The organism is Paenibacillus sp. OK076 (assembly GCF_900110055.1).
In the GTDB taxonomy this organism is placed as follows: domain Bacteria; phylum Bacillota; class Bacilli; order Paenibacillales; family Paenibacillaceae; genus Paenibacillus.
The window spans coordinates 1,268,771-1,384,113 of sequence record NZ_FOCH01000001.1 but is presented as its reverse complement, the minus strand read 5'-3'; the positions used below and the strand labels follow the sequence as shown (position 1 = coordinate 1,384,113).

Here is a 115,343-nt window from a genome sequence, read left to right as displayed (position 1 = left end):
CCGCTTCCCTCTTGTTGGATCAGCGTATGTATTTCAGGCTCAATCTTCTCCAGAGACTGTCCAAGACGGGATTTGTCCATGGAAGACAAAATCTCTCCAGTGGGACCAATCAGTTCCAGTCGACCTTCACCCATACCCATTCCCAGCGCCGCCCATCCTTTCGAGATTGCCTTCTCGTCTAGACTGATCGCCAGCCATCCGATAGGCCGATAATCATGAATGCTGCGAATGGGTCGAACCAATGTAATTACATTCTGGATACCCGCATAATTCTGAACCGGATATACGCCAGTCCATGCTTTAACCGCATCACCACGCGGAGCAGGAGGATAAGACACATTGGATGATTCATACCATGTAGCCGTGGACAGAGCCGCATCGAAACGTTCCGGATAGATGGCAATGTTGGCTATATATTTTTTGGAAGCGGCCAGATTGGTCATCCTGCCCAGAATATCCACACGCTCCTGCACATCGTCCTCATCGTTACTTAAATACTGCTGAATGTCCCTTTCTCCGATCAGAAAAATCGATAACGTCTCGACATCCTGAAGCATATAGCGCAAATTCGCTTCCACCTGCTTCAGTGTGTCCATGCCCGAAAGCTTTGTTTTTTGCTCTGTGATGCGGGAAGAGATCAGAAAGGCGAACAGCCCCAGTGCCAGCAACGGCACAATCATGGAAGCCGTAATCACGATGGACAACTTCCGTTGCAGTGAAGATGTTAGCCAGCGTCCCACACCTTTTCCTCCTCTGGATGCGCTCTCATTTAACCTTTGACTGCTCCGGCCGTCATGCCTTTCATGACTTGTTCCTGAAATATCAGGTATAGAATGATGGTCGGGATTACGGACAAGGTCATGGCAGCAAGAGTCAGGCCGTAATCGGTCTGATACCCGTCGGCAAAATTGGCAATCGCGAGCGGTAACGTTTTCAAACCTGTTTTATTAATAAACACGAGTGCGAACGAAAAGTCATTCCACGCGTGCAGAAAACTCAGAATAGTGACCGTTGACAAGGCAGGCACAGACATGGGAAGCATGATTCGGGTGAACAGCCCCCATAGACCTGTTCCATCAATAAAAGCGGCTTCTTCAATATCACGAGGAATGCTAGTCAAATAAGCTGTTAGCACAAATATCGCGGTCGGCAGCGCAAAGGCAGTATACGGCAATATCAGTGCCCAATACGTATTCAGCAGAGACATCTGTTTCATCAAAATAAATAACGGAACCAATGTGCTGTGAATGGGAATCAGCATGCCTACAACGAAGAAGGTCATGATCAGCCCTTTCCAGCGAAACTGGAAACGTGCGAGTATAAATGAGGCCAGCGCTGCAATAAACAGCGTTAGGATAAGCGAACCTACGGATACAATCAGGGAATTGCCAAAAGCAGTTCCCAGTTTGGAGCTTTCCCAAGCATTGCTGAAATTGTCCACGTTCCATTTCTCTGGAAGCCCGAAGGGCCTGCTATAGAAATCTTCATTCGTTTTGAATGCACTGATCACAAGCCAATAGAACGGATACAATGTTAAAATACCATAGACTGTCAACAGCGTCCAAACAATTCCACTACGGAATCGGCGAACCGGATGGCCTGAAGTATTCCCTGGTGTTGGCATCGATAACGGAGTAACACTCATTACATTCCCTCCTCTCTCCTAATTCTCTTTTCTCTTACGGCTTGTCGCCCACTGGCTTGTTCCGATCAGCAGCAGGGAGATTAATACGATGGTGGTCGAGATGGCACTCCCGAAGCCATAGCGATACGTTGTGAAGGTTGAATTATACATATACGTTGCCAGCAGCTCTGTCGCATGTGCCGGGCCGCCTTTGGTCATGATATACACCAGATCAAATGATTTTAGGCTGCCAGAGATACATAGAATGATCGCTACCTGAACCGTTCCCCAAATCATGGGCAAAGAAATGGAAACCAGCTTGCGGATTCCGGAAGCACCATCCATCTTGGCAGCATCATGGATTTCGCCCGGAATATTCTGCAGCGCCGAGATGAAGATAATCAGGTACAAACCGACAAAACTCCAGAGCAGCGGCGGTACCAGCGAGAAAATGGCGATTTTGTCATCCGATAGCCACTGCAGCTTCCAGCTCTCCAGCCCCAATGCATCCAGCAGGAAGTTCAGTATCCCGATCTGCGGGTGATAGATATATTGCCAGATCATACCGATAACTACTGTGGATAATACCATCGGCAAAAATACGGCTGAACGCAGAAAACGCTGTAACAGATTGCTTTTGTGCAAAATGACCGCCAGCATCAACGCTAACGGAATTTGCCCAAATACCGAGGCTAGAACAAAAATGACGTTGTTTTTCAGCGCCCTCCAAAATACGGAATCATGCCATATTTCCACATAGTTATCCAGTCCGATATATGTTGACTCTCCGATCCCCGACCAGTTGAAGAATCCATAGTACGCTGACCATACGACAGGGACAAATACAAATAACGCGTAAATCAGAACGGCCGGAGCGAGCCCCAGCATAATAAAACGTCGACTGCGCAATGCGTTCATTTTGCTCACTTCCTTTCATCAAACCTTTGGCAGTTACCAACTCTTGCTATCAATGCAAAACCCCTCCCCTGCCGGGAAGGGGTCTGAATCTTACAGAGCGTCTTACAGCTCATCCAGATCTGAATCGGAATGACCTATGACCTTATTTTCCGACTGCTTATTTTCCGACTGCACTGGCTTGCGATGCCTGAATTTTATTTGCAATATCTGCGGCTTTGCCACCCATCAATAGCTCCTGCAATCCATTATTGATAACCTCGACGGTTGCAGACCCAAGCTTGGAATCATACACCGGAGTAATCTTTACTTCCTGCATTAAGTCATAGAGCTCCACAAACAATGGATGGGCTTTTGATTTGTCCAGATCAATCTTGTAGCTGACCAGCGTGCTGCTATCCAGGGTTGCCTTCTGACCTTCAGGACCTGCCAAAGCGTAGAATAACTCCATGGCCGCATCCTTCTGGGCGCCGCTTAACTTTTTACTTACACCCAAACCTGTCCCTACAACTCCCGATGTCGTTCTGGCCTCACCCTGGCCTCCATCTACTGCTGGTAAAATCGTAATGTGTGTATTGTTCAAAATGTCTTCTGGTGCGTTGTTGACGAGGTTAGCTAATGCCCATCCGCCGTTTATCACCATTGCCGCTTTTCCTTGGAAGTACAGCTGCATCATCTGTGTTTCGTCAATACTGTTGAAACCATCCTGAAATGCTTTGCTGTTACTGAGTTCCTGCATTTTGTCCAGCGCCTGAATGAATTGTGGATCTGTAAAGCTGGCCCCGTCCTGTGCTGCTGCTTTTAAGAACCAGTCTGTGCCGGTTACCCGGTCAGCCAGTGTACTGAAGATCGTGGATTGAGCCACCCAATTGGCCTTGTTCCCCAGTGCGATCGGTATTATTTTGTTCTCATTGAATGCAGCAACGGCTTGCTCCAACTCATCCCATGTTTCAGGAATTTTCACGTTGTACTGCTTAAACAGTGCTTCATTGTAATAAATAAAAGAAGTAGGTGCGAGATTCATCGGTACCGAGTAGATATCTCCGTCCACCGTATATCCATCCAGGGCGTTCGGAATAAAGTTGTCTTTCCATTCCGGCTTCGCATCCAGCTCGGCATTGATCGGCTGCAACAGATCCCCTTTCACAAACTCTTTGGTCATCGCATCCGGCCACATGACGAACAGATCCGGCATTTCATTGGCCGCTGCCACCGTCCGGAGCCTTGTTTTGAGGCCATCTGTCGGCAGACCTTCATCCACTACTTCAATATCCGGGTGCGACCCACGGAAGTCCTCAATGATTTTGCGCATCGCCACCGCTTTGGCGTCCTGTCCAGTCCAGTTGTGCCAGATAGTGACGGTTACTTTATCCTTGCTGTCGCTGCCTTCTGAGCTGTCCCCGCCCCCGCAACCAGCCAGAACGATGGAAAACAACGTCATTGCGAGCATTCCCGAAAGCCATTTTTTCAACATCTCTATACTCCCCCTTGGCGATTTGATTACACTTATTGTAAATGGTAACGCTAACATTCTGTAAGGTGACGATGCACGGATGCAGGGGTGAAAAATATCGGATACCCCGTTGATCCTGAAATCTTTGCTTACATATAGAAAGAGCCCTCATCATGAGAGCTCTTTCTGTATTTGGATTCGTAAACATTCAAGTACTATAAATAAATGAATAGATAAGTTCTGATTTATTTTATACTGTCTTTCACAAGTGCTGCAAAAGCTTCCGAACCTTCCTTCGTCAGATGAACGCCATCTTTTTCGAAATATTCGTCATGACCCTCACTTGCAGTGTACCAATCAATAAGAGATACATTGCTATAATCCGAAGCCGCTTCGTTCAGTGCTTTATTCACCGTTCGTTCCCATGGGCGAGGAACTCGCACAGTAACCAGATAAACATGTTCTTCATCTTTCAGGTAATCCAGCACGGAATTCAGACTTTTGGAATTGAAGGAACCGTTTGTTCCAAGCTCCAGTACGACCTGACTGCCCATTTGGTTATTTCTCTTCAGGCCATCCAGTACATCGGCAGCCTCCCACATCTGACGACCGATATGACCGTCCACGTGCACGCCCGAAATGGTCTGTTCAAGATAAGGTTTCGCGTCCAGAATGACCGAATCTCCAATAACCGTATAATGAATCTTGCCGTCTTTGGATGGAGGGGCTGTTTCCCCCTGCTCTTTGGACGAATCTGACGTGTTGACAGGGCCCTCCTCCAGTTGGTCATTACCGTTGTCTTCTGGATTTCCTTGATTGTCGGTGCTGCCTTGGGGTTTACCAACAGCATGGTTCGAGTCGCCAGGAGTTGATCCTTTCTGCTCACCTGAAGTAGGTTCCTCCGATTTGGGAGTATTACCTGGCTTCGTCGTTTGCTGTTCTTCTTTAACTGGTGGATCTCCAGCGTTCGCCGCTGGCTTATCATTTTTCTGTGGCGCAGGTTGGTTTTGAGACCCGGAAGTGCTCACTGTGGCTGGAAGAACGTCCTGCCCCTTCTCCTCCGTTACGGAATGATCTCCATTCAGTGTAGCCGACATCGATACCGAATGGGAATCAGAATTCGCTGCAGACGTAATCATCATCTGTGACACCGTAAAACACATCAACAGAAGGCTCATCAGCAATCCAGCGCGCTTCCACCATACGTTGCGAATGGATGTATTGCGCCCTCTTCCCCATAGCCGGGACCAGGAATCACGAAATCCGTTATGACGAATTGGATTTTCAATATATTTAAGTGACAAGGAGGCCAGTGCAACCGTTGCTGCAACCTGTAAAAGCATCCGCACAGGATGTGCTCCACCCGTGTCTACAGTTGGACTCGTCAGAATAATGACAGGATAGTGCCACAGATATAATCCATAGGATCGTTCTCCGATCCAGCGCAATGGCTTAGCGCCTATGAGCCGTGCCAGGAAGGATGAAGGATGCGCCAATACAGCTACGAGCAATGTCGTCGCAATGGCCTGAAGCACCATTCCTCCTCGATACAATGAAGGGTCGTACTCACTGCTATTGAGCATCATGTAGATTAACCAAGCCAGCGCAGCTAAGCCTAGTACATCCAGGACAAGCCGATTGACGCGGGCAAGGGATGACGACAGCTTGCGACTCGGCCATACCACAGCCAGTGCAGCCCCAGCCAGTAATGCAAATGCTCTAGTGTCTGTTCCATAATAAACACGGCTCGGGTCCAAGTCCGGATTATACATGATGGCCATTGCACCAGCAGACAATTCAGCTGCCACGACAATAAAGACGACCAGCCATCCCTTTCTTTTGAACAAGACGATTGCTGCGACCAGTAGAAGGGGCCAAACAATGTAAAACTGTTCTTCCACAGCCAGCGACCAGAAATGTCCAAAGGGTGATGGAGGGCCGAAACTTTCGAAATAGGAAACGTTATGAAAGATATACCACCAATTGCTTATGTATAATACTCCCGAGACAATGTCACCACGCAACGAAGCGAGTCGAGCTGGATCTGTGCAAAGCAGCCAAATCATCACCGCTGCTGTCATCGTGATCATGCCAGGTAACAAGCGCCTTACTCTTCGCACCCAGAAATCACCGAGGGATATCCGGCCATGCTCCTGCCATTGTGTCAAAAGAATGTCTGTAATCAAATACCCTGAGAGTACAAAGAAAATGCCTACACCGAGCAAACCGCCCGGAATAAAATCTAAATTCAGATGATACCCTATGACTGCAAGCACAGCGATGGCTCTCAAACCATCCAGTCCGTTCATATGCCGCTTGCTTTTCAACGATTGTGACATGCGAGCCCCTCCTTGACCATGTGAGTCGAAATCATCCATGTCCGGGGCGTTCGAGAACTCCTTGTGGTTCTGGTTGTCATTAACATACGTATTGCACCTTCCATCATTCATTTACAACATAAAGAAGACGTATTACTTAACCATGATATTTTATGATTACGATTTCTTTATATCTTTGTCGTTATGTCCCGTTTAGCATTATACGCCGGAAAGATTATTCACAAATTACAGCAATAGTTACAATCCAGTGAAACGATGTAACCTTTCCTGCCAAGCATATATAGCTGTAAAATCATACTCTAATTTTATTGTTAAATACAGCATTTTTCATGGAATGGCTAATATTACCTTGCCTTTTATTTCATATATAAGCAGATCCCTCTGAGGGTCTGGAGTGTGCGCTTGCCAATAGAAAAAGGCTGCCGACTTGCTCAGCAGCCAATAACCATTATAAACCTATCTCTTGCCTGATTGAAAGTTTTGCTCATAATTGCATCTTGGTGCCTAGGACCCTAGAGGTAAAAGGGATGATTCTTCTCTTCCGCGCGCCCATCGAGAATCCGATAAGAGGATCGTCCTACGTACATTGGAATTTGCAATTTGTCCAGATTAACCATTCCATTGTCCAGAAAATATTCCGGGTCTTGATACCGCTGTAACACTTCACCTGCAATCCATTCATGATCCCCATACGTTGTCATATCGATCACCTTGCACTCGTAAGCAAAATAAGCTTCGGTTAGCATGGGTACGTTCACTTTGATTCCTTCTTCGTATGTAATCCCGAATTTCGAGAATTTGTCTGTGTCTCTTCCACTGAAGGTTCCCGCAGCCTGAATCCACTCCGAATGATGACCTGGAAGGAAGTGCACCCCGAATACTCCACTCTGCTCAATCAATTCATAAGAGTACGTTTCTTTTCGCAGCGATATCCCGTAAATTCCGGGAGACGATCCAATATAGGTATGCCAGCCTGAGGCCATCACATTCTGCGAGTCCTTATGACGAGACGTCACTACCGCCACCATGCCGGGATATGAATAAAACATAGGTTCATCTATCGGTTTCCGCATCTGATCACCTCTTTGTTTTTATTTGGCCCCAAAGCTGCACCAGGCCGTTTTCTTACCCATTATTATACAATATAAGTAAAGGATGAAAAAGAATTACTTCCTTATCACAATTCACTTATTGAAGAGAAGAGGCTGGATGAACGATCAAATGGATTGCGTTATGACTAACATTCATAGTAATCTTGATTAAACACAACTGAGAAATGGGGAATAGCAGTGATTGAAAAAGCAACGTTTGCCGGGGGATGTTTCTGGTGTATGGTCAGTCCTTTTGAAGAGCAGCCCGGCATTCACGGGATTATATCCGGATACATGGGTGGAACCGTAGAAAACCCTACATATGAGCAAGTATTGACCGGTGAAACAGGGCATTTGGAAGTTGTGCAAATCTCGTTTGATCCAGCCATTTTCCCATATGAGAAATTGCTTGAGCTGTACTGGCCGCAGATCGATCCAACCGATGCCACGGGTCAGGGTAATGATCGCAAGAGCCAATATCGGGCTGCCATTCTATATCACAATGAAGAGCAGCGCCAATTGGCCCTGAAATCACGAGAGGAACTGGGCAAAACAGGCCGATTCGATAAACCTGTCGTTACTGCCATTGAGGAAGCCTCCGTATTTTATCCGGCAGAAGAATATCATCAAAATTTTCATCGCAAAGATCCGAAATATTATAAAGAATCCAGAATTTATTCTGGACGCGATGAAATAATCAAGAAATATTGGAGTTAATCTCTTTAAATAAATAATAAAGCGGCCACATGGGCCGCTTTTTTGTTGCATCCTTTTTACAGTAAACCAATTAAGGTCTTCAACTCTCTGATACTATCAATAACCCGATCCGCCTGAGCTAATTCATCGGCTTGAGCAAAGTCAAAATTACATCCGATGGACATTAAATCATTATCTTTCGCAGCCTTAATGTCAGACAATCGATCCCCGATGACCATCCCATTCGTGATCTTATATTTCTCCACGATGGAGCGTACGAGATCAGACTTATTTTGTGATGAAATCTGCTGTATGCTGAATGTCTCCGTTACCCACTCATCCAGATGATAATAGGTTACGATGGCATTCAAGTATTCGATTTGTCCATTACTCGCTATGTATATCGGTATACTCTTCTCTTTGCAGTATAGAAAGAACTCTTCTACGTACGGATATAGTGCACCATGGCCTGCCTCGATATTCGCAATCAACTTCTCATGAAACCATTCATTTGCTTGCAGTCTGATCTGGTCCGAGTAGTCGGGCAACAAATTCTCCCAGACGACGGGCAGAGGAACTCCCATAATTTCACGGTACTTTTCTATTGGCGTATTCTGCTCCCACAATCCCTTTGTCTCAGATGATTAAACGTGTCATGCAGAGAAGTTTCCAATATTCGATCTGTTTGAAATAGCGTACCATCCATATCAAAAATCAATGAAAGCATAAACAGATTCTCCTTCTTCATATTCAGGATATATATTGAGATACAATGGGTCACTCTACTCAGGTAAAGTTACTATTCATCACCATACGTGAATACCTATCATTTGACAACCCTTCCAGATTACACGACTGAAATCACCCCTTATTCCAAGGTTGGTTATGAACTGCCTCTCATTCGTCCATACTATTACCTACGAAATAAACCGTCATCACGAATGGCAGGGGAGGAAGCACCATGAACCGGAAAAACCCGCATCAAATCAATCAACCTGCAGCAGAATTACCCGTTCCGCTTGAATTCGATCGCAGCTGGATCACGCAACTGGAGTCCAGACTCGATAAAGGCGGCCCATGGGGTGATTACAGACTCTTTCAACTTGGCATTCAAGCCGAAGAGACGAATCTGATTCCCAATTTTGATGAAATCCAGTGTCTCAAGCATTTACAGGGACTCACCCCTCTTCCACACCAGATGGATACTGCACGAAGAGTACTGTTTGAGATGTCAGGCCGTGCCATTCTTGCCGATGAGGTGGGACTTGGCAAAACGATTGAAGCTGGCCTGATTTTAAAAGAATATATGGTCCGTGGACTCGTATCCAAAGTGCTCATTCTCGTGCCTGCGTCCCTTGTATTGCAGTGGGTCCGGGAGCTGAATTCCAAATTTGGCATCCCTGCGGTGGCACAGAAAAAGGCGTATTCCTGGCAAAATGAAGTCGTGGTTGCCTCCATGGATACCGCTAAGCGTGATCCGCATAAAGATATGCTGCTGAATACGGATTACGACATGATTATTATTGATGAGGCTCATAAGCTTAAAAATAAAAAAACGACCAACTACCAATTCATGCTGAAGTTACGGAAAAAATATTGCCTGCTGCTTACGGCTACACCGGTGCAGAACGACATGAGCGAGCTGTTCAACCTCATTAACCTGCTCAAGCCGGGACAACTTGGCCGTCAGGGTGATTTTGCAGCCAATTTTGTCGTCGACAAACGTATTCCGAAAAATCAGGAGCAGCTCAAGGATGAATTATCCAAAGTCATGATCCGTAACCGCCGCGGTGAAGGCCCTGTTCAATTCACCAAACGGAACGTATCCAATGTAAATTTGCAGCTATCACCTGAAGAACAGGCCCTCTATGATGGCGTAACTTCCTTTGTGAAAGATCAGTACCAGGAAGCGGGCGGCAACCTGAGCAGCATGCTTTCACTGGTAACGTTGCAGCGGGAAGTATGCAGCAGCCGGGATGCCGTGTTTGTGACGTTGGTCAATCTGTCGAAGAAGCTTCCACTGGACTCCCCGCTGCGGGATAAGATTTGGGAGCTCGTTGCCCATATTAAAGCGATCAAGGAAAATACCAAAGCGGAAAAAACGATGGAACTCGTTCGTAACATGAATGAGAAGGTTATTATTTTCACCGAATACCGTGCCACGCAGGAGTACTTGCTCAATTATTTTCGCAACAACGGCCTGACCGCAGTTCCCTACCGGGGCGGCATGAACCGGGGTAAAAAGGACTGGATGATGGACCTCTTCCGCGGCCGAGTACAAGCAATGATTGCAACCGAAGCGGGCGGTGAGGGCATCAACCTGCAATTTTGCCATCACATGATCAACTTCGACCTGCCCTGGAATCCCATGCGTGTTGAGCAGCGGATCGGCCGTGTACACCGATTGGGACAGCAGAATGATGTGAACATCTACAACCTTTCAACGACAGGCACAATCGAAGAGCATATTCTGAATCTGCTTCATGAGAAGATCAATATGTTCGAGATGGTTATTGGTGGCTTGGATGTCATTCTCGAGCGGCTGGAGAAGAAAGAATCGATCGAAAAGAGTTTGTACAAAATCATGCTCGAATCACAAAACGAAGAGGATATCCGCCGTAAAATGGACTCGCTTGGACAATCGCTGAACTCCATTCAGCGCGAAGTCGCAGATGAAGCACCCGCCGTATCCGGGCTTGACCTTCGTAAAGGAGGTCTCTGATCATGACCATGTCACCCCATGAAGTGCAGGCGTATGTGCTCACTTACCTGGAAACACTCGATTGCCAGATTATGGAGCGTTCCCCTGCTCATGTTACGGTAAAACTTTCACCCGAAGCCGACAAGGCGTTAACCAATCGTCCGTATTATTGGGGATTTGTGGAGCGAACCGGCGCACCTGCGGAGACGATGTCTTTTACATTCGTCTTTGATCCGGAAGCCTATCAGCAAGCGTTGGAAGCTGAAGAAGCAAAAGCTGCACAGTTAGCTCCACCAGCCTCACCAGGTGTCGGTACCCCCGAGGCTCCCAAGGATACCATTCTAGGTCGGTACTTCGGTATTGTTCCCTCTCTGCCTCAGCTGGGACCCGGACGGATTTTGAAAGAAGATGTTGTATATGGCAGCCGCAGGTTGCAGCAGATCTTCAATGCAGCGCGCGAAGGGGGCGCATTCGTGAACCTGTTTGAACAGGCTGCAAAAAGGCAATTGCGTGCTACCGCACCCGCAGTATATGAGCCATGGCTTGGTGTGTGTTTTAAAGTGGAATTTGCCTGTGATCTGAAAAAAGAGGAACTTCATTTTATCGGCATCTCCCTCAGAACCGGGGAAATTGTCGAGAAGTTCGGCTCGAAGCTGAACAGGCGAGACCTTAGTCCAAGGCTCGCTGAGAATATGCACGTCCAGACCGCCAAAATATCGTTAGCTGATGCCGGGGCAGCTCTGGAATCGCATTTGACGAACCGCCTGCTGGAACTCGACTATAGCTGGGCAGAGAAAGCCAAAGAACGGCTTGATCTGGAGCTTGCTGTTGTGGATACGTACTATGAAGCAGTTCTTAGAGAGGAAACCCCTGAGGTCGACGTAAATACAGCCTCTGCCTCCAGCACAGACGGTAGTTCAAAGGATCAGGAACATGCAGGGACCGGGCCATCTGCCCAAATTCAGACTTCACGCTCCAGCCCCTCCCGTATCCAGAACGCACGTCTGCAGTCCGTCCAACCAACGGGTGTGACCATAGGATCAGATGTCGAACTTGCGGCTGAAGCGGCTGTTCAGGCAGAACCAGAAACGGACCCGGAACAGGATAAAGCCCGCCAAGCGGTTATGGACCGGGAAGCCATGAAGCTGCAATACGAAACACGCCGTACCGAGATGATCTGGCAATATGAGCCCAAAGTGAAGGTTACCGCGATAAGCAGCGGCATGTTTCATTTAAGATAGACGACGAAGACACTACTTTTCCCGCAAATGACGGCAAAAGTAGTGTTTATTCATGAGTGGCAGCCCGACAGGTTGCAGCAACCTTTGCACAAGCTGTCCTCTAAAATGGAAATAGAAACGATCATGCAGTGAAAATGAGTCCGTTTTGTCAGGATATGTACCCCAGAAAAGTAGGTGTTAGCATGAAACGACCCTTCCACAAGGGATGGAATGTGATTCGCCGAATAACCGGCATTGTAATGTGCTTTTTATGTGTCGTTGCCCTGCTCCCCTTACTGCAAGCTGAAGGTGCTGGAATTCAAAGTGCATCTAGGTCCATACTACCCTCTACATTGACCAAAATTACGGCGGAACTTCATTCCGACACTTTGGCTCCTGATGCAGTTCAACAATTTGCTCGCGAGCAAGCTATCATCCTAAGTACTGAACATGAAGGGAACCATTGGAATCAAGCTCAATTGGACTTTTATCCCCTCGGTCCAGGCACACGCAGCTGGCTGGTATACGCTAATATTGGAGAGTTACCTGTTGGTTATATGATCATTTCAGTGAACGATCAAGGACAATTGCAGCTTGGCGAATACGGTAAGGGAGAACAACGACCGTACAATATTTCCATGTTAAATCAAGCTCTGGAGCGACAGCAACTGGTCTTGAAGGAGCTAATCTCTGAAGGAGGAAGGCTTCAATTACGTTATGCGCCTCCCCTGCTCGCTTATTGGAAAGTGGAAAGACCTAAGGATGATGCAATCTATATTGACGCGACCAACGGCGATACCTTGCCAGCAGGTGTTCTGAAAGCACTCGATACGGACTCACAGCAGGCTACGAAACAAATGAAGCCCATAAGGTCCATATCTGTACAAGCTGTCGTGATGACGCCCGAAGATTCACCACAAGTCTCCTTGTTGTCCGTTGACTCTATGGATCTGCAGCCTCTGTTTGATCCCGCGGACAATCTGTTATGGATCACGTCCAGATCACTTTCGATCAGCGGCGTAAAAACATTGAATCAGCAATGGAAAGAGCATAAAAAGATCGTTTTCTCTGCGGATCAGCAAAATGTCTTGTATGGCGGGCCTCTGCCTGTCAGTGGTTATCAGATCTGGCGTGACAACCGTGGAACAGTTCAATATCAGTATGTAGCTGTTGGCGGCAATACGTCGGTAAGACGATTTGTACCTCTTCAGACCTTATTGCGGGACGGGAATTTTTATGCTGTGAAACCATGACCCATCCACACAACAAATAAGACGCCTTCCTCTGGTTCTTCATAGGAATGCGTCTTTTTCTTTGGAAGAAGCTATTACCTAGGTTGGTTCTTGGTTCTTGATTACCCTTTTCCTGAAGAGCTCCGTTTCTGCATTTTCCCCTGCGAATTCATCGCTTTTTCCTTTTTCCCAACCCATAGCGATACGGCAAAAGGAATCATTCCAAACCACTTCATGCTCCACGGCTCTTTGGTCTTGCTGCGTCCTTTACGTTCATCCTTCGGTGTGTCGATATAATGAACCACTCGCTCTGTAATGTACTTCACCAGTTCATCACTTTTGGCCATAACCTTCGCCTCCTTAGCTCCGGCAAAGCCGGGGCTTATGTTATCTCTATTGTGTGCAGAAGGGATCATCACTAAACATTTTTTTTGCTGCAAAGAGTATGAAAAACAGAAGAATGCACAGTCTAATGCCAAAGGTATCCATCCACTCACTTTATGGCATAAGATGCCTATTTTAAGAAGGAGCGTGTATTCTCATGTATAAGCTGCTGGCCGCATCGATGGCATTGCTAATCAGCATCAGTTGCATCCCCCTGACCTCCCATGCCAGCGCGGCAAAATTTGACTTAACCGATCTGCCTATATTGCATTCACAACAATCACCCATAAGCCCATCCATGCTGCCGGTAACCGATGGGGATGCCTATCACTCCACTCATCATGCGTTTGCAGCACCTGTGATCCTTCTAGACGTTGGTCACGGCGGCATTGACGGTGGAACAACAGACCATGGCGTACTGGAAAAAGACATCAACCTAGCCATTAGCCAAAAGGTGTATCTTCTGCTTCGCAGCAAGGGTTATGCAGTCATCATCAATCGACTTGGAGACTATGCGCTGAGTGACGAGAATCGCTGGTTAAACAGTCGCTCACGCCATCGCAAGGATTTGGCCCAACGCAAAAGCCTTAGCGAAGAGGTTAGCACCGACATCGTCGTCAGTATCCATGCCAACTGGAGTCCAAGATCATCTGCACGAGGCCCGGTTGTTTTACATCAGAACGAAGGACGAAGCTACATGCTTGCAAGTTCCATTCAGAATCAGCTTAATCAATTGTATGAGACGGAGCGGGATGTTGTATGGGGCAAGCCCTTTTACCTGTTAAATCATGTGAAGCAACCCGCTGTAATTGTTGAAACCGGATTTCTAAGCAATGCACGTGATCGCGCAATGATCAGCGACCCAGGCGAACAGAAACGGATTGCACAGTCCATTGCTAATGGTATTATTTATTATCTGTCGGCAGTTTAGGCTCAGCTTGCCAATGCCAGACATCTCGGACCAGATCACTAATACCGACGAACTCAATCTGGCCTTTGAGCCGGGATACGGATTCATGGACGACAGCAGAGGTATTTAATCCGGTATGGCCAACATGACCGATTACGACACACACATCATTATCGAGCGCACGTTTTGCCGCCAAATCCATTTGCTTGCGAATATGCTGTTTGGAATTATGGTCATCCAGAAAAATATCGTTGCCGACGGGTGGCATGTTTTTGGTGATGGCCAATTCCCCCACCACGGAGCGGAAATTGGTACGACTATCCACAAAAAACAGCCCGCGCTCTCGACATACGTCCAATACAATGGACATGATCCGTTTATTAGAGGTAATTTTGGAACCCATATGGTTATTCATGCCGACAGCATAAGGAACTTCATCAATGGCTTTCTCGACTCGTGCACGCACTTCCTCATCCGTCAGATTGGATGTAATCGCACCTGGGCCGAGCCATTCCGGTCTGCCCTTATTGGGCTCCATTGGCATGTGAACAATCACATCCATTCCTTTTTCATGAGCCGCAATCGCATCTTTCTTCGTCGTTTGTAGGAATGGCATCACGGCCAACGTAAGCTTCACCGGCGTCGCCAAAATTTCAGAAGTGCCTTTCATGTCATTCCCCGCATCATCGATGATAATCGCCATTCGTTTACGCTGCGATTTGTCTGCTGGAGTTTGTAATATCTGACCTGAAGTTGAACCAGGTGCTTGTATTAAGGTTTGCTCCGTTAAAATTTGCTCTGGCACCTGCCCTGAACGAACTTGTGATTCCGCACCGCTGGCAGAAAAGCCAAAACCACAAACCATAAATATCGTACCTGTGAGTACCACTGACATTTTAAATTTCCAGGTGCAGGACCACCCTTTTCGTCCGGCCTTATTCATCCATCGTTCCCTCCTTTGTTCTGTCCCATCATTATTTGAACATTGAAGGGGGAATATGTAGACAAAAAAAGCCTGTTCATTCCAATGGAGCGCTTAAAGCCGCTGCGTTGAACTGACGTAAGCGATATTGGCGAGGAGCCTGACCTGTCAGTTGATGAAAGAGGCGGGAGAAGTAATGAACCGAGCTAAAATGATATTTTTCTGCTATTTGAGTGATACTTAGTGTGGTGTGAAGCAAATCGTACTTCGCCCGTCCAATACGGAAGTGATTCATATACTGGTTGGGAGAGTATCCGGTAGATTTCCTGAACAGCTCGAAAAAATGTCCACGGCTTATATTGAGGTTTTTGTAGTAGATATCCAGCGGCTTGGGTGCTCCGTGAAGTAAGTCCTGATCCAACATTTTAAGCATATGGGCTATGCGGCGATCAGGGATTACATCGTCATTTCCCAGACAGCAGTTTAGAAAATAGTCCATAAACGTCTGAAAATGACGTTGAATCGTCAAACTGCGCATAAACGTTTGCCCATTGGTGTATGAGTCGCTTTTATAAAAATCCTGGAACAGATCCTGCCAGATTCGCAGCGACTCCACCTTTGAAATCTCCCTGAGTTCATACGGAAAGGCTGGGCCCACAAAGGCTTGCTGCAGCACCTGCGGCGGATAACAGATCGGACTGGCTGTCTCAAACACAGCTTTTCGCTCCACATAGTGCCAATCAAAATAACAACACAGATGGACCATGGGGTTCTCCGAATCAGCCACCCACTCATGCAGCTGCCCTGCTGGAATATAGATCAGCGAACCGGGACCAAGCCTGCTGCTCTTTCCATTTGTACTTAATACCCCATACCCTTCGCTGATCAAGTAAATAGAGCTGGTATAACAAATTCTCGGAGAGCTCGACTGTCCTCTTATAAAAGGGTATCGAGTTGCCAAGTAAACATAGGGATGCAAGCAAGCAAAATCCATTGGAAGTATCCTTTCCGACTCCGTTTTTCTCGATATTAACCTTTGATCTGCATGACCGAAAGGTACAATTCAGCATTAGAGGTACATATCATCAGTGCGCCAATTGATCTGACGATCGTGTAAATCATGGACGTCTTGCTAAATACAGCAAACTGCTGTTCCGTTACAGTAATAACTGTACATCGCATGACTTCATGAGGAGGACGACTTGTGCAGAAGAAGGTTAAGCAACCGAAGAGAAGATACGAGATAAACAAGAACAGAGGCTATGAACGTGCGAAGCAGCATCCCATTTCCTTCAATGGTCCTGCGCCGGATTTTTTTGAAGGCGCACTGCTGGGCAATGGAGGACTGGGTATTGTCGTAACAACCCGCCCTGACGCTGTGATGCTCCATTTTGGACACAACAATGTATGGGATATTCGTCTCGCCGAAGAACACCGAGATGAGCTCATGACTTTCCAAGAAGTGTATAACAGGTTTGCTGCTCTGCCAGCAAATTTGCCGCGATTGACAGATCATCCGTGGTACAAACAGTATTGTGAGATGGCCGGACAAAATTACAGTAAAGCTTATCCAAAGCCCATGCCGTGCGGCTCACTGCTGCTGCGGTATGATCGGCGAAAGGCCGAAGTCATCGGCCATACCATTGATATTGCTAGTGGCCTTTGCACGATTGATTTCCTGATCGATGGCAAACCTGCGGTATTCGAACTCTTTGTAGAAGGAGAGCACGACCGGGTCTGGATGAAGGTAAGTGATGCCGCTACGGGTGCTCCGATTCCCTTATTCGAGGAGATAAAGCTGATTCCTGATCCCGAAACACCGCCTGAATTTCCTCAAGCAGCAGTCGTAATTAGCGAAATGACGAGTATACAGTCTTTCACGCAAATTTTGCCGCATGTTGAGCATCCCGTTGTTCCCTATACCACACATGAAAAAGATCGAGCTTTCCGGCTCGCTGTTAGCTCGACTGGATTAACTGCAATGAAAGAACATCCTTTGCACAATCAGACACCCGTAGTCAACGGCACTCCTCTGGGAGAACCTGAACACGGCTTTCTGGCCTGCGCAGAGCTGTGGGAAGGCCTTTATAGCGAACTCATTGACGAGGCCCACCCGCCAGGACTATCCTCCTTTAGTCAGGCTAAGGAAGAATCGAATGTAATGTGGCGTGATTATTGGAGCCGCTCCTCCGTCGCACTCGAAGATGAATTTCTGGAGCGGATCTGGTACCACAATCTTTACTTTTTTAATTGTGCCGTGAGAGAAGGCGTTACCTGTCCAGGTCTGTTCGCCAACTGGAGCTACCGAACCATCGGCGCAGACTGGCATGGGGATTACCACATGAATTACAACACACAGCAGCCATTCTGGCTCGCATTCTCCAGCAATCATCTCGACAAACATCTTCCCTACGTGGATATGGTTGATCACGTTCTTCCCATCAGTCGTGCGTGGGCACAGGAGTATTACGGACTGAGCGGAGCTTATTTCCCCCATTCAGCCTATCCAGTTGAAATGTCCATGATGCCCTACCCGGTCCCGCACTGGGGATGGGAAATCTGTGAGACGCCTTGGACCGTGCAAAGTCTATGGTGGCACTATCTGTATTCCATGGACGAGACGTTCCTGCGTGATCGTGCATTTCAACCCATGAAGGAAGCGGTGCTGTTCATGGTCGATTACATGAATCGTCCAGAAGCACAGGGTGAACGATGGGGAGATGGTAATTATCACATTTTTCCCACGGTGGTGCCGGAGCTATATGAGATTACACCCGGCTTTGCCAAAAACAAAGACTGCCTGATTGACCTCACCCTGACGCGATTTCTGTTCAATGCGTTCACTCAGGCTTGCGTTGCCCTTGAAAGGGAGGAGTCCGAGCAGGAGCTGCTAGAGAAAGTAAAAGAGATTCTGAGCCATTTCCCTTCTTATCCCACAGCCGAATCCCGCAACGGTCCCGTCTTTGTGTCGGTGGAGGGGGAGAATCCCGATGTAGTCTATAACGTCCCGATTCCAATTACGACTGTATTTCCGGGTGAAGATCACGGGCTTCATTCGCCAGAAGAGGAATACCGGACCGCAGTAAACTCCTACCTTAATCACCGCAACGAAGGTGGGAATGAACTGGTATTCTACCATCTTGCCGGAGCCCGGCTTGGCGTGTTGGATCTGGAACGCTTCAAGCGCCAAATCCAGTATTGTCTCCTACCAAACGGTACTTGTACAGATCGGGTCTTGATGAGCGGTGGTCGCTATGCTGACACGGAGAACTTCGATTTCATGTCCCGCATGGGCATCTGGTTCGAAAATTTCTCCCTGCCTGCCGTGATCAATGAATGCCTTCTTCAAAGTTATAATGGTATCCTGCGTTTCTTCCCCAACTGGCCAAACGGTCAACAAGCAGAGTTCCACACCCTCCGTGCAGTGGGAGGCTTCCTTGTGAGTGCGGCTTTTGTGGATGGGGAGACGGACTGGATCGAGATTGAGAGCGAAGCGGGTACTGCACTTTCCTTCTATATTCCATGGGCAGAAGGGGCATTGTGCTCCCTCCCTTCCGGTGAGCAATATATACTGTCTGGTCAGGTTGGCAAGATTTCAACCGTAGCAGGAGATGTTATCTCCATTGTCAAAGCGGTTTAGCTCATCTTGTAAAATGTGTCCATAAATAAGAAGCGTCCCGGACTAACCCGGGACGCTTCTTATTACCAAATTACACTTCAATTACTTGGAAGACCACAGTTCCATACGCTGAGCATATTTCTCGTTTATGATATCTTCCACATTCTCATCGCCAGCCTTCTTCATATCCTCCAGCATCTTGTCAAATACGGAGTTGGCTTCAGCTTCACTTGGAGCAATAATGGCTCTCGTAATGCTCTGATCCATAATATCCTTCACCTTCTGGGCCGTCAGTGCTTGAGGTGTTCCCCCATCCGGATTCAGGTTATCGTACTGTGCTGTATCCCATACGGAATCACCAAGACTCTTGAGGGCCAGTTCATCCACTTCACTGCGTTGGAATTTGACTGCCATGTCATACGGCTGTCCATTTGGATCCAGACCATTTTTGACAAACCATAACCATTTACGAACGCCACTTTTCTTCACCGTATCATCCCAATTATCCTTGAAGCTTTGCAGGAATGCAGGGTCCGGTTGTCGCTTGCCATCCACCTTGGTGTATTGTTCGCCTTCCTTACCCCACAGCAGCAAATGCTGTCCTTCATCACTCGCCAGATAATTAAACAGCTTTATCGTTTCTTCCGGGTGTTTGTTGTTTTTGGTAATGGCGATTGCATCCCATCCAAGCGAGCTTCTTGGGCCAAATGTGGTTTGGGCCGGATCTACACCTGGAGCAACAACCTTGTAGGCGAACAACTGATTCTTTTCCCCGCCATCCTTCTTCAGTGCCGCATTGCCGTTACCTGGGTCCCAATATGCTCCTGGGGTAGCGAATACCGCGCCAGTCGTCAGCTTTTGAATCCATGTCTGCGTTTTGCTGATCGCAAATTCCTTTTCAATCAGACCTTCTCGATATAACCGATTCATATATAACAGCATTTCACGATATTTGGGGTCCTTGACATCATATTGCAGACGTCCGTTGTTGTCATAATACGTTTTCAAACCCCACATGCCTTTGAATGTTCCCAGATTCGCGCCCATGTTCTCCCCGTTCATCGTCATGGGAATGGACTCTTTGCCATCAATCGTATTGTATTTTTCTTTGAAATTTTTCAGGAGTGCTTCAAATTCGTCTGTGGTGAGGGGCTGTGAACCATCAGCTTTGTCTGGAAGAAACTCTTCCAGCAGATTTTGTCTCATGAGCATACCGAAGACAGGGTCACTGTCGAGTCCATACCAGTTTGCGAGATAGTAGTTCTTGCCGTCTGTATAACGTGTTTTGGTCAAGGTTTCGCCATACATTTCTTTCAGATCAGAACCATACTTTTCAATTAACTCATCTAGTGGAATGAATGCACCGCTTGAAATGTACTTATCAAGGGAAGCGTCTCCCCGACTCATGACCACCACATCCGGATAGTCACCACTGGCGAGCATCAAGCTCAGTTTTTCCGTTGGATTACCTGTTGGTTGTTGGATGGAGATCTCTATGCCCGTTTTTTTGGTGATTTCCTGGGCAATTGCATCGGTAAAAGGTTCTCCTTTGGTATTGCCATCAAACCAGGTCAGCGTAATTGGCCCTTGGTCCCCATCTTTACCCGATGTATTATTCTCCCCATCATTGGAGGAGCAGCCCGCCAGCAAACCAACGACTAATGCAGCCGCAATCCCCATGGTCATCCATTTTTTTGTCTTTGTCATTGACACCCTAATTCCTCCCAATGAATAAATTCCTTTCGTGCTAGATTGAGCATTTTCAAAACGATCTTTGCCCACCCCCTTTCAGGGAAAAGCCAGCGGACAAGCCTTCCCTGCAACCGGATTATGGAATAGATTAACTTTTCACCGCTCCCAAAGTCATGCCTTTGACAAAGTATTTTTGCAGGAACGGATACACCATAACGATCGGTAAGGTGGCTACCATGGTAGCAGCCATTCGAATGGTATCGCTAGAAACAGCATTCCGTTTAGCTGAGTTGGCCAGCATTTGCGATTGTGAAATCATGCCGCCTGTCTGAAATTGATTCAAGATTTTGACGAGCACGGCTTGTAGGGTCTTCAGGTCCGAGCTGTAGGTGAACGCATAGGAATCAAACCAGGCATTCCAATGCCCAATGGCTTGAAAAAGCCCCACTGTTGCAAGTACAGGTGTTGTCAACGGCATCACAATCCGGAAAAAAATCGTCAGATCGTTAGCCCCGTCAACCCTCGCCGATTCTTCAATCTCATGGGGCAGCTGCTCCATAAAGGTACGGACAATAATCATATAGAAGACATTCATCAAACTTGGCAAAATGAACACCGAAAATGTATCGATCATGTTCAGTGCCTTAAGCACCATGTAGAACGGAATGAGTCCACCACTGAAATACATGGTAAAGATAAAGTACAGGTTCCAACCTTTGCGACCAACCAGATTCCGCCGACTTAGCGGATACGCAAGCATCGTAATGACGAGAACCGATAGCGGTGCGCCAATCAGCGTTCGTTTGACGGTTACCCACAGCCCGTTTAAAATCTCGCTATCTTTCAAAATCTGCTGATAGCTGTCCAGGGTCAGGTCCCTGGGCCACAAGTAAACGCCGCCCCGTACCGTATCCTCCGCGCTGTTCAATGAAAGAACGAGTATATTCCAAAACGGAAGAAATGTAACGAGTAATACGAGAATAAGAATGAAATACACAATGATTTTGAAAATACGATCCCCGAATCTGTTCAGAATCATCACAAGCGCTCCCCTCTGTCTTTTGTAGTTAGAACAACGCCTGGTCGTTCACTTTTCTGGAAATCCGGTTCACAATGAGAACAAGAATAAAGGCAACAACGGATTTGAACATCCCCACAGCAGCCCCGTATGAGAACATGCTGTTCTGTAGTCCGTATTTGTAGGCATAAATATCAATAACTTCGGAGTATTCAAGTACGGTATTATTTTGCAGCAGGTATTGCTGTTCAAATCCTGCATTCAAAATGCCTCCGACCGCGAGAATAGCCAATATGACAATGGTAGGGCGCATGGATGGCAGCGTTATATGCCACATTTGCTTAAATCGGCTGGCTCCGTCCACCCTTGCCGCTTCGTATAGCTCCGGATTAATGGAAGCGATTGCGGCGAGATACATAATGGCGCTAAACCCCATCTCTTTCCACATGTTCGACAATGCGATAATCCACCAGAATAGAGGCCCGTTTTGCAAAAATGCGACGGGTTCTTTGACAATGCCCAGCAGAACCAGAATATTGTTAAGCATTCCATCCGAAGCCAGCAGCGTAATCACAATGTTGGCTGCGATAACCCATGAGATAAAATGCGGCAGATACGAAACCGTCTGTACAAAACGTTTGAAAAATCCCTGTCTTGCTTCATTCAGTACAAGCGCGAGAATGATTGGAGCAGGAAATCCGAAGAACAGCGTCAGCAAGCTTGTCGCAAGCGTATTACGCATAACCCGATAGAAATCCCCTGTAGTAAAGAAATACTCAAACCATTGGAAACCTACAAATTCGGCATGAAAGAACTGGTAAAAGAACGATCCCCCACCCGGCTGATAATTCGTAAACGCCATATACAGTCCAAACATCGGACCATAGGAAAATAACAATGTGGCAATGAAGGCAGGAAGCATAAGCACGAATAACCATTTTTGCTCTTTTAGTCTGCTTATCAGATTATTGCTCCTGACTGTTTTGATAGCGCTTACCTTATGCATTAAATACCCTCCCTTTTTCTATACAGCAGCATGGCCAGCCATATCTTGATCAACTTCTCTCCTATTTATCATAAATTTGACGCCAATCGCTTGCCATAGTCGAATTCTCCGAAAGATACCGCTTTTTAAAGATGTTTTTGTAAAAAGTGAGGATTGGATTTCCATATTCACTCTGCTATGATGAACTGTGCAACGAATAATCAGTCAAGAGAGGGCTCCCGAATGCGCCAATTCTATCGAAAATACATATACATGCCTTTTGTTAACCTGAGCTTTCGTTCCAAGCTATTTATGGTATTTGTACTCGTCACCATCATTCCGATGATGCTATTGGTTTATTTTTCCTATGAACTTACCAAAACGAAACTTACCGAGCAGATCTACATCAATATGACAAACTCAACAGCTCAGATCACCAAAAATCTGGAGAATAAACTGGACAGCTATGAACATATTTCCGCCTCCATTTATTTGGATAACCGCCTTGCCAATTACCTTACAAACGAGTATCAGGATGATCCATCTTATCTGGATGTCTATAATTATATTGGCAATCGAATTGATACGGTGATGGCTGCCTACCCTGATTTTGATAGCGCATTCATTTATTCGGACAATCCATCGCTGCCCAAAGACAATTATTATATCCGGCCAATTACACCCGAAGTTCAGAACACGGAACTGTTCCACAAATTGCAACAATCCTATGGGAACATTATTCATCTCTCATCGCCGCAGACCGAGAATGGTCCCGCCATGTTCACGCTTGCCCGGCTGCTGAACAACAATAGTAATCAGTATCCCTACGGCATGCTGGTCTTTCAAATTTCCGAGTCTGTCATCTATTCTCTTATGGAAAAAGAAGCAGGCGGTAAGGATATCTTTATTATCAATGACAAAGGTATTATTTTATCTTCAGCAGACAAGCAGTTAATCAACACAAGCTTGCCCAAATTGCTTCATCAGAATTTTGACGAAACACCTTCAGGCAGATTTGATACAACGTATCAAGGTGTGAAAGCTCTGGCCGTTTATAATACGCTCAAAAACGGCTGGAAAACGGTATCCATCTTCCCTTATGACAGTATTATCAAAGATGCCAAATCTCTCTCTCAGCTTATTATCAAAATTTCACTGGGCTTCATCGGTGTGGCGCTGTTGCTCATTTATATTACCGCATCGCTGTTCAGCAAACGCATCAGGACGTTAATACGGATGATTCGACGCATTGAACGGGGGGATTTCAATCCTACCCATGAGGAACAAATGGGCAGTGATGAGATAGGGCAGCTTCACTTTGCATTTGAGCAGATGACAACCCGGTTGAAAAGTCTGGTTACGGAGGTCTACCAGAAGGAGCTACAGAGCAAGGAAGCCGAGCTTGACCTGCTTCAAGCTCAGATCAATCCTCATTTTCTGTATAACACACTCGGCTCGATCTCCTCTCTGGCCGTAAAGCATCAGGATCCCCAGATTCAGGATATGGTCCTTCATCTGGCCAAGTTTTATCGGATATCCCTGAATAAAGGAAAGAGCATCCTGACGATCAATGAGGAATTGAAACTGACGCAGAGCTATAATGCCATACAGCTTATTCGATTTAAAGGCAAGCTGAACATCATTTACACGATAGATCAATCGATCCTGCCCTACTCGACCGTGAAGCTTGCGTTACAGCCTTTTGTGGAGAATGCAGTCATTCACGCTCTTTGGAATCAGGATCGGCCCCTAAATATTCATATCAAAGGCGTCATCGAGAACAACAGTATTATTTTATCTGTTATAGACGATGGAATGGGCATGCGGCGTGAGACGCTTCAGTCTTTGTTTGAAGAAAAAGAAGGACGAGGCTATGGCATTTCAAATGTGGATCGGAGAATTAAGCTGAAATTCGGTGAATATTACGGTGTTAAAGTGTATAGCAAACTAGGCATGGGAACCACGGTCCAAATTCGTCTGCCACAAAAAGAGATCCAATAAAAAAGGAGTGCAATGCAGCCACTATTGGCTTGCAAAGCACTCCTTTTAAACCATTCTACAGCATCCTTTATACCTGCTCACGGATACGATACACCAGGCTGTCGAAATCGCCGCGTAGAGGCAATTCCACCCCGATGTTCATCAGCGCACGGCCACTGACCGATAATCCCAGCTCTTCAACGAGATAGGTCTTGTCAGCCTGAAGACCTGCCAAACGCAGTCTAGGCAACGGTTCACCCAGCTTCTGCGAGTGAAGAAAAGCGAACAGCACATGATCACTTGCGGCAGTATTACTGTACTGGACAGCCGTAACCCCCTTATGACGAAGCGCAGTCAGGCGGAATTGTCTGCCGAATTGGACGAGGTGGCGAATAGCTTTGTACTGTCCGATGAATTCCCCGGACTGCTCGATCCATTCATCACTCCACTCGTTCAGATTGGAGCCAATACCAAGCGTACCCATCATTGCACTGTGGAAACGATACTTCAGGGAGACGTTTCGACCGTTCATTCCTGTAGGTGACTCGGTTACCCAACAGGTCATCATACGTGGTGCATACGTATAGGAGAAGCCTTCCTGAATGCTCAGACGGTCGAACGCATCCGTATTGTCACTCGGCCAGGATTGGTCCGCATAACGGAAGATGCCCAGATCAATCCGCGAGCCACCTCCTGCACAAGTCTCAAACTCCACATCCGGGAACTTGGCTCTCAGCTGTGCCCATATATCATAGAGACTCTGGACATGCCTTACCCATACTTCTTTCTGGCGGTTAATCGGATGACCCTTCATGCCAGGCTCCGTGATGGTCCGGTTCATGTCCCATTTAATGAACTTAATCTCATGGTTGCCAAGCAGTTCGGTCATAAAATGGATAATGTATTGCTTAACCTCCGGCTTGGAAATATTCAGCAGCAGCTGATTGCGAAGCTCCGTACGTCCCCGGGTCTCAAAATGATATACCCAGTCTGGATGTTCTCTATAGAGATCACTATCCGGGTTGACCGACTCCGGCTCTACCCATATGCCGAATTCCATCCCAAGACCGTGAACCCGATCAATCAGCTCAACCAGTCCGTTCGGAAACTTCTCCTTATTCACGTTCCAGTCGCCCAACCCCGCTCGGTCGGAATGCCGCTGCCCAAACCAGCCGTCATCCACGACGAATAGCTCCACACCCATTTTGGCTGCCCGCTCGGCAAGTGCCATTTGGTCCTGTGCGTTAACATCGAAGTAGGTCGCTTCCCAGGAGTTGTACAGCACTTTCCCGATTTCACTGCGAGGCAGTATGTAATTATATTGATATTGATGCAAGCGGTGGCTCATTCCGCCAAAGCCTTCTGGGCTGAATCCGCCGACAAAGACAGGCGTCTCAAACGTTTCGCCCGCACCCAGCAACCATTCATTGTCAAAATCATTGATGCCACCTGTCACCCGCACATGCGTGAATGGGGTCTTCTCAGCCACAATCTTCCAGTTTCCACTCCAGGCCAGAGCACCAAACCATACCCCGCCGCCGCTTTCTGTCGAAAGACCATCATCAATCGCAAACCATGGGTTAGCATGACCGTCCGTGAAACCTCTCCGCGATTCAAGTAGCTTTTTTCCCTCTGTCAAAATGGTATTGCGCAGTTGGAATTCACCCGACCATTTCCCCGTAACATGCGTCAGGCGGTAATCCTGGAGATATGGCAAAGTCCAGGCTGCGGATTGCATGCTTTCCAGCACGATATCCTCCTGTCCCGTATTTACGATTTTGGCATAACGCTCCACCAGATCAAATTCCGGGATGACCCGATATATTAACTGCGTTTCAAGTGCATACACCTGATCCTTCAATGTGATCATCAACGTCTGTCTGCCATCCTGTTCAATGATCTCGTGACGGTCATACTTTACCTGAAGATCACGGACACCATCAGACATACGCAGCTTCAAAGATGGCTCTGTATAAGATGCTCCTCCCCAGAAGCTGTACTCCTCCACCTCTCCTTCCACTTCCGCGTCAAAAGAGCTGTGGGATTGTAGATGGAGCAACGGAGCGCTGTCCTCGATGTCCACGGGGTTACCCCAATACAGATGCTGGAGGTGTTCCCTCTCATTAATTCCGAAAATGTAGGACGAATTTTGCGTCTGCATTGCAAATATACGTAGTTGTTCATTATATTGAATCGTCAAGTTTATCATCCTTTCGAGTTCCTGTTACCCTCGTGCTGTGTGTTGTGAACATACATATTATTGTAGGAAGCAGGTGTTAAATTAGCCATATCGCATTCTTACAATCCATAGGGGAAATCATCTGTCATCTCAAAGTTATGAAAATAAGGCTGCGATGCAATTCGCAGCCTTATAGCTTACTTCAAAATCAGGTTATAGATGACCTGAGCCGCCTCTGCACGGGAAGCTATCCCTTTAGGCAGGAACTGCCCTTGTTTTTGGCCTTGAACCAGTCCTAGTCGGGCTGCATCCTTCACCGAAACAGCTGCCCATGAAGAAACCTGAGCCATATCGGTAAACAAGATGTCTGTAGAACCAACAGGCACTTTCCCATCATTCAGTTCGTATGCTTTCATCAGCATCACCGTAATTTCTTCACGGGTAATCTGTGCGTCCGGCTGGAAACGGGCTGCGCTTCGGCCGTTGACAATACCGGCTTGGGTCGCAATCGAGATGGGTTCCGCGTACCAGGCATCTGTCGCTACATCTGTAAATTGTACTTTCCCCGCTGCGGTCAGTCCCAGAGAATGAACGAGCATGGCAGTGAATTCAGCGCGAGTGACTGCCCGTCCTGGCTCAAATTGATCCGCGTTTGTGCCTTCGACATACAGCTTAGCTGCCAACTCCTTGATTACAGAGCTGGCCCAATGATTGGCCGGAACATCGGCAAACGTCCGATTCAGTTCCAGAACGGCATACTTGCTGAAGTGGCTCACTTCAGTTGTTAATACGCCATTCACATAATCCGATTTGAGAAATTCCAATTTCCCATTTTCGTTAATATAATATATTCCTCCCTGTGAAGGATCGAAGCCTTCAGCCGCTGCCAGACTCAGCGTAACCGGATGATCAAACGCAGAGAGTGTTTCGGTTGCACCAGATTGGTTTGTTACCGAAAGGCTGAATTCATAGATTTCACCCTTAAGGGAAACCGTTGCCCGGGAAGATGATTCCGCTGCAGCAACGACCTCCTTGGCCTTGCTGCCAAGCGGAACCATTTTCAAGGAAATCGTACTATCTTCCTGCTGCCCCGCTGGTAGCTTGCTCAACAGCTGCTGGAACAAACTCGCAGGTATTTGCAGGCTTAGCTTCTCTGATTTCACTTCCAATGTATGGTTGCCGAGCTGGCGTAAAACAGCAGATGATAATTGTAGCTCCTGTGTACCCGCTTTGATATCCACTACGGCTTTCCCTGCCCCACTGTCCACTTTCAGCATATCGGCTGTGATGACCCGTTTTACTGTATCGTTCTCCGAAGTCGCCCTGCTGCCGGAGTTCCCGCTAGTATTATTGGTATTGCCATTGTTGCCAGAATTGCTTGGGTTACTTGGGTTACTTGGGTTACCTGGGTTTCCTGGATTTTCCGGATTGACTGGTTTTTCGGTCAATTTAACCAACTTCGATGCAGCCGGTCCAAGCGAGATGGACCATGAACCCGTGGCTGACGAAGATTCACCTGTCCACAAATCTTGTAACGTGTAGGATTTGGATTCATTCAATCCGGCACGACCCAAATGAATCGTTTTGTTCGCTGAACTATTGCCGCTGTAATTAAATACGGCAAGGTAATAATCATTGCCGTCTTTCAGAACAAACGTATCTGCAGCATTTGCATTCGTATTCCCTTCAAGCGGCTTGAATGCTTTTCCTTTCAGCGCCACCTGAAGAACATCCGTATTATTGTACAATGCTGTCATGTATTCCTGTGCCTTGGGATCGTTCACATCATCAGAATCCATCATCACCGTGCCGGCAATCACACCGGAATTCACCCGGCTGCGGGCTTCCTCTAGGCTTGAAGCACTGCTTAATGCCAAATGATCTGGGTCTGTATAAGAATAGATCGTTCCATTTTGCCAGAAACCATATGTCAATGAATTGAGCATGTACTCCGTCTCATTGATTTTGCCATAGGTGTCACAAGAGATCCGTCTGCTATGCGCATACTGACTTGGAAAGATCGGTGCAATGGACGCACTAATAAACATTTTTCCATCCAATCGCTCTTCAACATAACGCATCCCTTCATTGTAAGCCTGGATTCCTGTCGTCACCGTTGTATCATAATGCTGGCCTTCCAGTGAGCCATGGGTAAGGAAGTCGAGTTTGATGAATGTGAATCCAAGTGATTTAAACTTATCCAGAAAATAATTCATGCGCATTTGACTCCCCGGATGTGTCACATCCAGTGCATATGCTCCATCCAGTGTAGGCAGAGGTTTCCCCTCAGCATCCTTAAGCACAATATCACCATACGTATATTGCCCGTTGGTACCATCTACTTTTTGGCTCATATCGTTGCCCCAATACACAAATGGTCCCCAATAGATGCCTGCATGCTGACCATTGCCCTTAATTACAGATACAGCTTGGGCAAGCTCAGCATCACTTAGATTGTCCCAGTAGGAATCCATATTAATGAATACATTGCCGTTATTGTTGAACTTCTTAAGATTGTTCTTGAAATAATTGGACACATCCACTACGTTCTGATACGAAAGCCCGCTATCATAAGCTCCCCAGCTATTCCAACCTACTGGAACACCCTGTGGCAGCTCCGGATTCAACGCCAGCGGAGGAGTAATAATCGCATTGGCTTTTCCGTATTCCTCAAGTCCTGTACGGTAGTCACTGAAACCACCTACCATAATCAGCGGTGAGGACAGTTCAGTACCAGTCAGGCTGCCATGTGGCTGGGTATCGCGAGTAACGTCACTCGCTGCACCACCATACACAGCAAATTCATTCAGACGATTAGCTGAGCCTTTCCAGTCAATACCTGTCTTCCATGTGTCATGGGTTACTGAACCGATCACAAGACCGTTACGTGTTGAGTTATTGAATACCGTTGTCATTTCGTAACTGGTATCCGCCCGGTTCATCGTTTGAGATTTATAGCGAATCCATGCATCGTTATCAAAAGGCACCGTAAGCACGCGGTTATCCGAGCTGACGCCGATATCCACGCCACCCGCATTTTTCACGGTAATTGGGGACATGTAATTACTCTGGATCTCTGTATCACTGATGGCGTCCAAACGGTTGAGGAAATAAGACTTATCTTCATAAAACCGATAGACCTGCTTCAGGGTTGGTTTGCCAGTTGACGTATGAACAAAGTTCAACTCAATGCCTTTGCCGAATCCATCCTGAATCTCCAGCGGTGCTCCACCGCTCGCATGACTCTCATAACCTTTGGTTTCCAAAAGGCTCTCGCCAAGTTTAATGCTGCTGAAAATCCCCCGCATCTTCTGCCCTTCTGCCCAGCTATAGCCGACGAATCCAGTCTGGGTATTATAAGACACTTCGTATTGTCCATTCGATACCAGAAGACCATGAGTGTAATCAGTCACCGTGATATCCCCGTATTGTTGCGAGTCACCCGGTGTCCCCAGATCGTCATCTCCTTCACCTGGATTTTCGGGTTCTGTCTCTATCGCAGGCTCGACGATAATCCGGTCCAGATCGGGAGAATAGCCATTGTTGTCGGAAAAGGTAATCGTATTCTCGCCTTCAGTTAATGGGAGTGTAAGATCATACGTACCTACCGTATCCCAATCCGGGGTTTTGGGCAGGTCGTGGTACTGCTCTTCCCCACCATTTGCATGGACATAGAAACTCCGCGGATCACCGGAAAAATAATCTACCTTAACGCGGTAATCACCTGTCATGGGGGCTATAATTTTATTGAACGTCAAAGAGCTCCCGCCATTCAGATAGCCGACCTTTTTGCCACCGGAAGCATTCGGACTCTCTGTTACACGTGCTTCACCAGTCAGCGTATTGCCCGGATCTTCGGCTTCATAGCTAAGCGTATACGGGATGACTTCAATTCGGTCAAAATCGGGGGAGTACCAATCATGATCCGAGAACGTAATGGTATTAACTCCCTTATGGAGGGAAGCTTCCGCATCATATGTGCCTACTGTATTCCAGCTTGCCGTTTTGGGCAGATCAATCATCTCATCCGTGCCATTGTTCACCTGCATATAAACAGGACGCTGGTCACCGGAGATATAAGATATCCGGATCAAATATGTACCATCTGCCGGTACAGTAACATTCGTAAATTGCAGTGAACTGTTTTTGTTCAGATCCGTTACTTTTTTTCCGCCTGAACTGATACTGCTGTCCACCACCTTGGCATTGCCTTTCAGAATATTGTCGGCTGCTTCTGCCTCAATGATTGCACCATGCAAGTTTTTCTTCCAGTCGTCTCCGCCCCCTTCTCCCGGGTGGCCACTGTCCAAACCGCGGATCACAATCTTGTCTATGTCAGGAGAATACCAGTTGTTGTCATCAATCAGGATGGTGTTGGTACCCGCGTTCAACGGAAGAGTCACATCATACGTTCCCACCGTATCCCAATCGACTGTCTTGGGCGGTTCTTCAAATTGCTTCTCCCCGCCATTCGCACTAATATTAAACGGCCGCGAATCACCTGAAATGTAGTAAACGGAAATCTTATAATTTCCTGTCTCACTTACAGTAACATTGTTAAATTGCAATGAACTGCCTTGGTACATGCCACCAACCTTTTTGCCGCCTGAAGCCGTCGGGCTATCAGAGATTTTCGCGTTGCCAAGCAAAATATTTCCCTCGGCCTCGGCTTCATAGGTATTCATATCATCGGCGTGAGCTGTTCGGACGAACTGGCCCCCGCCAACTACCAAGCAAAAAATGATTAAGCACACCAATCCTTTTTTCATCATCCGTCCCAACATAACATGCCTCCATTTTCTTTTGATTGAGTCAGGTCTCCATATGCCTATCCTGCGGTGGTTCACAGCCATTATCTGTAATCGCTTTCATAAAGAGCTGCTAAATTCCCCTCTCTCCCCCTTCCTTTCCTATATGCCTAATTGTAAAAAGGAGGAGGGGGATGTTCCATACCACAATGTTACTATTCATACAGGAAAGCCTCTTTCATTTGCCATATCATGGGTTAGTCAGAGGGAGCCTATCCAAAATCATGTTCAAGGAAAACGGGAGGATCATGATCGTTACCAGACAGCCTGTATCGTCATATACTTTTCCTGTATTCGTTGGGTGTTACGCCCTGTGTCTTCAGGAAAAGAGATATAAAATAAGATGTACTTTCATAGCCCACGTTCTGCGCGATATCGTGAATCTTGAGCGAGCCATCTGCCAGCAGTTCCCTGGCTTTATCCAGTCTGATGCGTGTCAGATAATCGTGAATGGTCATCCCTGTTTTGTCCTTAAATATGGATCTCAAATAGTTCGGTGACAAATAGACCTGATCAGACAGGCTGTTAATGGTAATCGGCTGATTGTAATTCTGATCGATGAGGGTGCGGACCTTGTGAATCAATTTTGCATTTTTGTCCATAAACCGCTCACCCAGCATACTCACCGCATCTTCCGCAGTACCGAGAATCAGATCCTCGATCTCATGCAGAGTCAGTGCATTATAGATGGAATGATATAGCTCAGCCCGCTTCGGAACAGGTTTATGAAGCTGCTCCAGCAGCTCATTAACGAGATCTATCGACCAGTCGCAGATGATTTTCTTCTTGACTCGCAGTGTTGCCAATCCCTCAATATACCCGTGCAGCTTCTGTGCGGCCCATTCAAAATCCAGTCGATTAATAGCCTCAAACCATTCCTTTTGTTCAAAAGGGGGCATATGCTCCGTATAAAACTGGTTCGAAAGTGTCTCGGCATGAATAATCGTGCCTGTACCTTCATAGAAACGCTCGTTCAAGATGGTTCGCGTCTGTTCGTACAAACAGTGAATGTTGGATAACTCGGTCTCTTGTCCGCCTACAGCAGCCGTTACCGTAAAATCCAGGGCACTACGAATAGCCTCAGCCAAGTCTTCCCACGCATAATGTCCCGGCTGCTGGGCCGCTTCCATAAATACACCGGTCTCTCCTTCCTTGTAATCCACAAAGATCGCTTTCAGATTCTTCGCTTTGAAGAAATGATCGAGAAAAGACACCAGCCGAGCCGTACATTCCTCCAGACTTTGCTGTTCCTCTTCAGCCTCCTTGGGATCGATACTGAACAAGGCCATTGCATATCGTGTGGTCTCCGATTGTCGGCATAGACGGCTGAAACTACAAGCGAGATCAATAGCACGATCCTCATTTTTTTCGTAAGATAACTCCTTCAGGATATTGGCTTTGGCCGCCTCCATGGAACGGTTCTTCATTGCAACTTCGTCACAACGCTGTTTAACTTTACTGATAACGCTTTCAATTTCGTTTAAATCCAAAGGTTTTAGCATATATCCCACGGCCCCTACGTTGATAGCCGATTTTACATATTGAAATTCATCGTGCCCGGTCAGAAACATCACCTGGATCGAGTCGTAGCTCTCATGTATCTTTCTCGCCAGATCAATACCGTTCATTATCGGCATCTGAACATCGGTAAGAACGATATCAGGCTGGGTGGCCTCGATCTTCTCCAAGGCCTCCCTGCCGTTACTCGCCGTTCCCATGATATAGATGCCCATCTCTTCCCAACGGATATAATCCCTCATCATCTCAAGTCCCAGCTCTTCATCGTCTACCAAAAAAATACTATACATCAACGTCCCCTCCCTTTGTCTCTTTCTGTCTCTATTATATGTTTTTCCCCCCGTGGGACCATGGTCCATATAAATGAAAGTTATTTTCAAGTATAGATCGTTATTTTACCAACTCCAGCTCGCTATTGAAATAGTAACTTTCGCCTGCTTCGGCATGAAGGATCGTTCTATGGTTGCCCCAACAAATGGCGAATGTTCCCGGCGAGAACGTGTGAATGTTCGTAGAGGTCGGCCTTCCATTCTCCCAAACGATGTCAACCTCGGCATTCCCTTTTGCTCTCAACCCGGTTATCGAGCCGGTGCTCCATGCCTGTGGAAGCGCTGGCAGAAGGTGAATCTCGCCCGCATAACTTTGCAGCAGCATCTCTGCTAAGACCGCTGTACCGCCGAAATTCCCATCAATGACGAAAATATTACTCTCTGCTCCAGCAATTCCGGATTTGGAATAGGTGAACAGATTATCGAAGCACAGGCCGCCGATCAAATGTGAGAGGTGTTTATATGCCGTCTCTCCATCGTGCAATCTCGCAAAACCCAGTCCAAACAAAGCAGCTGTAAATTCAACATCCTCCAGCTCTTCCTGGACCATGCGGTTCTCCAGCGTTACTCGTGCTGCCGCACTGAGTTCCGGTGTATGGTCAGGTGTAATCTGATTGTCCGGATACAGCGCATACATATGAGACAAATGCCGATGCTCCGGCTGCACCTCCTCATAATCCTCCAGCCATTCCTGTAACTGGCCTTTCTTGCCGATCTGTAGAGGTGGAAGCTTGCTAATTGCTTCTTCCAGCTTGCGACCGAGTTCCTCGTCTTTATTCAAAAGTTCAACGGAATGAAGACAAAATTCGAAGAGCCTGCGCACCAGCATCTGGTCCATTGTTGTTCCCATAGACAGCTGCTGTGCCGCCTCTCTCGAATTATCGGGATAAAAATGATTCTCCGGCGAATTGGAAGGACCCGTCACCAGCCAACCGTTCCGAGGATGCTCACACATGTAGTCCAGATAGAAGGCCGCGGATTCCTTAAGTACAGGATAGGCCACATTCTCTAGGAAAACACGATCCTGACTATACTCATAATGCTCAATCAGGTGTGTAGCCAGCCATAATCCGCCTGTAACGTTCAGCCCCCATGAGGTCTCCCACCCAGGCAACGTAAAGCCCCATACATTGGAGAAGACATGAGCGACCCATCCTTCGCATCCATATACATTACGAGCCGTTTCCCTGCCCGCCTGTGCCAGATCCTCAACATACCTAAATAACGGAAGATGGCTCTCTCCAAGATTCGTAATCTCTGTGGGGTAATAATTCATCTGGGTATTCATATCAAGGTGATAATCACAGCTCCAGCCCATTCGGCACGCTTCACCATCATTCCAGATTCCCTGGAGATGGAGTGGCAGCGGTGAGTTCTCACGAGAGCCCGCAATGGTAAGATACCGTCCATATTGAAAAAATAATGCAAACAGCTGCGGATCTTCAATCCCCTCACCCTGCTCCAACAAACGAATGCGTTGGTCTGTAGCCAGACCGGATTTCCCCTTGTGCCCCAACTGTATATCTACCTTGTCATATTGCTCGCCGTAATCACGGATATGATCCTCCCTCAGCAAAGCATACCCCTTCTCCAAAGCCCTCATCAGCGTAGACTCGTTCTCTGTTGCCCACTCCTGATCTGTACGGCGATAATCTGTGCTCACACTAAAATAAATCCAGGCCTCATCCGCTCCGGTCACAGTCAATCGACCATCTCTGCTTGCGACCGTCCCCCCGGATATAACCAACTTGACCAAACCCTTGGACCATACGCCGCAAGTCCCATCACTATGTACATTTTCCGTTGCCTGTCCTTGGAATTCAAGCGTGTTGTCGTCTAAGGCTACAACCTTGAATGATTCCGTGCCCGCCTGCAAGCCAAGTGTAAAGGTTACGCTACCCGGAACTTCGCTCCAAACTCTGGAGGCGACGATATCATCGACATTGGAAGCGAAAACTTCACGTCTAATCATGATATTGTCATCCTTCCAGAACGCCCCGGCCAGCGCTTGAGTCAGATCCAGCTCACGTTGGAAAATTCCCTCTTCATCAGAATCCGAATTCTTCTTCTCAAAATCAATCACAACTTCACATAATCCAAGATGGGTACCGAAATTACGTTTCGTTGGCTGCAAATGTTGTTTGGCAAGACGATCTCCTTCATCATAATCGCCGGAGAAGAAATAGCTGCGCATCTCTTCCAGTGCAGCCTTGCCTCCTTCGGAAGGATGCTCCGGGTCAATCCGCCCCGACCAGAAGGTAACCTCGCTCATACTCCATACCTCACGATGCGATGACGCCATAACAACTGCCCCTATTCTTCCATTGCCCAGCGGCAGGCCTTGAGACCAATCCGCTGCAGGGGTTGAATACCACAAAGTAAAATCGTTCATATCATGTCCTCCAGTCCAATAATAAATTTCTTTAGAAATACACTCATTCCCAAAATAGACAAACGCGCGATCTGTGAGATACAAAAGCGCGCGTTTGACTTTGTTTTTTTATATCCTATAACCGTTCACAGCTCTGGGTTGTCATGTCGCCCAGTCAGTTTCCCTTCACGGTCAATCTGAAGATTTTGGATTCCGCCGGTTCCAGCGAGACCGTAAGCTCTCCAGACGTTTCCCCCTGTGAACCTTCCCACAGATCCTGTAAGCGGTATACGGCATAGGCGTTTAGCCCGGCCCGCTCCAGCGAGATGGATTTAACCACTGCTTGTTCAGCATCAAAGTTGAAGACAGCAAGATAGAAACTCTTCTCTTCCGGCGATTCAAGGACAAACACATCAGAAGACAGTTTCCCATAATCACCTTCAACTGGACGGAAGGTTTTCCCCATACGAGCAACGTTCAAAATATCCTTGTTGCCAAGCCATTCTTTTGCTCGTTCGGCAGCTTCCTCTTTACGGAAGTCATCCCCGAGCAGGAGCACCGTACCAGCAATAACTGAAGCGGTCAGACGACTGCGGCCTTCATGCCAGCCGGTAGCTTCCTGGTTGAAGCTCTTGTATAACACGGAATGATCCGGATCATTGTAGCGATAAAGTGTGTTGCTCATCCACCAGCCGTGTGTCAGCGAGTTCAGCATATATTCCGTATCTGCAAGTGTACCGAAGACATCACAGGAAATACGACGGCTGTGGGCAAATGCATATGGAAATAATGGAGCGATGGACAAGTTTATGAAAAATGGACGTCCGATTACTTCTGGTGAGATCTTATGCTGCAAATAAGACATGCCATAGTGATAAGCCGCGATCCCTGTAGTAATATCCGGATTGTGGTGCTGTCCTTCCAGCGAGCCATGTGCCAAGAAATCCAGTTTGATATATTCGAAACCTTCCGCGATGAATTTATCCGTGAACCAGTCAATTCTTTGCAGGTTGCCGGGATGTGTCGGGTCTATTGCCAGACCACCGTCTACATCTGGCAAAATTTCGCCCTCACTGTCACGCAGCAGAATATCTGCATAGGTGTATTTGCCGTTCGTTCCTTCGACCGCCTGACCGAACTGATCAGGCCCGCCCCAGAAGGCAAATGGGGTCCAGTACGTTCCCGCTCTATGTCCATTTTGCCGCACCCGGTCCAGCGCGCTCTTCATCTCTTCCGGCGTAAAATTGTCCCAGAAAGCATCAAAGTTGATGTATAACGTTTCCTCATTCTCGAATCCAAGCGGCTGTACTTCATTTTTCAGAAAATCGCTGGTCGCTGTATACAGATCATAGTCCAGATCACTCATGGCCGCAGACCAGCTGTTCCATCCGATCGGGACACCGCCCTCCCAAGGCAATTGAGCCTCAATCCAGGTATTCGCCTGACCGTAGGCTTCAAGACCTTCACGGTAGTCTTCATAGAACCCGACGAATACCAATGGGGATTCCACTCTTTTTCCCTTCACATAACCATGAGGCTGGGAATCGCGAGTCAGTTCACTCACGGCACCGCCGTACAGATCAAGTCCCTCGATATGTCCGCTTTTTTCGCTTTGGATGCGAATCCCTGTTTTCCATACCTTATGCGTAAGGGAACCCATCACAATTCCCCGGCGGCTGTCAGGCGCGAACAAGGCTGTCGCCTCGTAACTCTCCACATCAAGCGGCGGCTTAACGACCGTATATCTGACCCATTTATCGTTATCAAACGGAACACGCAGAATGCTTGGTTCATCCTGGCCGGATTCTCCGCCGAGCGATATGGTTTTGGATTGGATGACAGCCATGCGATTCGCCTTAAGTTCTTCATCACCGACTATAGCGGTCTGCACCAGTACATATGGTGAAGATTCATACATATAGAAATGCTGCTCCAGTTGCGGCAGCAGCGAAGCTTTATGCAGAACCACCAAGCGGATCCCTTTTCCAAAACCTTCTCGAACAATATCTTCCTGTGCCGTCAGCTCATGGTTCTGATAATGATCCGTGCTGTATTCCCGGCCCTGCCAGCGAAAAGCACTACGAATGCCCTTCACATAGGAAGAATGGTTGCCGATGCAGGACACTTCACCATTTTCCAGATTGATCTCCAGGCTCACGTGGCCATTTGTAACGCTTACAAGATTAACATTCTGTTGCTGCACTTGTACGGCTGTATCGCGAGTTAGCATCATATGCCTCCTTATTGTTGCATGCTGTGCCCTGAGTGGAGCTGGTTACGTCTCTCCTGCCCAAGTCTGCCCTCATTATAAAGACCGAATAGAGCACTTTCCATGCAACGATCTTCCGATCCATACCGCGATTTAACTCAACTTAACCCTGTAAGTGCGTCCTGCAGATGTAGGGAAACTAATGATATTTGAATCGGTGTCCTCCGTTTTAACCACGCTGCCGTCAAGCGTTACCACAATTGGGTCTTCACTTCTAAGCACACAGTCCCGGCCCAGGTGTGAAGTGATGTGCGCTTCTGCAAGTTGCCCGTTGTCCCATCGGATGCTGACCTCGAATCCGCCTCGGGCACGCAGGCCGGAAACATTGCCCTGCTGCCAAGCATCCGGCAGTGCAGGTAGTAGTTCCATATATGGACGGTGAGTTTGCAGCAGCATCTCGGCTATACCGGCAGAAGCCGCGAAGTTGCCGTCGATCTGAAACGGAGGATGTGCGCCCAGAAGATTCGGATATACACCGCCATGGTTATATTGCTCCGACGCTCCATCTCTGACCAGGCGCAGCATGTTGGAGAGCAGACGCAGGGAACGATTTCCTTCCCTGAAACGACTCCAAAGCGCAACACGCCATCCTAGGCTCCAACCCGTGCTTTCGTCTCCCCGCCGTTCAAGGGAGGTTCTGGCAGCGACAAACAACTCCGGTGTCTCCTCGTCCGAAAGCTGTCGACCCGGATACACGCCTACCAGATGCGAAGTATGCCGATGGTAAATGTCCTCATCCTCATAGTCCTTCGACCATTCCTGCAATTGACCATATTTCCCGACTTGCAGCGGCAGAAGACGTTCGCGGATGCTTACCAGTTCTTTTCTGAAATCCAGGTCCGTTCCAAGTATTTCAGAGGCTTCAATACAGTTGGTGAACAACTCCCAGATTAATGAGATATCCATGGTTGAACCCGGACTGACCGCTGCTACACCTTCCGCTGTCCGGAATTTATGCTCCGGCGAAGTCGAAGGTGAAGTCACAAGGTTACCGCTACCATCGTCAATGAGCCAGTCCAGTGCGAACAGCGCAGCTTCCTTCATCACTGGATAAGCAGAATTCCGCAAATACGTCTCGTCTCCGCTGAAGGCATAATGCTCCCATACATGCTGAGTCAGCCAAATACCGCCCATCGGCCAGAAGGCCCAGCTGGGATCACCGTCACCATAATTGCCTACCGGTGCCGTCTGTCCCCAGATATCCGTATTATGATGCGTGGTCCAGCCACGAGTGCCATAGTTGACCTGTGCAGTCTCAACACCCTTCTTCGCCAAATGGCTGATCAAGTCCAGCAAGGGCTCATGGCATTCAGCCAAATTGCATATTTCAGCCGGCCAATAGTTCATTTCAGTATTAATATTCAGCGTGTAATTGCTGCTCCAGGGAGGACGAGTTACTGCATTCCAGATGCCCTGAAGATTTGCAGCCTGCGTTCCCGGACGGGAGCTTGCGATCAGCAGGTAACGCCCATAATGAAAGAGAAGCTCCACAAGCCCCGGATCCTCCGCCCCATAGGTCGTAATCCGCTGTTCAGTGGACATCTGCTCCGGAGCAGGTGAGTTTCCAAGCTGAAGCTTCACCCGATCGAACAGCACACGGTAATCCGTAATATGTGAGTCAAGCAGGCTGTCATATGGCTTGGCTACCGCCTCATCCAGAAATGAACTTGCAATGAAGGAAGCATCTTTTCCCTCGACTCCCGGAATAGCATCCATACCATTAAAACTGGTAGCCGCACTGAAATAAAAGGTTGCTGTTGTCGCACCCAACACATGAATTCCTCTGCCATCCACCGTTACCTGTCCATCCTCTGTCTTTACCGCTAGCTGTCCTTCAAAGGTCATGCCCTTGTTATATTCGGGGTCACCGTATCGGATCGGGTCGTCGCTTGCAACGTAGCTGGGATCGACATGCTCCGGGGCTGTTCCTTCAAGGACAAAGCGATCTTCCCTAAACCCAGTCATATGTCGAAGTGGGCTATCCAACGACGCATGTACATTCAGCGCACCTTCCACACTTGCTGCCAGTCGCAGTACAAGAACCTGGTCAGGATGCGACGCAAACATTTCACGGGTATAGATAACATGGCCAATCTGATATTCAAGGCTGTGCACTGCATTTTCTATATCCAGCGTCCGCTTGTAGGAATGGCAGATGTTCCCGTGTTCAAAACGCAGAAACAAATCTCCGAAAGGCAGATACGATTGGGTGTAAGGGCCCATCATCTCTTTGGTCAGCGTGTCTGCTTCCGTATAACGTTCCTCCTGTAACAGCTTGCGAACCTTTGGCAGAGCGTCCTTTGCGCCAGGGTTGTTGCCGTTCTTAGGATAACCGGACCACAGCGTGTCCTCATTCAAGCTGATTTTCTCCTGCTCCACCCCACCAAAAATCATGCCCCCAAGACGGCCATTTCCTATGGGAAGCCCTTCCGTCCATACATGTGCAGGTTTGTCATATTGAAGTTTCATGTGCACTCTCCCTTAAGATTTTTCAATTACTGGTTAGATCCTTCTAACACATTAGTGAACGTATTATCCATAATGTCAAGCTCGCTGCAAGCGATTACATAGACAGCTTCTTCAACGCAGGATAACTTTCCTGTCTCGCTGGTAGAAATTATTTGATTTGACTTGAACACTAGCCCGTGAGTGGATTTGGCGCTTACAATTTGGACATCTCCACTGGTTTCGAAACGGTTATTCAGGATAACGACCTGTCGGTGAACGGGAGCGTTCTCATCCACCTCCACATTCTCCGGGGAAATAAAGATCACGGGATGTTCACTGCCGCCACATTCAATAAAATGGTTATCGGTGATCGTTACATCTTCCACCCTTCCGGACTCATACCAGGACTCGGCATCCACCGCAATCAAAATAGCATTCATAGACATCCGTTCAAATGTATTCCCGGTAATCAGCACTTTCCGACGAGTCGTTACGAGTATGCCTCGTGTGGGCACTCGGGCAAAATGATTATTTGTAATGTCCACCTCAGGTGTCCAGGTTACATTCTCAATGACATCATGGCTGCCAATACCGTCCGGTAGCGGATGAGCAAGAGTCAGTAAAAGCTCACGAGCACTTAAACGCTCAACCGCAACCACATTGTTGGAAGCGTAGGTCGTCAACGAACCGGAACGGACCAATTCGATCTCATCACCAGGATAAAACGCCGGAAGCCCATACGTCTGGGGATGCATGAATCGAACCTTCACACAATTCACTGCCGGCTGATCTACAATTCGTAAATAGGTACCGTGGACATTGACAGGATCATCATGCGAACCGGAAAAATTGCTGTCCCTTACGGTAACTTTACCTCTACAGCTGGAGATGTGCAGAAAATCCGCAAAGCCGGCAACCGTGCGATCCGTTTCGACCCGGGGAGCCAGGTTCAACCGTGAGAAGGTTAGATTTGTGCTGAATTGGCCAACGACACCGAGTCCATGCAGAAAATGCAGACTCACGTCCCTCCATGTTATATCCGAGCATTCGGTCATAAAAGCTCCAACTTGATCACGAATGCCATCGCGGTTTTGTAGTACATGACCAGGGACCACATCAGGTTGAAAATCAAAATGCAAACGGATGGTCATCGGCTCAAGCTCTTCCACAGATTGGGCCAATTCCAGCCAATTGTCGATTCGCCAGGTTGTATTCTGCAATGGATCATAGGTTTGCATGGGACCTTCGGCAAAACTCCAGCCTTCACCGAGCCAGGTTAGCTTGTTGTCCCGAATCTGATAACGGGATTCGGGGTGAATCCGGGCATCGAAATAATGCTTTCCGCTGGAAATAATCGTCATCTCGGTAACCGTCGGCTGGTGATAGTCTGTACGCAGGTTTCGAATCTCTACATTCATGCAATTGTCCAGCAAGAACAGGGTCTGTTTGCCGTGGAAAATAAACAGGGAACCGTTGCCCTCCAGTGTGACATCGTTCATCCCTTTCAGCAAAATGGCAATGGTCTTGGTTACGTCTGGGTTCTCTTCTTCACTCGTCGTGTTGGAGATATAATAAGGCGCCCGAATCGCCTCCTCCGGGTAGAAATGATACCTGCCTCTTGCACAGTCCAGCACCACCGGACCAGGGATTTCGGCCGCCGCCTGAATGGCACGAGCCATAGCTGGCTGGGTGTCCAGCACAGAGTCCGGCACAGCGCCATAATCCGTCAGTCTTATCGTCGAGGAATTCGTGATATGTTCTTGTTCAGTCACAGGAATGTTGATCCCACCCTTCTTGGTATGTAACACATTCATTGCTTATCTTCTATCATCACATATACTCCATCATCATACTTCTCTTCTGTCTAAATACAAGGAAAATCAGGTGCCGGTACATCATAGGCACCTGATTCCAATATCCCTGTTCATTACTTGCTTGTGTCATATGCGTTTTGCAAAATTTCCAGATAACGATCTAGCTTCAGGTTCTGTAAACCTTTCACATAAGCATCCCAGTCCTTATTCAAGTCCTTGTTGCCTGTGATGAATTGCAATTCATTTTGCTCAATGTAGTTTCTGATGTTGGTTTGCAGCAAGCTGGCTTCATCAATTTCGTTGGGATCAATCCAGACGGACCAGATCGGGAACAGCTCTTTAGGCTCATGCCCTTCGTACAACAGCGATGCATCATATAATCTGCGCTCATAACCATTGGATGCATAAATATCTGTGCCCTGTACGAAGGTATCACGATACTCTTTTGGCATATAGAAGTGAGCCATGCCGCTCCAGCCCGCATTACGTGGTGCCTCACCTTCAGCCATTGGGATTTGTTTCACTACAGGTTTAACGTCTTTACCCAGTGCCACATCACCTTCCACCGGGTCAGTCCAGTCAATCCCTTTCATACCGCTTGCACCGTTCGTTTGACCTTCTGGCGTGAACATGTAGTCAACCATTTTGATCAGGGCAATCTGCGCTTCTTCGCTTGCCTTGTTGGTGATGACAAATTTCGCTCCTGGAGATACACCGCCCGCATCATGCGTCGCATAGGACACACCCTGTGGTCCGGAAATCGGTGGCAGCGGGTTATAGTGCGCCGAACGTGTATTGCCTTCGTCAATGTTTACGAAAATTGCGGGATGCATGGCTGCACCTGCACCCAAAATTTCAGCATCCGCATTTTCACCGATTTTCTTGAACGCCTCTGCGTTTTGTGTGAATGCGCCAGGGTCAATCAGACCTGCATCAAAGAGGGACTTGATGTAAGTCAATCCTTCTTTCCATTCAGGTGTAATCGCCGCAGATTGAACTTTACCATTCTCCATTTGCAGATAGTTTCGATCATCATCATAGACAAATGCATTCATCAGGAACGGAATAATTCGTACGCCGAACTCCTCTATGGAACCACTCAGCGGTACCTCGTCTGCTTTGCCGTTTCCGTTCGGGTCCTGCGTTTTGAATGCTTGCAGCACGTTTTTGAATTCTTCGGTCGTCTTAGGCATTTCCAGATTCAGCTTTTTCAGCCACTCGGTATTAATCCACATCTTGCTCGGGTAGGAGCAGTGGAAACATTCCGTATAGGCAACAAGTCCATAGATATTGCCATCAGGCGCTGTATTAAGCGTTTTCAAATTAGGGTTCTTCTCCATGGCCGCTTTGATGTTCGGAGCGTATTGATCAATGAGATCGTTCAAAGGAACGAGCACCCCCTGCTTGCCATACTTCAGCAGATCTGCTTGAGAGAATTGGTCTATATAGTGGGTCAGCAGATAGGCATCGGGATAGTCGCCGCTTGCAAGTGAGATTTGGCGCTTTTCCTTGGCTCCATCCGATGGATTGATCTCCCAATTGAATTTGATATTGAATTTGTCTTCCACAAATGCAGTGAATTTATTGGTCGGAATATCAATGCTGGAGTCCTGAACCGCGAACACGCTGATATTCACCTTGCCGCCCTCTTCCGAGCTCCCCGGTTGTGCAGTTGAGCTGCCATTGGAACACCCGCTCATGACAACTGTAAATGCCACGACCAGCATCAATAACGTTACCATACTTTTCTTCAAATCTAATCACTCCCTTTTTGTAGTTTACCAGGTGAGACGATGGTACCTTGCGTATGAACGTCTATATCTTCTTTCTCCATACACCGAATCTAAGGATCAACCCTTAACGGAACCGACCAGCATCCCCTGTACAAAATGACGCTGTACAAATGGATAGATGACAAGTACAGGCAACGTGGCGACCACAATTAACGAATATTTTAACAGTTCGGTAAGCTGCTGTCTTTCCACCATTTTCGCCAAGTCCATGGCACCCGAACCGTTGTTTTGAATGATGATACTTCGCAAGATGAGTTGCAGCGGGAACAGGTCTGCCGATTTGAGATAGATCAGGGCGTCAAAGTACGCATTCCACTGCCCCACAGCATACATGAGAACCAGCACGGCGATAATCGGCTTCGATAATGGGAGTACAACACTCCAGATGAACCGCATATCACTACAGCCGTCAATTTCGCTGGCTTCCAGAAGCTCCCCGGGAATCGAAGATTGAAAGAACGAACGAGCAATAATAACCTGCCATACCCAGATTGCATTCGGGATCAGTAACGCCCAGCGCGTATCAATCAGATGAAGCTGCTTCACCACCATATAAGTCGGAATGAGCCCACCACTGAAGATCATGGTAAAGGTAATGATCATCATCAGAGTGTTCCTGCCGAAAAAGGTCTTGCGTGACAACGGATAGGCAATCATGATGGTCAACGCTACACTGATCAGCGTACCAGCGGCCGTATAGAAAATGGAGTTACCGTACCCGATGAGAATTTCAGGTGTATTAAATAATGCCTTGTAACCGTTGAAGGAAATATCTACGGGCCAAAGCCATACCCGTCCGGAAGTTACTGCTGCCGGGCTGCTGATTGAGCTGCTGACGATAAATATCAGGGGGTAAATGACCACCAGCGCCACGAGACTGAGCAAAATGTAGATTGTAATCAGAAACGTTTTGTCCACGGCGGATTCTTTAATCTTGGATTGAATGTTCGCAGCCATAGATGAACTCCTTTCCTACCAAATGCTATTCTTCGTAACTCTCTTCGCCAAACCATTCACCGTGACCAGTAAGACCAGATTAATCAGTGAGTTGAACAGCCCTACGGCAGTTGCAAAGCTATAGTTGGCATTCAACAGGCCGACTCGGTAGACGTAGGTTGCAATGATTTCAGAATTAGCCAGATTGAGCGGATTCTGTAGCAAGTAGACTTTCTCAAAGCCAATCGCCATGACATTGCCAACATTCAGAATCAAAATGATAACAATGGTTGGCACCAGCCCTGGCAGATCCACGTGACGGATTTTTTGAAAACGCGAGGCTCCATCGACCTTGGCTGCTTCGTACAATGTGGGGTCAATTCCGGCAAGAGCTGCCAAATAAATAACCGCACTGTAGCCCGCAGTCTGCCAAATATCCGACCAGACATAGATGGAGCGGAACATGCCCGGCTCACCCAGAAAATTCACGGAATCCAGCCCAAAGAAGTTCATGGCGATGTTCACAAATCCAAGCCGTGGTGCCAGGAACAGCATAATCATAGACACCATCACGACTGTTGAGATGAAATAGGGAGCAAAAGATACAAGCTGAACAAACTTCTTGAACTTGGCTCCGCGCACCTCGTTAATCATGAGTGCGAGCACAATCGGAATTGGAAATCCGGCCAACACTAAATAACCGCTAAGCAAAATGGTGTTCTTCACCAGGGTCCAGAATAATGGATTCTCAAAGAACAGACGAAAGTTTTGGAAACCAACCCAATCACTTCCCCATATTCCCTTGATGACGTTATAGTCCTTAAAGGCAAGAACCGCATTGATCATCGGATAATATTTGAAGATGAGAAAAAATAGCAAGGGCGGAATCACCAGTAGATGTAACTGCCAGTGCTTCATCATTCTTTTGCGGGCATTGGTCAGAAAACCAGGTGCCTTCGGCTGTGTTGATGTCTTGTGATTTAATACGATTTCCTTCTCCAGAACAATCCCCCCTTACCAGCTGTCTACTATGCGTAAATTTTGATAGCGCTTTCTTGTTTCTGATCATAGCCGATTTTAATGTCCCATAAACAGGTACACCTGCGCCATTAAACGTACAGTTATCCCGTTTTTGGGGGCACACATCCGCATCACAACAGCCATTTTCCCATTACGGAGGCCTATTCGCAAAAAAAAAGACTGCATTGTCCGGAACACGGACAACACAGCCAAAGGGTCTTCCATTCATTTAATCGTCAACCGATTGTCTATACGCACTGGGCGAAACGCCATTTAATCGTTTGAAGGCCCTCCTGAAGGAGTGAGAACTATTGTAACCTACCCGTGACGCAATTTCGTCCACCGTATAATTGCTCTCTTTTAACAAAATCACAGCCTGATCCATTCGGACTTTGATCAGGTGGTCGGAGAAATTAACACCCGTAATCTCTTTGAATAATTGAGAAATGTATTTCTCGGGCCGCTCCACATGCTCTGCCACTCGATACAGCGTCAGCTCTGTATCGGAATACATTTTCGCAGTATATTCCTTAATCTGTTTGATGATTTGAATATGGGCATCTTTCTTCTTTTTGGCAATAACGGAGCACAGCTCTTCCATAATTTCATAAAACTCGGCCTTTATCGTTTCGAGCGGCTCCGAGGAACCAATATCAATGACCCGCTGTTTCACATTCTCGATGGAGGCATATTCCGTAAACGCCTTTTGATCCAGCAACTTGAGAAAAGTCCCCTTCATTTCTCCGACAAGTTGATGCTTCATTTCCATGGACAACTCCCGCTGCTCCCTGTTCTGCACAACGATCGCATCGACAATCCGTTTGGCCTCTTCAAGTTCTCCTGCACGGATCGTGCCAATCAGCCGCTGCTCCGAATCCAGCGGGTAATAATACGTTGTATTTTCGGTTTGGGCTTCGTTGTTCCACATCATGCCTTTTTTGTTCATGTAGACTGCATATTCCAGCGCCTGATTGGCCTGATCAAAGGATAGGCTGACCTCTGTCAGCGATGTGAAGAGATTTCCGAATCCTGACTGGATGGTGATTCTGTATTCATTGAACACATACTGGGCCAGATTCTCCATGATATGCGTGATATCTTCCTTTTCACGATCCATTTCGGAGTTGGTTTCCTTCGAAAAGAACAGGACAACCACTTTGTCCGAGCCCATATCGGTCATCAGGACATCTACGCCCAGTTCAGTCAAAGCCTGCTTCAACAGTAGTCGGGAGGCATTCAGTTCATTCAGGATCTCAACGCTGTCCATACTGGCATAACCCTTAATCTGGACAATTCCTGCATATCCCGTGCCTTGATACAAATTAATATCTGCCTGTTCAGCGGCGGAAAGAATCTCATCCCGTGATTTGAATTCGCCGGAGATCAATCGCTTCAGGAAAGCATCCCTGACCAATGGAAGCTGGCGATTCAATTCGGATTCGAGCAGCTTGTTTTTGGTAAGCATATCAGCGATATTTCCACTCAAAAAGTCAAATTCATTTTTGGGAGCCGATTCATCCTTCCCAAACTGCTCTTTCATTACACTTAACAGTCGATTGATTGGAACGCTGTTGCGATAAGCCAGCACAAGTCCAACAATCAGTCCGATGAGCAGTGTGCCGCCAGTAATCAGCATCGTCATCCCCTTGATCCTGTTTGCATTCTCCATCAGGACATGACGGGGAATACCCGCTTGGTATACCCAGCCGTTCTTATCCGATCTTGTAGTGATTACGAGATCATCCCCATAGAACTGGCTGACTCTACTTGGGTCAAAATGAGCGTCCGAGGCCATTTTCACCATCTCGGGCTCGGAGCTCCCTTGCAGCGCAATGGTATTGCCCTCCGCATCGCTGATATGAACCCAGCCACCGTATCGGTCATTCAGGCTGGACAACAGACCGAGAATCATTTTCTCATCAATGATTACAACGGCGACAGCCGGTGAAGAATCATTGAAGCTGTCCAGAGGCAATGACTGCATATATGTGATTACCGAAGTTTGCTTCCCCCTGCTGACGTAGGAACTGAGCGGTTTAATCTCACTCCGGTGGGTCTTCTGCAACACGTCCTTCATCCATTCTTCCAACGAAAGATCGTTATAACGAAAATCAGTGTAATAGTGATTCGGTCGGTAAGAAGAGCCCGGGGTCAAAATTAGATTGTAATTCGCAAGATAAATATAATAATTTTGCAGAAAATCATTGGTCTGCCCAAAGGTCAACACATTCTCCATCGTTCTCCATATCCCATATACGTTGGTTTCGTTGTCCTTTTCATTCATCAGAACGTTCAATTCCTGATTGACCGCAAGCTGTCGGGTGAAGCCCTCCACTTCCGCCATGCGGCCCTCCAGTATTTCCTGGCTTTTCTGAAGTTGGGTCACACTATTCTCAATGGAAATGGACTGTGTTACGGAGATGGACGTCAGATAAGACATATAACCGCCAATGCTGGGTATCACCAAAATGATCACGTAGGAAATTAGAAATTTACGAAAAACACTGGAATATTTAATGGGTAACCCTCCTCCCCCTCTTTGAGGTATTGGTAGCGTTATCAAAGATAATAATATTTTTCGGCTTAGTCAATTGTTTTATCTTATTATTCAATCGTATTTCATTCGGGAATGAATAAAAGGCAACGATTAAAAGACGATGATCATTGCTTTTTTTACATTTCCGAAATTCTTTGATTTTGAAATAATCCACAACTCCAAAAACCTGTTTTCCTGCACAATAAGCCTCCCTCCTTTTTCATAAATCCTTAACATTCAGAAAAAAAGGGGCCAAGATGGCCCCCAATTCTAGTTTACATCATTTCTTCTTTGGTTCTTCCCCCTCTGATCGAGCTTTTACAACCTGATCAGTGGATGCTGCTTCAATATCGCCAAAGGCCCAGTGTGTGGAAGGAACATCCTTCCACTGCGGCTGCGAAACGTTCGTGAGCGGTGCTCTGCCCAAAGCTCTGTTGATTGCTACAACGGCTTCCGCTCTTGTCAGTAAGGCATTCGGTCTAAAGGTTCCATCATTATAGCCTTTCAAAATACCTGCACTTTTCGCTTTCAAAATGGCATCCTTGGCCCAATGGCTACCGATATCCGAGAAACCATCCCCTGAAATCTCGGAAGCCGGACCAAGAAGGGACACAAGAGTGGCCATCTCCGCACGAGTCAATGACTGATTTGGCTTAAACGTGCCATCCTTGTAGCCATTCATCAGCCCCATCTTGCTTACCTTAGCAATGGCGTCGGCTCCCCAATATTCAGATTTAACGTCACTGAATGCAACAGCTGCTCCCGTGGCTTCTTTCTCAGATACCAATGCGACTATGGTTGCCATCTCTGCACGGGTGAGCTTGTTATCTGGCTTGAACAAACCGCCCGGATATCCTTGAATATACGCCTTGTACGGAATATCCTGACCATCATCCGTTCCTGTTGTCCCGTCAGTAGTTCCGGATTCAGGAGTTGGCGCTGGCACAGACGTGTCTGAAGGCTGGACGACTGGAGTCGATGGCCCGCCTGGATTGGATGGACCACCTGGATTCGACGGATTCGACGGATTCGTTGGTTCACCGTTTCCGTTTCCAGTAGGGACATTAAATTTCAGTTGATCGGCCAGCATAAGCTCACCGGATTTCTTCACAACTTTGAGTGTATGCTGACCTTTTGCCAGTCCTGAGATGCTGTAAATCTCCTGCATCATTTGGCGACTCGGACTATAGGCGTTCACGGTTTGCTTCAGTTGTCCGTCGACATAAATATCTACTTCTCCCTGCTCCGGTCCAGTAGGTGTAATCAAGCTTATTCCAGTACCCTTGAAGGTGTACTCGAAGAAATCTCCATCCGCCGTCGTAGAATGTACGTCATTGAGATAATCACCGCCGAAGGAAAAACTGAGATTTAACGTTCCTACAGGCTGGGCAGCAAGATATGTTTTGCTCAGTGTAACGCGGTCGCCATTAACTGTATAATCAGTCCCTCGTGTCAGTTCATTGGAGCCGTTGGTAATGCCCTTGAAGCTTCCCGCCTGGATCAGAAGCGTGACATCAATGTCAGCCTGAGCAGAAGCTAATTTGTCAAAGCTCGCATTCACCGGATTAATCATATTCGGGAGCTCAACCTTGAGCATATCAAGCAGCATAAATCTACCCGATTTCTTGACGGCCTTCAGCGTGTGCTGCCCATCAGGCAAGCCCGATATGCTGTACAGATTCTGCTGTGCCAATCGTCCGTTGCGATACGCACTGACCGTCTCCTTGAATTGACCGTCCACGTAGATATCCATATCTCCCTGTGACTGGTCTACCTCTGTGAACAGCTGGATTCCTCTTCCTCTGAACGTATATTCAAAAGAATCACCATTCGTCTCGGTATACTGCACATCATCTTTATAGTCGCCCATACCTCGCCCCGTGCTGCGGGACCATGAGCCATTGTATTTTATGGCCGGATCGTCGTTATTGATCAGGACATAACGAAGGCCCGTTGTATCTCTGATTTGAACAGCAAGAGTTTGCGGATCACCAGCGCTGAAATTGACAACAAAGTCGGTTGTTCCTACAGGCAGTTGGGTGAGATATTCTTTCTTGATGTTCAGTTTGTCATCGACCACCGTGTAGTCGTCTTCACTGAGCATTACTCCGTCATTTTCAATGCCAGTTAGTGTATTTCCGTTCAATGTGAGCGTGACAGTAATGTCCTTCTGTTGTTCTGTTGCCTTGTCAAAGTCAGCAGAAGCCGGACTAATGGTGCTGTTATGATCTCCTGTAGGAATTTCCCTTGTTACTCTAAGCGCATCCAGCAGCATATACTGGCCCGATTGTTTGACGACTTTCAAGGTATGCGAACCGTTAGTCAAACCAGCAGCGCTATACAGTACCTGTTGCACTTCTCGTTCATCACTGGTATAAGCGCTAACCGTTTCAGGCGTTCCATCGTCGAGTGTGACTATCATGTCTCCCTGTTCTTGATCCTTCTCCGTAAGCAGGTCAATGCCTGTGCCCGTGAAGGTATATTCAAAATAATCGCCGTCATTCTCAGTAAAATGTACATCTTCCTTGTAATCCCCGAAATTTCTCCCGGAACTTGAACTCCATGAACCCGTGTATTGAATATTGCTGTCATCATCATTAATGTACACCACATCGGTAACAGCAGCCGCATCAACGGAAGCAGGATTTGCTACATTTTCTGCGTTCGCGATTAGGTCATCACCGGCTTCCAAGTCAGCTCCTTGCTGCGTATTCATATTGGCTGGACCAGTGGTCGTTGAGGAATCCGTAATGGCGATGCTCAGATCCTGTCTGCCATCGATTTGCTCCTTGCCTCCATTACGCTTCCAATCCCCACTATAGCGCATGCCCGTATCATCATCATTAACGGCTGATGTGCCGCTCAGTGCGGTTACCTTAAGCATCCGGGAAGCATGGGGTTCCAGTACGCCGCCACTGAATTCATGATTAAAATTCCCCAGTTCGGAATGGCTCCAGAGATCACGGACCGAAGCCGGACCTTCGAGGCCAATATCACTCCATTTCACTTTGACCTCGGCACTCCGATTGCCCAGATTGAACAGAGCTACGTTGTACGTACCATCTCCGTTATTCGCATACCATACCTGCTGTTTGGTGTCCATGGAAACGGGATGAGCTGGACGTCCGGCCTGATTGACCGCAATGACCTCATCATTCGTCAGAAGCTCCAGCCCATAGCTGTCAAGCCTGGTCAGATCATTACCTGTATAAAGCGGTGCTGAAGAGATTGCCCAGAACGTCGTCGCGGTCTTCCGCTCGTCTCTGGTCAGACCATCCATCGAGCCATTCCCGACATTCAGGGAGTCAAAATCGTTCCAGCCTCCAGGACCTGCATCACGCCACCAGATGGCTGCTATGGGGAATAAGCGTGAAATACTCGACCATTCTGTTAACCCCTTACTACTGTCGTAGGCTTCAACATCCCAATCGATCCTCCAGCCGTTCGCATACTTTTTCCAGAAGTCCACGTAATTATGGTCAAGCGCCCAGGAAAGCTCAAACCAGATATTATTTCTGTCCAGGGCTTTGGACCATGCCTCTACATCACCGCGTGCATCCCGGCTCAGGTTATTAATCCCTGATCCTGGCGTCACACTGTCGAATTTGACAAAGTTGATGCCCCACTCGCCAAGAAGATCCGCGATGGAGTCAATGTACTTCTGTGAGCAAGGGTTTGTAAAATCAATTTTGTAAGTGTACGAATCCCAAGCATCCATAACAACGAGCGGCTTTACCGCAATATCCTGCATACGACATGCCCCACCCGTTCCATACACCTCAAGATTTTTTTCATAAGCGGTGATTGATAATCCCGGAATGAGATAGATCCCGATCTTCTGTCCGTTATTATGGACATAATCGATGACCTCCTGAAATCCATTTGGATAAAGAACAGTACTCGGAATAGGACGGCCGTATTCATCTTCATCACCGTTCCAGCCTGCATCAATATTAATGTATTCATATCCATGGGCTTGCAGCTTCTCGCGCATGGCATCCGACTGCTTCTTAATACTCTCGGCCGACGTCCAGTTACCCGCCCCGTCATATACCTGCATGCTGTAACTGCTCCAACCCATATACGGCTTCTGGGCCAGACTCTTATCTGCTGCTTGTGCCACATTGCCGCCTGTCGTTCCCATAATCCCGAACTGCACCACCGCAATCATGAATACCATGAAACACATTGCCATCCTTTTTCCGATTCGTTTCAAATTATCCCTACCCCCTCTGAATTTGGTCATTCAAATCCCTGTTGATAGCGCTTCCATACGAGAAGAGAATAGTAGATGAAGGATGCTCAGGATAGGTACATTTCGGTATTTTACGTACATTAAACCTGAAATACAGGGGCAAACCGTCACATAACGAACACTTTTCCATTTTTGGATAAATAAACAAAGATCAACTTCTTCTTTGCTCAAGTTGAAGGAATAGTTGAAAAAACATTCAGGATGAGCAACCGCTCTGATCCGTAAACAGATAAAAAAGGTTCCTAGAGTGGCAGCAATGCCATTCTAGGAACCTTTCTTCGTGTTGCACATGATGCGGTCGAGAGGACTCGAACCTCCACGGGGGTTAGCCCACACGGACCTGAACCGTGCGCGTCTGCCAATTCCGCCACGACCGCGTATATCTTATCTCCGAGAAATTATATCGCGGCGACAATAAATAATATATCATGTGCAGGTAATTAGTGTCAACAAAAAATTATCCTCTTCTCATGTGTAAAGCATTTTATAAATTAGATCTTGGAGGGCCAGTTGCCGTACCAGGCATACCCACCTCTTCTTTCCTTATCGATATCGCTGAGTTTGTATTTCACAACCCCATCACGTCCTACGAAGATTGGTTTATCCGTTCCAATTTCATAGAAACGTGCCCAAATTGGCGCTGCACCTGAATCTGCAATGAGTTGGCTGTCTCCGTTTTCTCTGACATACTTGTAACCAGTAATTTTAACTTTGTTGAACCAGGCTTCTGCCGCTTTGATGGAGGCAGTAATTTTGGAGTTAGCCGGTCTAGTTTTTAAAAACTTCACAATTGTACTGCTCTCTCCAGCACTCAGAGAAGGCACTTCATAAATCCTAGCGCCTGCAGGTTTAAGGGTACTGGAATCATGCTGCTGCCCCCATGCAGTCAGTTTACCGTTCGCTACAACCTGTGTATTGAGAATAGCCTCTACACCTTTGGCAACTGATTTTTTACTACGATCTGCAAGAGAGCTGTCGATGAATGAGAAATCTCCTTTACGTGCACCTACTTCATCCAGCATGTACATGACATTAATCATGGCATCGTCGTTGAAGGTGATGTGCTTGTGATAACCGGAGCTTTGGTATACCTGTGGCCAACCCCCATTGGAGTACTGCATATTCAGCAAAAAGTTGATTCCTTTGATGGCAGCAGCCGAATAACGCGGATCATTCGTCTTTTTGAATTCCTTGGCTAATCTTCTAATTTCTGAGTATGTAGCTTTGTTATCAATCGTAGATTTGGCCCACTCACCACTTGTTTCTTTGTAATCCTTCTTCCATCCCCCGTCTGGATGTTGATTCTTCAAAATGTCCGAGATACTTGCTGTCGTTCCAGAGGCGTCTGCAGCAGAGACCTTAGCAGCAGGCTGAAATACCATTCCGACAACGGAGAAAACCATTGTACATGCCATAACCAAAGATGCAAACCTTGTTTTTGCCTTCAACATAGATTAGAAACACTCCTCAATTCATTTTCTGCAAACTGCTCCCCTGCTAATCTATCCCCCTTATATTTGTTTTAAAATCAAACTATTTCTTTTAATACAATAAATGGAATATACAAAAAGAATTCTATGCAAAAATATGAATTTTGTCAATATTTGCAACAACATGTAACAAATTCTTTGGACAACCTATAATTATCGTCTAATTGGATGTGAGAAAGCCAATAAATTGTCCAATTTCTCTCCTTCTGAAACAGTAGTTACTTTTTTGTCATTTATTAGAACCCATCATTCGAGTTATTTCTACATAAAAAGCGATAATTCCGTTAACATTGAGATGATAAGAAGGGTTCAAGATCGGTTTGACATTTTCGCATTTATGCAATATAGTTTCAAAAGGTTACAAAAACTTAATTATTCATTTGCCGAGTTTCATGTTTGAAAACGGGGGAACCATTTTGGGTGAATTATTCTTATACATAGGAAATATAGGGAACCTTCTACCGAACCCTTAGCTAACTCCGTAGGCATCGAAGGGAGAACAACAATTTTGAAAAAGCTTATCATTTCTATTTTTGGAGCAGCAGTTCTATTTACATCCGGTGCAGCAAGCACAGAGGCAAGCAGTATTAACACCGTCGTTAACAACATGACAGGCATTCCTTACAAATGGGGCGGCACGACACTCGCCGGGTTTGATTGCTCTGGATTTATGAGATATATTTTCAACAAATATAGCATTGAATTACCACGTACTTCCCAGCAGCAAGCGAAGGCCGGAACACCGGTATCCAAAGCTAATCTGCGTACAGGTGACCTGGTATTCTTTAATACGATGGGCAATGGCATTTCTCATACAGGAGTATATATCGGGGGCGGACAGTTCGCTCATGCTTCCAGCAGTAAGGGTGTCAGCATCACCCAATTATCCAATCCATATTTCAATGATCGTTATGTAACAGCACGCCGGGTAACAGGTCAGTTTATGTATAACAAAATGCTGGGCAAAATATAAGTTTGATTGGAAATAGCGCAAAGAGGAGGCTCCGGGTGAATCCGGGACCTCCTCTTTGTTTTGGGACTTTTGTTTACAAATCCGCTGTGCTGTAGACTTCTATACTTAATGTAGAGCCTTCTGTACTCTCATTGCACCTTGAGACAACGCATGGCCTCCGCCTACGGCTCCAGCCACAGCAACCGTCTCCATAATCTCCTGATCGGTCGCTCCTTTGGCACGCGCCTCTTCCACATGGTAAAACGTACATACCTCATTGTTTGCAAACAAACCAATGCCCAGCGCTATCAGCTGTTTGGTCTTGGCATCAATCGCCCCTGCCTGAAAACATTCTCCAGTGAACTCATGATAAGACTTCACCACAGCTGGCAGCACGTCGCTTAATTCACCAATCTGATCTTTATAGGCATGAACCTTATCATTCATTAATGTCATGGTTACCGCACATCCTCTCGGCTGATATGTTACAAGCTCTCACTGTACCTATCTTTTCACCCGAGAGGTGCAATTATGCCAAAACACCCATGGTAAATGAACCTAAAAACACACGTCCTATTCTTCGAGCGGACTCTTACGTGGCTCGCTGAACAACTGATACTGATATTTCCGGTCCAGCTTGACCACACGACGATTCTGACGGCGAATGAGCACCTGCTCCCCGTCCCAGGCAACCACAATGCCTGTCACATCATTGGACTGAATCTCGTCCCGTACTACCCTTACTTTTTCACCCGATAAACGCAGTGCATCCAATTCTGCATCACTGATCATATTCATGGCGCCTACTTTCCCAAAAAAATTATTTACAAAAAGAGACCTAAATGAAAAGTCATTTAGGTCTCACGTGACTGTATTGGACTGTCATGTCATTCGAAAGTATGTCCCGACTGAAAGTTACCGCTGCGCGTGCTCTTTGCTGTCGTTCTTCTCAAACCAAAAATCAAGCACTTTGGCGGACATCACACGTTCTTCAAGGTACTCCACTTGATGCGGTGTAAATTGTTCTTTCCAAGAGAAGGACAACTCTTCGCACAAGCCTACAATCGTCAGCAATTCTGACCAGGCAACGTAGCGTTTGTACCAGAAAAATTGAGGATGTTCAATCATATAGGGATAAAGGTCATCGAATTCCGTATGTTTACAATCCAGGGCACGCTCAAAATGTACTTTCGATTCCGCCAGCTTATCAATAAAAAATTGTTCTGTTGCCGGTTGGTTACCCATGGTGTTGCCTCCTCTCCCTAACATAACCCCATTATAAATGAAATCAGCGGTCATGCAAAGGCATTGTTATAAAAATAGGCACTTTTTCCTTTAAAAAGTCACAATTCGTTATCGTCAAATTGCACGGTGCCATCGTTCAAAGAACGAATACGCACCAACGCTTCAACCGGAATGCCCTGCTCACGAATGGTGCGCGCTCCGGCCTGAAAACATTTTTCGACCACGACACCGAATCCAACCAGTTCCGCACCCGAACGTTCGATAATTTTGATGACACCACGAGCAGCATCGCCATTGGCAATGATATCGTCAATAAACAAAATACGGTCATTTTCATGAATATACTCACGGGACACCATAATATCCGTTACAATCCCTTTGGTAAAAGAAGGCACTCTTTCACAGTAGGCATCGGGGTCAGCCAAAAGTGTTTTTTTGCGACGAGCAAATACCAGCGGAACACCCAGTTCATGTGCAGCAGCAAAGGCGACCGGAATCCCGGAAGACTCCACTGTAATGACCCGAGTTACACCACTTTCACGAAAACGAGCGGCAAATTCCCTTCCCATTTCCATCGTCAATGCAGGATCAATCTGGTGATTCAGCAGACCATCCAGCTTCAGCACCTGATCTGACATGACTACGCCTTCTTGTAAAATTCGTTGTTTCAATACTTCCATAATTTGACCTCCCAAGCCGTTCCTATGACGTAAAAGTATCATAGATCCCGCTATCAGTTCAAGCGAAATTGCCTTTGCTCTTGTTCAGAGCATGTTAAATGACCCTTTGCCATACTTCAATTGTCATGAGTTTGACGGGTCAAGCATACCTTGTACCATGGCACCCGCATGTCCAAACTATTCAGGGGCCTGAGAGGGGAAACGCATGAAACAGGCATTTCGGGTGCTGCAGATCGCATTTACATACATTGGAACGGTAGTTGGAGCCGGCTTTGCAACAGGGCAGGAGATATTGCAGTTTTTTACCCAGTATGGCAAATGGGCCACCATTACCATCGGCTTATCGACCATGCTCTTTGTCTGGTTAGGTACAAAAATGATGCTGATTGCCCATGATACCGGCTCGCGCTCATACGAAGATCTCAACAAACATCTATTCGGCCATAAAGCAGGAAACTGGATTACCTGGGTTACCCTTCTGATCCTCATTGGAGTAAACAGTGTCATGCTGGCAGGAGCAGGGTCGGTCTTTGTAGAGCATCTGGGACTTCATTATCAGACCGGACTGATTGTCACCCTTATCGGTACTTATCTGCTGCTTGGACGGGGCATTCAGGCCATTCTGCAAATGAACAGTATCGTAGTGCCCATGATGCTTCTGCTATCTCTGCTTATGATCATCAGCACCATAAATCATCCCGGCGCAAACCGATTTATTACATTAACCACCGACAGCAATCCAATACGGGTCTGGTTATCTCCTCTGTTGTATGCTTCATTCAACCTGGCTCTTGCCCAAGCTGTACTCGTTCCGGTGGGGAATCAGATTCGCAGCCGAAAGGTACTGAAATGGGGCGGCGTTCTGGGCGGAATTGGTGTAGGATTCATGCTTATGGCAGCCCACTTCGCCATGTCGGCCCAGATGCCTGGCATCACACAATTTGAAATTCCGATGGGCAGCATTGCCTTTCAACTTGGATGGGTAGTCCAGTCTATCTATGTATCTCTGATTTTCATGGAAATCTTCAGTACGTTTGTAGCCGATATTTATGGAATGACCCTCCAACTCAGACAGCATGTCCACGTACATCCCAAACTAATCATACTGGCCATCATGCTGCTATGTTATTCGCTCAGCCAGTTTGGATTCAGTTCCCTGCTCTCTATTCTTTACCCCATTTTCGGCAGTTTGGCACTGGTCTGGGGTGCAAAATTAGTAATGGATCGATGGGGAAGCTTTCGCGGACGCAAAAAACATCTATAACAACGTATCCTTTTGTTGCGAAACATCATTTCCCTAAACATAAAAAAGCCGCTGTTCTCACAGCGGCTTCCTTCTTTCCCTTTTCAGAAACTAGACCTGGCTCGGAAATTGTAAATACATTTTTTTCAGTTCATTGACTGATCTGCCCAAAGAGTAATGGGTTTTGGCCTTCTCACATGCCGAACGGGCAAGCTCATAACGATACGCCGGGTCAACCATCACCTTCTCCAGCGCTTCTGCCAATGCAGATGGATCTTCTGAAGGCACCAGCAAGCCATTACTGCCGTTTTCGATCTGCTCTGGTATGCCGCCAACATCTGTACCTACAAGGGCAAGACAGCTAAGCGCTGCCTCCGCAAAAACAGACCCGAACGCCTCCGCCCGCGAAGGAAGCACAAAGATATCAAAAAATGGCATGAATTCCTCGGGGTGCAGCGTGTAACCATAAAAAATAGTCTCATTATAAATGCCCAGCCGTTGGGCCAATTCTTCCAAGTCCGGACGGATCGGTCCGTCCCCAATAATATGAAGCACATAGTCATGTCCCCGCGCTTTCAGTTCGGCACAGGCTTTGAACAGAATATCCAGCCCTTTCGCCGGAACCAGGCGGCATACGGTGACCAGCTGTGGTATCGCATTCTCATGGGGAATGGGTTTAAACCGTTTCTCATCAAAACCGTTCGGAATTACACCGATAACATCGGGATGCTGCACATAGGGCGCCAGATAACGACGGAAAGAATCCGACACCGTTAACAACCGCTCTGCCTGGTGCTCCAGCTCACCATAGATGGCCAGCAAGAATTGATGCTCCGGTCCATCCGGCTCAATGCGTCCATTCAGAATCAGCTCTCGCTCATAACTGGAGTGGATCGTTTGAATGAGAGGAACATCCGGGAAAACCTTCTTCATTGCAAGCCCCGCAATAGGGTGATGGGCATGGATCAGATCGTAAGGCTTCTGAATACGCAGCTTGGTCCACCACAAGTAATCCCGGTAGGTTTGCATATATTTTTGCACGACAGGACTATCCTGATACTGCGTCCAATCGAACGTCTCAAACTGGATATCTTCTCTGCCCTTGTTGCGAATTCGCTTAGGCAGTGAGAACAGATCCATCTCCCACCTCGGGGTTGTAAACCTCTCTTGCATATACGGAATCATAGAGGATACACCTCCGGGCTGCTCCGGAGGAAAGAAAAGCGCCTGCAGCAATCTCACCGTTAGTTTCCCCCTTTCTAGCATAAGTCTTTTCATTACATCTTCAATCATGATATATCAGAACATATGTTCAGTAAAGGTACAAAATGAGATTCCTTATCACTAGGTCATTTACAGCTGAATAATAGAATTCATTTCAATATCCATTGTACCATGTTGGTTCTGACGCTGACGACATGACGAATATTGTTAGGTACTGTGTCAACTTCACCGGAAGTAACCGCTCTCTGGCTGCCTTTATTTACTATACGTTCATCTTTTTCATCTTGTTTGAGCGTAAGCCCTCACTCCGGAGACGTATATACAACATATTCAGGAGATGCTCGGCTAAGAAGCGGATGTATGGTTTGAAAGTTCAACCTCTTTGTCCACATGCAAATGAAAGCCGGTGAGCAATGGTAGCTCCCGGCTTTTTGAATGCACTAGATATGTTGGATACAGTGTTATACAGACCGGTGTGTGACCGCCTTCTCATACGTACTGAAGCCATCTGTCTCTCCCACAAAAGTATAGCCGTTACGCGTATAGAATGCGTTCAATGTTGCGTTGTCCGCTCCACAATCCAATCGGACGATATGTTTATCCTCAAACTGGATCCCACTGCTGGACCATTGCAGAATCGCCCGTCCCAGTCCACTCTGGGCATACTTTCTGCGAATGGCTAATCGGTGCAGATAAAGTGCACCATCCCCGGCATGCGCTTTGCTTCCCCACAAATGCACATCCCATGCACTTGGCATACTCATCAAAATAACCATGCCAGCAACGTCAGAGCCCTTCTTAAATACAAATACGTCGCCACGCTGAATCGCCTCCGCCGTATGATGAGAATCCTCACCTTTTAACAAAGCATTCCATTGAGAAGACCCCTGGCTCCGCAGCCATTCGGCTGTTTCCATAAGCAGAGACATCACATTCTCCGTGTCTTCCGGCTGAGCCTGCAATGCCTTAAATTCGTCATTAATGTAGTCTGATGTGATACTGAATGAGTGCTTCATGATTCTCCTCCACTTCCAGGTCTCTCTTAAACTAATGGTACTATACCGGGAAATGGCTTGTTCGTCAAAAAGAAAACAAAAAGGCAAGAGGCTGTGCCTCTTACCCTTCGATCTTCGCTTCATCAATCATTTGATTTCGATATAACATCGTGAGATGTAATGTATCAAATTCAAGCTCTTTGTCCAGCTCCCTCATCAGAACTTCAACCAGACTCTTTCGCTGAGCACTTGTGCCCGGAACCTGATAATCCATATATCCTGACAAATCCGCTTGTGAGGTATCGATCGTTGCTGTACCTACAGGTAGCCCTCCGCGTTCTTGAAGAAACAAGTCATATACTCGAAACTCCCGATCTTTGCGCACCAGCATGACGTAGCAGGCTTCTTCAGCAGCTTCAATCTCTTCAAGATCTTCTTCGGACTCTAACTCAACCTCATCCGCAAAATCCCGGTGCACCCATTCCGCCGATTCCAGCTCCTGCCCTTGATGCCACATGCGGATCGTAATCGTATCGATAACTTCTTCATCCAGCTCTCGTACCAGCAGCTCGGCAGCCGCATCCTGATAACTCTCCGCCGGTTCATCATACCAATGGATCTCGCCCTGTACATCTGCACCATATTGTCTCAGAGAGGCTTCGGCCAGCTCCTGTCCATTGGGGTCATTAAATATATAGGTTGATATGCTGCGTCCGGCGCTTACCAGCTCCATCTCCAGCAAATGTTCCGGGTCTTCATATGTAAATGATTCGGCTTGTGAGCCGGATATGACGCGTACATCATTTACACCAGCCCGATCACTTTTCCCATCGTGACTATACTTATCTTCAGACCGTGAAGACTGAATGAACTCATCCATTGGAGACTCTGTTTTCTGTAACACAGAATACAATGTACCGCAGCTTACAAGCACTTCATATTCAGCAGCACTTACCGCATCCGCGAGAGAACGAATATATTCGTGCACCTGCTCCACAATATCATGTTCTGTCTCGTCAATTAGCGAATCCTGCTCGATCTGAAGGCTGCCGGATACCCGGTCTCCTTCTCTGAACACCAGCAGCAGCGAACCCACGTATTGACCGTCCACCATAATATCCTGCACTTCGCCACCTGATGTACGAAGATCAGGAATCAGCTCTACTTTTAGTTCCATGTACCTGTCCCCCTCAATTCCTAACGTTGTTCTATTAGGTTGCCCTTGAGAGCGACAGTTTATAAGATACAGCGTCTAATCAGATTTTAATCGTGTATGTTAGACGGACAACAACACATGTTTTTGAATAGCATGGGCCACACCCTGATCATTGTTCGAAAGTGTAACCTCATCCGCAGCAGCTTTGACTTCCTCCGGGGAATTGTCCATCGCTACCCCTTTGCCCGCAAAGGTCAACATGGTAATGTCATTGTAGTAGTTACCTACCGCCATGATCTCGGAAGGCAGGATTCCTTTGGCGTCGGCCAGTCTTTTTAGAGCTGCACCTTTGGAGGCTTCGGGATGCATCAAATCAATGAAAAAATCACCGCTGCGCGTCATATAATAAGGAAGATTCCAGGTCGACCACTCCTGCTGCACCGCATTCATCTGCTCAATGGGTCCAAACGCAGTGAATTTTGCAAGCGGCTCTGTCATATCTGCCCATTGCGGCAGCTTTAATGGCTCTGCCATGAAGTTTTGATACATTTCACGTACCTGCAGTTCCAAACCTTCCGGCTGATCTACATAGAGTCCAAACGCTGTGTTGATATCAAAATGCACACCTTGCGTACGGCAGTAAGTTATGAAAGGCTCCAGTCCCTGTCCATCCATAGCAAAATGGTGCACGACTTCACGAGTCTGGACCTGAGCAGTAACCGCACCATTATGTGTAATGACATACCCGTCAAGGCCCATCTGCTCCATAAACGGGATCGTGTTCGCAGGACCTCTGCCTGAACACAGGACAATCTCAGCGCCCTGACGGGAAGCACGAATTAAAGTCTCTTGCGTTAATTCGGTAAGTTCATGATGATCATTAAGCAGCGTTCCATCGACATCCAGTGCGATTAATTTAATTGTCATTGTCTTCATTCCTTATCTGTAAAAGAGTCGCACCCACCCAAACCCTCCCTTCCGAGGGAGGGCCCCAGAGGGCTCTGCCCTCTGGACTCCCGTCTCGTCTACCGGCGGCGGTTTCGATCTTGCTATGTGACGGGTGGCGTGGGAGCGCTTGTTGCCGGGTCTGCCGCTTGACAGCGACGGTCCCGCCCAAGCTCAAGCGGGACCATTACGTGCAGGGCTTCGCCCCCTGCCCGGCTCCCTGCTCCGCTTCGCGAAGGACGGGAGCTGTTGCACCTTTGGTGCGGTGGGCAGGGCTTCGCCTTCTGCCCGGACTCCCTGCTCCGCTTCGCGAAGGACGGGAGCTGTTGCACCTTTGGTGCGGTGGGCAGGGCTTCGCCCCCTGCCCGGGCTCCCTGCTCCGCTTCGCGAAGGACGGGAGCTGTTGCACCTTTGGTGCGGTGGGCAGGGCTTCGCATCCTGCCCAGACTCCCTGCTCCGCTTCGCGAAGGACGGGAGCTGTTGCACCTTTGGTGCGGTGGGCAGGGCTTCGCCTTCTGCCCGGCTCCCTGCTCCGCTTCGCGAAGGACGGGAGCGTTACTTCCGCAGACGATCTAACTCGTCTGCGGTTAGTTGGCGATAACTGCCAATTTCCAGATTGGCATCCAGCTCCAGATCACCCATGGCAACACGTTTCAAATAAACTACGCGTTTGCCTACAGCCTGGAACATCCTTTTCACCTGGTGAAACTTGCCCTCATGAATGATCAATGAAATGGAAGAAAACACGCCCTCTTCCGTGTCCTCACGATCCAGCACAGTCAGTTCCGCAGGCAACGTCTCATATCCATCATCCAGCTGAATGCCGGCTTTGAATTTTTCAATATCTTCTTCGTCAACGTTTCCCAGCACACGGGCTTCATACGTCTTGGGCACATGTTTACGCGGGGATAACAGATCATGGGCAAGTGGCCCATCATTCGTTAGAATGAGCAGGCCCTCGGTATCTTTGTCCAGTCGTCCCACAGGGAACGGATCGAAGACACGCTCCTCTTTACGTAGCAGATCAATCACCGTTTTATCCCGATTATCTTCGGTTGCCGACACCACGCCAGGTGGTTTGTGCAGCATCAGGTAGATCATTTCCCGATACACAATCCGCTCTCCATCGGCTTCAATAACGTTTACGTCCGGATTAACCTGTACACCGCTATCTTTCACTGGTTTTCCGTCCACACGGATTCTACCCTGCTTCACCATCTTTTTGAGCTCACTTCGAGACCCCACACCCATATGACTCAATATTTTATCCAGACGCAGCGTTTGTTTGCCTTTTCCGCTCATACCGATGTCCACCTCCAGCCTGCCGGATATTCATTTTTCAGTACACCATCCAGCCATTTCCCCCAGCCAGCCGCATATCCGTCCACACACACCAACACATAACCTTTAGCAGCGGTATCTGCTTGGCGTTCAACTCGCACTTCTTCGATGTTCAACGTCTCTCCTTTGAGATACCTTACCGCTTCACCGTCTACCGAAGATAAATTAACGGATCTCTGGGCTTCAGCTGCATTCAAAGCACATGCAAGCGGATGGGAGGGCACAAATCGCCCATTCTTCACGGTACCCATAAACCACCCTGGCCGAATAACCTTGAGCCCTTCCAGACGAGCAGCACCCACAGAAGATTGATACACGCGATCACCGTAAAACACTGTTTCTCCAGCAAGCTCGATTTTCAGATTATCTTGTACAAATTGAGCATACACCGTTCCTGGATCAACACTCGCCTGATCGGCTCCTCGTCCCTGACTCCGTTCGTTTTTGCGACCACCACGATCGTTTCCTTTGCCCTGTTTTCCTTGAGCTTTGCCACCACGGGTATGCCTGTCATTGCTCTCTCTGGATTCGGTTCTCATTAAACGTTCCCGTTTCCGCTTTTCTTTACTGATTGGTGCAGATGCACGGATGAATGGATCTACCAATTCAGTTGGTTCCGAGAAGTTTGCGCTCACTGCCTGTCCATTCTGTGATCCGCTACCCTGTTCTTGACTTCCGTCTTCTTCTGCAAGTGATGCAGCACGATGCTGCAATACAGCAACATAATGACCTTCCCCTTCCAACAGGTGAGGCCATAACCTCGCAGTGCCGCGCGTTTGCTCCAGCACAGATTCCGTCTCTTCTGCTTTTTCGGGCAACATCTGATGCACCCATTCCGGTCGTCCTGGAGCAAATCCAGCACTTTCCGGGATGTCATACACCACAAAATCAGGATTGATGTTCAGAAATTCCGCTATCATCGCTTCATTTTCCTCCGGCGCAAACGTACATGTGGAATATACGATGGTTCCCCCTGGAGCAAGCAGCTTGGCCGCAGTCTCCAGAATATCGCGCTGCATCAGCACACATTTTTCCACCGAATGGTTTTCCCAAGATTTCACCATGTCCTCATCTTTGCGGAACATGCCCTCACCAGAGCAAGGCGCATCGATTAACACTTTGTCAAAATAATGAGGAAATGCATTCGCAATCCGTTCCGGTGATTCATTTAATACAACAGCATTACGTACTCCATACAATTCCACGTTTTTGGCGAGTGCTTTCGTACGTTCCGCATGGATATCGTTCGTAACCAGTACACCTTTACCTTGAAGCTTGGCTGCGATCTGGGTTGTTTTCCCGCCAGGAGCAGCACACAGATCCAGCACACGTTCCCCGGGCTTCACATTCAATAATTCAACCGGGGCCATGGCGCTTGGTTCCTGGATATAATACAGACCCGCATGATAATAAGGATGTAACCCCGGCTTAACCCCGTGAGGCACATAAAAACCCGTTCCGCACCACGGAATGGGTCGCATATCAAATGGAGCAATTTCCTTGAATTGTTCCAGCGATATTTTTAACGTATTCACTCTCAGCCCCGCATGTGGCGACTGCTCATAAGATTTCATAAATTGTTCAAATTCATCGCCTAACAAGCTTTTCATTCGCTCGGCAAATATCGAAGGCAGCTGTACAGCCATAATCCCACTCATCCTGTCTTGTTAAAATTGCAACTAGTCCTATGTTATCATATCCGGGCATGGCTTTCCTATTGCTTCATGCACCATATATATTCCACTACAGCGTGTAATGTAGTATAATGGCAAGTAGATTGATGGATGTGCAAAAATTCGGGTGTTTATGCATATTATCCCATCCTGTATTTTTGCCAAAACTATATTTCGATATGATCGATGGGGGATGTCTTAATGAAATCCAAGAAGAAAAAGAAAAGCGCTGCGATCCTTATTTTCCTGGGTATTTTCGTCGTATTGATTGCAGCACTTGTCCTGGTGAACCAGCAATCCAAGAAACAAATGGACGCCGTGGGGAATGCTTATGGCATCGCCGCCTCCAAGCTTAATCCCGCAACCCGTGAATTGCTGGACGATCCGAACTACCAACAGATTATTTTACCAGCTGATTTGAAAGCCAAAATCGATAACAAAGACAGCTTCTTTGTCTATTTCTTTGCCTCCGACTGCTCACACTGCCGTGCGACAACACCACAGTTGATGCCACTGGTCGATGAAGAAGGCATTCAACTGCCTCAGTTCAATCTGCGCGAATTTGATTCCGGTTGGACCGATTATAACATTGAGTACACACCAACTCTGGTATATTATCAGGATGGTGTTGAGAAAGACCGTATGGTTGGCGGGCTGCAGGAAAATGGCAGTGACAACGGTTATACCCTGGATGACTACAAGCAATTTTTCGAGAAATATAAAAGCAGTGCCACTCCATCGGCAAGCTAAACGCATATCCCTTCGCGGATTTGATAGACCCGCATGGATTATATTGTCCTTTTCATGGACAAGCTCTGGAGTCATTCCTAACTTTTAATAATGTCCTTTAATATCGAACACCCCGGCCAATTCCTCTAGAGGAGCTGTCGGGGTGTTTTTTATAGATCATATATCAGACAATATGTTTAATGAATGAAGTGAATGATGACTTTCCATTACAAGCTCACTCGCTCTCTAAACTTTGCTCCTGCTGCATTGCCTTCATCTTCTCTTCATAGATTCGTCCACGTGTAGGACTTCGCCGTTGGGGAATATTGGGCTTCAGTTCAAGAGCTCGTTCTCGAATCTCCTGCACCAGCACCTCATCCTGAATTTGAATATGCAAGTCTCTGTAAGGAAAATTCTGTGGCTCAGGACCCGAAAGTCCATGAACCAGCTCCTGTACTTCCTGCACCAACGGCCCAAGGGCAACACCTCGCGAAGTTTCCGGATATGACTTTAACAGATCTACCGAACTCTGTAACATCATGCGTCCTCCGCGAAGGTTATTATTCCTGAAATGATACAGCCCCACTGCAATCTGCAGCAACCCTTTATACATTGAATCCCGATCCCGTTCAAGCCACAGCTCTTCCAGTACCTCATGGCATTCAAAGTAGTCCTGATCGCGATTGAAGTAGATCAAATAGTCAACATACAGCGGCTCATAGCTGCTCATCCGGGTTTTCGCCCTTTCTAGCCGCGTTCAGAAGTGCTTTCACATCATCCAGCAGGTCTTTCAACCCTTCCATATCATGACGCTCCCAGCAGTCATTGAAGCGCTTTTGTGCCTCTATCGCTTCGTTCACGAGGTGGTAGAAATACAATTGATGTATGATGTTCAGCGTTCTTGATACGATATTGGAATCATCTTCAAAGGCCTTTTGCGCCTCCAGAATTTGCAAACGGATCGCCGACATCTCATTATCTAGTACAAAAGCGGCTTCCGCCGTCTTTTTCAATCTTGCGCGCATATCATCCGGCAGACTCTCCCGAAACTTATAACTCAGGGAGTGCTCAATCGTGGCCCAGAAGTTCATCGCCAGCGTCCGAATCTGAATCTCGGCCAGCACATTCTTCTGTCCCAGAGCCGTCTGAACAGGATATTCGATAATCATATGGAAACTGCGGTAGCCGCTCTCTTTAAAATTGGTGATATAATCTTTCTCGATTAATACCGTCAAATCCTTACGACCACGAATATACTCGGCTACCCGCCGAATATCATCCACAAACTGGCACATAATGCGGATACCTGCAATATCCTCAATGCCTGTTTCCACCTGATCAAGCGGCACATTCAGGCGTCTGGATTTCTCCAGAATGCTGGATATTTTTTTGACACGACCGGTAACGAATTCGATCGGGGCGTATTCTTCCCTTTTCTTAAGCTCCGCCCGCATCGTTTTAAACTTAACCTTCAATTCCTCTACCGCTTGTTCATAAGGAAGTAAAAATGTACCCCAGTCTCTACCGTCCATGCTTATGCCTCCTGTCTCTATAGCTTCCCCTGTTCTTATCCATTATACATGATGTTAAGCGGGGGGAAGAGTCCCGTACGACATTACCCTCTTCCACGCTTCTAATTTTCAATCCGGGGAACTCCGAAACATTGCTTAACGATGCTCTGCACCGACAGCTTCCGAAATATGACTGTAACCGTCTTTGCGCAGCAATTCACGCAGTCCGGCATGAATGCGCCGATTCACTTCAGGTCCTTCATAGATCAATGCCGTATATATTTCCACCAGGCTGGCCCCTGCTTTAATCTTTTCGTAAGCATCTTCGCTTGTGAAAATGCCCCCCGATCCGATGATAGGCAGTTTGCCTTCTGTCTGGCGATAGATCTGGCGAATGATTTCCGTGGAACGATCACGCAGCGGCTTGCCACTTAGTCCACCAGTCTCTTTGGCATGCTGATGGGACAGACCTTCACGGCTGATCGTTGTATTCGTTGCGATGATTCCGGCAACTCCACTATCAGCAATGGTACTCACCATATATTCAAGCTCCTGGTCATTCACATCAGGTGCAATTTTGACCAGCACCGATTTAACGGAACCGCCCGCTCTCTTGCGCTGCGTCTCCATCTCATTCATGACAGCGGCAAGCAATTCCTTCAGTTCATTCCCATGTTGCAGATTACGCAAATCTGGTGTATTTGGTGAACTGATATTCACTACAAACAGGTCCGCATACTCGTACAGCGCCCGAATGCATTTGGCATAATCCAAATGTGCTTCTTCATTCGGTGTTGCCTTATTTTTACCTATATTTACAGCCACTGGAATTCGGCGTTCCGTGAGGCGTGCCAATTCACCCGCCATCGCTTCGGCTCCGAGGTTATTGAAGCCCATCCGGTTTACCAATGCCTCATCCGGAGGCAGGCGGAATAACCGTGGCTGGTCGTTACCTGGCTGTGCGAGCGGTGTGACTGTGCCCACTTCCATGAAGCCAAACCCGATGGAAGAAAAGCCCGTTACAGCCTGTCCGTTTTTGTCCAAACCAGCCGCAAGTCCTACAGGTGTAGGGAAATGACATCCAAACATGTCCACAGCCAGATCCGATGTTTCACGCACGCCATACATGACACGCAAACCGGAAGGAACCGGGCGAATACTCCCCATTCCGCTGAGACCGCCGATAATTAAATGATGGGCCTGCTCAGGGTCCATTTTGAACAACAAGGGTTTAGCAAGACTTCTGTATAACAAATCACTCACTCCGTTCTGGTCCGGTACGCTGAAAAAACTGCTTTCCGTCTTTTTCATATGTAAAAAAACACTCTATACACAAGTCTATCCGTTTCTTCTTCAAAAGGAAAGTAGTTTGAGCACAGACACAAGCATTTTGCCCCCCCCCACAAGCAACAGCAATCGTATGATGCAAAATGCTCACAAGAAATCCACCCGCCTACTGGAAATGGCGAGTTGAATTCTTTACAATGGGAGCATGGCTACATCGATATAGCCTTATTCCATGAAGGAGGAACAGCCCATGGCTCCCAAACGCAAACCACCTACTTTGCAGCAAAAGAAAGAAGAGGTCAACCGGAAAGCCATTATCTGGACAGCAGCCAGCGTCGGTGGACTGATCATTATCATTGGTGCGCTTATTATTATCGCCAACCTGTAAATGCTTCAACCGACTATATCTGCATCTACATACCAATCCAGCATGGATTTTACGTTTTCTTTGGTGTGAATCACTTGGTTTATCGTTTAATTCAACCAATGATACGTCTTATTCGGATTATTTTGCTTGGGAACAAGTGTGTATCGGTAGCGATCCTTCGCTTCTGGAACCACAGCTGCCTCTGGCAGCAGATCTTTCCCGATGCGTACCGGAGTTCCCTGAGGAGCAAGAGCAAATAGCTCTTCCACATCTTCAGTACTCATTCTCACACATCCAAGGGATTCATCCAGCCCGATACTGTTTGGCTCGTTGGTCCCATGGATGGCATAATTGGTGTCCGATAGCTGCATGCCCCTACTTCCAAATTCGCCGTTAGAGCGACCATTTGGATTAACAACTTTGTCTGAAATGACAAACGAACCCTCTGGAGTACGATCTCCCCCAAGTCCCACCTCGTAATTCCGAATAATGGTGTCACCACTAATCAGTGCAAGCTTATGCCTGCTCTTGTCCACGATAATCTCAAGCCGATCCTGCAAAAAAGGCTTTCCGCCTAGCGTATCCACAAATGCAGCGTTTTTACCTTGTTGTGAATCTGGCGCTTCACCTGTTCCCTTATCTGTGTTTTTCCCATTCCCTATTCGCCCTTGCTGATGCATGGCTAGTAGTGCAGGAAACATCCGCGTCATGCCAGGTGCAGTCTCGCCCAGAATATTATTTGGAAACGGCTGAGCTAATTGCGCCACACTTTTCGGCCAGCTTCCGTTTTGTTTCTTATATGTAATCATTGCACTTGACAGAGCTGCCGCGGCTTCCTGTTTGGCTGTCCAGGCTTGTGCCAGCCGCTTGATCTCCGGTGATACTTCTGGTGGTTCACAGTTACACTGTTTGGCATCATAACTCTGTGCCGTTAATTTGCCACTGCTGTTCGTCTGAACGATGTATTTCACCGCCATATTGCGCTTCCATAATGTCCAGTTCCCCGCGACCTGCATTCCAAGCACAGCCGATGTTTGCACTTTCGCACCAGAGCCTGACCATGCAGCTGCAAGTGCAGCCTCACCCTTGGCACCTCCACCGAATGCTCCAGCTGTAAACACATTGGAGTTCGCAACAAGAGCCAAGTCTTCCATCGGTTTATTTCCTGATTCGCTATCCATGGAATTGTCCGTCGATTCCAACGCTGAAGCCAACGCTTCGGCAGCATCCCGATTGAAACCAGGAGCATCCGCAGGTGGCAATCCTGCCAGTACAAGCAGCATCAGCAGGGTGAGCCACATCTTGCGAACACGATGTTTTTTCTCCTTTTGCTCAGCCATTTCAACCAGCTTCTCCTGATAATCCACCCATATATCGGCCGGTGCTTTACTCCGCTCAAAAGCCTCGTAGACTTCACCCGCCTGTTGAAAACAATAGTTCGCCTTGGCCTCCTGCCCTTCACCCAAATACTCCTTACCGAGTAAATACCAGGCCATTTTATTATCTGGATGTTTCTTTACATATGTTCGTAGGTGAGTATTCTGCATCCGATCCTCCATCATTTCGCCTTTTTCCGTTTCTATTTATATCGGCAAATGATGACAAGAAATCCATAGGACTTGAGTACCCGGATCTAAGCCTTAACATTCGACAAAAAAACACACCCCACTGTCCCAAAGACAGAAGAATGTGCTTTTGTATGTTCATATGAAAGGAATTAACCTTCTTTGTTGAAAGGTTCATCCGCAACTTTAATGGAGTCTGTAGGGCAGCCGTCGCAAGCGTCCTGCATATCGTCGAACAAGTCATCCGGAATTGCTTTGATCCCTTGGTTGGCATCTCCATCAAAGATTACTTCTGCCAAACCTTCATCATCATAGTCATAAATGTCTGGCGCCGTTGCTCCGCATGCTCCGCACGCAATACATGTATCTTTTTCTACCCAAGTATATTTACTCATTACCAATCTCTCCTCCTATTATTCAAAAACGTACAGTATTTTTATCTAGAAACATATTAATACAAAGTAAGAGTTATTACAAATCATTTTCACAGCCTCAAGACTCCATTATGCCCTATTTAATCGAGACTTTGCAAATTATCTTTTTGCAGCGACGTTCCCCGGACTTTATGATTGCGCAGTAATACGGAAGGATCATCCCCCAGCATGCCAGCAGTAACGACAGCATTTTCGCCAAATTTGTCACGTAACTGATCCATAATGCGAATCAGGTTTTCCTTCTTCGGCTTCTGCTCATATTCGAAGAGGTCAAGCTGTATCGCCGACTCCTCACGCGGAATCAGCGTTTGGAGGGTCACACCCAACATTCGAACAGGCTTCCCGCCGCCCCAATGTTTCGCAAATAAAGCACAGGCCTCCCGGTATATGATCGATGCATCTTCAGTAGGCACTTCCATCATCCGTGATCTTGTTATTGTCTTCATATCCGGTGTACGAATCGTAATCTGAATGCCCTGACTGAGCATTTCGTGCTTGCGCAACCGTCTGGCAACCTGGTCACTTATATTAAGCAACACCCGATGCACATCATCCGGTTCAGATATATCCGCAGGCAACGTTGTTGTGTGCCCAATTGATTTGTTCGCTTCACGTTCAGCCTGAACTGCCGAATGATTAATGCCGTTTGCTGAATTTTTTAACCAAGAGCCATTAATTCCAAACACATCGGTTAACATCCGCTCATCTGATTTGGCCAGCTGTCCTATCGTTTCAATGCCTAGTTTCTTCAGCTTTTCCGCTGTCTTTTTGCCGATGCCAAACATCTCGTTACATGGTCTATGCCATAAAATCCGAGGTACATCCCTCATCCGCAAAATCGAGATACCATTCGGCTTTTTCAAATCAGAGGCCATCTTGGCGAGCAGCTTGTTGGGTGCAATTCCGATCGAACAGGGCATTCCCAGCTCTTCCCGGATTCTAGTCTGAATACTTTCCGCTATTTCCATCGGAGTACCGAACTGTCTGGACCCCGTAATATCGAGGTAACACTCATCGATTGAGGTCGCTTCAAGCAGCGGTGTATAACTGTAAGCTATTTTCATGAATTCTTTCGAATACCTACGATATAAATGAAAATCCGGACGAATCACAATTAAATCAGGACACTTCTTTAATGCTTGATGAACGACCATGCCTGTGGAAATGCCCCTGCGTCGTGCCGTGTACGAACAAGTGACTATGACACCTTTGCGCACTTCACTGCTGCCCGCAACGGCCGTCGCTTTTCCTCTATATAATTCCGGTTCCTCGGCTTCGTGTACTGAGCAATAAAAAGCATTCATATCGACATGCAAAATCACTCGTCCGGCGGCAGGATAATATCGATCTACATTTATGTTGTTATGCGTCTCGTCTGAAGACATGATCCACCACCGCCCTTTCGTATACACAATTCCGTTAAATGCACTCTCTACTCTATTATATCAAAATCCCTTATGTAAAAATCATTTATATCCCCTTATTTTCGGAGAGATTTAACGATCGATCGAATGATACCCCACACGGCAACGACGATAATAGCGATTATAATGATTGAAATAACTATATTCTCCCAAACAAAGTTCATTCATTTCCCTCCATTTATAAAGACAAGATTTGAATCCATAATTAATCCTGGAATACTTGTATTTAGATGAAGCATAACATATTACAAGATAACGTTTACAGCTCACTTAACTCTACAATCCATCATTTGTTACACCAAATGGTGAATTCGATGTAGCATTTGGCGATAATGGTGCTATAATAATTAATTATACAAATTCACGATTTTAGGACAAATCTACACTTTGAATTTAATACAGTGTAGCGGTACAGAATCGAAGGATTCGTCACCAACATTCTAATATGTTTTTTAAACATACCATTAAACTTTCTAAAAAAAAGCGCTTCATCTTAAAGGAGGATCTTCATGTCAAAGGCCATCTCCATCTTCGATACGACTTTACGTGACGGCACACAAGGGGAGGGAGTCAGCTTATCGGCAGATGACAAGCTCAAAATTGCCAAGAAGCTCGATGACCTGGGTGCTCATTATATTGAAGGCGGAATCCCAGGCAGCAATACCAAGGACATTGAGTTTTTCAAAAGAGTCAAGGAACTGAACCTGAACGCGAAGGTTGTCGCTTTTGGCAGTACACGTCGTAAAGGCAGCATCGCCAGTGAAGACGCCAACTTGAAGCGCATGCTCGAGTCCGGTGCTCAGGCCGCAACTCTGGTTGGGAAATCATGGGATTTTCACGTACACACAGCTTTGCAAACCACTTTGGAAGAAAACCTGTCCATGATCTACGACTCCATTGCCTATCTGAAACAAAATGGTATGGAAGTCATCTTTGATGCAGAGCATTTCTTTGACGGATTTAAGCACAATCCGGAGTATGCACAGGCTGTGTTGACCAAAGCCCATGAAGCTGGAGCGGACTGGCTTGTGATGTGTGACACCAACGGCGGAACGATGCCGCATGAGGTGTACGAGATCGTGTCCACTCTCGCTGGACGACTTCCTCAAGCCCATCTGGGCATTCATACACATAATGACTGTGAACTTGCTGTAGCCAACACCTTAAGCGCAGTACAAGCTGGTGCCAGACAGGTCCAAGGTACAATGAACGGGTATGGAGAGCGATGTGGCAACGCCAATCTGGCTTCGATTATCCCTAACCTGCAACTGAAGCTTGGATATGAGTGCGTTTCTGAGGATTCAATGAGACAGCTCACGAATGTTGCCCGTTATGTCAGTGAGATTGCCAACGTAAATATGCCAATCAACCAGCCTTATGTCGGAAATGCGGCTTTCGCTCACAAAGGCGGTATTCACGTCTCTGCCATATTGCGCGATTCCCGGACCTACGAACACATCGTTCCTGAGTTGGTTGGTAACAAACAGCGTGTGCTCGTCTCCGAACTGGCAGGACAAAGCAACATTGTGTCCAAGGCGCAGGAACTGGGTCTTGAGTTCGACCCAAGCAGTGCCAACTCACGTCAGATCATTGAGAAAATCAAAGATCTGGAACATCAGGGCTATCAGTTCGAAGGTGCCGATGCCTCTCTTGAACTGTTGATCCGTGAAGCCAACGGTGACATGAAAGAATTGTTTACCTTTGAATCGTTCAAGATGCTTGTTGAAAAAGTGGCTGGCAAGTCTGTTGTTTCGGAAGCCTTTGTTAAACTTAACGTAGGCGGAACAAGTGCGTATACCGCAGCGGAAGGCAATGGTCCGGTCAATGCACTGGATAACGCGCTTCGGAAAGCACTTGTGCAGTACTTCCCTTCCCTTGCCAACATGCATCTGTCCGACTATAAAGTACGTGTTCTGGATGAAAAAGATGCTACTGCCGCAAAGGTTCGTGTATTAATTGAATCCAAAAACACAGAAAACACGTGGAATACCGTCGGTGTATCCGAGAACGTGATTGAAGCGAGCTGGGAAGCCCTCGTACACAGCTTCCGTTATGCCCTTCTTCAGGAAAAATTGCAGGACGAGCCTGGCGTAGTCAACATCCCTGCTCACGGTCTAAGCAACCATTAATGCATATTTCCCGGAAAATAAAAGAAGCGCCTCTCTCCAAAAAACTTTGGAAGACAGGCGCTTTTGCTTTTCGCTTGGCTAGCTTCTTGCATGATAGCTTTTTGCTTGGTTAATCCGCAATTAACTCCTTAATTTTGCGCTCCAGCTCTTTCTCAGGCAAAATCCCCAAGATAATTTCCTGAACGACACCTCGGGAATCAATCAATACATTCGTCGGAAAAGCTAAACCGTTATATTTGGCATATGCTGTTCCGTCTTCATCAAGCAAAATAGGGAACGTCAGTTTGTATTTATCTACAAAAGCTTTGGCATCCCTGATTTTATCGTACGTGGTTACGTTCACACCGTACAGATCCAGTTTGTCCTTGTATTTTGCTGCCAATGTATTGAGCGCAGGAGCTTCCTGCTTGCACGGTTCACACCAGGATGCCCAGAAACTGACGAAGATGGCCTTTTCCTTGGCTCCACCTACAGCGTAGGTTTTCCCATCCATGGCTTTCAAAGAGAATGCTGGTGCCAGTAAACCTGCTTTCGGCCCCGTCTCCGTGGGCATCGGCTCCTCTTGTTTAAACACGGCTGCGATTCCGTTGTCTGCATTTTGAGCCAAAGCAATGCCCACCAGCAAAACAACACCCAGCAGTATGTATATATTTCGTTTCATGACCAGCCACCCTTTTGTATAATCAAACCTATTGAGATTCACGTTCTTCTAACATGTGAGATATTTCAAGCTCTCTCTCATATTGTACCCTTTTCCTTTAAAATTTTACAATCCGGGTCACACAAAATAAAATAAAAAAGGACTCCTGCCGAAGCAGGAGCCAAAGAGAGAGGGGTGAATACAAATGGCAGCACTTCACGAGCAGCAAAACACCTTCTACATCCCTTCCTCCGTAGAGCAGGAGATGTCTAAGTACATGTTCGCTTCGCTGCCGCAGGAAGCCTGCGGGGTTGTGCTGGGTGAAGCCGCAGCGGGCGGCATACGAATCAGTCGGTTTCAGCCCATTCGTAACGTAGCGCCTGACCCGCTGCACCATTTCGCATTGGAAGATGCAGAATGGATCCGATGTGTGTTCAATGAGCCACAACTTATCGGGCTCTTTCACTCCCACCCTCGAACCACGCCCATTCCTTCCAATGAGGATCTGCGCAACCTACCACTTTTCGCTGGACTACTCCAGGTCTATTTTATAGGCGCGCCTGATCTTACGGCTGATACACCATCAAAGATGCTTCTAAATGGTTATCAAATTCATTCAAATGTTGATTCAAGCATTGGAATGAGTCCTGGCCAATCATACAGCTTACAGCCCGCCCGGCTAAGCGTGACTTAACTGGGTGTACAGGTCACCCAATGTTTCTACATTTTTGTGAGACATATCCTCCAGATAACAGGACCATAACTGTGCAGTCATTTTTGCGTCCTCCAAAGCATGGTGCCGTCCGTAGATCGGAATGCCTTTGGATTCCAGCAATTCATCCAGACCATAGCCCGGTCTGCTCGGTTCAAGCCAACGCGCCAGCATCATCGTATCGATGAGCCGGTGCGTTAGCCTTACTTTGGATGTCCGCCACAAGGCCGCATTCAGAAAAGCCCGATCATGCGCGCTTGCATGGGCAACCAGTACACTTCCGCCAACAAAAGACATGAAGTCATGCAGACCTTCCAGGAGCGACGGAGCATCCATCGTCATTTGCTGTGTAATTCCCGTCAGTTCCGTAATGTGTTCCGGAACAGAGACTTTGGACTGAACCAATGTGTAGAACTGCTCATTCTCCAGCATCACACCACCATTAATACGCACCGCCCCAAAGGAAAGGATCTCATCCCCATGCTGGGGAGAGAAGCCCGTCGTTTCCAGATCAAATACGACAGCATTCAATTCGTTTAAAGGCGTGTGAAGCGCCTCGGGTCTGCGCTGTTCTCTCATCATCGAACGGATAAACGCCATATGTTGCGCCGTTGGGGCTCCCATTATGGAAGCGATGGCGGAAGGAACCCCTCCCTGGCGCAGCGAATTCCAGAATCCTGTATTGCCCCTTGCCGGCTCTCTCATGGACGTCTCCTTTCTGCAAAACGAAGTTGTCTTTGCAGCGCACGATGTACTCGCCGCACCAACCCTAACGTATCCCGGAGTTCATAAAGCATTTGTTTTTCCTTCAACTGTTTCTCATTCAGAAAACCACCGCTATGCTGCAACCCTTGTTTCATCACAATGGGTGTACTGCGGCGCAGCTTCAAAGCCGTCATAAATGCACGCTGAGCTGCATCCAGCAAAGTAAGCGGAACTGCTTCGAGTGATACCAACCTCTGAATTCGTTTGAGCGTGGACGTTTCTTTGATGCCATGCTGCAAAGCCAGAAAACGTGCACTATTCACCAGCGGAATATACAAGCCGTACTTCACATCAAATCCACCTGCATGTTCACCGAATCGTTCCGTTACCACCCTTCCAAGAATGTTCAGTGTCGCCTTGTGTTTAACGGTATTGCGCAGCACGGCATCGGAAAGCTCAGGAACCGATCTGAACCCTTCATAAAATGCAGATATCCATTCCTCCGCAAGCTCTGGCTCACCCGCAACAAAACGCATGTCTGAAGCGATAATCAGATTGCGAACCGGCTCCCAGGACAGGTCCGATCCCCATGCTTTCAATTGTTCCTTCCAGGATTCCAGTGTTTTCCTCCATAAAGGCTCCGAACACATCACTTTGCCTTCACATTTGGCGTAGCCAAGCTCCTCCAGCATATCGGTCATTCGAAGTCCGAGTTCGGCAAAATATACCTCTTTCCCCTCATCCGGGGCATCGCTGATAATCATGCCATTATCCTGATCACTCCATAACGTCGCTTCCTGCCTGCCGGAACTACCAAAAACGATAAAGGCATAGGGGACGGGAGGTTGGCCTAGGCCTTCCTCTACCATCCCCTGGATGCATAACTCTACTGCTCGCCGAGCAACCCGGTCATGCAGTTCATTTACCGTCTGGTACCATTCGATCGGCGACAAGGAAGCGGACAACAGTTCCTGGAGCTCATTCTGCAATATCACACGCGCCTGACGCAGTTCTTGAGAAGATGCCGCACCATCTATTCCCTGATAGGACCAGGATTGATTTATATACGGGATGGGTTCCATCATGTCCAGCCTCCTTGAAGCATGATTCAGCAATCATTCCTCTTAGGAGCTGAACGTACCGCCATTGGATTTAGTTTCTACATTTTTCATTTGTTCAGGGTACCCGTAAGTACCATGCTCACTTAAATCCAGCCCCATCGTTTCTTCTTCTTCCGTTACACGGATTCCCATGATAGCTTTCATACCACCCAGAATAATGAAGGACATGATCAGAACGAAGGCAAATGCGCCTGCCAGACCCAGAAGCTGAACGCCCAGTTGGTGGAAACCGCCACCGTAGAACAATCCCGCTTGACCTACACCTGCATTCTCAGCAAGTTCTGGTGTTGCGAACAAACCCGTGGAGATCGCTCCCCACATACCGGCAATACCGTGTACAGAGAAGGCGTAGATTGGATCGTCAATTCCTTTGCGTTCAAAGAATTGAGCAGTGAAGAATGTAATAATACCTGCCAGAGCACCAATAACCAGTGCTGCCCACGGTTCAACGAATGCACAAGCACCTGTGATGGCAACGAGTGCCGCAAGCACCCCGTTCAGCATGCTAGGAATATCGGATTTACCCAATACAGCCCATGAGATCAACAGTGCAGCCACACCACCAGCAGCCGCAGCTACGTTTGTAGTCAATGCTACATAACCGAAGAATCCATCACCCATGGCAGATAATGTACTACCTGGGTTGAAACCGAACCAACCGATCCAAAGGATAATGACACCGAGTACAGAGTACACTTGGTTATGACCTGGGATGATGTTAGGTTTACCATCTTTGTTATATTTGCCGATACGCGGCTTCAACAGAATCGTAGCTACCAGCGCGGCAGTCGCACCCGTCAAGTGGACAACCGTCGAACCTGCAAAGTCTTGCATACCAAGCTCAGCCAACCAGCCGCCGCCCCATACCCAGTGAGCAACAACCGGATACATGATAATGGTATACAGCGTACCGAAAACGATATATACACTCATCTTTGCGCGTTCTGCCATACCACCGCAGGCAATAGCCAGGGATACCGCTGCAAATGCAAGGTGGAATACAAATTTAATGGTTAACGGAACATCAGAGAAGGCCAGTGATTCGAACGAAGCAGCCATTGCATCCCCACTCAGGAAAAATCCGGTTGTTCCGAAGAAACTGTTACCATTACCGAAACCAAGACCGAAGCCAAGAGCCCAGAAGGCAATAACCGAAATCCCCAATGTCAGGATTGTTTTACCCGCAATGTGTCCTGCGTTTTTCATTCGAGTTGAACCCGCTTCAAGTAAAGCAAATCCCCCTTGCATCAGGAAAACCAGCACAACAGCCAGAAACGTAAAGGCTGAGTTCAGACCGCTTTGAAGTTCGATGTTAGTCGGCCCCTCCGCAGCTGCAAATGCGCTGACCGGGAAAGCCAATAAAGTAAGCATTATTAACACCGAAACCAACCATTTCTTTCTCATATACCCCACTCCCTCTTATGTTAAGTTTCTTCACATATCGTGAAACTCTTAATGCCATTATAAGCAGAAGACAGGAAAGTTGACAAGAGTATTTTCAGCAAAATTGAAAAATATTTCTGGGAATAAAGTCATACGTCTTTTTCTTGCACTTAAGTACATAATCATGTCCCATGAGTACATAGATATAGAAACGAAGCTTCGCAGCCACCAAAGCATAACGTTTGACTGTATGGTTAAAGATCATGTATCATAACTATTAGTAAGAAAAAAATTGGGCGGGTTATGCAAAGCCGCAACTGGAATCTACAATTCCCTACATTTGAACTTGCAAGCGAGGTGAATATCATTGGGGATATGAAATTGTTTCGGATTGGCGAACTTGCCAAAACTGCAGGTGTGAGCGAACGGACGATTGATTATTACACAAAGCTCGGTCTCATCGCTCCTGAAGAGCGCACAGAAAAAAACTATCGTCTTTATAGTAATGAAACTTTAACCAGGCTGGAACGTATTGTACACATGAAACAAGAGAAGTATAGTCTCGACGAGATTAAGCAATCTCTTGAGAAGTGGAGTCTGGTGAGCACGGAAGAACAAGTTGCCAGCAAACTGACAACATTGGAGCTCCACGTGCAACAGCTTGAGCGAGAGGTGAATGAGCTTAAACCGCTGCTTGGCGAGATGAAACCTGTACAAGCACGTAAGATGATGGCCGGACTACTCACCAAAAGTGCTGGTACGATGGAAGCTTTGAAAATCTTGCTTGAGAACACCATGATGTAGCTTATTATTTAGAAAGCGGAGGAATGAATATGAGTTTTAATAACGGTATGTTCGTTTTGATCATTATCGCCTTTTTGCTCTCCTTATGGGCGCAATTTCGCGTTAAGAGTACATTCAATCGTTGGTCTGATGTTAAAAACCTAAATGGAATGACCGGTTACGACGCTGCCCGTCACATGCTTGATTCCAATGGCCTACACGACGTTCCTATTGAACCCGTACGCGGAGCACTCTCCGATCACTACGATCCAATCAATCGTGTCGTGAGGTTGTCTGAGCCTGTATATTATGAAAATTCAATCTCGGCTGTCTCCGTTGCGTGTCACGAAGTTGGCCATGCGATCCAGCATAAGGAAAGTTATCCGATGTTGGCACTACGTCACCGGATTTTCCCAATCGTCAACTTTGCATCCGGACTTGCACCCTTCTTGCTCATTGCCGGATTCATCTTTAATGCAATGAACCTTGTCGGTATTGGTATTATTTTCTTCTCCGTAACCGTCGCATTCCAACTCATTACGTTGCCGGTTGAGTTCAACGCAAGTAACCGTGCAAGAGAGATTATGGTATCGGAAGGTTATATCCGGAACGAAGAAGAGAGAGGCGTCGCCAAAGTACTGAATGCCGCAGCATTAACTTACGTCGCTGCAGCATTAATCTCATTGCTCGAACTGATTCGTTACATCGGAATTTTCAATAGCCGCGACTAATTGAATACACAAACCAAAAAACAATACCCCACCGTTAATCGGATGGGGTATTGTTTTGCTGTAAACCGAAATAATTAAGTAAAAATGAACGAAATGACTGCGCAACAAGCGGAAGCTTGTCATCTGCACGGTGGATCAACCCGATCGTACGCGTCACTTTTGGATGAGAAATGGCTACATGCGCCGGTTGCAGCGGGTTCGTCTGGAAAAGCGCCATTTCCGGCAGCAAACTCACACCCATGCCAGCCGCAACCAGCCCTCGAATCGTATCCGTCTCTTCCCCCTCAAAAGCAATCTTGGGCGTAAACCCGGCTTCAAGGCACGCGTGCCAGACAATCGGACGCAGAGAATAGCCTTTACTGAATAATACAAACTTATCATCTTTGAGCTGCTCTAACGCAATACTCTCTTCACCGGCCAATGGATGATTCGGCGGAAGGATCGCATGCAGTTCTTCCGTTAGCACAATGTCACCATCCACCTGGTCATGCTTCTCCGGAAATGGAGATATAAATGCCAAGTCCACTTCGGCCGATAACACATCACGAATGAGCGTCGGGAACATGCCTTGCTTGAATCTGAATTTGACGTTAGGATAACGCTGACGGAACGCTGCCACAACCGAAGGAATCAAGTGAATACCGAGACTGTGAGGAAAACCGATACGAATTTCACCATGCTCCGGGTCGAGAAACTCATGAACCTCCCCGACCGCTTTGTCCAGATCTTTCAATATACCTTCAACCCGTTTGCAAAAGAGCTGCCCAACGGCGGTCAACTGCAGATTTCGCCCTTTTTGCATAAAAAGGTCTACTCCCAGTTCTTCCTCCAGCTGATGAATCTGACGACTCACTGCAGACTGCGCTACGTGCAATTCCTCCGCCGCCTGCGTAACATGCTCCTTCTGTGCCACTTTCAAAAAGTAATGCAACTGTCTTAATTCCACTGCCCCTGATCTCTCCAATCTGCTCTATACCCTACTTATCCGTGATTGCATTCCGTCTTCAGATCAATTTGACTACTGCTTAAAGCTACGGGGTTTCCACAAGCGGATGAGAAGTCCATAAATGAAGAATCCACCCAACAACCCGCCCAAATGCGCCATCCAGTTAATGCCCGTCATAGCAAAGGAAAAAATAATACCGAATACAAGCAGCGTATACAACGTTTTACGCGAGGTTTCGTCCATCATTGTTCGCTGGAACAAGGCTACATACAGAAACGCACCATAGATTGCGTAGATCGCACCTGAAGCACCTACCGAGATTGTCGTTGCTCCAACCGAGTTATACCAGGCAACAGCCAGAATATTACCCAGAATGCCTCCACCCAAGTACAACACACCATATCTCACCGACCCAAGCAGTCGTTCCATTGGTGGTGCAAATACGATGAGAGCAAAGCTGTTAAACAACAAATGGCTGAAACCAGCATGCAGGAACATCGATGTAATGTAACGCCACCAATCTGCTGCAAATAATTCATGGTTAACAAGCGCTCCAAACTTAAGCAACGTCATACTGTTTGTGGAACCACCGTTCAAACTGAGCACAATAAACATAACAACATTGGCAATTAAAAGAATCGACGTCAAAGGGAAAAATTTTAAATAACTTTTCCAGTTCTCATACCTTATAAATATCATAAGTTTCTGCTTTCACTCCACCCTGTTCAGATCGGCCTGCAAATCTGACCCATTCTAATGATCCTTCGTCCGAATTGGACAATGCCTTTCATAAAAGATTATAATGGATTTTGGCACGGATCACCAACTTATAAGGAGGAACATTATTATGGCACAAGAACGTACAGGCGCAGCCACCTTTAAAGGCAACCCTATTACACTGATCGGACCCGAATTGAAAGTGGGTGATCAAGCACCCAATTTTACACTGAGTAAAAACCTGGTTGAAGATGCATCCCTGAAAGACTTCGCAGGTAAAATCAAATTAATCAGCGTTGTTCCTTCACTGGATACTGGCGTATGCGATGCCCAAACCCGTCGCTTCAATGTTGAAGCAGGAGATCTTGGAGACAATGTTGTCGTATTGACAGTAAGCGTTGACCTTCCTTTTGCACAAGCACGCTGGTGCGGCGCAGCCGGAGTTGACCGCGTTGTAACACTGTCTGACTACAAAACACGTTCATTCGGTCAAGACTACGGTGTTCTGATCAAAGAATTCCAATTGGACATGCGCTCCATCTTCGTGTTGGATGCTGAAGACCGAATTACATATGTGGAATATCTGCCTGAAATGACAGACTCCCCTAACTTCGAGCAAGCGATTTCCGCTGTAAAAGCCTTGCTGTAAAAGGTAGTTCACGTTCAGAACAAAAGCGAGGAAGGTTAACCTTCTCTCGCTTTTTGTTATTCATCCATCTATTTCAATCGTTTGACTTATACTTACTCAGCTTCTTATCCAAAACGGAGAACAAGTTCATGATCGTTCGATAATTAGAACCCAGGTCTCCAAGTGAACCACGTGAAGCCGAATACATATCGACCGCACTTCGTACAGGACTTACCGATATAATGGAAACCGTAATATCCATCGTCCGTCCAAAGGTAGTCCGCTTCTCCAGTATAACCTCTCCCACAGAAGGCACTTCATGCAGCACTTTATAACCCGGGATTTTTTTGAGTGTCGAAGAAACCTCTTCCCAGGCTCTGTCTTTGGATAAGTTATAATACCGTGTTTTTAATTTGGGATCCTTGGCTCGATCGCTGGTTCCCTCCATGCTGCGGATGATACCGACGAGCGTTCTCTTTAAGGTCAAGACCCTTCCTCCTTTGATGTAACCGTTCCATTTATGTATACTAGTGTAACATTGTTCATGTAGTAACAAAAGGGCAAGCGACACTTTTAACAAAATACAGCCAATCCAACAAAATAAGCTCAAATAAAAAGCACCCTGAAATTCCTGGATTAGAGGAAAGAGTCAGGGTGCTGTACATGATAAAATAGGAACCCGCCTATGCCGTCCGGCTACATTGTCTTATGAACCTGCTTAGCAGGTGGGTGGCCGCAAAAATGTTTTTTGAAGTCCCCATGTCATATAGACAGGGCGTTTCAGCAACATTCTGTATTGATCTCCCGAAGACATCATCATTGGTTCAAAACAACGAATAACCGAAACGTACATCGCAGGATGTACAATTATTATATCCCTAACTGTGTAAAAAGTAAATGGTGACAGCTCATGTTTTATTTTTGGAGATTATCTTGTTTTTCGTCAGATGGCTTAACCTCAGATGGTTCATGGGCCTCTATCGTCTCAACTGACTCCCCTGCCTGTTCTGCAGCTTGTGCAGCTTCCTCTTCTTCTTTCTTCAACTGCATCTTCTCCATCTGCTCCTGCATCTTATTAAACGTTGCGTAGAAGTTGAAGAAAGCAAACCAAGCAACAATACTAATAATGAAGAAGATGAACAAGACCGGATAACGAAAACCGATATAGAACAACAATCCACTTCCCAGCAGCGTGGAAAATACACGGAATGGTCTAATCAGCGTCAACAGCACCGCATTTTTGATGATCAATCCGATGGACATGTGGTAATGTACCACCATCGAGAAGAAGTTAAAGAGAGAAACAAACAGCAGCAGCAATAGTACGAGCATAATAATTCCGACCAGCTGCATATTCTTGAATTGTGTCATATATACTGTGTAATCCAGATACATGATGGCAAACAGCAAGGTATAGAAGATACCTCCGATTAAACTTTGTTTGTAGTTCTCTTTGTAACCTACAAAGAAAGTACGGAAGATTGGCACGTCCGTATCCCCCATATTCCATTTACGTACAACCGTAAACAGGGCCGATGTCGCTGGGAATAGTGTAAGCGGTGCCACAATGGCTATAGCCCAGTTCATTTGTAGTGATTCGTTGGCCAGGTTCTGCTGCATCACGAGCAGTTTCATAATCAAGAAAAACAAGAACGGAGACGAACAAATAGCCCACAACAGATTGGTTGCGGCCAGTCTCGTAATCCACTCTGTAAGTCGGTAGATCCCACCCATAGCTCCTTTAAATTCCAAACAATTCTCCTCCTCCGCAGCCTTGCGTCTAACCTGAAGTCTAATAATATTAATATACCTTATTATAGATAGGAAAAGCCAGCCCTTCCCGAAAAGAGATCGACAGTACACTGGTTTGACCTAATCTGCACATAAAAAAATGGAGCAGTCGCCCTGCCCCATTTTCCAGTTCACGCTTGTATATTATTCGAAAGAAGAATCTTTCGCAGGGCGACGTCCTTCGTTGTTGCTTGGACGCGGTTTGCGGTCACGGTTGTAACCACCTTCTCTGCTTCCACTTCCACTACCACTGCTGTTACGATCGCGGTTGTATCCACCACGTCCGCCGCCACTGCTGTTGCGATCACGGTTGTATCCACCGCCACCACCACTGCTGCGGTTGCCGCTGTAACCAGATGGTTTGCGTCCGCCAGAGCGAACATCCGGTTTACGACGTTTTGCACGAATTGGATCTTCAGGAGTCAGATCAACCTGAGCATCTTTTTTGTCACCTGTCAGGAGCTTCAGAGCAGCCGACAACAGTTGAACAGAATCATATTGCTCCAGCATTTGAATCGCGATACCTTTGTATTCGTTCAGTTCACCAGATTGTACGATTTCGAGCAAACGCTCAGCTGTCAAACGTTGTTTTCCTTCTACAGCCTCAGCCATAGTTGGCAGCGGTTTGCGCGGAATACGGTGACGTGTTACACGCTCGATAAAGTGCAGGTGGTCGATCTCACGCGGAGTAACGAAAGACCATGCAGCGCCCTCTTTACCCGCACGACCTGTACGGCCGATACGGTGAACATAACTTTCCGGATCTTGCGGAAGGTCAAAGTTCACAACGTGAGTTACGCCGGATACGTCGAGACCACGTGCAGCTACGTCTGTTGCAACGAGAACATCAATGCTGCCGTCACGGAACTTACGCATTACTGTATCACGTTGGTTTTGCGACAAGTCACCATGCAGACCGTCAGCAGAATATCCACGTTTTTGCAGAGCTTCAGCCAATTCGTCAACACGACGTTTAGTACGTCCGAATACAATCGCCAGTTCAGGAGATTCCATATCCAGCAAACGGCTGAGTGCTTCGAATTTTTGACGCTCTGGCACTTCAATGTAAGCTTGGTCAATCAAAGGTGCGCTTACTTGTTTAGGGATCACGGAAACGTGCTCAGGGTTGTTCAAGAATTGTTGAGCCAATTTTTGAATGTTAGGAGGCATTGTTGCTGAGAACAGCATTGTTTGACGCTCGTCTGGAACTTGTTTCAGGATGGATTGGATATCTTCCATGAAGCCCATATCAAGCATTTCATCTGCTTCATCCAATACAACAGTTTGTACATCATCAAGTTTGATTGTTTTGCGGTTGATGTGGTCCAGGAGACGTCCTGGTGTACCAATGATGATCTGTGGTTTTCTTTTCAGTGCACGGATTTGACGAACGATGTCTTGTCCTCCGTAAATTGGCAGGGAGCGCAAACCTTTGAAGCGGGTGAGTTTTTCGATTTCTTCGGCAACTTGGATCGCAAGCTCACGTGTAGGTGCCATAATGAGGGCGCGGATTTTTTCATCACTTTTGGAGATTTTGCTGATCAATGGAATACCAAATGCAGCGGTTTTACCAGTACCCGTTTGAGCTTGACCGATCAAGTCTCTGCCTTCTAGAGCAAGAGGGATTGATTTGGATTGAATCGGAGTGGCCTCTTCAAAACCAAGTTCGGTGATTGCTTGCAGCACCAGTGGTTCAAGATTGAAATCTGTGAAATTTAAATTTGTCAAAATTATTCATACTCCTTCTATATGGTGGACATGGTGGACAATCCACTTTGTTGTCTGTATTCTTAAGTAGCGTTAATATTTATAGGTTATCCCATCAAGTCGAATTATTTTCACAAAAGAACATAATTCGTGAATGGGTCCCCAACATAAGACTAAAACTACATACATGTGTTTGAAACATTTCAAATTTTATCGTTCCATTTGGAAAAAGTTTCCTACTCAAGAATATCCACAAATCATTATATCACAAAACAATTCAAGATTACCAGCAATCTGGTTTTAAATATAAATGAGGTGATTAAATTGCCCAAAATGATTTGGCACTTTTTAGTGATCGTATTGGGTGCTGCAGCTATTGCCTGCGGCTTCAACTGGTTTTTGGTTCCCCATCAGCTTCTTAGTGGCGGGGTATCCGGTATTTCCATGCTTCTTGGTTATTTTACAAATTTGAATCTTAGTATAATGTATTTTGTTCTTAACATTCCTCTGCTCATTGCAGGTTGGTTTATTCTTGGACGACGTTTCATTACATTAAGTATTGTTTCGGTAGCGGCCACTTCATGGTTCATCGGGCTTCTGCCTGTTTTTGTTGTGGCAACAGATCCTCTTCTGAGCTGTGTATTTGGCGGCGTATTAGTGGGATTGGGCACCGGATTTTCCTTTCGAGTAGGCGGATCCACAGGCGGGCTGGACATCGTTGGTTCCATTTTCACCCGTAATCGTGATTTCCCGATTGGTACGGTAATGGCTGGCATGAACGGAGCCATTATTATGCTCGCAGGTTATCTAAATGATGACTGGAACATCGCGCTTGCCTCCATGGTATCGATCTATATCACAGGCAAAGTACTGGATCTGATTCATATCAGCCATGTCAAAGTCACCTTGTACATTATTACCAATGAAACCGAAGCGATGTTGAAAAAATTGCTTATTCGCCCTCGTGGGGTCACCAAAATTAAGACTCAGGGAGCATATACAGATATCGAAAAGGACATGTTAATGACAGTGACTACTCGCTACGAACTCGTTGAAATCAAACGAATTATCAAGGAAACTGATCCGAAGGCATTTGTTAATATTGTGGAAACCGTTGGAGTTATGGGCTCTTTCCGCCGAAGTTGAGACAGATGTACGGTTAACAATTCAAAACATTGTGGTATAATAACGGTGTACGGCTCCTAAATATGTTGTATAGCAGGATGTGCCCTTCAATTTCACAGAACCATGTGCTTTTCCGATTCGCGCCGAATGACTTACCATTTTGGAATTCGAGTAGGAAAGGGTGATTATTGTGGATATGGAAACGGTAAAACTGTTTGAAATCGTCAACAGATGGTGCCCGGAAATGCTCCCTTTCTTAAAACCGAATGAGCTCGACTCACTGATTGTTCTCCGGGATGGGCTGGGCATCCTGGAACAGGGAGACGCAATGGAAATCATTCAGTACAGTATTTGTGAGCATCAAAATGAGATTTACATTCAATAATTTTTTTTAGATTGATCACGCCGCTTCTTGTGGGGGTTACCCTCAACAGGAGGCGGTTTTCATTTTTCCCATGTGTTTCATCACTTGAATATTATGGTTAAAAGCCCAGAGGCTTTATTGTATAATTCAAACATGGAATGCACATAGGGGAGTGGAAATGAATGAACATGTTTTGGGCTTTACTGGCTATGGCGTTGGGAACCTTCAGTGGTACACCAGGTACAGCCGAGCAAGGGAATCAACCCTTTCAATCATTAACAAGCAGTTTCAACACAGCCATCATTCAATCTCAAAAAGACCAGGTCGTTATTGATGCGGATAACCCACCTGCCAAAATCGACCCACAACCCGATGCACCCGTTGTCAAAGGTATCTACGTGACGGCTTACAGCGCTGGTGGTTCACGTATGACATCATTACTTGATCTAATGGATAACACCGAGCTCAATTCTATGGTCATTGATATCAAGGACGATCTCGGATACATAACCTACCCTACGGAGAACAAGACGTTACAGGAAATGGGCAAATCCCAGCCTTTTATAAGAGATATGGATGCTTTGATGAATCGTTTGCAAAAACATGATGTTTACCCGATCGCACGAGTTGTCGTATTCAAGGATACAATTCTCGCCAAGAAAAATCCGGAGCTCTCTTTCCGGAATAAGGACGGTTCCGTATGGGCCAATGGCAAAGGCGACAGCTTCGTCAATCCCTACAGCAAGGAAGTATGGGATTACAATATAGAAATTGCCAAGGAAGCTGCCAAATTAGGATTTAAGGAAATCCAGTTCGACTATGTTCGTTTTCCGGAAGGTTTTGAAACGCGTGCAGACGCACTGATATACACCAAGTCCGACAAGTCCCGGGTCGACATTGTAGCCGAATTCGTGCAGTATGCACGCAAGGAACTTGCACCGTTGGGCGTTCGAGTCTCGGTTGATATATTCGGTTACGCGGCTTCGGTACCCGCAGCCGAGGGTATTGGACAGGATTTTGTGAAAATATCTGAAAATGTGGATGTCATCTCGCCGATGGTTTACCCGAGTCATTACTCCACCGGCTGGTACGGTGTGAAGGACCCTGACAAAGATCCTTATACGACCATCAAAGGCTCCATGAAAGATACACATAAGAAACTTGATCCAACCAAGGAGCTTAAACCCGTTATTCGCCCATGGATTCAGGACTTTACCGCAAGCTGGCTAGGCAGTGGACATTACATCAAATACGGCAAAAAACAGGTAGAGGACCAGATCCGAGCAATGAAAGACATGGATGTGGATGAGTACCTGCTATGGAATGCCTCCAATCGTTATACACCAGACGTAAACTATAAATAATGGACTTTTACTCTTATTCACTCTATTCCAACAACCTCGTTCCATCTCATCTGGAGCGAGGTTTTTTTACTATGTTCTCACCCATACCTTCCGAACAACTATGTTTCCCTCCCTATTCAAAATGAGTAAAATCCACTACAATAAATAGCTGTCCGAACATGAAAGTTTAGTGATAACTCTTAAGAATAGTGAGGCACTGCCAGTGAACATGATCACCACCAGCTTTTCTCAAAAAGTAAAGCAATTCCTGATTATATTTCTACCCATCTTCACCACACAAATCGCCCTCTCTGCCATGTCGTTTTTCGATACTAATATGTCAGGCAAGTTCTCCCCTGCTGATCTCGCGGGTGTCGCCATCGGCACAAGTCTGTGGTTGCCGGTGCAGACAGGACTAAGTGGTATTCTGATTGGCATTACACCTGTCGTCTCCCATCTGCTCGGTTCGAAGCGTAATGACAAGATTGGTCATAGCGTCATTCAAGCATTATATCTCGGTGTGGCGGTCGGAATCGTCGTTCTGGCAGCAGGCACATTGCTGCTCAGTCCGATTCTAAACGGAATGCCCTTGGAGCCGCGGGTTGCCCAAGTCGCTTTCTATTTCCTGTGTGCTTTGGCTTTTGGGATCATCCCCCTTTTCGGTTACACTGTGCTGCGAAGTTTTATGGATGCACTGGGCCAGACACGGATCACCATGATGATTACGCTAGTCTCGCTGCCTGTAAACATCTTCCTGAACTATTTACTTATCTTTGGACGCTGGGGCTTCCCCCAACTGGGAGGTGTCGGAGCAGGTGTGGCTACGGCAAGTACATACTGGCTCATTTTTCTCCTCAGCCTTTTTTTCGTACACCGTATTGAGCCCTTTGCCCAATACGGGATCTTTCGAAATTTGCCCAACGTTTCATTGACCAAATGGAAAGAGCTGCTCAAGATCGGCGTCCCCATCGGTTTCGCTACTTTTTTTGAAACCTCTATCTTTGCAGCAGTCACATTATTAATGAGCCGGTTCGACACGATTACGATTGCTGCCCACCAGGCGGCCCTGAATTTCGCTTCTACGCTGTATATGCTGCCTGTGAGTATATGTATGGCCCTTACGATTCTAGTAGGCTATGAGGCGGGCGCAGGGCGTGTGAGAGACGCAAAGCAATACAGCCTCCTGGGTATCGGAGGCGCCATTGGGCTCTCTCTGTTAACAGCTGTGGTATTACTGGTATTCGGGGAACAAATTGCAGGCGTGTACTCGAATGATCGCGAGGTTATTGCTTTGACAAAGCATTTCCTGATTTACGCCATCTTTTTTCAAATCTCTGATGCCATTGCCACCCCAACGCAGGGAGCACTTCGGGGCTACAAAGACGTGAATCCTGCATTGATCATAACGTTTGTGGCGTATTGGATTATCGGTCTACCTGTCGGCTACATCACGGCTACGTATACTTCACTCGGTGCCTTTGGATACTGGGTTGGACTGATTGCAGGCCTTGCCGTTGGGGCAACGGCGCTTCTATGGAGATTGTTCCTTGTGCAGAAGCAAGCCTCGATTCGTATGGTCGAAAATAAATAGTGGACCTATAAAAAAGAGCACAGCCCGCGGCAAAACGGGACTGTGCTCTTTTGATTTGAACTTTTGGTGATACAGAAACTGGATTATTGGGACAAACGCTGTGCAAGCTGGTAAGTTTCCATATCGAAATCTTTTTTGGTATTAACAACTTTATCAATATCCGTCAGGGTCAATTCACCCTTGATAATACCGCAACCCTTGTCGGTCTCCCCTGCAATCAGACTGCGAACTGCGAAATCTCCCAGACGACTGGCAAGGTTACGGTCAAACGGAGTTGGCGTACCTCCACGCTGAATGTGACCCAAGACAGTTACACGTGGCTCATACGTTGGGCAGCGTTCCATCAGTTCTTTTGCTACATCCTCACCTTTGCCCACGCCTTCAGCTACGATGATGATACTGTGACGTTTACCATGTGCAAAGTTGGCTTTCATGCGATCTGCCACTTCGTCCATGTCAAACGGAACTTCCGGTACAAGAATCGTTTCTGCACCTGATGCGAGTCCTGCATGTAAAGCGATATCGCCACAGTGACGACCCATAACTTCAACGATGGAAGAACGTTCGTGTGAAGACATGGTATCGCGCAATTTGTTAACTGCATCTACTACTACGCTTACTGCTGTATCGAATCCGATCGTGTAATCGGTGAAAGAAACGTCATTATCAATCGTTCCCGGAAGACCCATCGTGTTGATACCCAGCTTGCTCAGTTTGTTGGCGCCGTTGTAAGAACCGTCCCCACCAATAACAACCAGGCCGTCAATGCCGCGTGCACGCAGAATGTCTGCACCTTTCTGCTGACCTTCAGCGGTATAGAATTCCTTGCAGCGTGCCGATTGAAGAACCGTTCCCCCACGCTGGATGATATCCCCTACACTCCGCAAGTCCATTGGGAAAATATCGTTATTCAAAAGACCTTGGTATCCACGTTGAACCCCGTACACTTCGAGACCGTGAAACAGTCCGCTGCGAACAACCGCACGAACAGCCGCGTTCATCCCTTGTGAATCACCACCGCTCGTTAAAACTGCGATTTTCTTTACTGCTGTCATGATGTTTCTTCCTCCTCTAGTTTCACTTCAGGCTCCCACCACAATACGCCTGACTTACATATGCTTACGAATCCAGCGGCTAAAGATAAAGAAAAATACTCTTGTCATCGGACTATTCTTCATCAAACGCTTGGAAACGACGCGAACTTCCTGTTGTTCGCTGACTTTGGGATCAGACAGGTAAATGGCAAGCAGTCCTTCGATAATCATCCGGTGAAACGCACTCCCCGGAATTTTCTGCACATCACTGCGGGCCATCTCCACAATAAAAGCAATTCGGTCCAGCATTGTCTCCACATTCTCATAATAATTGCAGAAGTTGAGATCTCCTCCGATACGATCTTCATCCTGATCGATTAAATAATCAAGCATAATGTGCAGTGCGCATACATGAGGAAAATAGGCAGTGTGGATCGAAGCCGCCTGCTCTTCTGTCAGCTGATCATCACTCGCAGCCAGAAACAGCATGAATACGCCCAGCGTAGAGCCGGTAGCGGCGGCAAATTCGTTCCAACGGAACTGAGGTGTACGGTGGCGATGTTCCGACCACCATTCCAGCAATGCTGTTTCTCTCAGTTCCGGCTTGATGTGCTTATATACCTGCAGGTCCGTGTATAGGCCTGCCAGATCCTGAATTTGGGGCTTGGCGGATGCATATCCTGGCAGCTGACGGGTCAGCTCCTGACATGAGGTCACCAGATTCCTTAGGTATCCACCATCATCCTGCTCCTCGCGGAGCGCATAATAATTGACAGGGGTTGCTTCGGGATCTACCGCATCAAGCATAGATTGATGGAGAAGCCGAAAGTCATTCGGGTCCATCGATGTACTGCGATCACAAAGATTGTCCAAATAATCACTAATAGTCTGATATGAAACGATCAGTGGAATCAGAATGTGCCTGTTCGGCAAATCAGGTAAAGCATAAACGGTCCCGCCTTCACAGTGGAACTGCTTGTCCCTGAGACTGGCCAGTGCCTGATTGCGCAATTCCTCATTCGGAATTTTCTCAGCTTGGGCACGCCATCCATCCAATTCCTTCCGCGTTTCCGGAATGGTGTATTTGTACACCCCTCTCATCAATGCCAACGGTCCACGCGGATATTGATGACGATTTCGATTTGATTGGCTCAAAATAAATGTGCCTCCACTTGGTTGAATACGTATTAGAGCGATTTTTAACCAATCCTATTATAATATGATCCCCTTAATTGTACAAATGATCTCCCGCATAATCACGGCAAAAAATCACACCTACGAACGACTTGTTGCAAAATACCCCTTCCATTCACACCACACGTCATTCTATTTTACCAAATCAACAATAAACCTCCATGACTTCGATAAGCACTGTAAAAAAATACAATCGATAATCATGTAAGACCTGGGGATATTAAATTATGCAATGCAAATTACCCACTAGGAGGAATTCAAGTATGAATAAAGCAACCATTGTTTCTCTGTCTGCTTGCCTAATGCTGGCTGTATCCGGTGCTTCTGCATCCGCATCCGCTGCAACTGAACCGATGCACAAAATGGAGAAATCCATGCACAAAGCAGAGCATAAAGCAGAGCACAAAATGCACACGAAATCGCATAAAGGCAAGGAACACAAGCTTCATCAGAAATCCGTCAACAAAGAGCATAAAATCCATGCAAAAAGCGTTACACCAAAAGCCCTTCCTAAAACAGGATATGGCGGCGTAAGCGAGTAAAAAAAGGAATAAGAGAAGAGAAAAGAAAACGATTTTTCTTTTCTCTTATTCTTCAATTTATCATTAAGGATGAGAAACGTATGAAAAACAACACTTCATTCGCCGCAATTGTAATTTTTTTAATCATTGCATGCCTTATCTTATCTCCAGCAAATAGCATGAAGGAACAGACCGCTTTCCAAACATCCGCTCCTAAAGATCAGACTAGTGCTGATCCCGAGATACAGACAAGGATTCCGCAATCCATAGTCATGAAGAAGCCGGTTCGTTTGTGTATTCCATCGGTTCATTTGAGTACTTCAATCATTCCTATTCATCTGTCAGCAGATGGACAATTGCAAGTACCCAAGTCCAGTGAGGTGGCCGGTTTATATGTAGATGGAGTTTTGCCTGGAGAAAACGGAAATGCAATTGTTGCCGGTCATGTAGACAACTATACAGGTCCAGCCATATTTTACCCTCTCAAGCATCTGAAACCGGGTTCTTTTGTTTTGCTGTTTGACCAGAATAACCAATATCTCAAATATGAGGTTCTGGCGGTTCAATCCTATTACACGCAGGAAGCACCTTTAGATAAAATATTCGGTGATACCCCTGAAAAGCAGCTGAATCTGATCACATGCACAGGAAAATACGATCGCAAAAAAAAGGAACACGAAAAACGCCTGATCGTGTATACCCGATTGGTTGAATAACTTTCAAGAGGAGAAGTCATGTATAAGTGGATAACTATGCTCCTGATATGCAGTTTGTTTGTAACTATACATCAAGTGAGCCCAGCAGAAGCATCTTCCATAACAGAATACGAGGTCAAGAAAAATCTGGAAGACCTTTTTTCAGAAAGATCAAATTACTTAGCAGAACGCAATCATCACATGGAACAGTATTATGATATGAAATCTCCTTTGAGCCGTCAGGCTTACACATTGGAAGTCAAACGCAAAACGTATCTTCATACATGGGCCAAATATCGAAACATGAAGATTACCGACTGTAAGTCGAAAATCCATATCTCCAAAATCCATATCAAGGATCAGACAGCCACCGTTTCTTTGGGTCATTCGCAGCAGATCACATACGCCTATAATGATCAAATGTCAGCCAGTCATTCGTTCGGGCTCGGAACATGGCATGCTGTCACGCTGAAAAAAGTCCATGATCAATGGATCGTCTCGAAGGAATGGTACCTGGACCCGCTGGAAGAGAATCCTCGTCTGATTGCCGAAGGAATTCCCTCTCCGCCGCCCGATCGACCGGTGCTGAAGGATGGCAAGAAGTACAAAAGAAAGCAAGCGGTAGCTTATGCAAACAAATATGCCGGAATCGCTTGGAGAACCAATGACAAGGTCAGGTATAATGCCAAATACAAAAATTACAATAATCTCGGGGGCGACTGTACCAATTTTGCTTCCCAGGCGCTTGGCGACCGGGAGGAAGGCGGCGGATTGCCCATGAGCGGTCCGTGGAGATATCATTTCCCCAAGGGCGGCACCAAAACGTGGGTACAGACGGACGCATTCAAAAATTTCCTGATATATTCCGGGTATGGCAAAAGAATCGCCACGGACTCGTTCTCGAAACTGGTCGAAAAAACGGCCGCTCACCCTTATGGGGCGATAGGCAAATTGGAGGCTGGCGATCTGATCGCCCATGTCATGCATAATGATGTGGATCACTTTTCCATCGTGACCGGATTCGATCAACGCGGCTACCCCCTTGTCAATTCTCACACAGCTGACCGCTTTCAGGCTCCGTTTGATCTGGGATGGGACAACAAAACGTCGTATATTCTTATCCATATTCAGGACTGATTACGCCACAACACACATACTTGACACCCTTGGTTCATATAAATGATGGACAAGATGTTTGTGTTGGATGGAGTGAAATGGATGAATATCCCTCCCGGTCTCAAGCAGACGGGTATCCGCATCGGTGCTGTCTCTCTGGTCAAAGCGATGGGTCTGACTGGACGTGTCATACTTACCCGTATGGCGGGCCCTGAAGGTATAGGTTTATTTCAGATCGCCTATTCCTATTTCGGTTTTATGCTTATGTTAATTACGGGAGGGCTCCCTACCTCCCTTGCCATGTATACAGCTAGGAGACCAGCGCTTGGCTGGGTCTGGTTCAAGCGCTTATCTACCTTGCTGATGCTCATTGGCGGAACGATCTGTTTATTTACACTCGCCTACTCTTCAACCATTTCCAAGTGGCTGGGCAACCCTGTTCTGGAGCCATTTATACGCTCTCTGTCCCTGGCCATATTCGTCGTGCCTCTGTTAAGCCTGCTGCGAGGCTATTTGCAAGGTCTTGAACATTATGGTGCAATTGCTATCTCAGAGATAATGGAACAAGCGGTTCGTGTCGGGCTGATGTTAGGCATTACCTGGCTGTGGCTGCCTCAAGGTGTAATGGCGGCGGTCGGAAGAAGTTTGATTGGAACGGCGATGGGCGGAATTGCAGCTTTTGTGATCCTGCTTCTTTTTTTGCGTCATGCCGGGCAACAGAATGAAATACATACTTGTGTCCCCACAGGGAGGGCTGACGGCTTTTGGTTTATCAAAAGCTCCCTGGTTATTTCCCTCACACGGCTGCTGATTCCATTTTCCGATATGCTGGATGCGGTCATTATCCCGTCAAGACTGCAAACGGCAGGTTACACCTCCACACAAGCGACTGCAATGTACGGCCTGCTTATGGGTATGGCCATGCTAGTTGTTTATATGCCAACCATTGTAACTGCGGCCATATCACATACTCTGACCATGAAGCTTGTTCTCTCCTGGCAGGAACAGGCTTATGATTATTTTGCAAAGAAAAGCAGGAAAACCATGGAGATGGTGTGGATTTTGGGAATCGCCTCCAGCTCCTTTTTATGGATTTTCAACCGCGACCTGGCACAGCTCTTTTTCAATTCTGCAGCAACCGCAGAGCTGATTCGCTGGTTAAGCATCATACCGCTGCTTGTCGGCCTGCGTGAGGTATCCACCAGTATATTGTGGTCACAGGATAACAAAAAAATCAGTTTGATCGGAACGGCAATCGGCATTACTGCGGCTACCCTCTGCCATTACTTCCTGATCCCTCTTGATGGATTTCATCTTAAAGGTGCAGTGGCGGGTGTAGTGCTGATGGAATTCATCATCATGTCTGGAAATCTGATTGGATTGAGAAGCTTGCTTAAAGAGATTCGCATCGGCAATCTGACTGTTCATGTCCTGATGGTCGGGGCGATCTCGGCATTTGTGATTTGGGTGAGCGAGTGGAGCAGCCTGACCGTGAACTGGGGAAGCTATGCCATTCTTCCAAACATTTTGCTGTTTTTCTTCTTGAATGGCATTTATCTGATGATCCATTATCGCTTGAGAAGTTGACATTTAATTGTCGATTATCACAATGCCATCTATTTACATCAACTCCCTACAAGAATATAATGTCTTTAATCTTTCAAAAGTATCGGAACCTTTTTGACCCGCTGGCATTCAATTGCTGGCGGGCATCTGTTTTATGTAAGCATTATGTGGTACTCACTTTATTTCATCCATTTATTTCATCCATCAAAGGAGTCGTTGACATGACGTCAAGTGAACCACTTTCGTGGAGACGGTTATTTGCATTTTTTGTGCCGCTGGGTATATCCGCCTCTCTCGTTACCATTTCGCACGTAATCATTAACAGCACACTCGCACGTTCCGCTCATCCCGAGACGGTCATTGCCAGCTACGCCATCGCCGGTAGCCTGCTGACCCTCACCGAGCGCCCTTCAACCCTGCTGCGTCAAACCTGTTCAGCGCTGGTTCGGGACCGCCTTTCCTTTCAGGCCCTCACGTTTGTGACCAAAATATTTCTCGCTTGTGTGCTTCTGATCGGATTTCTCATCGTATATTCTCCCATTGGTACAGGTGTATTCAAATATCTGTTTGGCGTAAGCCCGGATCTGTTATCCAAAGTAATTGACGTCTACGAGATTCTTATGTATGTCAGCATCTTTTCGGTCATCCGCAATATCTATCAGGGCATCATTATTACGAATAACCGTACGAAATGGCTGACGATCGGCATGTTATTCCGCCTTGCCGGCATGTATGGCCTTTCCTTGTATTTCATATATACAGACAGCATTGACAGCGGACGTGTAGGCGCTATCATTTTTGCCGCGGGTATGATGATTGAGGCTTTGGTCAGTTTTCTCGAAGGCAACAGCATCAAGCGCAAGATGCCAGCCAAGCTGGAAGATCATCCTGTTGAAAACAAGGCAGACGTCTTTCGCTTTTACAAGCCGCTGTTATTATCCAGTTTCGTGGCCCTCTTTATCGGACCCGTCATTAATATCGTACTTGGCAAAACGACCGGGATTGCTCTGGCCATCTCTTCCTTTGCCGTTGCGAGCAGCCTGATGCAGCTGATGCTAAGCTTCTTTACATACATCCACCAAATCGTACTGAATTTCTATCTTGTTGATGCCAAACTGGTGAAGAAGTTCGCACTGGTCACCGGATTTGTTCCTTTTGCCATGACTGTATCGATTGCCTACACCCCGCTTGGACCGTGGGTATTGGAAAATGTCATGAGCGTTCAGGGTAATCTGCTGCAGCAAAGTTTGTGGACGCTGCGTGCGTTTGTACTGTTTCCGCTGATTTCACCTTTTCTCGACTTCAGCAATGGTTTGATTCTGCTGCGCGGACAGACCAAAACGATGTTTCGCTCCCAGACAGCCAATGCCATATGTACGGTGATCGTCCTGCTCATACTGGTCAGCATATTCCCTGCGTGGAACGGCATGATCGGCGCAGTAGCTCAATCCCTTGGCCTGCTTGCCGAGCTTGTCATTGTCTGGCTTGTCATCCGGCGTACACAGAAGGAACCTACCATGTCTGTACCCTCATCCGGGAAATCAACTTCCCTCAAGGGATAATAAATTTGAACTGTAATTAAGAATGGAGCCTTTCATCATGAAATCAAGTCATACCGCCCGGCCAGATCAAAACTGGCTGCGGGCACTCATGTTCACCATCTTCGGTTCCACCGTTCTGGTGGTATCGTATTTCCAGCTTTATTTCAGTCATCTGGGGTTCAGTCGGGCCGAAATCGGTTATCTGTACGGAATCGGTCCTCTCGTCTCTGTATTCTCCAACATGTTCTGGAGTATGGCGAGTGACCGCTACAAAACGGTACGCAAAGTGATGATCATCCTGCTTGCCGGGCAACTGATCACCGGTGTCATGCTTGCCAATGCCACAACCTTTGGTCAGGTGTTTGTACTGGTCACCCTGTTTTACTTTTTCTACTACCCGGTTTATCCACTTTCGGATACGATGGCGATTACAACCGCGAGCAAGTATGGACGAAATTTCACTTCTATTCGTGTATTTGGCTCGATCGGATATGCGTTCTTTGCGTTAAGTATCGGATATTTTCTCGGATCTTTCGGACCGGGATGGACGATGTGGGTATGTATCGCGCTGGCCGCGACTACACTCCTGATCGGTTTTCGATTAAAAGATCAGCCTTCGGGCAGCAGCACTAAAATGGATCTTTCGGGACTGTGGTCCATCTTGAAACGAAGGGATGTTCTCACCTTTTTCGGCTGCGTTTTCCTGCTCGCTCTGGGTCACCGGATGAATGAAGCTTTTCTTACGATTACGCTGAAAGATCTAGGTGCCAGTGAAGGGCTGATCGGCTGGTCCCTGTTGATCTCTTCGGTCAGTGAGATTCCGGTGTTTCTGCTGTTAAGCAGATATGGCAATCGCTACAAAGAACTTCCTTTGCTCACGCTCGCTGCGCTGATGTATACGATTCGCTTATTTCTGATGTCCATCTCGGATACACCCGCAGCGGTCGTTGCCATTCAGACGATGCACAGCGTAACCTTTGGCATCTTCTACGTGACTGCGGTCCGTTATATCACCCGCCTTGTTCCGGATGGCTATCGCGCCACTGGTATGGCCCTGTTCACCATTGTGTGGTCCAGCGCTTCCGGTCTGCTCAGCGGAACACTGGGAGGATTGCTGCTCGAGCATACCAACAGAAGCACCTTTTATCTCACTGCAATGGCATTCTCCCTGGCCGCACTTGTAGGATTTTGCATGAAGCTTTGGTCAAGCATGACGAGCCGCGCATAAGCGTCCAAAAAGGATTTCCCATATGGAACTCCACTTATCAAATATATCAAAAAAAGCACAGCCTCCCATGGGGGACTGTGCTTGGGTTCTTATATTCAGCTAGAAGCCAATCATTTATAAGAAATCCGTATGACCGGAAATATTCTTACAATTTGTTTACGTTAGCTGCTTGAGGACCACGGTTTCCATCAGTGATTTCGAATTCTACCGCTTGACCTTCTTCCAATGTTTTAAAGCCGTCGCCTTGGATTGCGGAGAAATGTACGAATACGTCCTCGCCGCCTTCAACTGAAATAAAGCCATAGCCTTTTTCTGCGTTAAACCATTTAACTGTACCTTTCAAATGAACAACCTCCTAAAAATATCGCCATCTATGGCGAATACCCTTATTATACTGTATGACCTTCTACATTGCAATTTATCTTTTCCATAAAAGTCGAAAAAATTTGCTTTGAATCCAAGGGTACGGTATCATTTTACCAAAACCGTTAGTTTGGAGACTACCTATGATAAAAAAACATGAAATATACAAAACAGACAAGTGGAATATGATGACCGTAGAAGTTCAAGGCAAATATCTGGTGCTTCGTGAAATCTCGGAAGAATGGGGCGAAGAATGCCATACCTTCCTCAGCCGTCCTGCGTTGATGCACTGGGCTGAACGCCGCTTCCCAAAAGAAGATTTCGAGAACCGCGAGGACGAATGGCGTCAACTGATGGCTGCCTTCAAAGGGGTCTAGCCTATGCAGCTTGACTCAAGCAATGTCGTCATCTTTATTATTCTTGCTTTTTCCCTAGGAATCGTGCTGATTCTGGGACGCAATTCCATCCCGGATCGTCTAAGACGGGGCATGGCACTGATAGCCACCCTGCTGATTTGTTTCGCATTTTTCCTGATCGTTTACTTTTTGGTCAATCTGGGAGCCTAGTTTTTTCAAATATTTCAATGCCCCTCAGGTCATACTATACGGGATTATTCGTATAGTGAGGAGGAAGGCCGTTGAAATACCGCAAATCACTGTTCATTTTAATGGTACTTAGTCTGATTCCTTCGTCTCTCTCCGCACAAGCGAGTGGGACGAAGGCAGCTTCGTCTATATATTCATCACTTCATCAAAGGAGGATTCCCATGAGTCAACTATTGAAACGTTCCGAGGTACCTACTGAACAAACATGGAAACTGGAAGATCTATTTGCTGATCAGAAAGCTTGGGATCAGGAATATGAAGAAGTATCGTCTTTGACCAAGAAAGCCTCCGAATTCCAGGGCAAACTGAACAAACCTGAGACACTCAAAAGCTGTTTTGAACTCGAAGATGAGATCAGTCTCAAAACCGAACGTCTCTTTGTGTATGCACGGATGCATCAAGATGAAGACACAGCTAACCCTACATATCAAAACCTGTCCCAAAAAGCACAAAAGTTAAGCGTGCAGGTTGGTGAAGCATTATCTTACGTCACACCCGAAATCTTGTCCCTTCCGGATGATAAGCTGGATGCCCTCATCTCCAACGAGAAGCTCTCTGCCTATAAGTTCACACTGGAAGAGATGAAACGTGAGAAGGCTCATGTACTGAGCCAAGCCGAGGAAGCATTGCTCGCACAGGTGGGCAACCTGTCCCAGGCACCACAGACCATCTTTAGCATGTTGAACAACGCCGATCTCAAATTCCCAAAAATCAAGGATGAACATGGAAACGAAGTGGAACTGACGCACGGCAGCTATATTCAGTTCTTGGAAAATCCGAATCGGGAAGTTCGCGAACGCGCCTTCAAAGCGGTGTATGAAACCTATGCCAAGCAAAAGAACACCATTGCTGCAGCTTTGAATGCCAACGTAACCAAAAACATGTTTTATGCCGATGTACGTAAATATCCTTCCGTCATGGAAATGTCCCTTTACGGCGACAACATTCCGAAGGATGTCTATACCAATCTTGTAGATACAATTCATGAGAGCCTTCCGCTGTTACACCGTTACATGGACCTGCGCAAAAAATTGCTTGGCGTAGATAAGTTGCATATGTATGATCTTTTCGCCCCACTGGTGGATGAATACAAAATGGACATTACCTACGAAGAAGCAAAACAAACGGTTAAAGATGGACTGAAGCCCCTTGGTAAAGATTATGCAGACGCATTGCAGGCTGGCTACGATGATCGCTGGATTGATGTATACGAAAATGAGAATAAACGTTCAGGCGCATACAGCTGGGGAGCCTACGGCACCCACCCTTACGTCTTGTTGAATCACAAAGATAACCTGAATAGCATGTTTACACTGGCACATGAAATGGGTCATGCACTGCATTCCCACTATTCGGACACTTCACTTCCGTATCGTGATGCACAGTACACCATTTTCCTGGCTGAAGTTGCATCTACAACGAATGAAGCCTTGCTGATGGATTATCTGCTCCATAAATCAACAGATCCGAAGGAAAAGCTGTACTTACTGACGTATTATGCGGATCAGTTCCGTACCACCGTATTCCGTCAAACTATGTTTGCAGAATTCGAAAAAATGATTCACGAGCGTGCTGAACAGGGTGAAGCTCTCACACCTCAGCTGCTTTCGGAAATTTATTATGACCTTAATGTCAAATACCACGGAAACAGTATGGTTGTGGACAAAGATATTGAAATGGAATGGGCGCGTATTCCCCACTTCTATAACAGCTTCTACGTGTACAAATATGCGACCGGCTTCTCAGCAGCGACCAGTTTCTCCAAACAAATTCTGGAAGAAGGTCAACCTGCTGTGGACCGTTACCTTGGATTCCTCAAGAGCGGTGGCAGCGACTATTCCATCAACATCCTGAAAAAAGCAGGAGTGGATATGTCAACGCCAGAGCCGATTCGCGAAGCGATGAGTGTGTTCAAGGAACTGATTGAGCAAATGGAACAACTAACGAAATAAGGTTGCTTCTCGTCCATGTGACCTGTCCCTTGCCTGTTCGGGCAAGGGATTTTATAATCAACCAAGATGCAGGATGCATGAATTAGGGTAATTGCTTACATAGTCCTGAAATTCAACAAGGAGGCACCACCATGAAAATGCAATGGGCACTCATCGCAGGTCTCGTTTTTGCATTACTTACCGGAATTTTTGCGGTCATTAATGTGGATTCCGTACAAGTCAACCTGCTATTTAACACGGTTCAAATCCCGCTGATTCTGCTCATTCTTGGCTGCACCCTAATCGGTGGAATCATTGTAGGGTCTTATGGCATCTTCCGCCAATATCGACTGCAACGAGAGAACAAGCAATTGAAGCTGCGTGTATCCGAATTGGAAAGCTCCGCAGCAAGCAGCTCATCCTCTTCTCTGGATTCGTTTAAATCCATGGATACACTCGGAACGATCGATTCGGACAACGCTTCTGTAGAGTCCGATGCCATTCAGAGTCAACGAAAAGGAAATCCTTCGGGTACGCTGTAACACATCAGAGGCAGCCTGCTGGCTATCAAGAATGGGATTGTACATTCTGCCAGACAGGCTGTATTCTGTTTTAAGAACAAACTTTCTGCACATTTATTAACGAGGAGGAAATTTTCATATGAGTTTTACCATTGACGAATCCTATGTCCTGTCTTTTCTGAAAAAGTTACTCGACACTCCCAGCCCTAGTGGCTATACGCACGATATTATTGAGATGATCCGCAAGGAAGCCGACTCACTAAATGTTGCTTTTGAATTGAATAACAAAGGCGGATCTGTGCTCACATTGCCCGGGCAGGACTCTTCCAGAACGATCGGACTGAGCGCCCATGTGGATACATTGGGAGCCATGGTGCGTTCCATCACTTCCTACGGCACACTGAAGCTCACCTCTGTCGGTGGATTTACCATGAACAGTATCGAGAATGAGTATTGCACCATCCATACACGTGATGGAAAGACCTATACAGGCACCATCCTCTCCCTGCACCCTTCTGTGCACGTCTATCCGGATGCACGTACGTTTGAGCGAAGCGAGAGCCATATGGAAGTGCGTATAGATGAAGTGGTTGCTTCCAAGGAAGATGTTCTGGCATTGGGTATCTCTGTCGGCGACTTTATTTCCTTCGATGCCCGTGCGGTCATTACGCCCAGCGGATATATCAAATCGCGTCACCTTGATGATAAAGCCAGCGTAGCTGCCTTGTTCGGTATCCTGGAATCTGCACATCGGGAAAACTGGAAACCACTACATAACGTTTCGCTGCTCATCTCGAACTATGAAGAAGTTGGACACGGTGCATCTTATATTCCTGCAGAAATCAGCGAATTGATTGCTGTAGACATGGGCGCAATGGGCGATGATCTTAGCTGCAAGGAGACGGATGTATCCATCTGTGCCAAGGATTCGTCCGGACCATATGACTACGATATGACCACTCGACTGATCGAGCTGGCCAAACAAGCAGGCCTGGATTATGTCGTTGATATTTATCCACAATACGGCTCCGATGGCAGCGCAGCATTACGTGGAGGAAATAACATACGCGCTGCATTGATTGGTCCGGGCGTTCATGCTTCTCACTCCATGGAACGTACGCATAAAGACGCTGTCCTGAATACTGCGAGACTACTCGCCGCATATATTACGACCAAGTAAATTGTGAACATGGACATGAAAAAGTAGAATGATAATACAGAATTTGAATATATGATCAAAGTCGTGATCTCGATCTTGTCGGGCATGCCGACTTGGATATCTATGATTCACTTTTATCATGTAAAAAAGGACACTTCAACTTCGCCGTTTAGAGGCAAGCCGGAAGTGTCCTTCTTCTTGGAAATGTCTCAGTCCACTCGTTCAATATGTTCACAATACCTTCGTTCCAGAAGCTCCAGCTTCATCTTGTGATCCTGGATCTCATTCTTCAGCACACGCAACGTGCTTCGCACTGCACTCAGTCCATCCTTCACCTGAGTTTCAGCTTTGCGAATTTTGTCTTGTACCATCCAATCCACAAAGAGATTATCGAAGAAATAGTCTGCGAATGAAAGCAGGCCTCCAAGGTGTAATTCCGTGTTTACAGCCATCTTCACATCCTCCAGTTCCTTCTGAAATCGGCGAAGATGTCTTCCGGCATCCATAATGGCAACCTGTGCATCATCCATTCTGCTGCGCTTAATATGGGTCGAGATCACACCCCCACCCATCATGTCGTATACTCCCCAATTTCCCGCAGAGGACAACGCCTTTTCAGCACGTTCCAGTGCAACGAGCAGATACTGCCCTTCTCGATCCGCCTCATTCAGCTCTTGAAGCTCTCCCGAGAGATGTTCCCGATCCTCAGCCATCTGCTGCAATTCTACATCTTTCTCCAGCAAATCGTTTTCCTTCTTGCCCAACAACACCTTGTAATCACTTTGCCAGAATTGATATTGCCGCTGTCCATCCAGTTGCTGTTGAGCTTGCGAGCGCCGCTTCTGGATATCCGTTAACATCTGGCATGCTATATCGTACTCTGCCTTACTTTCCATTAACTCCAGTTCTTCTTTTTCCAGTCGATCCTCTTTTTTTCCGATTAAATGATAGAAGAATGCCGATAACGTCATACTGTTGAGTCGATCTACATCGTTTTGTTCCTTCTGCAGGTGCTGCAGACGCTGCTGTACTTTCGTTTTCCATTCCGCTTCCTCCTGATTCAGCTTCTCCAGCCGATCATTCCATTTCTCGTACATTCTTCCCTTTTCCTTGATCACTGCCAATTGTTCATTCAGTTCTCTGTACATGGATGTGGAGTTCTCCCCCTTCTATGGGATTCTTTATTTAATAAACGGTTTGAATATGGTTAACGTTTCATATAAATTCATTTACATCAATGCAAAAAAATCGCCCTCCCCCAAAAGGCGACTGCAAAGTCACTTTTTGAAGAAAGAACGATTCATTGAAATATACTTTAAGACTTGCTGTTTTCAATCTGTTCCGCAAGTTCATTCAGAACGGTCCAGCGTTCCATCAGTTCATCCAGATGACTTTCCGCCTCCGCCTGCTCTGCCATTAACTCCTGCAGACGGGCTGAATCGCTGAACGATTCTTCCATCTCTTTATTAATGCGGGCGAGATTGGCTTCAGCTTTCTCAATATTTTCATCAATTTGGTCATATTCACGCTGTTCCTTGAAGCTGAACTTCAGCTTAGGTTTAGCCGCTGAGGCAGCAGGTTTATTATCCTCCGTTGCCGGTTTCACTTTAGCTGCTGTTCCCGCCCCGCTATCCTGAGAAGATCCAGGGGCATTTTTCAGCATCCATTCTGCATATTCACTATAGTCCCCAACATGCACACGCACAGCACCGCCACCTTCAAAAGACAGTACTTTATCCACCGTCCGATCAAGGAAGTACCGGTCATGGGATACGACAAATACAACACCCGGGAAATCATCCAGGTAATCTTCGAGTACTGCAAGTGTCTGAATGTCCAGGTCATTCGTCGGCTCATCCAGCAGCAGGACATTCGGTGCAGCCATCAGCACACGCAGCAGGTATAGACGTCGCTTTTCTCCGCCGGACAGACGGGAGATGGGTGTCCACTGTGACGCAGGGGTGAAGAGGAAACGTTCCAGCATCTGAGCAGCGGTAATGAGAGATCCATCGGCCGTTTTTATATTCTCGGCCACTTCCTTGATGTACTCAATAACCCGCAGAGATTCATTCATCTCCTGATGCTCCTGAGTGAAGTAGCCCAGATTAACTGTCGGGCCCACAACAACCTCCCCGGCATCGGGCCCGAGCTTACCAGAAATCATTTGCAGCAAGGTTGATTTACCACTACCGTTCGGGCCGACAATACCTACCCGGTCACCTGGTACCGCAATGTAACTGAGGTCGTCAATCAATTTGCGGCCATCCGCCGATTTGGACAAATGCTCAATCTCCAGTATTTTTTTACCCAGACGTGTGGAGCCCACGGATACCTCTAGTGAGCCTGAGCGATTGGGACCCTGTTGATCCTTCAACTGTTCAAATCGATCAATTCTGGCTTTTTGTTTCGTGGTCCGTGCTTTTGCACCGCGACGAATCCAGGCGAGCTCCGTACGCAGCAGATTTTGCCGTTTTTGTTCGGATGCGGATTCACGCTCTTCACGCTCAGCCTTCAGTTCCAGGAAGCGGGTATAGTTGGCTTCATACCGGAATAAACGGCCATGGTCCAGCTCCAGCATCACATTTGCTACTCGATCCAGGAAATACCGATCATGCGTGATCATGAGCAGGGCACCGCGCCGTTTTTGTAAATACTGTTCCAGCCAAACTACGGAATCATTATCAATATGGTTCGTAGGCTCATCCAGAATGAGCAATTCGCAGGGATGAATCAGTGCAGAGGCAAGCGCTACCCGTTTGCGTTGTCCACCAGACAATGTGCCCATCAGCGCATCGAATTGACGAATGCCCAGTTTGGACAGAATGCTCTTCGCTTCACTTTCCATCTGCCAGACTTGAAGCTGCTCCATCTGCTGGTTCAAGCGCAGCAAACGCTCTTGCAACGCCGGATCGGAAGGATTAAGCTCCAGCAGCTCCATCGTTTCTGTATACTCACGTACTGTTTTCATCTCCGGGCTGTCGCCCTCGAATACTTGTTGCAAGACTGTATTATCCGGGTTAAACTGCGGATTCTGTGCCAGGAACTGTATACGCACGTCATTACCAATCGAGATCTGTCCCTCATCCGCTGGCTCCATACCTGCAATGACACGCAAAAACGTGGACTTTCCGGTTCCATTGACGCCAACGACACCAATTTTGTCCTGATCACCCATGCCGAATGAGGCGTCTTTAAACAATATTTTCTCACCATAGCTTTTCGCAACTTGCTCAACCGTCATTATGTTCATTGCTCGTAACCTACTTCTCTGTAAAATGTATTCAATATGAGGCTGCACATAAGATGCAACTACGCTCACTCACGCTATACTTGCAAAAAGGAACGACATCCGTCCAGAAACAGAGCTGCTGCAAAGGCAATTCGTTTGTTCAGATGTTCCTCGTTAAACTCCGGATTCAGCATAATATCCATTTTAAGCCGATCGAGAATCCCGATATAAGCTTCTGCGAGAAGCACCGGCTCAGGTACGCCAGCATTCTCTAACACCTCACGCACCATGCTCATATATTCATTCATAAATGCCTTCATGAACTTCATCAGATCCGGATCATTATTCGGTGCCATAAAAAACAGCTTGGTATGATTGCGACGCTCATAATAATACGTGAGGTGAGTCTTGGCGATCGCACCGAGCTTATCCCCCGTACTCTGATGTGAGTTCAACGCATGATCCAGGCGACTGATAAAACTGTCGCAATCCCGCTTGGATACGGCAACAAATAATTGTTCCTTATTTTTAAAATATAAATAAATGGTGCCTTTGGCGATGCCCGCTTCGTCCGCAATATCGGACATTTTCGTCTCATAAAATCCTTTTAAACCGAAAATACCATAAGCTGCATCCAAAATAGCCTCCGATTTGTCTCCTTGCACAGTGCTCAAATGCACTCCCTCCCTACGACGCCAAAATGATACCCAAACCGATCGCCAAACATCCGCCGATCACCGAACTGAGCACGTTCACCAGATCATTACTCATCCAAGACCAGCCACGCGCTCGAACGGTTTTGTGTCCACAATGTTCACTTACCTCGACCTCACGGCCGCACACAGTACAACGATACATATACTGAACCGTCGCGCCCAGATAAGAATCGGCAAAAGCTCCTGCCAATCCGCCTACAAGGCCGACACACGTCCAGCTGAGCAGATTCAAACTTCCGATCCCGGCAATCCAGGAAAAAAAGAATGCTCCTGCCCCGATTAAAGCTCCACCGATGGCGGCAGCCAGTGTCCCTAGTAATGAAACACCTCCAGAGGTACCTGGTGTCAGCACTTTCCACGTCACGACTGAGCGTGGCGGCTTGCGGCTGAGACTTCCCCACTCGGTTGCCCATGTATCTGAAGTAACAGTAGCCATGACACCGATAAAAGCATACATCCATGCCGGGTGTGGGAGAACCCAGTTCCCCAGCACAAGAAACATGCCGATTCCACCGTTAGCCAAGACCTGTCCCGCATCACGATTGCCCGTCTTCGCATACGATTTCTCAAGCTCCTGCTTGCGATCCTTGCGAAATTTGGAGAACAGCGTTGAGGTAATGAAAAACAACAGCAGTGTTCCAAACCAGAACAGGTTGCCCGCTCCGTAATATATCGTCCCCATGATCATAGCCGCCAGGCAGCCGGACAGGGTTAGCGACTTCTTCGCGTAGGCAGCACCCGCCACAATTAAAGCGCATACGGCGCCAATAATCCAGTCCATAAGTTCTCCTGCATGTGGCAGTATCTATGGCCCACATGACGTTTTATATTTTTGAAATTCAATTATACCACGGTTTGATCCCAATGCCGAAACTCCCTGGCCCCGCATACCAAAAACCTGATTCGGCAGCTTTGAAAGCTACCAAATCAGGTCTAATGATACTGCAATAAAATGATATGCGTGATCCTGCTTCTGATTGACAAAGGGTTCAGATTACCTTACCTCAACTACCAGTTCAGACCCGCTTCGTTCCACCAATGACACCATAACGGTAGAGCACGCTGCGACCAAACCAATTGAACAACCGATCGGTGAGAAAACCCATAAAGCCCAGAGAAATCAGGCCGACAAAGATCCAATCTGTGCGAAAGAATAATCGGGAATTCCAGATCAGATAACCCACGCCTTCATTTGCAGCAATCATCTCTGCTCCGATAATAGCCATATAGGAAGTGCCCATTGCCAGCCGCACCCCCGTGAAAATATACGGAGTCGTCGCCGGAACAACGACATGCAGCAAAATCTGCCATTCGTTTGCTCCCATGCTGCGGGCAGACCGGATCTTGTCTTCTTCAATGGAGAGTACACCTGTCAGCGTGTTTAACACCACAATGAAGAACGTTGCATACATGATGAGTGCAATCTTCGATTGCTCCCCGATCCCGAACCAGACCAGGAATAGGGTAATGAATGCAATCGGCGGAATAAAGCGGATAAAATTAAGAAAAGGTTCGGCAAACAGCCGGATCATATGAACCTTGCCGATGATAAGCCCTACCGGGATCGCTATCACACTGCCAAGCACCCAACCCGCAAGCACACGTGTAAAACTAATTCCGATATACTGCATCAGCGTACCGTCAGCAAGCAGTTCACGGGCACCGAGAATAGTATCCCACGGACCGGGAATCACTTCAGGACCATAAAGCATGGCCCCTAGCTGCCAAATCAGAATTACCGTCACCCACAATAGAGGGATAGACACCCACTTTTTCTCCAACCATCTCATATTACTATCACCTCAATTATTGTTCAAAATGGCTTTGAATCTGGTCATATAGGATGTTGAACTCCGATGATGCAATGTTCCTCGGATAAGACAGAGCATTGTCGTATATATCCGTTATCTTGGATGAAGGCCCTACGGACATAATGCCTATCCGCTGACCCAGCAAGAGCGCCTCCTGGATATCATGAGTAACAAAAATAACGGTCTTGTGAGTTTCCTGCCAAATATTGACCAGCTCTTTCTGCATCGTACGCCGTGTCATTGCATCCAGCGCTCCAAAAGGTTCATCCATCAACAGAATGGCCGAATCGTTGGCTAACACCCGGGCCAATTGCACCCGCTGCTTCATGCCACCTGACAGTTCCTTGGGAAATTTGGCTTCATGACTACCCAGTCCAACAAGCTCGATGTATCGGTCTGATATCGTACGCCGCTGAGACTTGGGCACCTTGGCCATCCGAAGTCCAAACTCCACATTCTCCCTGACGGTAAGCCATGGAAAGAGAGAAGAATCCGCCTGCTGGAATACCATGGCCCGATCCTTGCCCGGCCTATCGATCTCCTTATTATCCACCTTGAGCTGACCGCCCGACTTGGAGATAAAGCCTGCAATCATATTTAGAAGCGTGGACTTGCCACATCCGCTAGGACCTAGCAGGACAAAGAATTCCCCACCCTTGATGACCAGATCGACATCCTTGATAATATAATGTACATCCCCATGGGTGGGGGCATTGTATGTTTTTCGAAGCTGCTCGATACGAATCGTATGCTGATCTGCAGGTAAGGACATGAGAACACCTCCAACGCAATTTGCGAGTTATTTACTATAAGTCACTTTATCTGGCAGTGCCTGCTTCAGGAGCTCCAGGTTCAGTTTGCTATCGAGATCAAAATTCTGTTCGATGATCCCGTTATCCACCATATACTGCTTCTGCCCTGCCAGACTGTCATAAGCTGCCTGGGTAAATCCAACTTCCCATGGATTGATTGGCAGATCCTTCAAGGTGGCCTCCTTAGGCTGCTTGGTTTCCTTATACATCAGGTCTGCAACCTCTTCAGGATGTGCCTGAGCATATACGGAGGCTTCATTCAGAGCTCCGAGAAAACCACTCACTGTTTCAGGATTCGCCTGGATGAACTCATTGCTTGCTACAAGCCCCATTCCAAGGCGCACAGGGGTTTGGGACATATCCGTGAGCTGATGCACGCCTTCAAGCGCATCAAACTTATCAGTCAAGGCGGAACCAATGACCCAGGTTGCATCTAAATCGCCCTGCTTTAGCGCAATGTACGCTTCGTCAAATGCTCCCTGACCCACCTGGGTTACATCATTTAGCCCCAATCCCACGTCCTTCAAATATTCATCCCACAGGTAAGGAATAAATGTACCGCGGATGAAACTTACTTTTTTACCCTTCAGATCTGCACCACTCTGTATATCGTTCTTGGCATACAACTTCCACGCGGCTGCCGCTTCATTCGTAGCCTGACCTGCGGAAGCAATGACGGAGTAATCCCCTTTGGCCAAAGCGTTCAATACAGGAAAGTCAGCTCCATATGCAATATCCACCTGCTTGATAAACAGTGCATTTACACCTTCCGCTGGCGAACCAAACGTAATGCTCTCTGCATCAATACCGTGGCTTGCAAAGAAACCTTTGGCAATGGCTACCCTGAACGTTGGATTTGTACTTGTATCTGCGATTCGAATTTTCACTTTTTTGGCCTCTGTGCCGGAGGCGCCTTTTGCTTCGGATACCGATTCGTTTGCAGAACATCCCGATAATATCAATAACATGGATAAGAGCATTAATAACGCACCGGTTAAGGTGGATGGTTTTCTCACAATATGCACCCCATTCGTTCTAATCATTGTTCGTCGCTCTGCGCCACCTTACTTGCCTTCATCTGACGTTGCCACACAGGCTGCACCTTCAACAAACGGCAGTGTTACCTCAACACTAACAACGGATGAAGAACCTTTGGACGCTGCTCCCGCCACTCTGTAGGCGGATACATCAATAGCTTCAATGGCAACCTCCTGCGGCTTCTCCAGCTGTGGTACCCAGTGATAAGGCACGCGATACGAACGATAGACCATATTGGTGTTCCGTCCATCCTTATAAGGGGATATATATTCCCAAACCAGCTCATACTCGGATGTAACTTCGAACAGTCTGCCATTGGAACCCTCGGTAATTAGTGTGTTTCCATTAGGCAGGCGCTGTGCGGAGCTGATATACGGACTATAAAATTTATAGGAATCCGTCGGAACGGAAAATCCCGCTTCTGCCGATGTATATTGCCAAACAATCTCCAGGGTCACCGGATTAATCTCCAGCACGCGTGAATGATCGCGAACGGCGTGTTTCAAGCCGTATGGAGAAGCCGGATTGGGCAGGCCATAACCGGCCCAGCCGCCATTGTCGAACACCAGCAGATTCCCTTCTCCGGGTAAACCTTTAGGAATGATATGTGCATGATGCTGTCCAATAATAGTGCCGATATGCTTCACTTCAGGCAAAGAGTAATCCGGACCTAATCTCCATACGATCTTTCCACTCTGTCTGTCGGTAATTGCGATAATATTTGCTTCTCTAGCATCCCAGATAATATTGTCGGGATGGAACCGCTCGTCTCCATTTTCATAGAAATGGTTTGGACCCACATAAGAAGCTGAATTAATATGTAGCCAATCACCCACACCACCACCGAGATGTCCGAATGAGCGTGTGTTCGGGTCGCGGTACAGTACATTACGGGCGGCCTCATCGAATCCAAGCTCCTCAAAGTGCTCGTTCGGCAGCCATTCCCATAGTACATTCCCTTCCCAATCGACTTCTATAATCGCATCATCAAGCAAAGGTTTATCCGAAATGGACGGGTTGTTCACATTTTTATGCGCAAGAATCAGTGTCTTCCCACTCTGGGTCTTGGGTGCGAGCCCAGGGGCGTAATAGCCGACCGGATTGCCTTCGCGCTGGAAATCATGGTGCTGACGAGCGTACCATAGCGGTTCATATCCCGGATCTTCAATGTGTTCGTAGCTGTTGTATTTCCATACAATATTGCCTTCCCAATCCACCTGAACCAAATCGACGTTGTCCTGGATACCGAACTTCGGATCTCTTCGCCCCGTGCTGCCCAATACGAAGCCACCGGGGAAGATTTTGGCAGGAAAGCCCAGCAGCCCTTTCCAAAGGTGAACCTCCTTACCATTCATATCAATCAGTACAACCCCTTCCTCACCTGCCTGATAGACGGTATAACCGCTCCAAGCCTTATCAGGGTTATATACGGTTGCCCCGGTCGGATAAATTGTTGAATGCCCCATTGATCATCTCTCCCTTGGATTGTTTGTTTTCACATCGGATCAAACGTTAATAACTGAGATAGTTGCTCTTTCCGGTATTCTCCCTCTGCTTCTGCTCAGGGTCACTTTCGGTGGATGGATCGTGTTCCTGCCTCCCGTTGCTCTCTGCCAATTCCAGCAGCGTATCCGAGAACCCCTCCAGATTCGCTATCACCCGCTCATAAAATTGGCTCTGCTGCTCCAGTTCCTCCGTCGTAAATCCCTCAAACAGAAGCGTGATACATCGGGCACCGATATTGCTGTTCCGTGCAAACATCTCCCGTCCACTTGCAGTAATGTCCAGCAGAACCGTCCGGCGGTCATCTTCTTTGCGCCTGCGGATCGTAAGTCCCTTTTTCTCCAACTTGTCTGTTAAAGCTGTTATGGCACCTGAGGTGAAGTCCAATTGTTCAGCCAAATCCCCCAACCGTTGTTCCCCTTCACGAATGATTTTGTGCAGGATGAGCATGCCAGGTAAACTGACCCCCTCTACCGATATACGATCTCGTTCTTTCACGAATCGTCTGACCATTTTACGAAACAACCAATCTGTCTTCTCCAACACTTCCCAGTCGTTATTGTTCATTTCATCCTCCCTGTCTAACTGAAAACGGCAGCAAATACGAAAAAAGGCTCCCGCGGACATTCCATAGTGGAGTAGTCCCGGGAGCCTTTGGTGGTCCAATCAGCTCGCATCCGTTCAATTTATTTCACTGTTCATTTAATTAGTGTTAAAATAATTGAGTTCATCATATAACCCACTAACCCAACCTGTCAAGTGTGAATTTAAATTTGTTTTTTTCTTATCTCGATGTCTCTCATATCTAGATTACTTATCCGGTTTTAAGTTTCACTTCAGCTTTCCCGGTTACACTATCCTCAGAGCGTTACATCAAACCAGCTACGATGGAGTTCGTACTTAACCATAGAAATGAGGATGACCCACATGAATATGAAGCGCGTAATCATTGTTGGAACCATGATTGTCACCATGTCTTTTGCCGGAACAGCCTGGGGCAGATCAGCGATATCCCCTATACCTTTG

At 47.0% G+C, this 115,343-nt stretch carries 95 protein-coding genes, 1 tRNA gene, 1 other RNA gene, 1 pseudogene and 1 riboswitch (2 of these 99 running past the window's edge); of the genes and pseudogenes, 32 read left to right on the top strand and 66 right to left on the bottom strand.

Annotation, left to right across the window (positions count from 1 at the left end; translation table 11 throughout):
- The 6 genes from BMY78_RS06340 to BMY78_RS06315 all read right to left on the bottom strand — a co-directional run.
- Positions 1-740 carry the 5' end (the start) of a cache domain-containing sensor histidine kinase gene (locus BMY78_RS06340; RefSeq protein ID WP_090895717.1) on the bottom strand. 1,066 nt of this gene lie to the left of the window's left edge, so the window shows 740 of its 1,806 coding nt (coding positions 1-740); the start codon lies at positions 738-740; the stop codon falls past the left edge of the window.
- A 29-nt stretch (positions 741-769) separates the two neighbouring features.
- Positions 770-1,624, bottom strand: a complete 855-nt coding sequence (locus BMY78_RS06335; protein WP_256222197.1) for a carbohydrate ABC transporter permease — start codon at positions 1,622-1,624, stop codon at positions 770-772.
- 39 nt (positions 1,625-1,663) lie between these two features.
- A complete protein-coding gene (locus BMY78_RS06330; RefSeq protein WP_090895713.1) occupies positions 1,664-2,542 on the bottom strand; it encodes a carbohydrate ABC transporter permease in 879 nt (292 codons plus the stop codon).
- A gap of 157 nt (positions 2,543-2,699) precedes the next feature.
- A complete protein-coding gene (locus BMY78_RS06325; protein ID WP_090895710.1) occupies positions 2,700-4,013 on the bottom strand; it encodes an extracellular solute-binding protein in 1,314 nt (437 codons plus the stop codon).
- 224 nt (positions 4,014-4,237) lie between these two features.
- Complete coding sequence (locus BMY78_RS06320) at positions 4,238-6,331, bottom strand: acyltransferase family protein (protein ID WP_090895708.1); 2,094 nt, start codon at positions 6,329-6,331, stop codon at positions 4,238-4,240.
- A gap of 512 nt (positions 6,332-6,843) precedes the next feature.
- Positions 6,844-7,404 carry a flavin reductase family protein gene (locus BMY78_RS06315; protein ID WP_090895705.1) on the bottom strand — a complete coding sequence of 187 codons (561 nt, stop codon included), beginning with the start codon at positions 7,402-7,404 and terminating at the stop codon, positions 6,844-6,846.
- Between the two features lie 219 nt (positions 7,405-7,623).
- On the opposite strand from BMY78_RS06315, the gene msrA reads away from it, so the two are divergent.
- Positions 7,624-8,139 (top strand): peptide-methionine (S)-S-oxide reductase MsrA, encoded by a 516-nt coding sequence (gene msrA, locus BMY78_RS06310; protein WP_024629294.1) that lies wholly within the window; start codon positions 7,624-7,626, stop codon positions 8,137-8,139.
- A gap of 56 nt (positions 8,140-8,195) precedes the next feature.
- On the opposite strand, the pseudogene BMY78_RS06305 reads toward msrA, so the two are convergent.
- A pseudogene (locus BMY78_RS06305) lies at positions 8,196-8,887 on the bottom strand (HAD family hydrolase); the annotation flags it as partial.
- Positions 8,888-9,079: 192 nt separating this feature from the next.
- On the opposite strand from BMY78_RS06305, the gene BMY78_RS06300 reads away from it, so the two are divergent.
- The 3 genes from BMY78_RS06300 to BMY78_RS06290 all read left to right on the top strand — a co-directional run bounded on the left by BMY78_RS06300 (position 9,080) and on the right by BMY78_RS06290 (position 13,292).
- Positions 9,080-10,840 (top strand): DEAD/DEAH box helicase, encoded by a 1,761-nt coding sequence (locus tag BMY78_RS06300; protein ID WP_090895703.1) that lies wholly within the window; start codon positions 9,080-9,082, stop codon positions 10,838-10,840.
- A 2-nt stretch (positions 10,841-10,842) separates the two neighbouring features.
- Positions 10,843-12,060: a YqhG family protein gene (locus tag BMY78_RS06295; protein ID WP_090895701.1), complete on the top strand. Its 1,218-nt coding sequence runs from the start codon at positions 10,843-10,845 to the stop codon at positions 12,058-12,060.
- Positions 12,061-12,242: 182 nt separating this feature from the next.
- On the top strand, positions 12,243-13,292 hold the full coding sequence (locus BMY78_RS06290; protein WP_090895699.1) for a hypothetical protein: 1,050 nt from the start codon (positions 12,243-12,245) through the stop codon (positions 13,290-13,292).
- Positions 13,293-13,393: 101 nt separating this feature from the next.
- On the opposite strand, the gene BMY78_RS06285 is transcribed toward BMY78_RS06290, so the two are convergent.
- A complete protein-coding gene (locus BMY78_RS06285; protein WP_090895697.1) occupies positions 13,394-13,618 on the bottom strand; it encodes a YqzE family protein in 225 nt (74 codons plus the stop codon).
- A 194-nt stretch (positions 13,619-13,812) separates the two neighbouring features.
- Here BMY78_RS06285 and BMY78_RS06280 point away from each other — a divergent pair, with 194 nt between their 5' ends.
- The gene (locus BMY78_RS06280; protein WP_090895695.1) at positions 13,813-14,586 is read left to right on the top strand and encodes an N-acetylmuramoyl-L-alanine amidase family protein; all 774 of its coding nucleotides are present in this window, start codon (positions 13,813-13,815) and stop codon (positions 14,584-14,586) included.
- On the opposite strand, the gene BMY78_RS06275 is transcribed toward BMY78_RS06280, so the two are convergent.
- Together BMY78_RS06275 and BMY78_RS06270 are read right to left on the bottom strand one after the other, a co-directional pair.
- Positions 14,561-15,508, bottom strand: a complete 948-nt coding sequence (locus BMY78_RS06275) for a divergent polysaccharide deacetylase family protein (RefSeq protein WP_256221968.1) — start codon at positions 15,506-15,508, stop codon at positions 14,561-14,563. The genes BMY78_RS06280 and BMY78_RS06275 overlap by 26 nt on opposite strands.
- Before the next feature lie 76 nt (positions 15,509-15,584).
- Positions 15,585-16,376: an AraC family transcriptional regulator gene (locus BMY78_RS06270; protein ID WP_256221967.1), complete on the bottom strand. Its 792-nt coding sequence runs from the start codon at positions 16,374-16,376 to the stop codon at positions 15,585-15,587.
- Positions 16,377-16,691: 315 nt separating this feature from the next.
- On the opposite strand from BMY78_RS06270, the gene BMY78_RS06265 reads away from it, so the two are divergent.
- Positions 16,692-19,127 (top strand): glycosyl hydrolase family 95 catalytic domain-containing protein, encoded by a 2,436-nt coding sequence (locus tag BMY78_RS06265; protein ID WP_090895691.1) that lies wholly within the window; start codon positions 16,692-16,694, stop codon positions 19,125-19,127.
- A gap of 81 nt (positions 19,128-19,208) precedes the next feature.
- On the opposite strand, the gene BMY78_RS06260 is transcribed toward BMY78_RS06265, so the two are convergent.
- The 3 genes from BMY78_RS06260 to BMY78_RS06250 all read right to left on the bottom strand — a co-directional run bounded on the left by BMY78_RS06260 (position 19,209) and on the right by BMY78_RS06250 (position 22,822).
- Positions 19,209-20,813 carry an extracellular solute-binding protein gene (locus BMY78_RS06260; RefSeq protein WP_090895690.1) on the bottom strand — a complete coding sequence of 535 codons (1,605 nt, stop codon included), beginning with the start codon at positions 20,811-20,813 and terminating at the stop codon, positions 19,209-19,211.
- A gap of 133 nt (positions 20,814-20,946) precedes the next feature.
- Positions 20,947-21,837: a carbohydrate ABC transporter permease gene (locus tag BMY78_RS06255; protein WP_090895688.1), complete on the bottom strand. Its 891-nt coding sequence runs from the start codon at positions 21,835-21,837 to the stop codon at positions 20,947-20,949.
- Positions 21,838-21,865: 28 nt separating this feature from the next.
- Positions 21,866-22,822, bottom strand: a complete 957-nt coding sequence (locus BMY78_RS06250; RefSeq protein ID WP_076289390.1) for an ABC transporter permease — start codon at positions 22,820-22,822, stop codon at positions 21,866-21,868.
- A gap of 222 nt (positions 22,823-23,044) precedes the next feature.
- Between BMY78_RS06250 and BMY78_RS06245 the strand changes: the two genes are divergently transcribed.
- Positions 23,045-24,802, top strand: a complete 1,758-nt coding sequence (locus tag BMY78_RS06245; protein WP_177185669.1) for a cache domain-containing sensor histidine kinase — start codon at positions 23,045-23,047, stop codon at positions 24,800-24,802.
- Between the two features lie 67 nt (positions 24,803-24,869).
- On the opposite strand, the gene BMY78_RS06240 is transcribed toward BMY78_RS06245, so the two are convergent.
- The 14 genes from BMY78_RS06240 to pelA all read right to left on the bottom strand — a co-directional run bounded on the left by BMY78_RS06240 (position 24,870) and on the right by pelA (position 54,508).
- Positions 24,870-26,990 (bottom strand): alpha-galactosidase, encoded by a 2,121-nt coding sequence (locus BMY78_RS06240; protein WP_090895684.1) that lies wholly within the window; start codon positions 26,988-26,990, stop codon positions 24,870-24,872.
- Positions 26,991-27,157: 167 nt separating this feature from the next.
- A complete protein-coding gene (locus tag BMY78_RS06235; RefSeq protein WP_177185668.1) occupies positions 27,158-31,744 on the bottom strand; it encodes an S-layer homology domain-containing protein in 4,587 nt (1,528 codons plus the stop codon).
- 299 nt (positions 31,745-32,043) lie between these two features.
- The gene (locus tag BMY78_RS06230; RefSeq protein WP_090895679.1) at positions 32,044-33,576 is read right to left on the bottom strand and encodes a response regulator; all 1,533 of its coding nucleotides are present in this window, start codon (positions 33,574-33,576) and stop codon (positions 32,044-32,046) included.
- Positions 33,577-33,676: 100 nt separating this feature from the next.
- On the bottom strand, positions 33,677-36,007 hold the full coding sequence (locus tag BMY78_RS06225) for a glycoside hydrolase family 95 protein (protein ID WP_090895676.1): 2,331 nt from the start codon (positions 36,005-36,007) through the stop codon (positions 33,677-33,679).
- Positions 36,008-36,161: 154 nt separating this feature from the next.
- Positions 36,162-38,219, bottom strand: coding sequence for an alpha-galactosidase (locus tag BMY78_RS06220; protein ID WP_090895674.1), 2,058 nt, complete (start codon positions 38,217-38,219; stop codon positions 36,162-36,164).
- Between the two features lie 129 nt (positions 38,220-38,348).
- Positions 38,349-40,724 (bottom strand): glycoside hydrolase family 95 protein, encoded by a 2,376-nt coding sequence (locus tag BMY78_RS06215; protein WP_090895672.1) that lies wholly within the window; start codon positions 40,722-40,724, stop codon positions 38,349-38,351.
- A 26-nt stretch (positions 40,725-40,750) separates the two neighbouring features.
- Positions 40,751-42,517, bottom strand: coding sequence for a right-handed parallel beta-helix repeat-containing protein (locus BMY78_RS06210; protein ID WP_090895669.1), 1,767 nt, complete (start codon positions 42,515-42,517; stop codon positions 40,751-40,753).
- A gap of 113 nt (positions 42,518-42,630) precedes the next feature.
- A complete protein-coding gene (locus tag BMY78_RS06205; RefSeq protein WP_090895666.1) occupies positions 42,631-44,271 on the bottom strand; it encodes an extracellular solute-binding protein in 1,641 nt (546 codons plus the stop codon).
- A gap of 96 nt (positions 44,272-44,367) precedes the next feature.
- Positions 44,368-45,267 (bottom strand): carbohydrate ABC transporter permease, encoded by a 900-nt coding sequence (locus BMY78_RS06200; RefSeq protein WP_090895664.1) that lies wholly within the window; start codon positions 45,265-45,267, stop codon positions 44,368-44,370.
- A gap of 15 nt (positions 45,268-45,282) precedes the next feature.
- Complete coding sequence (locus tag BMY78_RS06195) at positions 45,283-46,137, bottom strand: ABC transporter permease (RefSeq protein WP_024629272.1); 855 nt, start codon at positions 46,135-46,137, stop codon at positions 45,283-45,285.
- A gap of 358 nt (positions 46,138-46,495) precedes the next feature.
- Positions 46,496-48,706, bottom strand: coding sequence for a helix-turn-helix domain-containing protein (locus tag BMY78_RS06190; protein ID WP_090895662.1), 2,211 nt, complete (start codon positions 48,704-48,706; stop codon positions 46,496-46,498).
- 376 nt (positions 48,707-49,082) lie between these two features.
- Positions 49,083-53,018, bottom strand: a complete 3,936-nt coding sequence (locus BMY78_RS06185; protein ID WP_090895659.1) for a X2-like carbohydrate binding domain-containing protein — start codon at positions 53,016-53,018, stop codon at positions 49,083-49,085.
- 332 nt (positions 53,019-53,350) lie between these two features.
- Positions 53,351-53,434: transfer RNA gene (locus BMY78_RS06180), tRNA-Leu, on the bottom strand.
- A 114-nt stretch (positions 53,435-53,548) separates the two neighbouring features.
- Positions 53,549-54,508 carry a pectate lyase gene (gene pelA / locus BMY78_RS06175; protein WP_090895657.1) on the bottom strand — a complete coding sequence of 320 codons (960 nt, stop codon included), beginning with the start codon at positions 54,506-54,508 and terminating at the stop codon, positions 53,549-53,551.
- Positions 54,509-54,918: 410 nt separating this feature from the next.
- Positions 54,919-55,050: riboswitch (cyclic di-AMP (ydaO/yuaA leader) on the top strand.
- Positions 55,051-55,055: 5 nt separating this feature from the next.
- Here pelA and BMY78_RS06170 point away from each other — a divergent pair.
- Positions 55,056-55,520 (top strand): C40 family peptidase, encoded by a 465-nt coding sequence (locus BMY78_RS06170; protein WP_090895654.1) that lies wholly within the window; start codon positions 55,056-55,058, stop codon positions 55,518-55,520.
- Positions 55,521-55,625: 105 nt separating this feature from the next.
- Here BMY78_RS06170 and BMY78_RS06165 read toward each other — a convergent pair whose 3' ends face one another.
- From BMY78_RS06165 to BMY78_RS06150, 4 genes are all read right to left on the bottom strand, one after another.
- The gene (locus BMY78_RS06165; RefSeq protein WP_062322073.1) at positions 55,626-55,955 is read right to left on the bottom strand and encodes a carboxymuconolactone decarboxylase family protein; all 330 of its coding nucleotides are present in this window, start codon (positions 55,953-55,955) and stop codon (positions 55,626-55,628) included.
- A gap of 117 nt (positions 55,956-56,072) precedes the next feature.
- Positions 56,073-56,291, bottom strand: a complete 219-nt coding sequence (locus BMY78_RS06160) for a hypothetical protein (RefSeq protein ID WP_090902102.1) — start codon at positions 56,289-56,291, stop codon at positions 56,073-56,075.
- A gap of 123 nt (positions 56,292-56,414) precedes the next feature.
- Positions 56,415-56,744: a hypothetical protein gene (locus BMY78_RS06155; RefSeq protein WP_024629266.1), complete on the bottom strand. Its 330-nt coding sequence runs from the start codon at positions 56,742-56,744 to the stop codon at positions 56,415-56,417.
- A gap of 98 nt (positions 56,745-56,842) precedes the next feature.
- Positions 56,843-57,424: a xanthine phosphoribosyltransferase gene (locus tag BMY78_RS06150; RefSeq protein ID WP_063564778.1), complete on the bottom strand. Its 582-nt coding sequence runs from the start codon at positions 57,422-57,424 to the stop codon at positions 56,843-56,845.
- A 205-nt stretch (positions 57,425-57,629) separates the two neighbouring features.
- Here BMY78_RS06150 and BMY78_RS06145 point away from each other — a divergent pair, with 205 nt between their 5' ends.
- Positions 57,630-58,688, top strand: a complete 1,059-nt coding sequence (locus BMY78_RS06145; protein WP_090895652.1) for a YkvI family membrane protein — start codon at positions 57,630-57,632, stop codon at positions 58,686-58,688.
- A 90-nt stretch (positions 58,689-58,778) separates the two neighbouring features.
- Here the strand turns inward: BMY78_RS06145 and BMY78_RS06140 are convergent, their stop codons facing one another.
- From BMY78_RS06140 to BMY78_RS06110, 7 genes are all read right to left on the bottom strand, one after another.
- Positions 58,779-59,909 (bottom strand): glycosyltransferase family 4 protein, encoded by a 1,131-nt coding sequence (locus BMY78_RS06140; RefSeq protein WP_090895650.1) that lies wholly within the window; start codon positions 59,907-59,909, stop codon positions 58,779-58,781.
- A gap of 443 nt (positions 59,910-60,352) precedes the next feature.
- A complete protein-coding gene (locus BMY78_RS06135) occupies positions 60,353-60,907 on the bottom strand; it encodes a GNAT family N-acetyltransferase (protein ID WP_090895647.1) in 555 nt (184 codons plus the stop codon).
- A gap of 100 nt (positions 60,908-61,007) precedes the next feature.
- Positions 61,008-62,063, bottom strand: a complete 1,056-nt coding sequence (locus BMY78_RS06130; protein ID WP_090895644.1) for a hypothetical protein — start codon at positions 62,061-62,063, stop codon at positions 61,008-61,010.
- 99 nt (positions 62,064-62,162) lie between these two features.
- A complete protein-coding gene (locus tag BMY78_RS06125; protein WP_090902099.1) occupies positions 62,163-62,969 on the bottom strand; it encodes a Cof-type HAD-IIB family hydrolase in 807 nt (268 codons plus the stop codon).
- Between the two features lie 122 nt (positions 62,970-63,091).
- Positions 63,092-63,424 (bottom strand): hypothetical protein, encoded by a 333-nt coding sequence (locus BMY78_RS06120; RefSeq protein ID WP_090895641.1) that lies wholly within the window; start codon positions 63,422-63,424, stop codon positions 63,092-63,094.
- Between the two features lie 118 nt (positions 63,425-63,542).
- Positions 63,543-64,289, bottom strand: coding sequence for a pseudouridine synthase (locus tag BMY78_RS06115; protein ID WP_090895638.1), 747 nt, complete (start codon positions 64,287-64,289; stop codon positions 63,543-63,545).
- Positions 64,286-65,974 (bottom strand): RsmB/NOP family class I SAM-dependent RNA methyltransferase, encoded by a 1,689-nt coding sequence (locus BMY78_RS06110; protein ID WP_090895636.1) that lies wholly within the window; start codon positions 65,972-65,974, stop codon positions 64,286-64,288. The genes BMY78_RS06115 and BMY78_RS06110 overlap by 4 nt, the downstream gene beginning before the upstream one ends.
- 228 nt (positions 65,975-66,202) lie before the next feature.
- Between BMY78_RS06110 and BMY78_RS06105 the strand changes: the two genes are divergently transcribed.
- Positions 66,203-66,751, top strand: coding sequence for a thioredoxin family protein (locus tag BMY78_RS06105; protein WP_090895634.1), 549 nt, complete (start codon positions 66,203-66,205; stop codon positions 66,749-66,751).
- A gap of 214 nt (positions 66,752-66,965) precedes the next feature.
- Here BMY78_RS06105 and BMY78_RS06100 read toward each other — a convergent pair whose 3' ends face one another.
- The 3 genes from BMY78_RS06100 to BMY78_RS06090 all read right to left on the bottom strand — a co-directional run bounded on the left by BMY78_RS06100 (position 66,966) and on the right by BMY78_RS06090 (position 69,495).
- Positions 66,966-67,460, bottom strand: a complete 495-nt coding sequence (locus BMY78_RS06100) for a DUF309 domain-containing protein (protein ID WP_090895631.1) — start codon at positions 67,458-67,460, stop codon at positions 66,966-66,968.
- Positions 67,447-68,262, bottom strand: coding sequence for a GTP diphosphokinase (locus BMY78_RS06095; RefSeq protein ID WP_053783647.1), 816 nt, complete (start codon positions 68,260-68,262; stop codon positions 67,447-67,449). Before BMY78_RS06095 ends, BMY78_RS06100 begins: the two co-directional genes overlap by 14 nt.
- A 135-nt stretch (positions 68,263-68,397) precedes the next feature.
- Positions 68,398-69,495, bottom strand: a complete 1,098-nt coding sequence (locus tag BMY78_RS06090) for a quinone-dependent dihydroorotate dehydrogenase (RefSeq protein ID WP_090902096.1) — start codon at positions 69,493-69,495, stop codon at positions 68,398-68,400.
- Between the two features lie 283 nt (positions 69,496-69,778).
- Between BMY78_RS06090 and BMY78_RS32750 the strand changes: the two genes are divergently transcribed.
- The gene (locus BMY78_RS32750; protein ID WP_167434889.1) at positions 69,779-69,916 is read left to right on the top strand and encodes a hypothetical protein; all 138 of its coding nucleotides are present in this window, start codon (positions 69,779-69,781) and stop codon (positions 69,914-69,916) included.
- Positions 69,917-70,002: 86 nt separating this feature from the next.
- Here BMY78_RS32750 and BMY78_RS06085 read toward each other — a convergent pair whose 3' ends face one another.
- The 3 genes from BMY78_RS06085 to BMY78_RS06075 form a co-directional block, all read right to left on the bottom strand.
- Complete coding sequence (locus tag BMY78_RS06085; protein ID WP_177185667.1) at positions 70,003-71,442, bottom strand: L,D-transpeptidase family protein; 1,440 nt, start codon at positions 71,440-71,442, stop codon at positions 70,003-70,005.
- 170 nt (positions 71,443-71,612) lie between these two features.
- The gene (locus tag BMY78_RS06080; protein ID WP_062322102.1) at positions 71,613-71,855 is read right to left on the bottom strand and encodes a ferredoxin; all 243 of its coding nucleotides are present in this window, start codon (positions 71,853-71,855) and stop codon (positions 71,613-71,615) included.
- A gap of 119 nt (positions 71,856-71,974) precedes the next feature.
- Positions 71,975-73,279, bottom strand: coding sequence for a DNA polymerase IV (locus BMY78_RS06075; protein ID WP_090895627.1), 1,305 nt, complete (start codon positions 73,277-73,279; stop codon positions 71,975-71,977).
- A gap of 548 nt (positions 73,280-73,827) precedes the next feature.
- Between BMY78_RS06075 and cimA the strand changes: the two genes are divergently transcribed.
- Positions 73,828-75,447, top strand: a complete 1,620-nt coding sequence (gene cimA / locus BMY78_RS06070) for a citramalate synthase (RefSeq protein WP_090895624.1) — start codon at positions 73,828-73,830, stop codon at positions 75,445-75,447.
- A gap of 109 nt (positions 75,448-75,556) precedes the next feature.
- On the opposite strand, the gene BMY78_RS06065 is transcribed toward cimA, so the two are convergent.
- Positions 75,557-76,108: a TlpA family protein disulfide reductase gene (locus tag BMY78_RS06065; RefSeq protein WP_090895621.1), complete on the bottom strand. Its 552-nt coding sequence runs from the start codon at positions 76,106-76,108 to the stop codon at positions 75,557-75,559.
- Between the two features lie 184 nt (positions 76,109-76,292).
- Here BMY78_RS06065 and BMY78_RS06060 point away from each other — a divergent pair, with 184 nt between their 5' ends.
- The gene (locus BMY78_RS06060) at positions 76,293-76,781 is read left to right on the top strand and encodes a M67 family metallopeptidase (RefSeq protein ID WP_090895618.1); all 489 of its coding nucleotides are present in this window, start codon (positions 76,293-76,295) and stop codon (positions 76,779-76,781) included.
- Here BMY78_RS06060 and BMY78_RS06055 read toward each other — a convergent pair.
- The 3 genes from BMY78_RS06055 to BMY78_RS06045 are packed head-to-tail and all read right to left on the bottom strand — an operon-like array spanning position 76,767 to position 80,029.
- Positions 76,767-77,504: an exonuclease domain-containing protein gene (locus tag BMY78_RS06055; RefSeq protein WP_090895616.1), complete on the bottom strand. Its 738-nt coding sequence runs from the start codon at positions 77,502-77,504 to the stop codon at positions 76,767-76,769. The genes BMY78_RS06060 and BMY78_RS06055 overlap by 15 nt on opposite strands.
- On the bottom strand, positions 77,501-78,595 hold the full coding sequence (locus BMY78_RS06050) for a DUF294 nucleotidyltransferase-like domain-containing protein (protein ID WP_371129150.1): 1,095 nt from the start codon (positions 78,593-78,595) through the stop codon (positions 77,501-77,503). Before BMY78_RS06050 ends, BMY78_RS06055 begins: the two co-directional genes overlap by 4 nt.
- A 33-nt stretch (positions 78,596-78,628) precedes the next feature.
- Positions 78,629-80,029, bottom strand: coding sequence for an ammonium transporter (locus BMY78_RS06045; protein ID WP_090895611.1), 1,401 nt, complete (start codon positions 80,027-80,029; stop codon positions 78,629-78,631).
- Between the two features lie 354 nt (positions 80,030-80,383).
- On the opposite strand from BMY78_RS06045, the gene BMY78_RS06040 reads away from it, so the two are divergent.
- Positions 80,384-80,812, top strand: a complete 429-nt coding sequence (locus BMY78_RS06040; protein ID WP_063564944.1) for a MerR family transcriptional regulator — start codon at positions 80,384-80,386, stop codon at positions 80,810-80,812.
- A gap of 29 nt (positions 80,813-80,841) precedes the next feature.
- Positions 80,842-81,522 carry a zinc metallopeptidase gene (locus BMY78_RS06035; RefSeq protein WP_062322116.1) on the top strand — a complete coding sequence of 227 codons (681 nt, stop codon included), beginning with the start codon at positions 80,842-80,844 and terminating at the stop codon, positions 81,520-81,522.
- 34 nt (positions 81,523-81,556) lie between these two features.
- On the opposite strand, the gene BMY78_RS06030 is transcribed toward BMY78_RS06035, so the two are convergent.
- Both BMY78_RS06030 and BMY78_RS06025 read right to left on the bottom strand, forming a co-directional pair.
- Complete coding sequence (locus BMY78_RS06030) at positions 81,557-82,468, bottom strand: glutamate biosynthesis transcriptional regulator GltC (protein WP_024629242.1); 912 nt, start codon at positions 82,466-82,468, stop codon at positions 81,557-81,559.
- Positions 82,469-82,540: 72 nt separating this feature from the next.
- A complete protein-coding gene (locus BMY78_RS06025) occupies positions 82,541-83,167 on the bottom strand; it encodes a rhomboid family intramembrane serine protease (protein WP_063564796.1) in 627 nt (208 codons plus the stop codon).
- A 148-nt stretch (positions 83,168-83,315) separates the two neighbouring features.
- Between BMY78_RS06025 and tpx the strand changes: the two genes are divergently transcribed.
- Entirely contained in the window at positions 83,316-83,834 is a 519-nt protein-coding gene (tpx, locus tag BMY78_RS06020; protein WP_090895608.1) for a thiol peroxidase, read from the top strand.
- Positions 83,835-83,907: 73 nt separating this feature from the next.
- On the opposite strand, the gene BMY78_RS06015 is transcribed toward tpx, so the two are convergent.
- The 4 genes from BMY78_RS06015 to BMY78_RS06000 form a co-directional block, all read right to left on the bottom strand.
- Entirely contained in the window at positions 83,908-84,300 is a 393-nt protein-coding gene (locus BMY78_RS06015) for a DUF1499 domain-containing protein (RefSeq protein WP_024629239.1), read from the bottom strand.
- Positions 84,301-84,485: 185 nt separating this feature from the next.
- Positions 84,486-84,677: non-coding RNA, 6S RNA (ssrS, locus tag BMY78_RS06010), on the bottom strand.
- 51 nt (positions 84,678-84,728) lie between these two features.
- Positions 84,729-85,565: a YesL family protein gene (locus tag BMY78_RS06005; protein WP_090895603.1), complete on the bottom strand. Its 837-nt coding sequence runs from the start codon at positions 85,563-85,565 to the stop codon at positions 84,729-84,731.
- 183 nt (positions 85,566-85,748) lie between these two features.
- Complete coding sequence (locus BMY78_RS06000) at positions 85,749-87,332, bottom strand: degradosome RNA helicase CshA (RefSeq protein ID WP_090895601.1); 1,584 nt, start codon at positions 87,330-87,332, stop codon at positions 85,749-85,751.
- Between the two features lie 312 nt (positions 87,333-87,644).
- Between BMY78_RS06000 and BMY78_RS05995 the strand changes: the two genes are divergently transcribed.
- From BMY78_RS05995 to BMY78_RS05980, 4 genes are all read left to right on the top strand, one after another.
- A complete protein-coding gene (locus tag BMY78_RS05995; protein WP_371129149.1) occupies positions 87,645-88,457 on the top strand; it encodes a YitT family protein in 813 nt (270 codons plus the stop codon).
- Positions 88,458-88,632: 175 nt separating this feature from the next.
- A complete protein-coding gene (locus BMY78_RS05990; protein WP_029880762.1) occupies positions 88,633-88,821 on the top strand; it encodes a hypothetical protein in 189 nt (62 codons plus the stop codon).
- Between the two features lie 161 nt (positions 88,822-88,982).
- Positions 88,983-90,164 carry a putative glycoside hydrolase gene (locus BMY78_RS05985; RefSeq protein WP_090895595.1) on the top strand — a complete coding sequence of 394 codons (1,182 nt, stop codon included), beginning with the start codon at positions 88,983-88,985 and terminating at the stop codon, positions 90,162-90,164.
- Between the two features lie 208 nt (positions 90,165-90,372).
- A complete protein-coding gene (locus BMY78_RS05980) occupies positions 90,373-91,734 on the top strand; it encodes an MATE family efflux transporter (protein WP_090902093.1) in 1,362 nt (453 codons plus the stop codon).
- Positions 91,735-91,817: 83 nt separating this feature from the next.
- Here the strand turns inward: BMY78_RS05980 and pfkA are convergent, their stop codons facing one another.
- Both pfkA and BMY78_RS05970 read right to left on the bottom strand, forming a co-directional pair.
- Positions 91,818-92,789 carry a 6-phosphofructokinase gene (pfkA, locus tag BMY78_RS05975; protein WP_076292040.1) on the bottom strand — a complete coding sequence of 324 codons (972 nt, stop codon included), beginning with the start codon at positions 92,787-92,789 and terminating at the stop codon, positions 91,818-91,820.
- A gap of 54 nt (positions 92,790-92,843) precedes the next feature.
- Positions 92,844-93,923 (bottom strand): tetraprenyl-beta-curcumene synthase family protein, encoded by a 1,080-nt coding sequence (locus BMY78_RS05970; RefSeq protein WP_175480778.1) that lies wholly within the window; start codon positions 93,921-93,923, stop codon positions 92,844-92,846.
- A gap of 302 nt (positions 93,924-94,225) precedes the next feature.
- On the opposite strand from BMY78_RS05970, the gene BMY78_RS05965 reads away from it, so the two are divergent.
- The 6 genes from BMY78_RS05965 to BMY78_RS05940 all read left to right on the top strand — a co-directional run bounded on the left by BMY78_RS05965 (position 94,226) and on the right by BMY78_RS05940 (position 100,629).
- Positions 94,226-94,504: a hypothetical protein gene (locus BMY78_RS05965; protein ID WP_090895592.1), complete on the top strand. Its 279-nt coding sequence runs from the start codon at positions 94,226-94,228 to the stop codon at positions 94,502-94,504.
- 80 nt (positions 94,505-94,584) lie between these two features.
- Positions 94,585-95,199, top strand: a complete 615-nt coding sequence (locus BMY78_RS05960) for a class F sortase (RefSeq protein ID WP_090895589.1) — start codon at positions 94,585-94,587, stop codon at positions 95,197-95,199.
- Positions 95,200-95,379: 180 nt separating this feature from the next.
- Positions 95,380-96,315 (top strand): amidase domain-containing protein, encoded by a 936-nt coding sequence (locus BMY78_RS05955; protein ID WP_256221964.1) that lies wholly within the window; start codon positions 95,380-95,382, stop codon positions 96,313-96,315.
- Positions 96,316-96,396: 81 nt separating this feature from the next.
- Complete coding sequence (locus BMY78_RS05950) at positions 96,397-97,881, top strand: oligosaccharide flippase family protein (protein WP_177185666.1); 1,485 nt, start codon at positions 96,397-96,399, stop codon at positions 97,879-97,881.
- 200 nt (positions 97,882-98,081) lie between these two features.
- Entirely contained in the window at positions 98,082-99,422 is a 1,341-nt protein-coding gene (locus tag BMY78_RS05945; RefSeq protein WP_090895587.1) for a polysaccharide biosynthesis protein, read from the top strand.
- A 37-nt stretch (positions 99,423-99,459) separates the two neighbouring features.
- A complete protein-coding gene (locus BMY78_RS05940; RefSeq protein WP_090895585.1) occupies positions 99,460-100,629 on the top strand; it encodes an MFS transporter in 1,170 nt (389 codons plus the stop codon).
- Positions 100,630-100,774: 145 nt separating this feature from the next.
- On the opposite strand, the gene BMY78_RS05935 is transcribed toward BMY78_RS05940, so the two are convergent.
- Entirely contained in the window at positions 100,775-100,972 is a 198-nt protein-coding gene (locus BMY78_RS05935) for a cold shock domain-containing protein (RefSeq protein ID WP_017689394.1), read from the bottom strand.
- Positions 100,973-101,135: 163 nt separating this feature from the next.
- Between BMY78_RS05935 and BMY78_RS05930 the strand changes: the two genes are divergently transcribed.
- The 5 genes from BMY78_RS05930 (at position 101,136) to BMY78_RS05910 (ending at position 105,229) form a co-directional block, all read left to right on the top strand.
- Positions 101,136-101,369 (top strand): hypothetical protein, encoded by a 234-nt coding sequence (locus BMY78_RS05930; protein WP_024629225.1) that lies wholly within the window; start codon positions 101,136-101,138, stop codon positions 101,367-101,369.
- 3 nt (positions 101,370-101,372) lie between these two features.
- Positions 101,373-101,558, top strand: coding sequence for a hypothetical protein (locus BMY78_RS05925; RefSeq protein ID WP_090895583.1), 186 nt, complete (start codon positions 101,373-101,375; stop codon positions 101,556-101,558).
- Positions 101,559-101,758: 200 nt separating this feature from the next.
- Positions 101,759-103,549 carry an oligoendopeptidase F gene (gene pepF / locus BMY78_RS05920; RefSeq protein WP_090895581.1) on the top strand — a complete coding sequence of 597 codons (1,791 nt, stop codon included), beginning with the start codon at positions 101,759-101,761 and terminating at the stop codon, positions 103,547-103,549.
- Positions 103,550-103,680: 131 nt separating this feature from the next.
- Entirely contained in the window at positions 103,681-104,070 is a 390-nt protein-coding gene (locus BMY78_RS05915) for a LapA family protein (RefSeq protein WP_090895579.1), read from the top strand.
- Positions 104,071-104,188: 118 nt separating this feature from the next.
- Positions 104,189-105,229: a M42 family metallopeptidase gene (locus BMY78_RS05910; protein WP_090895576.1), complete on the top strand. Its 1,041-nt coding sequence runs from the start codon at positions 104,189-104,191 to the stop codon at positions 105,227-105,229.
- Positions 105,230-105,417: 188 nt separating this feature from the next.
- On the opposite strand, the gene BMY78_RS05905 is transcribed toward BMY78_RS05910, so the two are convergent.
- From BMY78_RS05905 to BMY78_RS05865, 9 genes are all read right to left on the bottom strand, one after another.
- Positions 105,418-106,356, bottom strand: coding sequence for a hypothetical protein (locus BMY78_RS05905; RefSeq protein ID WP_090895574.1), 939 nt, complete (start codon positions 106,354-106,356; stop codon positions 105,418-105,420).
- A 167-nt stretch (positions 106,357-106,523) separates the two neighbouring features.
- Entirely contained in the window at positions 106,524-108,458 is a 1,935-nt protein-coding gene (locus BMY78_RS05900; RefSeq protein WP_090895571.1) for an ABC-F family ATP-binding cassette domain-containing protein, read from the bottom strand.
- A gap of 74 nt (positions 108,459-108,532) precedes the next feature.
- Positions 108,533-109,111, bottom strand: coding sequence for a TetR/AcrR family transcriptional regulator (locus BMY78_RS05895; protein WP_090895569.1), 579 nt, complete (start codon positions 109,109-109,111; stop codon positions 108,533-108,535).
- 13 nt (positions 109,112-109,124) lie between these two features.
- Positions 109,125-109,934: a DUF92 domain-containing protein gene (locus BMY78_RS05890; RefSeq protein ID WP_090895567.1), complete on the bottom strand. Its 810-nt coding sequence runs from the start codon at positions 109,932-109,934 to the stop codon at positions 109,125-109,127.
- A gap of 235 nt (positions 109,935-110,169) precedes the next feature.
- Positions 110,170-110,943: an ABC transporter permease gene (locus BMY78_RS05885; protein WP_076292050.1), complete on the bottom strand. Its 774-nt coding sequence runs from the start codon at positions 110,941-110,943 to the stop codon at positions 110,170-110,172.
- Between the two features lie 16 nt (positions 110,944-110,959).
- Positions 110,960-111,736 carry an ABC transporter ATP-binding protein gene (locus BMY78_RS05880; protein WP_090895564.1) on the bottom strand — a complete coding sequence of 259 codons (777 nt, stop codon included), beginning with the start codon at positions 111,734-111,736 and terminating at the stop codon, positions 110,960-110,962.
- Between the two features lie 27 nt (positions 111,737-111,763).
- Positions 111,764-112,756 (bottom strand): ABC transporter substrate-binding protein, encoded by a 993-nt coding sequence (locus BMY78_RS05875; RefSeq protein WP_177185782.1) that lies wholly within the window; start codon positions 112,754-112,756, stop codon positions 111,764-111,766.
- Between the two features lie 84 nt (positions 112,757-112,840).
- A complete protein-coding gene (locus tag BMY78_RS05870; RefSeq protein ID WP_090895559.1) occupies positions 112,841-114,280 on the bottom strand; it encodes an aryl-sulfate sulfotransferase in 1,440 nt (479 codons plus the stop codon).
- Positions 114,281-114,326: 46 nt separating this feature from the next.
- Positions 114,327-114,884: a MarR family winged helix-turn-helix transcriptional regulator gene (locus tag BMY78_RS05865; RefSeq protein ID WP_090895556.1), complete on the bottom strand. Its 558-nt coding sequence runs from the start codon at positions 114,882-114,884 to the stop codon at positions 114,327-114,329.
- A 360-nt stretch (positions 114,885-115,244) separates the two neighbouring features.
- Here BMY78_RS05865 and BMY78_RS05860 point away from each other — a divergent pair, with 360 nt between their 5' ends.
- Positions 115,245-115,343: the 5' portion of a hypothetical protein gene (locus tag BMY78_RS05860; RefSeq protein ID WP_090895554.1), read on the top strand. Its footprint extends 309 nt past the window's final position; only the first 99 of its 408 coding nucleotides appear in the window; it begins with the start codon at positions 115,245-115,247; its stop codon lies off the right edge, out of view.

Excerpts from the sequence above, each read along its gene's own strand:
- BMY78_RS06300 (WP_090895703.1), top strand. The coding sequence starts at position 9,080 with ATGAACCGGAAAAACCCGCATCAAATCAATCAACCTGCAGCAGAATTA.
- BMY78_RS06135 (WP_090895647.1), bottom strand. The coding sequence starts at position 60,907 with ATGAAGCACTCATTCAGTATCACATCAGACTACATTAATGACGAATTT.
- pepF (WP_090895581.1), top strand. The coding sequence starts at position 101,759 with ATGAGTCAACTATTGAAACGTTCCGAGGTACCTACTGAACAAACATGG.
- BMY78_RS05995 (WP_371129149.1), top strand. The coding sequence starts at position 87,645 with ATGATTTGGCACTTTTTAGTGATCGTATTGGGTGCTGCAGCTATTGCC.
- BMY78_RS06215 (WP_090895672.1), bottom strand. The coding sequence starts at position 40,724 with ATGAAACTTCAATATGACAAACCTGCACATGTATGGACGGAAGGGCTT.
- BMY78_RS05930 (WP_024629225.1), top strand. The coding sequence starts at position 101,136 with ATGATAAAAAAACATGAAATATACAAAACAGACAAGTGGAATATGATG.
- BMY78_RS06115 (WP_090895638.1), bottom strand. The coding sequence starts at position 64,289 with ATGAGCGGAAAAGGCAAACAAACGCTGCGTCTGGATAAAATATTGAGT.
- BMY78_RS06075 (WP_090895627.1), bottom strand. The coding sequence starts at position 73,279 with ATGTCTTCAGACGAGACGCATAACAACATAAATGTAGATCGATATTAT.
- BMY78_RS06125 (WP_090902099.1), bottom strand. The coding sequence starts at position 62,969 with ATGACAATTAAATTAATCGCACTGGATGTCGATGGAACGCTGCTTAAT.
- BMY78_RS05955 (WP_256221964.1), top strand. The coding sequence starts at position 95,380 with ATGGAACAGTATTATGATATGAAATCTCCTTTGAGCCGTCAGGCTTAC.
- BMY78_RS06145 (WP_090895652.1), top strand. The coding sequence starts at position 57,630 with ATGAAACAGGCATTTCGGGTGCTGCAGATCGCATTTACATACATTGGA.
- BMY78_RS06250 (WP_076289390.1), bottom strand. The coding sequence starts at position 22,822 with ATGCATAAGGTAAGCGCTATCAAAACAGTCAGGAGCAATAATCTGATA.
- BMY78_RS06200 (WP_090895664.1), bottom strand. The coding sequence starts at position 45,267 with ATGGCTGCGAACATTCAATCCAAGATTAAAGAATCCGCCGTGGACAAA.
- BMY78_RS05980 (WP_090902093.1), top strand. The coding sequence starts at position 90,373 with ATGATCACCACCAGCTTTTCTCAAAAAGTAAAGCAATTCCTGATTATA.
- BMY78_RS06280 (WP_090895695.1), top strand. The coding sequence starts at position 13,813 with ATGTATAAGCTGCTGGCCGCATCGATGGCATTGCTAATCAGCATCAGT.
- BMY78_RS05910 (WP_090895576.1), top strand. The coding sequence starts at position 104,189 with ATGAGTTTTACCATTGACGAATCCTATGTCCTGTCTTTTCTGAAAAAG.
- BMY78_RS06285 (WP_090895697.1), bottom strand. The coding sequence starts at position 13,618 with ATGGCCAAAAGTGATGAACTGGTGAAGTACATTACAGAGCGAGTGGTT.
- BMY78_RS05890 (WP_090895567.1), bottom strand. The coding sequence starts at position 109,934 with ATGGACTGGATTATTGGCGCCGTATGCGCTTTAATTGTGGCGGGTGCT.
- BMY78_RS05950 (WP_177185666.1), top strand. The coding sequence starts at position 96,397 with ATGAATATCCCTCCCGGTCTCAAGCAGACGGGTATCCGCATCGGTGCT.
- BMY78_RS06260 (WP_090895690.1), bottom strand. The coding sequence starts at position 20,813 with ATGACAAAGACAAAAAAATGGATGACCATGGGGATTGCGGCTGCATTA.
- tpx (WP_090895608.1), top strand. The coding sequence starts at position 83,316 with ATGGCACAAGAACGTACAGGCGCAGCCACCTTTAAAGGCAACCCTATT.
- BMY78_RS06165 (WP_062322073.1), bottom strand. The coding sequence starts at position 55,955 with ATGACATTAATGAATGATAAGGTTCATGCCTATAAAGATCAGATTGGT.
- BMY78_RS05965 (WP_090895592.1), top strand. The coding sequence starts at position 94,226 with ATGAATAAAGCAACCATTGTTTCTCTGTCTGCTTGCCTAATGCTGGCT.
- BMY78_RS06085 (WP_177185667.1), bottom strand. The coding sequence starts at position 71,442 with ATGCAGAATACTCACCTACGAACATATGTAAAGAAACATCCAGATAAT.
- BMY78_RS06255 (WP_090895688.1), bottom strand. The coding sequence starts at position 21,837 with ATGATTCTGAACAGATTCGGGGATCGTATTTTCAAAATCATTGTGTAT.
- BMY78_RS06235 (WP_177185668.1), bottom strand. The coding sequence starts at position 31,744 with ATGTTGGGACGGATGATGAAAAAAGGATTGGTGTGCTTAATCATTTTT.
- BMY78_RS05870 (WP_090895559.1), bottom strand. The coding sequence starts at position 114,280 with ATGGGGCATTCAACAATTTATCCGACCGGGGCAACCGTATATAACCCT.
- BMY78_RS06110 (WP_090895636.1), bottom strand. The coding sequence starts at position 65,974 with ATGGCTGTACAGCTGCCTTCGATATTTGCCGAGCGAATGAAAAGCTTG.
- BMY78_RS05915 (WP_090895579.1), top strand. The coding sequence starts at position 103,681 with ATGAAAATGCAATGGGCACTCATCGCAGGTCTCGTTTTTGCATTACTT.
- BMY78_RS05990 (WP_029880762.1), top strand. The coding sequence starts at position 88,633 with ATGGAAACGGTAAAACTGTTTGAAATCGTCAACAGATGGTGCCCGGAA.
- BMY78_RS05960 (WP_090895589.1), top strand. The coding sequence starts at position 94,585 with ATGAAAAACAACACTTCATTCGCCGCAATTGTAATTTTTTTAATCATT.
- BMY78_RS06155 (WP_024629266.1), bottom strand. The coding sequence starts at position 56,744 with ATGGGTAACCAACCGGCAACAGAACAATTTTTTATTGATAAGCTGGCG.
- BMY78_RS05945 (WP_090895587.1), top strand. The coding sequence starts at position 98,082 with ATGACGTCAAGTGAACCACTTTCGTGGAGACGGTTATTTGCATTTTTT.
- BMY78_RS05905 (WP_090895574.1), bottom strand. The coding sequence starts at position 106,356 with ATGTACAGAGAACTGAATGAACAATTGGCAGTGATCAAGGAAAAGGGA.
- BMY78_RS05900 (WP_090895571.1), bottom strand. The coding sequence starts at position 108,458 with ATGAACATAATGACGGTTGAGCAAGTTGCGAAAAGCTATGGTGAGAAA.
- BMY78_RS06045 (WP_090895611.1), bottom strand. The coding sequence starts at position 80,029 with ATGAGAAAGAAATGGTTGGTTTCGGTGTTAATAATGCTTACTTTATTG.
- BMY78_RS06225 (WP_090895676.1), bottom strand. The coding sequence starts at position 36,007 with ATGAACGATTTTACTTTGTGGTATTCAACCCCTGCAGCGGATTGGTCT.
- BMY78_RS06080 (WP_062322102.1), bottom strand. The coding sequence starts at position 71,855 with ATGAGTAAATATACTTGGGTAGAAAAAGATACATGTATTGCGTGCGGA.
- BMY78_RS06150 (WP_063564778.1), bottom strand. The coding sequence starts at position 57,424 with ATGGAAGTATTGAAACAACGAATTTTACAAGAAGGCGTAGTCATGTCA.
- BMY78_RS32750 (WP_167434889.1), top strand. The coding sequence starts at position 69,779 with ATGGCTCCCAAACGCAAACCACCTACTTTGCAGCAAAAGAAAGAAGAG.
- BMY78_RS05885 (WP_076292050.1), bottom strand. The coding sequence starts at position 110,943 with ATGAGATGGTTGGAGAAAAAGTGGGTGTCTATCCCTCTATTGTGGGTG.
- BMY78_RS06040 (WP_063564944.1), top strand. The coding sequence starts at position 80,384 with ATGAAATTGTTTCGGATTGGCGAACTTGCCAAAACTGCAGGTGTGAGC.
- BMY78_RS06160 (WP_090902102.1), bottom strand. The coding sequence starts at position 56,291 with ATGATCAGTGATGCAGAATTGGATGCACTGCGTTTATCGGGTGAAAAA.
- BMY78_RS06120 (WP_090895641.1), bottom strand. The coding sequence starts at position 63,424 with ATGCGAAGCCCTGCCCACCGCACCAAAGGTGCAACAGCTCCCGTCCTT.
- BMY78_RS06335 (WP_256222197.1), bottom strand. The coding sequence starts at position 1,624 with ATGCCAACACCAGGGAATACTTCAGGCCATCCGGTTCGCCGATTCCGT.
- BMY78_RS05940 (WP_090895585.1), top strand. The coding sequence starts at position 99,460 with ATGAAATCAAGTCATACCGCCCGGCCAGATCAAAACTGGCTGCGGGCA.
- BMY78_RS06055 (WP_090895616.1), bottom strand. The coding sequence starts at position 77,504 with ATGAGAGAGCCGGCAAGGGGCAATACAGGATTCTGGAATTCGCTGCGC.
- pelA (WP_090895657.1), bottom strand. The coding sequence starts at position 54,508 with ATGTTGAAGGCAAAAACAAGGTTTGCATCTTTGGTTATGGCATGTACA.
- BMY78_RS05880 (WP_090895564.1), bottom strand. The coding sequence starts at position 111,736 with ATGTCCTTACCTGCAGATCAGCATACGATTCGTATCGAGCAGCTTCGA.
- BMY78_RS06330 (WP_090895713.1), bottom strand. The coding sequence starts at position 2,542 with ATGAACGCATTGCGCAGTCGACGTTTTATTATGCTGGGGCTCGCTCCG.
- BMY78_RS06060 (WP_090895618.1), top strand. The coding sequence starts at position 76,293 with ATGGCAGCACTTCACGAGCAGCAAAACACCTTCTACATCCCTTCCTCC.
- BMY78_RS06220 (WP_090895674.1), bottom strand. The coding sequence starts at position 38,219 with ATGATGCTAACTCGCGATACAGCCGTACAAGTGCAGCAACAGAATGTT.
- BMY78_RS06240 (WP_090895684.1), bottom strand. The coding sequence starts at position 26,990 with ATGATAAACTTGACGATTCAATATAATGAACAACTACGTATATTTGCA.
- BMY78_RS06295 (WP_090895701.1), top strand. The coding sequence starts at position 10,843 with ATGACCATGTCACCCCATGAAGTGCAGGCGTATGTGCTCACTTACCTG.
- BMY78_RS06290 (WP_090895699.1), top strand. The coding sequence starts at position 12,243 with ATGAAACGACCCTTCCACAAGGGATGGAATGTGATTCGCCGAATAACC.
- BMY78_RS06325 (WP_090895710.1), bottom strand. The coding sequence starts at position 4,013 with ATGTTGAAAAAATGGCTTTCGGGAATGCTCGCAATGACGTTGTTTTCC.
- BMY78_RS06210 (WP_090895669.1), bottom strand. The coding sequence starts at position 42,517 with ATGAATGTGTTACATACCAAGAAGGGTGGGATCAACATTCCTGTGACT.
- BMY78_RS06065 (WP_090895621.1), bottom strand. The coding sequence starts at position 76,108 with ATGAAACGAAATATATACATACTGCTGGGTGTTGTTTTGCTGGTGGGC.
- BMY78_RS06105 (WP_090895634.1), top strand. The coding sequence starts at position 66,203 with ATGAAATCCAAGAAGAAAAAGAAAAGCGCTGCGATCCTTATTTTCCTG.
- BMY78_RS05925 (WP_090895583.1), top strand. The coding sequence starts at position 101,373 with ATGCAGCTTGACTCAAGCAATGTCGTCATCTTTATTATTCTTGCTTTT.
- BMY78_RS06320 (WP_090895708.1), bottom strand. The coding sequence starts at position 6,331 with ATGTCACAATCGTTGAAAAGCAAGCGGCATATGAACGGACTGGATGGT.
- BMY78_RS06130 (WP_090895644.1), bottom strand. The coding sequence starts at position 62,063 with ATGGAACTAAAAGTAGAGCTGATTCCTGATCTTCGTACATCAGGTGGC.
- BMY78_RS06095 (WP_053783647.1), bottom strand. The coding sequence starts at position 68,262 with ATGGACGGTAGAGACTGGGGTACATTTTTACTTCCTTATGAACAAGCG.
- BMY78_RS05875 (WP_177185782.1), bottom strand. The coding sequence starts at position 112,756 with ATGCTCTTATCCATGTTATTGATATTATCGGGATGTTCTGCAAACGAA.
- BMY78_RS06190 (WP_090895662.1), bottom strand. The coding sequence starts at position 48,706 with ATGTCTTATCTGACGTCCATCTCCGTAACACAGTCCATTTCCATTGAG.
- BMY78_RS06025 (WP_063564796.1), bottom strand. The coding sequence starts at position 83,167 with ATGATATTTATAAGGTATGAGAACTGGAAAAGTTATTTAAAATTTTTC.
- BMY78_RS05865 (WP_090895556.1), bottom strand. The coding sequence starts at position 114,884 with ATGAACAATAACGACTGGGAAGTGTTGGAGAAGACAGATTGGTTGTTT.
- BMY78_RS06230 (WP_090895679.1), bottom strand. The coding sequence starts at position 33,576 with ATGTATAGTATTTTTTTGGTAGACGATGAAGAGCTGGGACTTGAGATG.
- BMY78_RS06275 (WP_256221968.1), bottom strand. The coding sequence starts at position 15,508 with ATGAATAAGGCCGGACGAAAAGGGTGGTCCTGCACCTGGAAATTTAAA.
- cimA (WP_090895624.1), top strand. The coding sequence starts at position 73,828 with ATGTCAAAGGCCATCTCCATCTTCGATACGACTTTACGTGACGGCACA.
- BMY78_RS06035 (WP_062322116.1), top strand. The coding sequence starts at position 80,842 with ATGAGTTTTAATAACGGTATGTTCGTTTTGATCATTATCGCCTTTTTG.
- BMY78_RS06245 (WP_177185669.1), top strand. The coding sequence starts at position 23,045 with ATGCGCCAATTCTATCGAAAATACATATACATGCCTTTTGTTAACCTG.
- BMY78_RS06100 (WP_090895631.1), bottom strand. The coding sequence starts at position 67,460 with ATGAGCAGCTATGAGCCGCTGTATGTTGACTATTTGATCTACTTCAAT.
- pfkA (WP_076292040.1), bottom strand. The coding sequence starts at position 92,789 with ATGACAGCAGTAAAGAAAATCGCAGTTTTAACGAGCGGTGGTGATTCA.
- BMY78_RS06315 (WP_090895705.1), bottom strand. The coding sequence starts at position 7,404 with ATGCGGAAACCGATAGATGAACCTATGTTTTATTCATATCCCGGCATG.
- BMY78_RS05985 (WP_090895595.1), top strand. The coding sequence starts at position 88,983 with ATGAACATGTTTTGGGCTTTACTGGCTATGGCGTTGGGAACCTTCAGT.